This window comes from Streptomyces flavofungini (assembly GCF_030388665.1).
GTDB lineage: Bacteria > Actinomycetota > Actinomycetes > Streptomycetales > Streptomycetaceae > Streptomyces > Streptomyces flavofungini_A.
Map to the genome: position 1 here is coordinate 4,042,501 of NZ_CP128846.1, position 113,096 is coordinate 4,155,596.

100 protein-coding genes and 1 pseudogene (1 of these 101 running past the window's edge) are annotated in these 113,096 nt (G+C 72.6%); 38 read left to right on the forward strand and 63 right to left on the reverse strand.

From position 1 onward, the window contains the following. Positions 1-657 precede the first annotated feature (657 nt). On the forward strand, positions 658-1,686 hold the full coding sequence (gene trpS, locus QUY26_RS16640; RefSeq protein WP_289947379.1) for a tryptophan--tRNA ligase: 1,029 nt from the start codon (positions 658-660) through the stop codon (positions 1,684-1,686). Here trpS and QUY26_RS16645 read toward each other — a convergent pair. Next, the gene (locus QUY26_RS16645) at positions 1,623-2,612 is read right to left on the reverse strand and encodes a GlxA family transcriptional regulator (RefSeq protein WP_289955759.1); all 990 of its coding nucleotides are present in this window, start codon (positions 2,610-2,612) and stop codon (positions 1,623-1,625) included. The genes trpS and QUY26_RS16645 overlap by 64 nt on opposite strands. Before the next feature lie 185 nt (positions 2,613-2,797). Here QUY26_RS16645 and QUY26_RS16650 point away from each other — a divergent pair, with 185 nt between their 5' ends. After that, entirely contained in the window at positions 2,798-3,382 is a 585-nt protein-coding gene (locus QUY26_RS16650) for a cysteine hydrolase family protein (RefSeq protein WP_289955761.1), read from the forward strand. A gap of 88 nt (positions 3,383-3,470) precedes the next feature. Here the strand turns inward: QUY26_RS16650 and proC are convergent, their stop codons facing one another. The 5 genes from proC to QUY26_RS16675 all read right to left on the reverse strand — a co-directional run bounded on the left by proC (position 3,471) and on the right by QUY26_RS16675 (position 8,009). Then, entirely contained in the window at positions 3,471-4,394 is a 924-nt protein-coding gene (gene proC, locus QUY26_RS16655; protein ID WP_289947381.1) for a pyrroline-5-carboxylate reductase, read from the reverse strand. A 168-nt stretch (positions 4,395-4,562) separates the two neighbouring features. Next, positions 4,563-5,300 carry an ABC transporter permease gene (locus QUY26_RS16660; protein WP_289947383.1) on the reverse strand — a complete coding sequence of 246 codons (738 nt, stop codon included), beginning with the start codon at positions 5,298-5,300 and terminating at the stop codon, positions 4,563-4,565. A 50-nt stretch (positions 5,301-5,350) separates the two neighbouring features. Continuing rightward, positions 5,351-6,160 carry an ABC transporter ATP-binding protein gene (locus tag QUY26_RS16665; RefSeq protein ID WP_289947385.1) on the reverse strand — a complete coding sequence of 270 codons (810 nt, stop codon included), beginning with the start codon at positions 6,158-6,160 and terminating at the stop codon, positions 5,351-5,353. 255 nt (positions 6,161-6,415) lie between these two features. Next, positions 6,416-7,150 carry a class I SAM-dependent methyltransferase gene (locus tag QUY26_RS16670; protein ID WP_289947387.1) on the reverse strand — a complete coding sequence of 245 codons (735 nt, stop codon included), beginning with the start codon at positions 7,148-7,150 and terminating at the stop codon, positions 6,416-6,418. Positions 7,151-7,478: 328 nt separating this feature from the next. Beyond that, positions 7,479-8,009, reverse strand: coding sequence for an EamA/RhaT family transporter (locus QUY26_RS16675; RefSeq protein ID WP_436840343.1), 531 nt, complete (start codon positions 8,007-8,009; stop codon positions 7,479-7,481). Between the two features lie 195 nt (positions 8,010-8,204). Between QUY26_RS16675 and QUY26_RS16680 the strand changes: the two genes are divergently transcribed. Next, on the forward strand, positions 8,205-10,523 hold the full coding sequence (locus tag QUY26_RS16680; RefSeq protein WP_289947390.1) for a serine/threonine-protein kinase: 2,319 nt from the start codon (positions 8,205-8,207) through the stop codon (positions 10,521-10,523). Between the two features lie 121 nt (positions 10,524-10,644). Here the strand turns inward: QUY26_RS16680 and QUY26_RS16685 are convergent, their stop codons facing one another. From QUY26_RS16685 to QUY26_RS16705, 5 genes are all read right to left on the reverse strand, one after another. Then, complete coding sequence (locus tag QUY26_RS16685; RefSeq protein WP_289947391.1) at positions 10,645-10,980, reverse strand: SH3 domain-containing protein; 336 nt, start codon at positions 10,978-10,980, stop codon at positions 10,645-10,647. Positions 10,981-11,209: 229 nt separating this feature from the next. Then, the gene (gene ilvD, locus QUY26_RS16690) at positions 11,210-13,063 is read right to left on the reverse strand and encodes a dihydroxy-acid dehydratase (RefSeq protein WP_289947392.1); all 1,854 of its coding nucleotides are present in this window, start codon (positions 13,061-13,063) and stop codon (positions 11,210-11,212) included. Positions 13,064-13,221: 158 nt separating this feature from the next. Then, a complete protein-coding gene (locus tag QUY26_RS16695) occupies positions 13,222-13,848 on the reverse strand; it encodes a TetR/AcrR family transcriptional regulator (protein ID WP_289947395.1) in 627 nt (208 codons plus the stop codon). Beyond that, the gene (locus QUY26_RS16700; RefSeq protein WP_289947398.1) at positions 13,845-14,669 is read right to left on the reverse strand and encodes a sugar phosphate isomerase/epimerase family protein; all 825 of its coding nucleotides are present in this window, start codon (positions 14,667-14,669) and stop codon (positions 13,845-13,847) included. The genes QUY26_RS16695 and QUY26_RS16700 overlap by 4 nt, the downstream gene beginning before the upstream one ends. Before the next feature lie 267 nt (positions 14,670-14,936). Then, positions 14,937-15,869, reverse strand: a complete 933-nt coding sequence (locus tag QUY26_RS16705; RefSeq protein WP_289947399.1) for a Ppx/GppA phosphatase family protein — start codon at positions 15,867-15,869, stop codon at positions 14,937-14,939. 92 nt (positions 15,870-15,961) lie between these two features. Here QUY26_RS16705 and QUY26_RS16710 point away from each other — a divergent pair, with 92 nt between their 5' ends. After that, a complete protein-coding gene (locus tag QUY26_RS16710; RefSeq protein ID WP_289947401.1) occupies positions 15,962-16,915 on the forward strand; it encodes a hypothetical protein in 954 nt (317 codons plus the stop codon). A 97-nt stretch (positions 16,916-17,012) separates the two neighbouring features. On the opposite strand, the gene QUY26_RS16715 is transcribed toward QUY26_RS16710, so the two are convergent. After that, the gene (locus QUY26_RS16715; protein ID WP_289947404.1) at positions 17,013-18,830 is read right to left on the reverse strand and encodes a BACON domain-containing protein; all 1,818 of its coding nucleotides are present in this window, start codon (positions 18,828-18,830) and stop codon (positions 17,013-17,015) included. A 209-nt stretch (positions 18,831-19,039) separates the two neighbouring features. On the opposite strand from QUY26_RS16715, the gene radA reads away from it, so the two are divergent. Beyond that, complete coding sequence (gene radA, locus QUY26_RS16720; protein ID WP_289947408.1) at positions 19,040-20,449, forward strand: DNA repair protein RadA; 1,410 nt, start codon at positions 19,040-19,042, stop codon at positions 20,447-20,449. A 90-nt stretch (positions 20,450-20,539) separates the two neighbouring features. Continuing rightward, a complete protein-coding gene (disA, locus tag QUY26_RS16725) occupies positions 20,540-21,664 on the forward strand; it encodes a DNA integrity scanning diadenylate cyclase DisA (protein ID WP_030361002.1) in 1,125 nt (374 codons plus the stop codon). 190 nt (positions 21,665-21,854) lie between these two features. On the opposite strand, the gene QUY26_RS16730 is transcribed toward disA, so the two are convergent. Further along, complete coding sequence (locus QUY26_RS16730; protein ID WP_289947419.1) at positions 21,855-22,682, reverse strand: hypothetical protein; 828 nt, start codon at positions 22,680-22,682, stop codon at positions 21,855-21,857. 239 nt (positions 22,683-22,921) lie between these two features. Between QUY26_RS16730 and QUY26_RS40930 the strand changes: the two genes are divergently transcribed. Further along, positions 22,922-23,926: a phosphatase PAP2 family protein gene (locus tag QUY26_RS40930; RefSeq protein WP_354670690.1), complete on the forward strand. Its 1,005-nt coding sequence runs from the start codon at positions 22,922-22,924 to the stop codon at positions 23,924-23,926. Positions 23,927-23,944: 18 nt separating this feature from the next. Here QUY26_RS40930 and QUY26_RS16740 read toward each other — a convergent pair whose 3' ends face one another. Beyond that, positions 23,945-24,625, reverse strand: coding sequence for a response regulator transcription factor (locus QUY26_RS16740; RefSeq protein ID WP_289955765.1), 681 nt, complete (start codon positions 24,623-24,625; stop codon positions 23,945-23,947). Then, complete coding sequence (locus QUY26_RS16745) at positions 24,622-26,199, reverse strand: sensor histidine kinase (RefSeq protein WP_289947421.1); 1,578 nt, start codon at positions 26,197-26,199, stop codon at positions 24,622-24,624. Before QUY26_RS16745 ends, QUY26_RS16740 begins: the two co-directional genes overlap by 4 nt. Positions 26,200-26,651: 452 nt before the next feature. Between QUY26_RS16745 and QUY26_RS16750 the strand changes: the two genes are divergently transcribed. From QUY26_RS16750 to cseC, 5 genes are all read left to right on the forward strand, one after another. Further along, positions 26,652-27,584 (forward strand): A/G-specific adenine glycosylase, encoded by a 933-nt coding sequence (locus QUY26_RS16750; protein WP_289947422.1) that lies wholly within the window; start codon positions 26,652-26,654, stop codon positions 27,582-27,584. Positions 27,585-27,923: 339 nt separating this feature from the next. Further along, positions 27,924-28,481 (forward strand): SigE family RNA polymerase sigma factor, encoded by a 558-nt coding sequence (locus tag QUY26_RS16755; RefSeq protein ID WP_289947424.1) that lies wholly within the window; start codon positions 27,924-27,926, stop codon positions 28,479-28,481. Continuing rightward, the gene (locus QUY26_RS16760) at positions 28,469-29,110 is read left to right on the forward strand and encodes a hypothetical protein (RefSeq protein ID WP_436840344.1); all 642 of its coding nucleotides are present in this window, start codon (positions 28,469-28,471) and stop codon (positions 29,108-29,110) included. Before QUY26_RS16755 ends, QUY26_RS16760 begins: the two co-directional genes overlap by 13 nt. Before the next feature lie 164 nt (positions 29,111-29,274). Then, complete coding sequence (gene cseB / locus QUY26_RS16765; protein ID WP_289947428.1) at positions 29,275-29,988, forward strand: two-component system response regulator CseB; 714 nt, start codon at positions 29,275-29,277, stop codon at positions 29,986-29,988. Between the two features lie 44 nt (positions 29,989-30,032). Next, positions 30,033-31,490, forward strand: coding sequence for a two-component system sensor histidine kinase CseC (gene cseC / locus QUY26_RS16770; RefSeq protein WP_436840512.1), 1,458 nt, complete (start codon positions 30,033-30,035; stop codon positions 31,488-31,490). Here the strand turns inward: cseC and QUY26_RS16775 are convergent. Next, positions 31,442-31,864 carry a helix-turn-helix domain-containing protein gene (locus QUY26_RS16775; protein ID WP_289955766.1) on the reverse strand — a complete coding sequence of 141 codons (423 nt, stop codon included), beginning with the start codon at positions 31,862-31,864 and terminating at the stop codon, positions 31,442-31,444. The two genes, cseC and QUY26_RS16775, sit on opposite strands and share 49 nt — an antisense overlap. A 167-nt stretch (positions 31,865-32,031) precedes the next feature. Further along, on the reverse strand, positions 32,032-33,645 hold the full coding sequence (locus QUY26_RS16780; RefSeq protein WP_289947432.1) for an MDR family MFS transporter: 1,614 nt from the start codon (positions 33,643-33,645) through the stop codon (positions 32,032-32,034). 141 nt (positions 33,646-33,786) lie between these two features. On the opposite strand from QUY26_RS16780, the gene QUY26_RS16785 reads away from it, so the two are divergent. Next, positions 33,787-34,371, forward strand: coding sequence for a TetR/AcrR family transcriptional regulator (locus QUY26_RS16785; protein ID WP_289947434.1), 585 nt, complete (start codon positions 33,787-33,789; stop codon positions 34,369-34,371). 112 nt (positions 34,372-34,483) lie between these two features. Here QUY26_RS16785 and QUY26_RS16790 read toward each other — a convergent pair whose 3' ends face one another. Continuing rightward, positions 34,484-35,164 carry a M23 family metallopeptidase gene (locus QUY26_RS16790; protein ID WP_289947435.1) on the reverse strand — a complete coding sequence of 227 codons (681 nt, stop codon included), beginning with the start codon at positions 35,162-35,164 and terminating at the stop codon, positions 34,484-34,486. A gap of 369 nt (positions 35,165-35,533) precedes the next feature. On the opposite strand from QUY26_RS16790, the gene QUY26_RS16795 reads away from it, so the two are divergent. Continuing rightward, positions 35,534-38,320 carry an NACHT domain-containing protein gene (locus QUY26_RS16795; RefSeq protein ID WP_289947438.1) on the forward strand — a complete coding sequence of 929 codons (2,787 nt, stop codon included), beginning with the start codon at positions 35,534-35,536 and terminating at the stop codon, positions 38,318-38,320. An 89-nt stretch (positions 38,321-38,409) separates the two neighbouring features. Beyond that, the gene (locus QUY26_RS16800) at positions 38,410-39,063 is read left to right on the forward strand and encodes a DUF1016 N-terminal domain-containing protein (protein WP_289947440.1); all 654 of its coding nucleotides are present in this window, start codon (positions 38,410-38,412) and stop codon (positions 39,061-39,063) included. Here QUY26_RS16800 and QUY26_RS16805 read toward each other — a convergent pair. Together QUY26_RS16805 and QUY26_RS16810 are read right to left on the reverse strand one after the other, a co-directional pair. Next, positions 39,007-40,464 (reverse strand): condensation domain-containing protein, encoded by a 1,458-nt coding sequence (locus QUY26_RS16805; protein WP_289947441.1) that lies wholly within the window; start codon positions 40,462-40,464, stop codon positions 39,007-39,009. The two genes, QUY26_RS16800 and QUY26_RS16805, sit on opposite strands and share 57 nt — an antisense overlap. Positions 40,465-40,676: 212 nt before the next feature. Further along, positions 40,677-43,199 (reverse strand): ATP-dependent Clp protease ATP-binding subunit, encoded by a 2,523-nt coding sequence (locus QUY26_RS16810; protein WP_289947442.1) that lies wholly within the window; start codon positions 43,197-43,199, stop codon positions 40,677-40,679. A 466-nt stretch (positions 43,200-43,665) separates the two neighbouring features. Between QUY26_RS16810 and QUY26_RS16815 the strand changes: the two genes are divergently transcribed. Next, positions 43,666-44,349: an SCO3374 family protein gene (locus QUY26_RS16815; protein ID WP_289947443.1), complete on the forward strand. Its 684-nt coding sequence runs from the start codon at positions 43,666-43,668 to the stop codon at positions 44,347-44,349. On the opposite strand, the gene QUY26_RS16820 is transcribed toward QUY26_RS16815, so the two are convergent. The 5 genes from QUY26_RS16820 to QUY26_RS16840 form a co-directional block, all read right to left on the reverse strand. Further along, positions 44,328-44,666, reverse strand: a complete 339-nt coding sequence (locus QUY26_RS16820; protein ID WP_289947445.1) for a histone-like nucleoid-structuring protein Lsr2 — start codon at positions 44,664-44,666, stop codon at positions 44,328-44,330. The genes QUY26_RS16815 and QUY26_RS16820 overlap by 22 nt on opposite strands. A 225-nt stretch (positions 44,667-44,891) precedes the next feature. Next, on the reverse strand, positions 44,892-45,485 hold the full coding sequence (locus QUY26_RS16825; RefSeq protein WP_289947448.1) for an amino-acid N-acetyltransferase: 594 nt from the start codon (positions 45,483-45,485) through the stop codon (positions 44,892-44,894). A 9-nt stretch (positions 45,486-45,494) separates the two neighbouring features. After that, entirely contained in the window at positions 45,495-45,959 is a 465-nt protein-coding gene (locus QUY26_RS16830; RefSeq protein WP_289947450.1) for a BlaI/MecI/CopY family transcriptional regulator, read from the reverse strand. 163 nt (positions 45,960-46,122) lie between these two features. Beyond that, positions 46,123-46,302 carry a hypothetical protein gene (locus QUY26_RS16835; protein ID WP_030361024.1) on the reverse strand — a complete coding sequence of 60 codons (180 nt, stop codon included), beginning with the start codon at positions 46,300-46,302 and terminating at the stop codon, positions 46,123-46,125. A gap of 14 nt (positions 46,303-46,316) precedes the next feature. Then, positions 46,317-47,069: a hypothetical protein gene (locus QUY26_RS16840; protein WP_289947454.1), complete on the reverse strand. Its 753-nt coding sequence runs from the start codon at positions 47,067-47,069 to the stop codon at positions 46,317-46,319. 474 nt (positions 47,070-47,543) lie between these two features. Between QUY26_RS16840 and QUY26_RS16845 the strand changes: the two genes are divergently transcribed. Continuing rightward, complete coding sequence (locus tag QUY26_RS16845; RefSeq protein WP_289947455.1) at positions 47,544-47,969, forward strand: hypothetical protein; 426 nt, start codon at positions 47,544-47,546, stop codon at positions 47,967-47,969. 9 nt (positions 47,970-47,978) lie between these two features. Here QUY26_RS16845 and QUY26_RS16850 read toward each other — a convergent pair whose 3' ends face one another. The 5 genes from QUY26_RS16850 to QUY26_RS16870 form a co-directional block, all read right to left on the reverse strand. Further along, positions 47,979-48,785: a type III pantothenate kinase gene (locus QUY26_RS16850; RefSeq protein ID WP_289947459.1), complete on the reverse strand. Its 807-nt coding sequence runs from the start codon at positions 48,783-48,785 to the stop codon at positions 47,979-47,981. Beyond that, positions 48,785-49,792: a carboxylating nicotinate-nucleotide diphosphorylase gene (nadC, locus tag QUY26_RS16855; RefSeq protein ID WP_289947461.1), complete on the reverse strand. Its 1,008-nt coding sequence runs from the start codon at positions 49,790-49,792 to the stop codon at positions 48,785-48,787. Before nadC ends, QUY26_RS16850 begins: the two co-directional genes overlap by 1 nt. 2 nt (positions 49,793-49,794) lie before the next feature. After that, a complete protein-coding gene (locus QUY26_RS16860) occupies positions 49,795-51,498 on the reverse strand; it encodes an L-aspartate oxidase (RefSeq protein WP_289947463.1) in 1,704 nt (567 codons plus the stop codon). A 91-nt stretch (positions 51,499-51,589) separates the two neighbouring features. Further along, the gene (panC, locus tag QUY26_RS16865; protein WP_289955769.1) at positions 51,590-52,576 is read right to left on the reverse strand and encodes a pantoate--beta-alanine ligase; all 987 of its coding nucleotides are present in this window, start codon (positions 52,574-52,576) and stop codon (positions 51,590-51,592) included. A 209-nt stretch (positions 52,577-52,785) separates the two neighbouring features. After that, on the reverse strand, positions 52,786-53,844 hold the full coding sequence (locus QUY26_RS16870) for a Rossmann-like and DUF2520 domain-containing protein (RefSeq protein WP_354670691.1): 1,059 nt from the start codon (positions 53,842-53,844) through the stop codon (positions 52,786-52,788). 135 nt (positions 53,845-53,979) lie between these two features. Here QUY26_RS16870 and QUY26_RS16875 point away from each other — a divergent pair, with 135 nt between their 5' ends. Further along, positions 53,980-55,209, forward strand: coding sequence for a threonine aldolase family protein (locus QUY26_RS16875; protein WP_289947466.1), 1,230 nt, complete (start codon positions 53,980-53,982; stop codon positions 55,207-55,209). Here the strand turns inward: QUY26_RS16875 and QUY26_RS16880 are convergent. After that, positions 55,169-55,405: a hypothetical protein gene (locus QUY26_RS16880; protein WP_289947468.1), complete on the reverse strand. Its 237-nt coding sequence runs from the start codon at positions 55,403-55,405 to the stop codon at positions 55,169-55,171. The genes QUY26_RS16875 and QUY26_RS16880 overlap by 41 nt on opposite strands. A gap of 341 nt (positions 55,406-55,746) precedes the next feature. Here QUY26_RS16880 and QUY26_RS16885 point away from each other — a divergent pair, with 341 nt between their 5' ends. Beyond that, entirely contained in the window at positions 55,747-56,856 is a 1,110-nt protein-coding gene (locus QUY26_RS16885) for a DUF5937 family protein (protein ID WP_289947469.1), read from the forward strand. 92 nt (positions 56,857-56,948) lie between these two features. Here the strand turns inward: QUY26_RS16885 and QUY26_RS16890 are convergent, their stop codons facing one another. Together QUY26_RS16890 and QUY26_RS16895 are read right to left on the reverse strand one after the other, a co-directional pair. Then, entirely contained in the window at positions 56,949-57,623 is a 675-nt protein-coding gene (locus tag QUY26_RS16890; protein WP_289947471.1) for a response regulator transcription factor, read from the reverse strand. Positions 57,624-57,785: 162 nt separating this feature from the next. After that, the gene (locus QUY26_RS16895) at positions 57,786-58,988 is read right to left on the reverse strand and encodes a sensor histidine kinase (protein ID WP_289947475.1); all 1,203 of its coding nucleotides are present in this window, start codon (positions 58,986-58,988) and stop codon (positions 57,786-57,788) included. Positions 58,989-59,160: 172 nt separating this feature from the next. On the opposite strand from QUY26_RS16895, the gene QUY26_RS16900 reads away from it, so the two are divergent. Beyond that, on the forward strand, positions 59,161-60,114 hold the full coding sequence (locus tag QUY26_RS16900) for an SAM-dependent methyltransferase (protein ID WP_289947477.1): 954 nt from the start codon (positions 59,161-59,163) through the stop codon (positions 60,112-60,114). A gap of 9 nt (positions 60,115-60,123) precedes the next feature. Here QUY26_RS16900 and QUY26_RS16905 read toward each other — a convergent pair whose 3' ends face one another. Next, positions 60,124-61,320 (reverse strand): NADH-quinone oxidoreductase subunit D, encoded by a 1,197-nt coding sequence (locus tag QUY26_RS16905; RefSeq protein ID WP_289947481.1) that lies wholly within the window; start codon positions 61,318-61,320, stop codon positions 60,124-60,126. Positions 61,321-61,447: 127 nt separating this feature from the next. Here QUY26_RS16905 and QUY26_RS16910 point away from each other — a divergent pair, with 127 nt between their 5' ends. After that, complete coding sequence (locus tag QUY26_RS16910) at positions 61,448-61,963, forward strand: PH domain-containing protein (protein ID WP_289947483.1); 516 nt, start codon at positions 61,448-61,450, stop codon at positions 61,961-61,963. Positions 61,964-62,238: 275 nt separating this feature from the next. Further along, positions 62,239-63,543: a PH domain-containing protein gene (locus QUY26_RS16915; RefSeq protein ID WP_289955775.1), complete on the forward strand. Its 1,305-nt coding sequence runs from the start codon at positions 62,239-62,241 to the stop codon at positions 63,541-63,543. Positions 63,544-63,972: 429 nt separating this feature from the next. Here QUY26_RS16915 and QUY26_RS16920 read toward each other — a convergent pair whose 3' ends face one another. The 4 genes from QUY26_RS16920 to QUY26_RS16935 form a co-directional block, all read right to left on the reverse strand. After that, positions 63,973-65,229, reverse strand: coding sequence for a hypothetical protein (locus QUY26_RS16920; RefSeq protein WP_436840345.1), 1,257 nt, complete (start codon positions 65,227-65,229; stop codon positions 63,973-63,975). 342 nt (positions 65,230-65,571) lie between these two features. Further along, on the reverse strand, positions 65,572-66,534 hold the full coding sequence (locus tag QUY26_RS16925; protein ID WP_289947487.1) for an ABC transporter substrate-binding protein: 963 nt from the start codon (positions 66,532-66,534) through the stop codon (positions 65,572-65,574). A gap of 78 nt (positions 66,535-66,612) precedes the next feature. Continuing rightward, positions 66,613-67,293 (reverse strand): ABC transporter permease, encoded by a 681-nt coding sequence (locus QUY26_RS16930; RefSeq protein ID WP_289947488.1) that lies wholly within the window; start codon positions 67,291-67,293, stop codon positions 66,613-66,615. Beyond that, complete coding sequence (locus tag QUY26_RS16935; RefSeq protein ID WP_289947493.1) at positions 67,290-68,030, reverse strand: ABC transporter permease; 741 nt, start codon at positions 68,028-68,030, stop codon at positions 67,290-67,292. The genes QUY26_RS16930 and QUY26_RS16935 overlap by 4 nt, the downstream gene beginning before the upstream one ends. A 175-nt stretch (positions 68,031-68,205) precedes the next feature. On the opposite strand from QUY26_RS16935, the gene QUY26_RS16940 reads away from it, so the two are divergent. After that, complete coding sequence (locus QUY26_RS16940; protein ID WP_289947495.1) at positions 68,206-69,369, forward strand: ABC transporter ATP-binding protein; 1,164 nt, start codon at positions 68,206-68,208, stop codon at positions 69,367-69,369. Between the two features lie 161 nt (positions 69,370-69,530). Here the strand turns inward: QUY26_RS16940 and QUY26_RS16945 are convergent, their stop codons facing one another. Then, on the reverse strand, positions 69,531-70,664 hold the full coding sequence (locus tag QUY26_RS16945; protein WP_289947496.1) for an alpha/beta hydrolase: 1,134 nt from the start codon (positions 70,662-70,664) through the stop codon (positions 69,531-69,533). Between the two features lie 236 nt (positions 70,665-70,900). Here QUY26_RS16945 and QUY26_RS16950 point away from each other — a divergent pair, with 236 nt between their 5' ends. From QUY26_RS16950 to QUY26_RS16975, 6 genes are all read left to right on the forward strand, one after another. After that, positions 70,901-72,727 (forward strand): phosphatidylglycerol lysyltransferase domain-containing protein, encoded by a 1,827-nt coding sequence (locus QUY26_RS16950; protein ID WP_289947497.1) that lies wholly within the window; start codon positions 70,901-70,903, stop codon positions 72,725-72,727. A 30-nt stretch (positions 72,728-72,757) separates the two neighbouring features. Beyond that, positions 72,758-73,636, forward strand: coding sequence for a dihydropteroate synthase (gene folP / locus QUY26_RS16955; RefSeq protein ID WP_289947499.1), 879 nt, complete (start codon positions 72,758-72,760; stop codon positions 73,634-73,636). After that, positions 73,633-74,235, forward strand: coding sequence for a nuclear transport factor 2 family protein (locus QUY26_RS16960; protein ID WP_289947501.1), 603 nt, complete (start codon positions 73,633-73,635; stop codon positions 74,233-74,235). Before folP ends, QUY26_RS16960 begins: the two co-directional genes overlap by 4 nt. 177 nt (positions 74,236-74,412) lie before the next feature. Continuing rightward, a complete protein-coding gene (gene folB / locus QUY26_RS16965) occupies positions 74,413-74,772 on the forward strand; it encodes a dihydroneopterin aldolase (RefSeq protein ID WP_030361050.1) in 360 nt (119 codons plus the stop codon). After that, on the forward strand, positions 74,769-75,365 hold the full coding sequence (gene folK / locus QUY26_RS16970; protein WP_289947505.1) for a 2-amino-4-hydroxy-6-hydroxymethyldihydropteridine diphosphokinase: 597 nt from the start codon (positions 74,769-74,771) through the stop codon (positions 75,363-75,365). Before folB ends, folK begins: the two co-directional genes overlap by 4 nt. A 114-nt stretch (positions 75,366-75,479) precedes the next feature. Then, positions 75,480-75,968 carry a DUF3180 domain-containing protein gene (locus QUY26_RS16975; protein WP_289947506.1) on the forward strand — a complete coding sequence of 163 codons (489 nt, stop codon included), beginning with the start codon at positions 75,480-75,482 and terminating at the stop codon, positions 75,966-75,968. 931 nt (positions 75,969-76,899) lie between these two features. On the opposite strand, the gene folE is transcribed toward QUY26_RS16975, so the two are convergent. From folE to dacB, 6 genes are all read right to left on the reverse strand, one after another. After that, positions 76,900-77,505 carry a GTP cyclohydrolase I FolE gene (gene folE / locus QUY26_RS16980; protein ID WP_289947508.1) on the reverse strand — a complete coding sequence of 202 codons (606 nt, stop codon included), beginning with the start codon at positions 77,503-77,505 and terminating at the stop codon, positions 76,900-76,902. A gap of 122 nt (positions 77,506-77,627) precedes the next feature. Next, positions 77,628-79,673: an ATP-dependent zinc metalloprotease FtsH gene (gene ftsH, locus QUY26_RS16985; protein WP_289955777.1), complete on the reverse strand. Its 2,046-nt coding sequence runs from the start codon at positions 79,671-79,673 to the stop codon at positions 77,628-77,630. Positions 79,674-79,836: 163 nt separating this feature from the next. Then, a complete protein-coding gene (hpt, locus tag QUY26_RS16990; RefSeq protein ID WP_030361055.1) occupies positions 79,837-80,376 on the reverse strand; it encodes a hypoxanthine phosphoribosyltransferase in 540 nt (179 codons plus the stop codon). A 66-nt stretch (positions 80,377-80,442) separates the two neighbouring features. Further along, positions 80,443-81,492: a tRNA lysidine(34) synthetase TilS gene (gene tilS / locus QUY26_RS16995; protein WP_289947509.1), complete on the reverse strand. Its 1,050-nt coding sequence runs from the start codon at positions 81,490-81,492 to the stop codon at positions 80,443-80,445. Positions 81,493-81,668: 176 nt separating this feature from the next. Further along, on the reverse strand, positions 81,669-82,796 hold the full coding sequence (locus tag QUY26_RS17000; RefSeq protein ID WP_289947511.1) for a zinc-dependent metalloprotease: 1,128 nt from the start codon (positions 82,794-82,796) through the stop codon (positions 81,669-81,671). Between the two features lie 211 nt (positions 82,797-83,007). Then, entirely contained in the window at positions 83,008-84,522 is a 1,515-nt protein-coding gene (gene dacB, locus QUY26_RS17005; protein ID WP_289947514.1) for a D-alanyl-D-alanine carboxypeptidase/D-alanyl-D-alanine endopeptidase, read from the reverse strand. 85 nt (positions 84,523-84,607) lie between these two features. Here dacB and QUY26_RS17010 point away from each other — a divergent pair, with 85 nt between their 5' ends. Next, positions 84,608-85,099 (forward strand): inorganic diphosphatase, encoded by a 492-nt coding sequence (locus QUY26_RS17010; RefSeq protein WP_030361059.1) that lies wholly within the window; start codon positions 84,608-84,610, stop codon positions 85,097-85,099. 70 nt (positions 85,100-85,169) lie between these two features. Next, the gene (locus tag QUY26_RS17015; RefSeq protein ID WP_436840346.1) at positions 85,170-86,912 is read left to right on the forward strand and encodes a threonine/serine exporter family protein; all 1,743 of its coding nucleotides are present in this window, start codon (positions 85,170-85,172) and stop codon (positions 86,910-86,912) included. 6 nt (positions 86,913-86,918) lie between these two features. Here QUY26_RS17015 and QUY26_RS17020 read toward each other — a convergent pair whose 3' ends face one another. Then, entirely contained in the window at positions 86,919-88,157 is a 1,239-nt protein-coding gene (locus tag QUY26_RS17020) for a DedA family protein (protein ID WP_289947517.1), read from the reverse strand. Between the two features lie 148 nt (positions 88,158-88,305). Next, positions 88,306-89,076: a MerR family transcriptional regulator gene (locus QUY26_RS17025; protein ID WP_289947519.1), complete on the reverse strand. Its 771-nt coding sequence runs from the start codon at positions 89,074-89,076 to the stop codon at positions 88,306-88,308. Between the two features lie 130 nt (positions 89,077-89,206). On the opposite strand from QUY26_RS17025, the pseudogene QUY26_RS17030 reads away from it, so the two are divergent. Continuing rightward, positions 89,207-90,620: pseudogene (locus QUY26_RS17030) on the forward strand (glutamate decarboxylase). A gap of 261 nt (positions 90,621-90,881) precedes the next feature. On the opposite strand, the gene QUY26_RS17035 reads toward QUY26_RS17030, so the two are convergent. The 6 genes from QUY26_RS17035 to QUY26_RS17060 form a co-directional block, all read right to left on the reverse strand. Continuing rightward, positions 90,882-91,631, reverse strand: coding sequence for an ABC transporter permease (locus QUY26_RS17035; protein ID WP_289955783.1), 750 nt, complete (start codon positions 91,629-91,631; stop codon positions 90,882-90,884). A 167-nt stretch (positions 91,632-91,798) separates the two neighbouring features. Then, positions 91,799-92,761, reverse strand: a complete 963-nt coding sequence (locus QUY26_RS17040) for an ATP-binding cassette domain-containing protein (protein WP_289947525.1) — start codon at positions 92,759-92,761, stop codon at positions 91,799-91,801. A 153-nt stretch (positions 92,762-92,914) separates the two neighbouring features. Further along, positions 92,915-93,559 (reverse strand): PadR family transcriptional regulator, encoded by a 645-nt coding sequence (locus tag QUY26_RS17045; RefSeq protein WP_289947527.1) that lies wholly within the window; start codon positions 93,557-93,559, stop codon positions 92,915-92,917. Between the two features lie 26 nt (positions 93,560-93,585). After that, positions 93,586-94,137, reverse strand: a complete 552-nt coding sequence (locus QUY26_RS17050; RefSeq protein WP_289947528.1) for a DinB family protein — start codon at positions 94,135-94,137, stop codon at positions 93,586-93,588. 145 nt (positions 94,138-94,282) lie between these two features. Then, the gene (locus QUY26_RS17055) at positions 94,283-95,740 is read right to left on the reverse strand and encodes an aldehyde dehydrogenase family protein (protein ID WP_289947529.1); all 1,458 of its coding nucleotides are present in this window, start codon (positions 95,738-95,740) and stop codon (positions 94,283-94,285) included. Positions 95,741-95,800: 60 nt separating this feature from the next. Next, on the reverse strand, positions 95,801-96,724 hold the full coding sequence (locus QUY26_RS17060; RefSeq protein WP_289947531.1) for a helix-turn-helix domain-containing protein: 924 nt from the start codon (positions 96,722-96,724) through the stop codon (positions 95,801-95,803). Positions 96,725-97,039: 315 nt separating this feature from the next. On the opposite strand from QUY26_RS17060, the gene QUY26_RS17065 reads away from it, so the two are divergent. Then, positions 97,040-97,549, forward strand: a complete 510-nt coding sequence (locus QUY26_RS17065; protein WP_289947534.1) for an ATP-binding protein — start codon at positions 97,040-97,042, stop codon at positions 97,547-97,549. Between the two features lie 112 nt (positions 97,550-97,661). Here the strand turns inward: QUY26_RS17065 and QUY26_RS17070 are convergent, their stop codons facing one another. The 5 genes from QUY26_RS17070 to rpmG form a co-directional block, all read right to left on the reverse strand. Beyond that, the gene (locus QUY26_RS17070; RefSeq protein ID WP_289955785.1) at positions 97,662-97,880 is read right to left on the reverse strand and encodes a DUF397 domain-containing protein; all 219 of its coding nucleotides are present in this window, start codon (positions 97,878-97,880) and stop codon (positions 97,662-97,664) included. Between the two features lie 361 nt (positions 97,881-98,241). Beyond that, positions 98,242-98,493, reverse strand: a complete 252-nt coding sequence (rpsR, locus tag QUY26_RS17075; protein ID WP_436840347.1) for a 30S ribosomal protein S18 — start codon at positions 98,491-98,493, stop codon at positions 98,242-98,244. A gap of 2 nt (positions 98,494-98,495) precedes the next feature. Beyond that, a complete protein-coding gene (locus tag QUY26_RS17080) occupies positions 98,496-99,659 on the reverse strand; it encodes a CobW family GTP-binding protein (RefSeq protein ID WP_289947536.1) in 1,164 nt (387 codons plus the stop codon). Between the two features lie 62 nt (positions 99,660-99,721). Then, positions 99,722-99,970 carry a type B 50S ribosomal protein L31 gene (locus QUY26_RS17085; RefSeq protein ID WP_289947538.1) on the reverse strand — a complete coding sequence of 83 codons (249 nt, stop codon included), beginning with the start codon at positions 99,968-99,970 and terminating at the stop codon, positions 99,722-99,724. A 5-nt stretch (positions 99,971-99,975) separates the two neighbouring features. Beyond that, a complete protein-coding gene (rpmG, locus tag QUY26_RS17090) occupies positions 99,976-100,140 on the reverse strand; it encodes a 50S ribosomal protein L33 (RefSeq protein WP_030361075.1) in 165 nt (54 codons plus the stop codon). A 72-nt stretch (positions 100,141-100,212) separates the two neighbouring features. Here rpmG and rpmB point away from each other — a divergent pair, with 72 nt between their 5' ends. The 3 genes from rpmB to QUY26_RS17105 are packed head-to-tail and all read left to right on the forward strand — an operon-like array spanning position 100,213 to position 101,323. Further along, entirely contained in the window at positions 100,213-100,449 is a 237-nt protein-coding gene (rpmB, locus tag QUY26_RS17095) for a 50S ribosomal protein L28 (protein ID WP_030361076.1), read from the forward strand. Beyond that, the gene (gene rpsN, locus QUY26_RS17100) at positions 100,449-100,754 is read left to right on the forward strand and encodes a 30S ribosomal protein S14 (protein WP_289947545.1); all 306 of its coding nucleotides are present in this window, start codon (positions 100,449-100,451) and stop codon (positions 100,752-100,754) included. Before rpmB ends, rpsN begins: the two co-directional genes overlap by 1 nt. A gap of 59 nt (positions 100,755-100,813) precedes the next feature. Next, entirely contained in the window at positions 100,814-101,323 is a 510-nt protein-coding gene (locus QUY26_RS17105; RefSeq protein WP_289947546.1) for a hypothetical protein, read from the forward strand. Between the two features lie 125 nt (positions 101,324-101,448). On the opposite strand, the gene QUY26_RS17110 is transcribed toward QUY26_RS17105, so the two are convergent. The 3 genes from QUY26_RS17110 to QUY26_RS17120 all read right to left on the reverse strand — a co-directional run bounded on the left by QUY26_RS17110 (position 101,449) and on the right by QUY26_RS17120 (position 105,442). Further along, positions 101,449-103,683 (reverse strand): FUSC family protein, encoded by a 2,235-nt coding sequence (locus tag QUY26_RS17110; protein ID WP_289947548.1) that lies wholly within the window; start codon positions 103,681-103,683, stop codon positions 101,449-101,451. A 92-nt stretch (positions 103,684-103,775) separates the two neighbouring features. Then, a complete protein-coding gene (locus tag QUY26_RS17115) occupies positions 103,776-104,162 on the reverse strand; it encodes a MerR family transcriptional regulator (protein ID WP_289947550.1) in 387 nt (128 codons plus the stop codon). A gap of 29 nt (positions 104,163-104,191) precedes the next feature. Next, positions 104,192-105,442 carry a DUF2786 domain-containing protein gene (locus tag QUY26_RS17120; RefSeq protein WP_289947552.1) on the reverse strand — a complete coding sequence of 417 codons (1,251 nt, stop codon included), beginning with the start codon at positions 105,440-105,442 and terminating at the stop codon, positions 104,192-104,194. Between the two features lie 84 nt (positions 105,443-105,526). Between QUY26_RS17120 and QUY26_RS17125 the strand changes: the two genes are divergently transcribed. After that, positions 105,527-107,806, forward strand: a complete 2,280-nt coding sequence (locus QUY26_RS17125) for an FtsX-like permease family protein (RefSeq protein WP_289947553.1) — start codon at positions 105,527-105,529, stop codon at positions 107,804-107,806. A gap of 181 nt (positions 107,807-107,987) precedes the next feature. Here QUY26_RS17125 and QUY26_RS17130 read toward each other — a convergent pair whose 3' ends face one another. Further along, complete coding sequence (locus QUY26_RS17130; RefSeq protein ID WP_289947554.1) at positions 107,988-108,827, reverse strand: nitrilase-related carbon-nitrogen hydrolase; 840 nt, start codon at positions 108,825-108,827, stop codon at positions 107,988-107,990. A 645-nt stretch (positions 108,828-109,472) separates the two neighbouring features. Between QUY26_RS17130 and QUY26_RS17135 the strand changes: the two genes are divergently transcribed. Next, positions 109,473-111,176, forward strand: coding sequence for a bifunctional 3'-5' exonuclease/DNA polymerase (locus tag QUY26_RS17135; RefSeq protein ID WP_289947555.1), 1,704 nt, complete (start codon positions 109,473-109,475; stop codon positions 111,174-111,176). A 19-nt stretch (positions 111,177-111,195) separates the two neighbouring features. Here the strand turns inward: QUY26_RS17135 and QUY26_RS17140 are convergent, their stop codons facing one another. Further along, positions 111,196-113,096 carry the 3' portion of a BTAD domain-containing putative transcriptional regulator gene (locus tag QUY26_RS17140; protein WP_289947556.1) on the reverse strand. Its footprint extends 1,555 nt past the window's final position, so 1,901 of the gene's 3,456 nt are visible here — the last part of the coding sequence; its start codon lies beyond the right edge, outside the window; its stop codon occupies positions 111,196-111,198.

Consider the following 113,096-nt stretch of genomic DNA (forward strand, 5'->3'; position numbering starts at 1 on the left):
TACTCACCCTCGCGGGCTTTCCTCCGGGCGCTTCCCTTCGGTGTTTCTTTTGTTCTTACGTTTCCGACTCTATCAGATCTTTCCGGCTTCCCGTTCCGACCCGATTTCCTCGGTGCTTTCCGGCCTTTCGGCCTTCCGGCGGTGTTGACTCTATCAGATCCTTTCGGGCCTGATTCCCAGTCAACTTGGGCTGTCTTCACGGCTGTTGGGCCGTTCCGACGAGTGAGACTTTAGCGGAATCTCGGCTCCCGACCTAATCGGGGGCGTCCTCTCGAACGCGGACTCCTCATTTCATAAAAACGCATGGAAACGAGCCGACAGCGGCCTCTTCTGGAAACGAAGAAGCTGAGCATCGATCGCTTGAATGGTTCTTACGGAATGGCCGCCCGGGGACCGACCAGTGGTCGGCGCTCACGTCGGGCAACTCGGAGAACACTACGTTCCGGGTCTGGACGTGTCAACTTCGGGCCTGGCCGCGCTACTGTGGGGACATGACTACGCATGCGCGCACCCATCAGTGGTGGGCCGCCTGACGGCGGCCGAGCTCACGCATGCACTCAACGGCCGCCGCTTCGGCGGCCGTTCGCGTATCTCCCTCCGGAGGTCCTGAACCCGGTCGCCGGGACGGCGGCCCCGTTCTGGAGGTGGAGAGCAGAGATGACGCGGATCTTCAGTGGGGTCAAGCCGACCGGGCATCTGACGCTGGGGAACTACCTGGGGGCCATCCGGCAGTGGGCGGATGTGGATCAGTACCGGGCCGACGCGCTGTTCTGCGTCGTGGATCTGCACGCGCTGACCGTCGAGCACGACCCCGGGCGGGTGCGCAGGCTCAGTAGGCAGGCGGCGACGCTGCTCCTGGCGTCCGGGCTCGATCCCGAGCGGTGCACCGTGTTCGTACAGAGCCATGTGGACGAGCACGCGCGGCTGTCGTACCTGCTGGAGTGCGTCGCCACGGACGGCGAGATGCGGCGGATGATCCAGTACAAGGAGAAGTCCGCTGTCGAGCGGGCGCGGGGCGGGAGTGTGCGGCTCTCGCTGCTCACCTATCCGGTGCTGATGGCGGCGGACATCCTGGCGTACGGGGCCGACGAGGTGCCGGTCGGGGACGACCAGACGCAGCACGTCGAGCTGACGCGGGACCTGGCGGTGCGGTTCAACCAGCGGTACGGGCACGCGTTCGCGGTGCCGCGGGCGACGCGGCCGGAGGTGGCTGCGCGGGTCATGGACCTGCAGGAGCCGACGTCGAAGATGGGGAAGTCCCATGAGTCGGGGGCCGGGATCGTCTATCTGCTCGACGAGCCGGACGTGGTGCGGAAGAAGATCATGCGCGCCGTGACGGACAGTGGCGGCGAGGTCGTCTACGACCGGGAGGCCCGGCCCGGCATCTCGAACCTGCTGGAGATCCTCGCGGCTTGTGAAGGTGGGAACCCGAACGGCTTGAGCGGTGTATACGAGTCGTACGGAGCCTTGAAGAAGGACACCGCCGACGCCGTGGTGGAGCTTCTGCGGCCCGTGCGGGAGCGACACAAGGAACTGGTTGCGGATTCCGCGTATGTGGAGGAGGTGTTGCGGGCCGGGGCAGAGCGGGCGAGAGAGATGGCGAAACCGACGGTCGATGCCGCCTATCGGGCGATCGGGTTGCTGCCGGCGGTGCCCGAGCCGGTGCCGGTGAACGTGGCGCGGTAGGCGCGTGGGCTGGTGGCGAGGCGCGAGGCGAAGTGCTGGCGCATCGTGATCTCGCTGCCGAAGCCCGCGCGGCGGGCCACCTCGGGCATGGGCAGGTCGGTGCGTTCGAGGAGCTTCTGCGCGGCGGCGACGCGCTGGTCCAGGAGCCAGCGCAGGGGTGTGGTGCCGGTCGCGGCGGTGAAGTGCCGGGCGAACGAACGCGCCGACATGCCCGCCCTGGTGGCCAGGTCGGAGACGGTGAGCGGTTCCTGGAGGTGACGCAGGGCGTATTCACGGACCGTGGCGAGGGCGTCGGCGTCGCGGTCGGCGCGGGGTGTGGGGTGCTCGATGAACTGTGCCTGGCCGCCGGTGCGGAAGGGGGCGGTGACCATCGAGCGGGCGATGGTCGCGGCGGCTTCCGAGCCGTGGGCCGTGCGGACCAGGTGCAGGCACAGGTCGATGCCGGCCGCGGTGCCGGCGGCGGTCCAGATGTTGTCGTCCTCGATGAAGAGGGCGTCGGGTACGACGGTGACGTGGGGGTGATGGGTACGCAGGAGGTCGACGAGGTTCCAGTGGGTGATGGCGCGGCGGCCGTCCAGGAGGCCCGCCTGCGCCAGGGTGAAGGCGCCGCCGCACAGGGCCGCGATCGTGATGCCACGCGCGTGGGCTCGGCGCAGGGCCTCCAGTAGTGGGGGTGGGGCCGGTGCCAGGTGGTCGTCCAGGCCGGGGACGACGATCAGGTCGGTGCCGGTCAGCCGGTTCAACCAGGCGAGGGTGCGGTCGGGGGTGAGGGTGAGGCCGCCGCGCATGGGGACGGGGTCGGGGGCGGCGGCGACGCGGTGGAGGTCGAAGGGGGGTACGCCGCGGTCGGTGCGGTCGGTGCCCCAGACCTCGGTGATCACGGAGACGTCGAAGGGGCGGATGGCCGGGAAGGAGAGGAGGGCGATGCGTTGAGAGTGGGGGGTGGAGGGCTGGGTGAGGGGTGGGGTGGGAGGCGGTGTGGCGTCGGGTGCGGTGGGAGGCGGTGTGGTGCGGGGTTCTGGCACCGTGGCAGTAAACCATCGATCGGTGGCTTTTGTAGGCCTGGGGTGGTGGGGCTCCCGGCGGCAGCATCGTGGGCATGGAGAACGCACTGAACATCGCGGAGAACGCGGCGCTGGTCGTCGTGGACGTGCAGAAGGGCTTCGAGGAGGAGGGGTACTGGGGCGCTCGGAACAATCCGGAGGCTGACGACAACATCGCCGCGCTCATCGACGCGTGGCAGGCGACGGGGCGGCCGGTCGTGTTCGTACGGCATGACTCGCCGAAGCCGGAGTCGCCGCTGCGGACCGGCCATGTGGGCAACGAGTTCAAGGAGTACGTCGAGCAGCGGCGCGGTAAGGGGGGTGGGGGTGAGCTGTTCGTGGCGAAGAGTGTGAGCTCGGCGTTCTACGGGACGCCGGATCTGGACGCGTGGCTCAGGGAGGCCGGGGTTTCTCAGATCGTGGTGGCCGGGATTCAGACCAATATGTGCGCGGAGACCACTGCTCGGATGGGCGGGAATCTCGGGTACGAGGTGCTGTTCGCCTATGACGCGACGTACACCTTTGATCTGGTGGGGCCCTTTGGGTGGCGGCGGACGGCTGAGGAGATCGGGCAGGCCTCGGCTGTGTCGTTGCACGGGGGTGGGTTTGCTCGGGTGGTTCGGACGGGGGAGGTTTTGGGGGGCGTGGGGTAGGGGCGGTCCGAGGCGCCTGTGGTGGTCACGCCGGGGGCGGCCCGCTGGGGCCGGCCCACCGGGGTCGGGTTCGTGCGGGTGGGTGGCGTTAGGAGTTGTTGCCTGAGGCCAGTTCTCGGCTGCGGTCTCGGGCTGCTTCCAGGGCTGCGATCAGGGCGGCGCGGACGCCGTGGTTCTCGAGTTCGCGGATGGCGTTGATGGTGGTGCCCGCGGGGGAGGTGACGTTCTCGCGGAGCTTGACCGGGTGCTCGCCGCTGTCGCGGAGCATCACCGCCGCGCCGATGGCCGCCTGGACGATGAGGTCGTGGGCCTTGTCGCGCGGGAGGCCGAGGAGGATACCCGCGTCCGTCATCGCCTCCACCAGGAAGTAGAAGTACGCGGGGCCGGAGCCGGACAGGGCGGTACACGCGTCCTGTTGGGTCTCGGGGACTCGGAGCGTCTTGCCCACCGCGCCGAAGACGTCCTCCGCGTGGGCCAGGTCGGTGGCCGTGGCGTGGCTGCCGGCGGAGATCACGGACATGCCCTCGTCCACCAGGACCGGGGTGTTCGGCATGACGCGGATGACGGGGGTGGCGTCGGCCAGGCGCTCCTCGATGAACGCCGTGGTGATGCCAGCCGCCGCGCTGATCACGAGGGTGTCGGTGGTGACGTGCGGGGCGAGTTCGGCCAGGAGGGAGGCCATGTCCTGCGGCTTGCAGGCGAGGATCAGGATGTCCGCGCGCTTGGCGGCCTCGGCGTTGGTGAGGGGCTCCACGCCGTAGCGGGTGCGGAGTTCGTCGGCGCGCTCCTGGCGGCGGGCCGTGACCAGGAGGTCCGCGGGGGCGCGGCCGCTGCGGATCATTCCGCTGAGCAGGGCTTCGCCGATCTTTCCGGTGCCGAGGACGGCGACGACCTTCTGGTGCGGCTTGCTGGGGGTCTTCCGCTTGTTCGCGGTGCGCGGCTTGCTCGCGTCGTTCGCGGTGCGCGGCTCGCTCGCGGGCTGCTGCGTGCTCGACTTGGTCGGCTTGCTCATGGGCGGGGCCCTCCCGGGGTGCGTCGTTCGTGGTCATCCTCGCATCGGGTGGGGGTGGGGTGGGGGTTTGTCCGGTGAGCGGACGGCGGAGGGCGGAGGCAGAGGGCGGCCGTCGCAGGGTGCGTCTGCCCTGATGGGTGCGGCTGCCTTCGCGGGGTGCGTCTGTCCTCATGGGGTGCGGCGGCGGAGGGTTGCCGCGCCGAGTGCCAGGACCAGGAGTGCGCAGGTCGCGACGATGGCCGCGTCGCGGATGAAGTCGCCCGTGATGTCGGGGTGGCGCAGGACCTCGTTCATGCCGTCGACCGCGTACGACATGGGGAGGACGTTCGAGATCCCCTCCAGGACCGGCTGCATGTTGTCGCGGGGTGTGAACAGGCCGCAGAGGAGCAGCTGCGGGAAGATCACCGCCGGCATGAACTGGACCGCCTGGAATTCGGAGGCGGCGAAGGCCGAGACGAACAGGCCCAAGGCCGTTCCGAGCAGGGCGTCCAGGAGGGCCACCAGGAGCAGGAGCCATGCCGAGCCCGTCACGTCCAGGCCAAGGGCCCACAGGGCCAGGCCCGTGGCCAGGGCCGACTGGATCACGGCGAGGGCGCCGAAGGCGAGGGCGTAGCCCGCGATGAGGTCGCCCTTCGCCAGGGGCATGGCGAGCAGGCGTTCCAGGGTGCCGGAGGTGCGTTCGCGGAGCGTCGCGATCGATGTCACCAGGAACATCGTGATCAGCGGGAAGACGCCCAGGAGTGATGCGCCGATCGAGTCGAAGGTGCGGGGGCTGCCGTCGAAGACGTAGCGGAGGAGCAGGAGCATCACGCACGGGACCAGGATCATCAGCGCGATGGAGCGGGGGTCGTGGCGGAGTTGGCGTAGGACCCGGGCCGCGGTGGCGAGGGTTCGGTTCGCGTTCATGAGAGCTCCGGGGAGGGGGAGGGGGAGGGCGTGTGGGTTGTTCGGGTGGGTCAGGGGGCGCTTGTCTTGGTTGCTTCGTTTGCCTTGTCCACTAGGTGGAGGAAGGCCGCTTCCACCGTTTCCGTCGCTGTGCGGGTGCGCAGGGCCTCGGGGGTGTCGTCGGCGAGGATCTCGCCCTCGCGCATGAGGAGCAGTCGGTGGCAGCGTTCCGCCTCGTCCATGACGTGGGACGACACGAGGATCGTGGTGCCCCTGTCCGTGGCGATGGCGTGGAAGAGGTCCCACAGGTCTCGGCGCAGGACGGGGTCCAGGCCGACCGTGGGCTCGTCCAGGACCAGGAGTTCGGGGGCGCCCAGGAGGGCCACCGCCAGGGAGACGCGGTTGCGTTGGCCGCCGGAGAGGTTGGCCGCCAGGGCGTCCGCGTGCGTGGTGAGGTCCACCTCGGCGATGGCCCTCGCCACGTCCTCTTGGCGACGGGTCGCCGTGGCGCCGCGGCCCGGGGACAGGATCGCGGCGAAGTACTCCAGGTTCTGGCGGACTGTCAGGTCGTCGTAGACCGACGGGTCCTGGGTCACGTAGCCGATGCGGGAGCGGAGGGCGGGGGTGCCTGCCGGGTGGTTCAGGACGTTCAGGGTGCCTGTGACCTTGGCCTGGGTGCCGACGATCGCCCGCATCAGGGTGGACTTGCCGCAGCCCGAGGGGCCCAGCAGGCCCGTGATCTGGCCTCTCGGGACGGTGAAGGTGAGGCCTCTCAGGACTGTTCGGTGGCCTCGGGTGGCGGTGAGGGAGGCGGCTTCGATGGCGGGAGCGAGGGGTGAGGGGCCGAGTGGGGATGGGGGCGGGGGCTCGTTATTCATCATGTGATGATTATGCGGGGTGGGGGGTGGGCCCCGTCAAGGGGTGGGGCGTGGGTGTCCCCTTCGGGCGGGGCAGTCTCCGCCGAGGCAGGCCGAAGCGGCGCTGCCTCGGCGATGAGTACGTCGAGGCAGCGCGTCGGGAGTGACACGTCGGGGCAGCGCGTCGGGAGTGGCGGGGGTGGCGAGAGTGGCAGGGGTGCTGGGAGTGGCAAAGGTGCCGGGAGTGGCAGGGGTGGCGGGGGGGGCGGGGCCCCGGGGTTAGTGGGGAGTGAGGGGCTTGCGTGTGACCGTCAGGTCCAGGGCGTAGGCCTCTTCCACCTGGTTGTCGGGGAAGAGGCCTGTCAGGCGGGCTCGTTCGGCGGCGAGGATCGGGGCCGCCCGGTCCGGGCCCAGGCTCGCGAAGTACGAGCGGCTGCCCAGGTGGGCCAGGTGCAGGGACAAGGGGATGCGGCGGGTCCAGTGCAGGCGGCGGTGGGTCGGGGCCAGGCCCGGGGCCACCGCCTCGATCACCGCCGCCGCGCCGCTGCTCACGCCGCTCGCGTGGTAGCCCGGCAGCAGGGACTTCAGGCGTGCCTCCTGCTCCGCCGCCCACTCGACGTCCGGGTCCGGCGTGTTCCACCACAGCGCGAGCGCGCCGCCGGGGCGCAGCACGCGCAGGGCCTCCGGTATCGACCTCGCCGGGTCCGTCCAGTGGAAGGCCTGGGCGTACGTGATGAGGTCCGCCGACCCGTCCGCCAAGGGCAACGCGTCCCCCACCCCGCGTACGAGGGGGGTGTCCGGCAGGCTCGCCCGCAGCTGCGCGCCCATGCCCGGGCCGGGCTCCACCGCGATCACCCGCGCCCCGCGGTCCCGCAGCAGTCGGGTGGCGATACCCGTGCCCGCGCCCACGTCCACCGTCATGGCCCCCGCAGGGGAGCGTCCCGCCAGCTCCTCGATCGCGGCGAAGAGCTCGGGCGGGTAGCCGGGGCGGGCCTCCGCGTACTGGGTCGCCACCGTGTCGAAGGAGAGGGCGTGGGGCGGGGGTGCGCCCGTGGCCGCGCTCGCGTCCGGGGGTGAGGGCGGAGACGGGGTCGGGTACGGATTCGGGCTCGCGTCCGGGCTCGGGCCCGGGTTCAGGGGTGAGCTCGGGCTCGGGGCCGCACTCGGGCTCGGGCTCGGGCTCGGGGGCAGGCTCGGGCTCGGGCTCAGGGGCAGGCTCGGGCTCGGGAGTGGGTGGTCCTCGTGGCTCGGCATGAGGTCATCGTTGCCCCGTCGGCCGACCGCGCCGGGGTTCCCGGGAACGTCGTCCTGCTGCCTCGCCCCGCCGACGTAGCGCGCCCTGCTACTTCCTGCGCTTCCGCTTCGACGGGTTCTTCGTCCTGCGCGCCGTCCGCTTCTCGTACTGCTCCCGCGCTGTCGCGTACTCCTCCCGGTGCAGCTTCTCGCCGGGGGCCTCCTTCAGCGTCCGGAAGAAGTACGCGAGGAGGGAGCCGACGAAGCCGATCATCATCAGGCTGCGCATCTGCGCCACGGACTGCGGGTCGTGGCGCTTGGAGAAGCCCTCCCACGTACGCCGGAACGCGATCGCGCTGCAGACCGCGAACATGATCACGACGAGGATGTTCACGAACGCGCCCACGTCCGCGATCTCCAGGCCCTGGTACGCGAAGCGCAGCACGAGGCAGCCCGCCACGGCCGCCGCCAGCGAGCCGACCGCGACACCGACGCGGCGCAGGCCGTAGCGGTCCGTGTGCTCGACCCAGCTCGTGCCGAAGAAGCGGATGGGCTCGGGCCGGGGCCCCGGCGCCGTGTCCTCGGACGACAGCTCGGACGAGGGCTCGGTACGGGGTTCGTCACGCGGTTGGTCACTCACGCGTCGATTATCGCCCGGGCAGGCACGCAGCCCGCTCACCCGCTGCGCCCCGCTCACCGCTGCGCCCCGCTCCCCCGCTGCAGGCCACGCCGAAGGTGTCCCCCGCCTTGCCTCGCCCGTCCCCCCGGCCGCTAGTTTGTGCGGACAGGCATGACGCACAGGGGACGACCGGAACGCCGGAACGGAGGTCGAAAGGTGTCGCTCCGCTCAGGGGATCCCGAGGAGATCGGTGGCTACCCGGTCGAGGCCCGCCTCGGCTCGGGCGGCATGGGCACCGTGTTCCTCGGGCGTACGGCGTCGGGGCGGCCGGTCGCGATCAAGCTGATCCACCAGCAGTTCGCGGACGACGACGAGTTCCGCATCCGGTTCCGGCAGGAGGTCGCCGCGGCGCGCCGGGTGAGCGGCGCGTTCACCGCCGCGGTCGTCGACGCCGACCCGGAGGGGCCGCACCCGTGGATGGCCACCTCGTACATAGAAGGCCCGACGCTCGCCCAGCGCATCGCGCGGCGCGGGCCGATCGGCGGCGCCGAGCTGCGCTCCCTCGCCATCGGGCTCGCCGAGGCGCTGCGCGACATCCACCGCGCCGACGTCGTCCACCGTGACCTCAAGCCGTCCAACGTGGTCCTCTCCCCGGAGGGGCCGCGCGTCATCGACTTCGGCATCTCGCGCGCGGCCGACCAGCAGACGCTGACGATGACCGGGCGTGTGATCGGTACGCCGCCCTTCATGTCGCCCGAGCAGTTGCAGAACCCGCGCGGGGTCGGTCCGTCCTCGGACGTCTTCTCGCTGGCCACGCTCCTTGTGTACGCGTCCACGGGGCAGGGGCCCTTCGACGCGGACTCCCCCTACATGACGGCCTACCAGGTCGTCCACGAGCCGCCCGCCCTCGGCGACGTACCGCACGCCCTGCGTACCGCCGTCGAGCCGTGCCTCACCAAGGACCCGGCCGCCCGGCCCTCCGTCGACGAGCTCCTCGTCCGACTGCGCGACCTGCCCGCCGACCTGGAGGTCGCCTCGGGCGGCGGGCGCACCCGGGACACCCGGACCCAGCACCATCTCTCCCGGGACACGGGCGGGGGGCGGGACACGGGCAGGGGGCACGACACCCGCGGGTCGCACGACACCTCTGGCGCCTCCTCCGGGGCCCCCTCCGGGACGGCTTCCGAGAAGGCCTCCGGCGCGGGTGCAGGCACGGACGGAGCCCACGCGGCCCCCTCCCCCGCCCTCACCCGCCCCCGTCGCCGCTGGCGCCCCGTCCTCGCCGCCGTCGCCGCCATCGCCGTCCTCGGCGTGGGCCTCGCCCTCGTCAGCCGGTCCGACGACAGCTCGGACGCCAAGCAGGACGACAAGGGCCGCAACGTGGCCGCGACGAGCCCGGCGCTGCCCGACGGCTTCCGGCCGTGGCGGCAGTCCGTACCGGCTGGGACGGCGAAGATCCCCGACGAGGTGCGGTGTCTGCCGCACGGCGACTCCGTGTACTGCGGGGGCGGCGGCTCCGTCGCCACCCGCGTCCGGGTCGCCGACGGCAAGCGGCTGTGGACCGTGGGCGGGCCGGGCGTACCGGTCCAGGACACCTCCCTCGCCGGGCTCGCGGACAGCGGCCGCACCGTCGTCGGCTACCGCTTCGCCGCCGAGGGGTCGGGGCCCGACGAGGTGGTCGCCCTGGACGCCGCGCGCGGCAAGGAGCTGTGGTCCGCGCCGTTCGGCGCCCGGTCCACGTCCGTCGTGGGCCCCGGCGCCGCGGACGCCGCGGTGGTGGGGTCGACCGTGCTGACGGCCGACGCGGACGGCACCCGGATCGAGGGCAGGGACGCCCGTTCCGGCCGGAGCCTGTGGACGGTCCCGTTCCCCGCGGGCAGCCAGTGCGCGCCGCTCGGCGCGGGCGGCCACGCGTACGTGATGTGCGTGCCGAAGGCGCAGCTCACCGCCGGCCTGGCGCGGCGGGCCACGGTCCGCGGCGTCGACCCGGTCTCGGGCGAGCCGGGGCGGGCCGTCACGCTGGACGGGCCGGTCCAGCCGCTCGGCGCGAAGGGCGGGCAGCTCGTCCTCGTACGGCAGCGGGCGGGCGAGGAGGTCGGCGTCGTCGTGTACGACGCGGTGCTGCGCCTGGACGCGGCGCGGGGCAAGGTGACGACGGCCCGGCTGCCCAAGGCGTACGGCGGATCGCCGCTGCTGGTCGGCGACGCGGTGTACTTCACGGAGCAGAGCGGCCGGGTCAGCGCGGTCGACGCCGGGTCAGGCCGGCTCCGGTGGGCCCGGCACACGGGTGTCGAGGGCGCGGCGGGGCCGAGCGCCGGGCCGGGCGCGCTGTACTTCGGTTCGAGCGGCGGCCGGGTCGCCGCGCTCGCCCCGCGCGACGGCCGCCGCCTGTGGTCCACCGACCCGAAGGTCAACGGGGACGGCAGCCTGCGCACGGGCCCCCGGGTGGCGTTCGTGGGGCGGGTGGCGGTGGTGTCGGGGTCGGGCAACCTGCTGTACGCCTTCGACACGGCGAAGCCGCCGAAGTCGGGCTGAGGGGCCCTTCCTCGGGGCGCAGCGGGGTCTGCCCCGGGGGGCAGGCAGTCACACGGCGAAGCCGCCGGAGCCCGGATCCACCGGACCCCGGCGGCTTCATGCCGTCGGTGGTCGCCGCGTCTCAGCAGCGCGGCGCCACGTACCCGTTGCTCCCCGTCCGCACATACGTGTCCGACACATACCGGCCGCTGCCGATCTTGTCCCATATCCTCGACGTGCCGGTCGGGCCCGTGACCGTCTCGCCGGGCCGCTGGCAGCTGATGGAGACGCGGCTGCCCGCCCGGACGCGGCCCACCTTGGCGTACGAGGTGCCCGGGCCCGAGCGGACGTTGACGTCCGCGACGACGGGGTAGCTGCGGGCCGCTGCGGCCTCGGCGCTCACCTCGGCGATGTCGGTCCCGTCGGGCTCGGCAGCCCCCACTGCCCCAGCCGTCACCGTCAATTCCTCACTGCTCATCCTGCTACCCCGTATCCCCCGTGAAACGGGCGGCGCGGGCCGCCCATGGCATGTACTCCACACCATAGACGCGCCCGCGCATCACACCAGTTGCAGGACAAAGCAGGACAGTCTCGACGGCCGACCGTCAACGACGTCCGGCCCGTACGTCCGGCCCGTACGTCGGGGCCGTACGTCGGGGCCATACGTCGGGCCCGTCCCCACCGGCCCCCGCCCGGCCCCGCAGGCCTCAGCCCAGCTTCGACACGTCCCGCACGGCGCCCTTGTCGGCGCTGGTCGCCATCGCCGCGTACGCCCGCAGCGCCTGCGAGACCTTGCGCTCGCGGGACTTCGGGGCGTACACGCCGCCCAGGGCCTCGCGCCTGCGGTCCAGCTCGGCGTCGTCCACGAGCAGTTCGATCGAGCGGTTCGGGATGTCGATGCGGATGCGGTCGCCGTCCTCGACGAGGGCGATCGTGCCGCCGGAGGCCGCCTCGGGGGACGCGTGACCGATGGACAGGCCCGACGTGCCGCCGGAGAAGCGGCCGTCGGTGACGAGCGCGCAGGCCTTGCCGAGGCCGCGGCCCTTCAGGAAGGACGTGGGGTAGAGCATCTCCTGCATGCCGGGGCCGCCCTTGGGGCCCTCGTAGCGGATGACGACGACGTCGCCCTCGACGACCTGCTTGTTGAGGATCTTCTCGACGGCCTCTTCCTGCGACTCGCAGACGACCGCCGGGCCCTCGAACGTCCAGATCGACTCGTCGACGCCCGCCGTCTTCACGACACAGCCGTCGACCGCCAGGTTGCCCTTGAGGACGCCGAGCCCGCCGTCCTGGGAGTAGGCGTGCGCGACGTCGCGGATGCAGCCGTTCGCCGCGTCCGTGTCGAGGGTGTCCCAGCGCTCGGACTGCGAGAACGCCTCGGCGGAGCGCACGCAGCCGGGAGCCGCGTGCCACAGCTCGACGGCCTCGGCGGAGGCCGAGCCGCCGCGGATGTCCCAGGCGTCCAGCCACTCCTTGACGGAGGCGGAGTGGACCGTGTGCACGTCCTCGTTGAGCAGCCCGCCGCGGTACAGCTCCCCGAGGATCGCGGGGATGCCGCCCGCGCGGTGCACGTCTTCCATGTAGTACGTCGTGGTCGGCGCGACGTTCGGCGCGACCTTCGCCAGGCACGGGACGCGGCGCGAGACGGCGTCGATGTCGGACAGGTCGTACCCGGCCCCGGCCTCCTGGGCGGCGGCGAGGAGGTGCAGGATCGTGTTCGTGGAGCCGCCCATGGCGATGTCGAGCGCCATGGCGTTCTCGAAGGCCGCGTGGGTGGCGATGTTGCGCGGCAGGACGGAGGCGTCGTCCCCCTCGTAGTACCGCTTGGTCAGTTCGACGACCGTGGCGCCCGCGCGCTCGTACAGCGCCTTGCGGGCCGTGTGCGTGGCGAGGACCGAGCCGTTGCCGGGCAGGGACAGGCCGATGGCCTCCGTCAGGCAGTTCATGGAGTTGGCGGTGAACATGCCGGAACAGGAGCCGCAGGTCGGGCAGGCGTTCTCCTCGATGCGGAGGATGTCCTCGTCCGAGACGTTCTCGTTGACCGCGTCGCTGATCGCGTTGATCAGGTCGAGTTTGCGGACCGTGCCGTCCACCAGGGTGGTCTTGCCGGCCTCCATGGGGCCGCCGGAGACGAAGACCGTCGGGATGTTCAGGCGCAGGGCCGCCATCAGCATGCCGGGGGTGATCTTGTCGCAGTTGGAGATGCAGATCAGCGCGTCCGCGCAGTGCGCCTCCACCATGTACTCGACGGAGTCCGCGATCAGGTCGCGGGACGGCAGCGAGTACAGCATGCCGCCGTGGCCCATCGCGATGCCGTCGTCCACGGCGATCGTGTTGAACTCGCGCGGGATGCCGCCCGCCTCCCGGACGGCCTCGCTCACGATCCGGCCGACCGGGGCCAGGTGCGTGTGGCCGGGCACGAACTCGGTGAAGGAGTTCGCCACGGCGATGACGGGCTTCCGGCCGATGTCCGCGCCCGGTACCCCGGAGGCCCGCATAAGGGCGCGCGCGCCCGCCATGTTGCGGCCGTGGGTGACTGTGCGGGACCTCAGCTCGGGCATCGTCGCTCGCTCCTCAAGAGTCATGCTTCGGGGCATGTGTGACTAGGGCCGAGCGTACGCCGCCGATCCAAGATCCGGACAGGGTGTCCGGATGCCGGGACGGCCGTCTCACGGGCGGACCTCGCCGTCACCGGCGGCCGACGCGCCGTCCCCGGCGGCTACGGCCCGGTCAGATGCCCCTGCACCACCGGCGCCAGCCGCGCCACGATCTGCTCCACGTCCGCCGACGCCAGCGGCTCGACCTGGATGACGTACCGCAGCATCGCCGTCCCCACCAGCTGCGCCGCCGCCAGCTCGGCGCGCAGCTCGGCGTCGGGCAGGTCGAGGCGCTCGGCGATGCGGGCCAGGAGCTGGGTGGAGATCAGGCGGCGGAAGACCGCGGCGGCCGTTTCGTTGTTGACGGCGGAGCGGACGATCGCGAGCAGCGGCGTACGGGTCTTCGGGTCCTCCCAGACGCCGAGGATGAAGCGGGCCAGGCGCTCCCCGACGTCGTCGAGCGAGCCCTCGGCGACGGCGGTCGGCGCCGCGAGGGCGGGCGCGAAGGCCACCTCGATGGCGGCGGCGAAGACCTGCTCCTTCGTGCCGAAGTAGTGGTGCACGAGGGCCGAGTCCACGCCCGCCGCCTTGGCGATGGAGCGTACGGACGCCTTCTCGTACCCGCGCTCGGAGAACTGTTCGCGGGCCGCTTCCAGGATCACCTCGCGCATGGCGGGGCCCTGCTCGGTCTGGCTGCGGGAGGGGCGGCCCCGGCGCCGGGGCGCGGGGGCGGGGGCCTCGCCGGTCACGACCGCGGCACCTTCACCGCCGACGCCAGGTGCAGCCGGGTGAAGGCGAGCGCCTCGGCGAGGTCGGCCTCGCGCTCGGCGCTCGACATGGCCCGCCGGGTGTTGACCTCGATCACGACGTGACCGTCGAAGCCGCTGGTCGCGAGGCGTTCGAGGAGTTCGGCGCAGGGCTGGGTGCCGCGTCCTGGCACCAGGTGCTCGTCCTTCGCGGAACCCTTGCCGTCGGCGAGGTGGACGTGGCCGAGCCGGTCGCCCATGCGGTCGACCATCTGGAGGGCGTCGACGCGGGCGGTCGCGGTGTGCGACAGGTCGATGGTGAAGTGGCGGTAGTCGTCCTTGGTGACGTCCCAGTCGGGGGCGTACGCGAGCATCTCGCGGTCGCGGTACCGCCAGGGGTACATGTTCTCCACGGCGAACCGCACGTCCGTCTCGTCGGCCATGCGCCAGATGCCCTCGACGAACTCGCGGGCGTAGCCGCGCTGCCAGCGGAAGGGCGGGTGCACGACGACCGTCGACGCGTCCAGCTTCTCGGCGGCGGCGCGGGCGCGCTGGAGCTTCACCCAGGGGTCGGTGGACCAGACGCGCTGGGTGATCAGCAGGCAGGGGGCGTGCACCGCGAGGACGGGGATCTGGTGGTAGTCGCTGAGGCGGCGCAGGGCCTCGATGTCCTGGCTGACGGGGTCCGTCCACACCATGACCTCGACGCCGTCGTACCCGAGGCGCGCCGCTATCTCGAAGGCCGTCGCCGTCGACTCCGGGTACACGGAGGCCGTCGACAGGGCGACCTTCGCGTCCGGGATGCGCACGACTGGTTCCACCACGGGGACAGCGTACGGGGTGCCCCCGGCGGCGGGGCGGGGGTGGTGGGCCTCCGGCCGGGGTCGGGGGACCCGGGCGCGGGGGCCCTTCCCGCGTGTCGAACCGGGCCCTTCGCGGTGCGCCAATCCGGACCCTCCCTCGATCGTCCCTCTAGCCCGCCCCGTCCGTCGTGCCGGGCTCTTCCTCGTGCCGGTCTCTTCCGTCGAGCCGGTCGCTTCCTCGTGCCGGGCTCGGCCTCCCGCGCCGAGCCGTCGGCAGGCGGCCGTCCGTCAGTCCGTCGGCAGGTGGTCCAGGCGGCGCAGGATCACGCCCTCCCGCAGCGCCCACGGGCAGACCTCCACGGACTCCACGCCGAAGAGGTCCATCACGCCCTCGGCGACGAGTGCCCCGGCGAGCAGCTGTCCAGCCCTGCCCTCGGACACCCCGGGCAGCTCGGCCCGCTCGGCGGTGGTCATGGCGGCGAGCTGCGGGACCCAGTCCTCCAGGGACTTGCGCTTCAGCTCCCGCTGTACGTAGAGGCCCTCCGTGGACCGCGCGGCGCCCGCGAGCCGGGCCAGCTGCTTGAACGTCTTCGAGGTCGCGACGACGTGGTCGGGGCTGCCGAAGCGGCTGAACTCGCCGATGGTGCGGGCGATCTGGGCACGGACGTGGCGGCGCAGGGCGCGCACGTCGGCCGGGTCGGCGGGGTCGGTGGGCAGCCAGGCCGCGGTCAGGCGCCCGGCGCCGAGCGGCAGGCTGGCCGCGGCGTCCGGCTCCTCGTCGATGCCGTACGCGATCTCCAGGGAGCCGCCGCCGATGTCGAGGACGAGCAGCTTGCCCGCGGACCAGCCGAACCAGCGCCGGGCGGCGAGGAAGGTCAGCCGCGCCTCCTCGGTGCCCGTGAGGACCTGCAGGTCGACGCCGGTCTCGGCGCGGACGCGGGCGAGCACGTCGTCGGCGTTGGTCGCCTCCCGCACGGCCGAGGTGGCGAACGGGAGGAGGTCTTCGACGCCCTTGTCCTCCGCGGCCTGGAGAGCGTCACGCAGCGTGGCGACGAGCAGATCGACGCCTTCGGGGCCGATGGCGCCCGCCTCGTCGAGGAGTTGGGCAAGCCGCAGGTCGGCCTTGTGGGAGTGCGCGGGCAGCGGGCGCGCGCCGGGGTGGGCGTCCACCACCAGCAGATGCACCGTGTTCGAACCCACGTCGAGGACACCGAGTCTCATGTACGGAACGCTACTGCGCCCGGGGCCGCTCTCGGCGTCCGGGCGGGCGTCACTGGTCTCCGGGGACACACGGGCGCGCATACCCTGGAGACGTGCCAAAGACGAAAAAGGCGAAGTCCGACAAATCGAAGCCGTCGCAGTCATCGGAGTCCTCGAGGTCGGAGAAGGCTGAGCGGAAGGCCAAGGAAGCCAAGGGAGCCAAGGAGGCCAGGAAGGCCGAGAAGGCGAAGAAGGCGGGCAAGGCCGCGAAGGGCGCCGGGGCGGCCGCGGGCGGCGCGGTCCAGGACGAGCAGGGGCTGGACTTCGCGCGCGCCTGGGTGGAGTTCCCGGACCCGGCGGACGACGAGCAGGTCTTCCGCTGCGACCTGACCTGGCTCACCTCCCGCTGGAACTGCGTCTTCGGCAGTGGCTGCCAGGGCATCAAGGCCGGCCGCGCCGACGACGGCTGCTGCACTCTGGGTGCCCATTTCTCCGACGAGGACGACGAAAAGCGGGTCGCGGGTTACGTGGCGCGCCTCACGCCGGACATCTGGCAGCACCACGACGTGGGCACCGCGTCGGGCTGGGTGTCGCAGGACGAGGACGGCGAGCGCCAGACCCGGCCGTACAACGGCTCGTGCATCTTCCAGAACCGGCCCGGGTTCGCGGGCGGCGCGGGCTGCTCGCTGCACATCCTGGCGCTGAAGGAGGGGCGTGAGCCGCTGGAGACCAAGCCGGACGTCTGCTGGCAGCTGCCGGTGCGGCGCACGTTCGAGTGGATCGAGCGGCCCGACGACACGAAGGTCCTCCAGGTGTCGATCGGGGAGTACGACCGGCGGGGCTGGGGGCCCGGAGGCCACGATCTGCACTGGTGGTGCACGTCGGCGACCTCGGCGCACGGTGCGGGGGACCCGGTGTACGTGTCCTATCGGCCGGAGCTGATCGAGCTGATGGGCAAGGAGGGCTACGACCGCCTGGTCGAGCTGTGCGAGGCGCGGCTTGCCTCGCAGCTGCCGCTGATCGCTCCGCATCCCGCGGATCCGGTGGGTACGGCTTCTCGCCGTTGAGCGGTTCGCCGGGGGCGGGTGCGGGGCGGTTCTGGGCCGAGCGCGCAGTTCCCCGTGCCCCTCTGCCGCCGTCGCTCGTCTCACCCTCGGGCCGGCCTCAGCCCTGGCCGGGGTCACCGCCCGCCGGAGGTGTCGTCGGGGCCGGGTCCGTCGGGGTCGGGGTCGGGTCCGGGGGTGCCGAGGTCGTCGGGGTCGGGTCCGGGTCGGAGGGTGTCGGTGTGGGGTTGCCCTGGGTGGGGGTCGGGTCCGGGTCGGACGGGCCCGGGCGGGTTGCCGTCGGGCGGGGGCCCGGGTTGCCGGGGCGGTCCGGCGGGGTGGAACTGCCGTAGCCCTCGAGGGAGATGACGGCTCCGGTGGGGGCGATGGTGACGCGGGCGCTCCAGTGGCCCGCGGGCTCGCGGTCGGCGTCGACGTACACCCTGATCGTCACGGTCTCGCCGGGCGAGAGCGTTCCCGAGGACTGGCTGAGGGCGAGCCAGGACGCCCCGGTGCTCGCGGACCAGCGGACCGGTGAACTGCCGCCGCCGGTCAGCGTGATCACCGTGACGCCGCCGTGCGAGCGGGCCTGGACGCCGATGCGTCCGGCGCCGGGGCCCGAACCGGCGGGTCCGCCGGGGCTGATGACCTCCACGGCGACGCCGGGTCCGCCGCGGCCGTCGCGGAAGCGGTCGGGCGTGGTGCGGGCGTTGCCCGCGTTCTCGTAGTCCTCCCGGTCCCGTGCCCCCCGGCCTCCGGGGCCGTCGTCGGCCTCGGCGGCGCTCGCGGAGCGGCCGTCGCGGCCCTCGCCGGTGAGCGGGGCGCCGCGGTAGGCCGCCCAGAGGGCGAGGACGGGGGCGGCGACGACGGTGGCGACGACCGTGGTGGTGACGGCACGCGCGCGCAGGCGTTCACGGCGGGCGGCGTGGTCCTTGGGGTCCATCGGGAAGCCGCGCCGGTCGAAGCGCGGGCCGCCGCCGCGGGTTCTGCCCCGGGCGCGCGGGGTGTGGGCCATGGCGTGGTGCAGGGCCGCGCGCGGGGCGGCGATGACGGGCAGCGCGGCCGGGGTGACGGCCGTGCCGGGCCAGGCGCTCGACGCCGTGCGCTCGGCGGTGCGGCGGCACTGCGGACAGTCGTCGACGTGCCGGACGAGCTCGCGGCGCAGGGCGGTGCCGAGCAGGACCTGGTTGTCGCCGGTGAGGCGGGCCACGATCGGGCAGGTGCCTGTCTCGACGACGGCGAGGGCCGCGCGGGTGCGCTCCACCTCGCAGGCGGCGGAGGCGAGCAGGTCCCGGGCGGCGGCCGGGTCGAGGCCGAGGACGGCGGCGACCTCCTTGGCCGAGAGCCGGTGCCGGACGGCGAGCTCCAGGGCCTCGCGCTGCTCGGGCGTGGTCCCCGCGGCCTCGGGCCAGGCGAGCTGGGCCAGTTCGCGGCGGCGGGCGCGGGCGATCTCGTCCACGGGAGCGGCGGGAGCCGCCGGGGCTCCGGGGGCGGCGGGGTCCTGGGCGGCGGACCCGGCGGACCCGGTGGCCTGGGCGGCGGGCGACGCGGGGCCCGCCGCCGCGGAGGCGCCCGCTCTGGCCTGGTCGCCGCCGGCCGAACCGCCCCCGGACGGCGCTCCGTGCCGCCCGCGCTGCTTGGCCTCGGCGAGGGCGCGCAGACACATCCAGCGGGCGAGCGCGTACAGCCAGGCACGGGTGTCGCCGTCGGGCCGGGCGCCACGCCGCTCGGCCAGCACGAGGACGTCCCCGAGCGCGGCGGTCGCCGCGTCGTGGTCGCACAGCACCGACAGGCAGTACGTGAACAGGCCGTCCAGGAACGGTTCGTAGTGCGCGGGCGGCGCCTGGGCGACCGTGCGCGGCACCACACGCTTGCGGGCACCCGGGTGCGCCCGGTGCGCGCCGGTGGTGTACGTGGGGGTTTCCGGGCTGCTGCTCATCACCCGTGCGAAGTTAGGCGCATGATGCAGGCGCCTTCTGCCCCCTTCAGCACATTTAATCCTTACGGGTGAACAGATCCCTCAAAAGGGGACAGGAAGACATGATTCCGTTGTCCGTTCGAAAGGGAGGGGTTCGAGGCGTCCGAGGGGCACCCCGGCCGGCTGCCGGCGCGGTCCGCGTTGTCAGTGGTGGCGGCTACGGTTCGTGCATGGCTGCCCGTACGAAATCCAGTAAGGACCGGCCGTCCTACCGCTGCACGGAGTGCGGCTGGCAGACGGCCAAGTGGCTCGGCCGCTGCCCCGAGTGCCAGGCGTGGGGCACGGTCGAGGAGTACGGCGCGCCCGCGGTGCGCACGACGACGCCGGGCCGAGTCACCTCGTCCGCGCTGCCCATCGGCCAGGTCGACGGCCGCAGCGCCACCGCCCGCACGACCGGCGTGGCCGAGCTGGACCGCGTCCTCGGCGGCGGCCTGGTGCCGGGCGCCGTGGTGCTGCTCGCGGGCGAACCGGGCGTCGGCAAGTCCACGCTGCTGCTCGACGTCGCGGCGAAGGCGGCCACGGACGACCACCGCACGCTCTACGTGACGGGCGAGGAGTCGGCCAGTCAGGTCCGGCTGCGCGCCGACCGCATCAACGCCATCGCGGACCACCTGTACCTCGCCGCGGAGACCGACCTGGCCGCCGTCCTCGGCCACTTGGACGCGGTCAAGCCCTCGCTGCTGATCCTGGACTCGGTGCAGACGGTCGCCTCGCCGGAGATCGACGGCGCGCCCGGCGGCATGGCGCAGGTCCGCGAGGTCGCGGGCGCCCTCATCCGCGCGTCCAAGGAGCGCGGCATGTCCACGCTCCTGGTCGGTCACGTCACCAAGGACGGCGCCATCGCGGGCCCGCGCCTCCTGGAGCACCTGGTCGACGTGGTGCTGCACTTCGAGGGCGACCGGCACGCCCGCCTGCGCCTGGTCCGCGGCGTGAAGAACCGGTACGGGACGACGGACGAGGTCGGCTGCTTCGAGCTGCACGACGAGGGCATCACGGGCCTCGCCGACCCCTCCGGCCTGTTCCTGACCCGCCGCGACGAGCCGGTCCCCGGCACCTGTCTGACGGTGACCCTGGAGGGCCGCCGCCCCCTGGTCGCCGAGGTGCAGGCGCTCACCGTCGACTCGCAGATCCCCTCCCCGCGCCGCACCACGTCCGGCCTGGAGACGTCCCGCGTGTCGATGATGCTGGCGGTCCTGGAGCAGCGCGGCCGCATCACCGCGCTCGGCAAGCGCGACATCTACAGCGCCACGGTCGGCGGCGTGAAGCTGTCGGAGCCCGCCGCCGACCTCGCCGTGGCCCTCGCCCTCGCCAGCGCCGCGAGCGACACCCCGCTGCCGAAGAACCTCGTCGCGATCGGCGAGGTCGGTCTCGCGGGCGAGGTCAGACGGGTCACCGGCGTGCAGCGCAGACTGGCCGAGGCCCACCGCCTGGGCTTCACGCACGCGCTCGTTCCGGCCGATCCGGGCAAGGTCCCGCCCGGTATGAAGGTCACCGAAGTCGCCGACATGGGCGACGCGCTGCGCGTCCTTCCGAGATCGCGTCGTCAAGAGGCCCCACGCCAGGACCAGGACCGCCGGTAGACTTTGCCCTGGTCTCGCCCATCCGTACGAAGCAAGGCGTATCGAGGCGTGTGGGGGAGGGCTTGGACAACCTGCGACCGGAGGAGTGCAGTGGCAGCCAACGACCGGGCAGCGGTTCCCGGCAAGCCCGGTGGAGGCTCCGGTGCCGACGGGCTGATGCGCGCCTCCCTGAGCGCGGTCGCGCCGGGCACGGCCCTGCGCGACGGCCTGGAGCGGATCCTCCGAGGCAACACGGGCGGGCTCATCGTGCTCGGCTCGGACAAGACCGTCGAGTCGATGTGCACGGGCGGCTTCGTCCTCGACGTCGAGTTCACCGCCACGCGCCTGCGTGAGCTGTGCAAGCTCGACGGCGGCATCGTGCTCGACAAGGACATCACGAAGATCCTGCGCGCGGGCGTGCAGTTGGTCCCGGACCCGACCATCCCCACGGAGGAGACGGGCACCCGGCACCGCACGGCGGACCGCGTCAGCAAGCAGGTCGGCTTCCCCGTCGTGTCGGTCTCGCAGTCGATGCGCCTGATCGCGCTCTACGTGGACGGCCAGCGCCGCGTCCTGGAGGACTCGGCGGCGATCCTGTCACGTGCCAACCAGGCCCTCGCCACCCTGGAGCGGTACAAGCTCCGCCTCGACGAGGTCGCGGGCACGCTGTCCGCCCTGGAGATCGAGGACCTGGTGACGGTCCGGGACGTCACCGCGGTCGCGCAGCGCCTGGAGATGGTGCGGCGCATCGCCAAGGAGATCGCCGAGTACGTGGTCGAGCTGGGCACGGACGGCCGTCTCCTGACCCTCCAGCTCGACGAGTTGATCGCGGGCGTGGAGCCCGAGCGCGAGCTGGTCGTCCGGGACTACGTGCCGGAGCCCACCGCCAAGCGCTCGCGCACCGTGGACGAGGCGCTGGCCGAGCTGGACTCCCTCACCCACGCCGAGCTGCTCGAACTGCCCACGGTGGCGCGGGCGTTGGGGTACACGGGCTCGCCGGAGACGCTGGACTCCGCGGTGTCGCCGCGCGGCTTCCGGCTGCTCGCGAAGGTGCCCCGGCTGCCCGGCGCCATCATCGACCGCCTCGTCGAGCACTTCGGCGGCCTGCAGAAGCTGCTCGCCGCGAGCGTGGACGACCTCCAGACGGTGGACGGGGTCGGCGAGGCGCGGGCGCGCAGTGTCCGCGAGGGCCTCTCGCGGCTGGCGGAGTCCTCGATCCTCGAGCGGTACGTGTAGCCGTCCGGCTCGGTGCGTGCGGCGGGTACGTCGGCCTGCGGCCCGCTGGGGCTCAGGGCCCCCTCGTCCTGGGCTTGCCCTCTTTCCGCCGCTGCGCGGCGGCGCGCCCACCCGTGCCCCTGTCCGTCGAGGTCCGTCGAGGTCCGTCGAGGGAACCGTCACGCCGCCCGGCCCCGGGCGGCGTGACGCGTCAGTCCTTCGTCAGCACGAACGACGCCCGGTCGCCGCCCAGGCCCGCCGCCCGTGCCTCCACCAGGTACGTGCCCGGCTTCGCGCCGTCCGCGGGAGGCGTCGCGCACTGGGGGGCGCTGGCCTTGCGGTCCCACTCCAGGGAGTGCGTCACGTGGCCGTTCGCGGGGACCTTGAACAGCAGGCTCGCCGAAGCGCCGGGGCAGTCGTTCGAGGACCACATCGCGTCGTCCGCACCGGCCAGGGTGATCGTCACGACGGTGCCCTTGCCGCCCAGGTCGACCTTGCAGGCCTTCCCGCCGCTGTTGACGGCGGTCAGCTCCAGCTTCGGCTTCTGCCCGGGCGCGTACGAGTTCCGCACGCTGCGCAGCTTCAACTTGACCGCGCCGGGCGTGCAGTTGGCGAGGGAGGACCCGGCGGGGAGCCGCGCGCCCGACCCGCCGCCGCCCTTCGCGTCGCCCGCGCCGCCGGAGCCGCCGTCGGAATCCGAACCGCCGGAGTCCGAGCCGCCCGAGCCGGACCCCTCCGAGTCACCGGAGCCACCGGAGCCGCCGGAGCCGTCGCCCCCGCCGTCCTCGCCCTCCGACTCGTCCCGGCCGCCCGGGTGTTCGCTGATCGCGGGCCCGGAGCCGGAGGGCCCCGGGGTGATGGACGTCGCGGGGCCGTTGCCCGACGAACCGTCAGCGCCGTTGTCCCCGCCGCCTCCGCCCGAGGCCAGGGCCCATACGACAAGTAGCACGAGGAGTCCGACGACGGACAGCAGGACGGCCCTCCGACGCCAGTAGATGGAGGAGGGAAGCGGCCCGATCGGATTGCGCAGAGATCCCACGCCCAAACCTTACGAGAGAACCGGGCGTTGTCCTGCCCCACCCGCCGCCTCAGGCCACAACTTTTGCGGATCATCATCCCGGACAGGCCCGCCCGAAGGCCCCGGAACGGCACTCCGGCGCGTCCCGCGGCGCCCCTGCCGCGCCCTCTCGACGGCAGCCACCCCTGACTTTCGTCAGGTCCACGATGCGCCCCTCGCCGGATGTGGGGGTGCCGGACCACTGCGTACGGTCCGGAATCATGGACACCATGGATTCTTCCGGCCTCTACCTGGACGTCACCGAATTCGCCCACGACACACCTTCGTGGGTGCAGCACCTCGCGGAGGTGTGGACGGAACTCGGTCTGCTGCTCTTCGGCGTGCTGTTCGTCGTGGCCTGGTGGCGGGCGCGCCGGGGGGATCCGGGTGCCGTCGCGGTGGCGGTCCTCGCGCCGCTCGGCACGGCGCTCGCGTACGTCATCAGTGAGACCGCGAAGTCCTTCATCGAGGAGGAGCGGCCGTGCCGGGCGGTGTCCGGCGCGCTCACGCCGCTCGTGGAGTGCCCGCCGCACGGCGACTGGTCGTTCCCGAGCAACCACTCGACGATCGCGGGCGCCGCCGCCGTGGGCCTCGCCCTCGCCTGGCCCCGGATCGCCGCCCTGACCCTGCCGATGGCGGTGCTCATGGCGTTCTCGCGGGTGTTCGTGGGTGTCCACTACCCGCACGACGTGGCCGTCGGCCTGGTCCTCGGCGCGGTCGTGGCGTTCCTCGCGGTCAAGCTCGCCACCCGGCCCGTGACCCGGGTCACGGAGGCGATGCGGGGGTCGCGGACCGGCGTGGTCAGGTGGTTCGCGGGCGAGGACACACGCCCGGCGGCGGCCCCGGCCGCGGGGGTCGGGCAGTTCGTGCCGCCGCAGTCGGGGCCGTACCAGAACTCGCTGCCGTACCGGCCCGCGCGCGCCGAGCAGCCCCAGGAGCAGACGATGACGCTGCGCCGCCACCAGGACGCGCGGCGGGGCGCGCAGCAGGGTGCGCGGCAGGGCACGCACCAGGACGCGTACCAGGATCCGTATCAAGGGCAGAGCGCGTACCAGGGCCAGGACGCCTACCAGGGGCAGGGCTCGTACCAGGGCCAGGACGCCCACCAGGGGCAGAGCCCGTACCAGGGCCAGGGCTCGTACCAGGGGCAGGGCTCGTACCAAGGGCAGGATCCGTACGGTCAGCAGCCGCAGTACCGGCCGCAGGGGCCCGACCCCCGCTCCTGAAGCGGGAGTTGGCCGGACTCACCCCGGCCCGGACTCCCCGGCGCCGTCGTCCGTCACCAGGCCCGCCTCGTACGCGACGACCGCCGCACGGACGCGGTTCTTGACCTCCAGGCGGTCGAGAACCGCGCTGACGTAGGCCTTGACCGTGCCCTCCACCAGGTGGAGGCGCGCGGCGATCTCCGGGTTGGACAGACCCGCGCCGACCAGGCCGAGGACCTCGCGCTCACGGGGCGTCAGGAGCGCGACCCGGGCGCGCGCCTCGGCTCCGCGCGCCAGGCGGCGGGCGCCGAAGCCGTCGATGACCTGCCGCGCGACACGCGGCGAGAGGAACGCGGCGCCGCCCGCCACCGCCCGTACGCCCGCGATGAGTTCGTGCGGGTCGCCGGACTTCAGGAGGAAGCCGGTGGCGCCGCCGCCGAGCGCCCGTGCCACGTACGCGTCCTCGGAGAACGTCGTGAGCATCGCGACCGCCGTGTCCGGCAGGGTCCGCACGATCTCCTCCGCCGCCGCCAGGCCGTCCAGGCGCGGCATGCGGATGTCCAGGAGCGCCACGTCGGGGCGGTGGGCCCGGGCCAGGTCGACCGCCTCGCGGCCGTCGGCGGCCTCCGCGACCACCTCGATGTCGGGACCCGCCGCGAGGATGGCGCTCACACCCGCGCGGATCATCGCCTCGTCGTCGGCGAGCAGCACCCGGATCACCGCGCCCACGCCGCCTCCCGCCGCATGCTCCGGTCCGCGCCCGCCTTGGGGATCACTGTCTTGTCCACCAGCCTTCCGTCGTCGAAGCAGAGCCTGAAGTGCGTGAGGGAGGTGAAGAGCTCCCCGCTGGAGCGGTAGTAGCGGCAGTCGGCGCCCGGAGGCGGCGGGGTCGGCGCGCGCTCCACCGGCGGGTCCGTGACGCTGCGGTCCGGGAGCACGGCGGCGACCTCGGACTGCGGCTGGCCGACGCGCAGGGACGCGTAGTCGGCGGGGCGCAGGACGGAGTGCGTCCTCGTGTACGCGTACCAGGTGAACGCCCCCGCGACGAGCACGGTGCCGATGGCGACGGCGGCGCCGAAGGTGAGGGCGGTGCGGCGGCGGGCGTGGGCGAGGACGGAGCCCGGGGGCGGCGGCACCGGCTCGGGTGCCGCGGGGCGGGGTGCCGCTCCGGACTCCGGCAGCCGCGCCCGGACGCGGAACCCGCCGCCCCGAGGTCCCGCCGTCAGCGTGCCGCCGCCCGCCGCGACCCGGGCCCGCAGGTCGGCCAGGCCCGAGCCGCCCTCCGGCGGGGCAGGACGGGGGGAATCGGCGTGCGGGGGCGGGCCGTTGGTGACCTCGATCGTGGTGGTGGCGTCGGTGCCGGTCGCCGCCGTGACGGTGACCGGGGCGCCCGGCGCGTACTTCGCGGCGTTGGTCAGGGCTTCCTGGACCACGCGGTACGCGATCCGGCCCGCGCCGTCGGACGCTTCGGTGCCGTCGTCCTCGTACCGCACCGAAAGGCCCGACTCCGCCGCCCGCGCGACCAGTTGCGCCACCGTCTCGCCGGGCGGGGCGAGCGGGGCGCTCTCGTCGCCCTCGTCCCGGAGCACGCCGATGATCTCGCGCAGCCGGTCGGTGGCCGTCGCGGCGGCCTCGCGCAGGTCGGACGCGGCTGCCCGGTGGTGGGCGGGGAGGTCGGCGGCCACCTGGAGGGCGCCCGCGCGGACCGCGATCAGGCTCAGCTCGTGGCCGAGGGAGTCGTGCATGTCCTGGGCGATGCGGGCGCGTTCGCGCAGCCTGGCCCGGTCGGCGACGATGCGCTGCTCTCGCTCCAGCTGGTCGGCGCGCGCCCAGCCCGCGGCGGCCAGCTCCCGGCCCTGGCGCCAGTAGCGGCCCGCGAGCCAGGGGAAGACCACGCCGAACAGCAGCGTGCCCATGAGCACCAGCCACTCCACGACCGGGTCCACGTCCCGGACCAGGATCCTGACCGTGCCCGCCGCCCAGACCGCCGCGAAGGCCAGCAGCGCCGGGCGGGCACGGGTGCCGTGCCTGCCGAGCAGCAGGGCCAGGGTGGCGAGGGCCGGGCCGTAGGAGACGGAGAACAGGGCGGGGGCGGTGAGGGCGAGGGCGGCGACGAGGAGGAAGGCGGTGGCCGGGCGGGCGCGCCAGGTCGCCGTGGCCACGGCGAGGACCGCCAGGCCCGTGAACCGGGCCCACAGCGGGCGGGGCTCGTTCAGGCCGATCGCGTCGGCACTCACCGCGGGCACGGCGAGGGCCGCCCAGAGGGCGACGTCCTTCGTGCGAGGGCTCTTCACCCCGCCGACGGTACGTGCCGCCCGGAGCCCCCCGCCCCTGCCGATCGTCAGGTCTCCCCCGGCGGGGTCGGCTGCGTCCACCGCTCCGCGGCGGAGCCCCCGTCCCCGTCGGCTCTCCCTCGCTGAGGGCGGCGGCGTCCACCCCTTCGCGGCGGAGTCCCCACCCACCCGCCCTCACTCGCCTACGCACACGTTCGGGTGGATGGGCGGGGGCGCCCGAGGGGCGGCGGGCCACGGCACCGGGTGGTGAGGGGTCGGCTCCGGTCGCCGGGAGGGGGGAGGCCCGGGGGCCGGGGGCCGGGGGGCCGAGGGCCGGGGACGAGGCCGCAGGCCGACCGGTGGCAACCCCGGCCCACCCGGAGGGGACACCCGCCTCACCCCCGTACGCCGGGCCCGCGGCCCACCCGTGCCGTTGGCCCGCCGCCCCCCGCCCACGTGGCAGGATCGTCCCCATGCCGACCGCACTCGCCGCCGATCTCGTCAGCGCCGGCACCGCCGACCCCCGTTCGCTGGACGAGCAGTTCCACTCCCCCGTCATCGCCTGGTTCGAGGCCAACGCGCGCGATCTGCCGTGGCGGCGGGAGGACGCCGGGCCCTGGGGCGTCATGGTCAGCGAGTTCATGCTGCAGCAGACGCCGGTGAGCCGGGTGCTTCCCGTGTACGAGCAGTGGCTGGCCCGCTGGCCGCGCCCGGCCGACCTCGCCGAGGAGGCGCCCGGGGAGGCCGTGCGGGCCTGGGGGCGGCTCGGGTATCCGCGGCGGGCACTGCGGCTGCACGGGGCGGCCGTCGCCATAACGGAGCGGCACGGCGGCGACGTACCGGCGCAGCACGCGCAGCTGCTCGCGCTGCCCGGCATCGGCGAGTACACCGCCGCGGCCGTCGCGTCGTTCGCGTACGGGCAGCGGCACGCCGTGCTCGACACCAATGTGCGGCGCGTCTTCGCGCGGGCCGTGACCGGCGTGCAGTACCCGCCGAACGCCACCACCGCCGCCGAGCGCAAGCTGGCCCGCGCGCTGCTGCCCGAGGACGAGCGCACCGCGTCCCGCTGGGCCGCCGCCTCCATGGAGCTGGGCGCGCTGGTGTGCAGCGCCAAGAACGAGAACTGCGCGCGCTGCCCGCTGGCCGCGCAGTGCGCCTGGCTGGCGGCGGGAAAGCCCGCGCACGAGGGGCCCGCCCGCCGCGGCCAGACGTACGCGGGCACCGACCGCCAGGTCCGCGGCAAGCTCCTCGCGGTGCTGCGCGAGGCCGTATCGCCCGTGCCGCAGTCCGCGCTCGACCGGGTGTGGGACGAGCCGGTGCAGCGGGCCCGCGCCCTGGACGGCCTGGTCTCCGACGGGCTGGTGGAGCCGCTGCCGGACGGGTACTACCGGCTGCCGCTGACCTGACGCCCGCGTCGCCCCCGGCCTTCACATCACAGCCGACTGACAAGAACCAGCGGCGAACCCACAGCGAAACCACGACGAAACCAGCGACGAAACCAGCGACGAAACCAGCGACAAAAAGGGCATCTGACCCCACACCCACCTGCTGGTTTACTCCCGGCCTACTTCTGTTACACAACCGACGTACAGCCGTGCGTCCGTCGCGCGCTGCTCCGCATGGCGCCGTGACACGCCCTCCGTAACTTCTTCCTCGTACCGCACAGGCAAGGCGACAGCGGTCGTGAGGCACCCGGGAATCGACCGGGGGCAGTCGGGGACGAACGGGATCGGAGGCGGTTGGGTATGGCGCACGGCGAGGTGCTCGAGTTCGAAGAGTACGTCCGCACTCGGCAGGACGCCCTGCTGCGCAGCGCCCGGCGGCTCGTCCCTGACCCGGTCGACGCCCAGGACCTGCTGCAGACGGCGCTCGTGCGGACGTACGGCCGCTGGGACGGCATAGCCGACAAGCGGCTCGCGGACGCCTACCTGCGCCGCGTCATGATCAACACGCGGACCGAGTGGTGGCGCGCCCGCAAGCTCGAAGAGGTGCCCACCGAGCAGCTGCCGGACGCCTGCGTCGACGACTCCACCGAGCAGCACGCGGACCGCGCCCTGCTGATGGACATCATGAAGGTGCTCGCCCCGAAGCAGCGCAGCGTCGTCGTGCTGCGACACTGGGAGCAGATGTCCACCGAGGAGACGGCCGCCGCGCTCGGCATGTCGGCCGGCACGGTCAAGAGCACGCTGCACCGGGCGCTCGCGCGGCTCCGGCAGGAGCTGGAGAGCCGTGCCGCGGACGAGTCGACGGGGCCCGCCGCACGGATGTTCGAACGTGAGGAGCGGGAGCGTTGCGCGGCCTGAGTGCCCGGACCGGACCAGCGGGCCGGGCCACGAAAGAGTGGAAGGCGGGGAGTGCGGCGGTGGCCGTGCTCGCCGCCCTCGGCCTTTTGCTCGCCGTCACCGGCTGCTCCACGGGCGGCTCGGGCACCCGCGACGAGGGCCCGGCCCATGTCGGCGCCGTTCCGTCCACCACGCCCTCGGCCTCCCCGTCGCCGACCCCGAAGAGCGTCGACGCGGTCCAGCTCGTCAAGGACGACCCGAAGGTCAGCCTGGCCGTCAAGCGCGACCTGAAGCCGTGCGCCGCCGACGAGTACCCCGTCGACGTCGCCTACGGCAACCTGACCGGAGCAGCGTCGGACGACGTCGTCGTGAACGTCCTGACCTGCGGTGACAGGGTGGGCATCGGCAGTTACGTGTACCGCCCCGAAGGCAAGAGGTACGAGAATGTCTTCGCCGACGAGCAGCCGCCCGTGTACGCCGAGATCGACCGCGGCGACCTGGTCGTCAGCAAGCAGATGTTCGGCAAGGACGGCTCGGTGGCGGACCCGACGGGAGAAGAGATCATCACCTACCACTGGTCGACGAGCCGCTTCACCGAGCAGGACCGCACCCGCAACAACTACAGCACCAGCACGGACGAGCCGTCGTAGGACCGACGCGCCGCCGACCTGACCGCCACCCGCCCGCGGGACCACCCCGACGGCCCCGGACCGGCCCGGACCCATCGGGCCGCCCCCGACCGGCCAGGCCGACTCCCACCGCCCTCGACCGCCCCCGACCGCCCCCGAACCGAGACCGGAACTGAGAGCACCCGATGGCAGAACACACCCATGTCCTGTTCGTCGAGGACGACGACGTCATCCGCGAGGCCACGCAGCTCGCCCTGGAGCGCGACGGCTTCGAGGTCACCGCCATGCCCGACGGCCTGTCGGGCCTAGAGGCGTTCCGGGCGGACCGGCCCGACATCGCCCTGCTCGACGTGATGGTGCCGGGCCTCGACGGCGTCAGCCTCTGCCGCCGCATCCGGGACGAGTCGACGGTGCCGGTGATCATGCTGTCGGCGCGGGCCGACTCCATCGACGTCGTCCTCGGCCTGGAGGCGGGCGCCGACGACTACGTGACCAAGCCGTTCGACGGCGCCGTCCTGGTGGCCCGCATCCGCGCCGTCCTGCGCCGCTTCGGGCACGCCAGCGGCCCCGGCTCGGCCGCGCCCGCCGCCGAGCAGGGCCAGAGCCCCGACGGCGGCGTGCTGACCTTCGGCGACCTGGAGATCGACACCGAGGGCATGGAGGTGCGCCGGGGCGGCGAGCCCGTCGCGCTCACGCCGACGGAGATGCGGCTGCTCCTCGAGTTCTCCTCCGCGCCCGGCACCGTGCTGTCCCGCGACAAGCTCCTGGAGCGCGTCTGGGACTACGGCTGGGGCGGCGACACGCGTGTGGTCGACGTGCATGTGCAACGGCTGCGGACGAAGGTGGGACAGGACCGCATCGAGACGGTCCGCGGGTTCGGATACAAGCTCAAGGCGTGAGCTCGCGGCGTGGGGGGACACAGGGGTCTGCCATGGGCACAGGCATGAACGGGGAACGGTCCGGGTTCACCGGGGGACTGCGGGCGCGGCTGCGGCGGCCGGCCGGGCCGGGCAAGCCGCGCGGCCCACAGGGCCTGCCGTTCCCGGAGCGGCTGCGGTCGCTGGTCGGCGCCCGGTTGCGCACCGGGGTGCGCTGGAAGATCGCGGCCGCCATCGGCCTGGTCGGCGCGCTCGTCGCGGTGGCGCTGAGCCTCGTCGTGCACAACGCCGCCTGGGTGTCGATGCTCGACAACGCCCGCGACCTCCAGGACGAGCGCGTCCAGATCGCCCAGCGCAACTACGAGGCGCGCCGCACCACCAGCGCCATCTACGGCACCAGGATCGACGACCCGCAGCTCCCGAAGGAACTGCGGCAGAAGGTCCTCACCGGACGGCGCGCCACCTTCGTACAGGAACACGGCGACGGCGTGCCCGACATCTGGGGCGCGGTGCCGCTCAGCGACGGCCACGTCCTCTCGGTGCACAGCCGGTTCGCCGACCGCAACACCACGATCATGAAGGACCTCGACCAGGCCCTCGTCATCGGCTCCATCGCGGTCGTCTTCGGCGGCTGCGCGCTCGGCGTGCTCATCGGCGGCCAGCTGGCCCGGCGCCTGCGCAAGGCGGCGACGGCCGCGGGCGAGCTGGCCCAGGGCAACACCGACGTGTCCGTACGGGAGGCCATCGGCGGGCGCGTGCGCGACGAGACCGACGACCTCGCCGAGGCCGTGGACGCCATGGCCGACGCGCTCAAGCAGCGCCTCGAAGCCGAGCGCCGGGTCACCGCCGACATCGCGCACGAGCTGCGCACCCCCGTGACCGGGCTGCTCACCGCCGCCGAGCTGCTGCCGCCGGGACGGCCGACCGAGCTGGTCAAGGACCGGGCGCAGGCCATGCGCACGCTCGTCGAGGACGTACTGGAAGTGGCGCGCCTCGACTCCGCGTCCGAGCGGGCCGAGCTGCAGGACATCACGCTCGGCGAGTTCGTCAGCCGCCGCATGGCCCTGCTGAGCCACGACGTGGAAGTGACGATCGTGCACGAGTCGGAGGTCACCACCGACCCGCGCCGCCTGGAGCGCATCCTCGGCAACCTCGTCGCCAACGCCGCCAAGCACGGCAAGCCGCCCATCGAGGTCAGCGTCGAGGGCCGCGTGGTCCGGGTGCGCGACCACGGCCCCGGCTTCCCCGAGGCGCTGCTCGCCGAGGGCCCCTCCCGCTTCCGCACCGGCTCCGCGGACCGCGCGGGGCGCGGGCACGGCCTCGGCCTGACGATCGCGGCCGGGCAGGCGCGGGTGCTCGGCGCCCGCCTGACCTTCCGCAACATCCGGCCGCCGGGGGCCTCGTCGGAGGAGCCCGCCGAGGGGGCGGTGGCGGTCCTGTGGCTGCCGGAGCACGCGCCGACGAACACCGGGAGCTACCCGATGCTGCAGTTGCCGGAGAAGCCCGCTAAGTGGCAGAAGTAGGCGGGACGGGCACGGGGGCCAAGGGGGGCCTGGGGCGGGACGGGCACGGGGGTCGGGACGGACCGGGCGTCCGGCGCGAGGGCCGGGCAGTCGGCACCCGCCCGTCTCCGTAACGTGCCGACGCCGGTGGAGCCGACCAGCATGCGGATGTCCGTCACGGACAGGTCGGCCGAGCGGAGCATGTCCTCGGCGCGCTCGATGCGGCGGCGCGACGGATACCGCCCGGGCGTCTCCCCGTACGCCTCCTTGAAGGCGCGCGGGGAGGGGTAGCGCGAGTACCCCGCGTGGGCGGCGACCGCGGTCAGGTCGAGGGCGGGGTCGGCCCAGTCGCGGTCCTTCGCGTCCTTCGCGTCCTTCGCGTCCATCGCGTCCATCGCGTCCATCGCGTCCATCGCGTACTTCGCGTACTTCGCGTACTTCGCGTCCATCGCGAGGCGGAGCCGGCGGAGTCTCTCGACGCCTTCGATGCCGGCACGCGGCACTGACAACGGCCCCCCGGCACCGAAGTGCCGGGGGGCCGCGGACCGGGCGGAGCAGCGGGTCAGACGGACTCTGCGACCGGCTGCCGCTCCCCGCGCGCGGAGTCCCCATCCGCGTCACCGGCCGGCTTCTTGTCGGCGGGGGCCGACCCGCGCAGCGGCGTCTCCTTCACGAAGAACGCCGCGATCAGCGCGCCCACGGCCATCGCGGCGGCGAGCAGGAAGGCCACGTGCGTCCCCGCGGACACCGCGTGCTGGTAGGCGTCCCGCGCCGCCTCGGGCAGCTTGGCGAGGCTCGCCGCGTCCAGCTGGGCGGAGTGCTCGGTGACCTTGGCGACGCCGCCGCTCCCGGCCTTCGCCATCTCGTCCTGGACGCGGTTGTTGAACAGGGCGCCCATGATCGCGACGCCGAAGGACGAGCCGAGGGTGCGGAACAGCGTGGCCGAGGACGAGGCGACGCCCATGTCCTTCATCTCGACGCTGTTCTGCGCCACCAGCATGGTGATCTGCATCAGGCAGCCCATGCCGGCGCCGAGCACGGCCATGTAGATCCCGGTCGTGACGCGCGAGGTGTCGGTGTCCATCTGCGCGAGCATGAAGAGCCCGACGGCCATCAGGACGCTGCCCGCGATGGGGAACACCTTGTACTTGCCGGTGGCCGTGGTGAACCGCCCCGCGACCATGGACACCGCCATCATCGCGAGCAGCATCGGCATCAGGAGAAGGCCGGAGTTGGTGGCCGACGCGCCCTGCACGGCCTGCTGGTAGAGCGGCAGGAAGAGCATCGCGCCGAACATCACGAAGCCGGTGAGGAAGCCGACGACGGACATCAGGGAGAAGTTGCGGCTGCGGAAGATGTGCAGCGGCATGACCGGCTCGGCGGCCTTGCGCTGGACGAACCAGAAGCCGACGAGGGAGGCGGCACCGAGCCCGATCAGCTCCATGATCACGGCCGAGCCCCAGGCGTACTCCGTCCCGCCCCACGTGGTGACCAGCACGAACGAGGTGATGCCGACGGTGAGCAGCGCGGCGCCGAGGTAGTCGATGCGGCCCTCGGCGCGCTTCTTCGGCAGGTGCAGGACGGCGCTCACCATGAACAGGGCGACGATGCCGAGCGGCAGGTTGATGTAGAAGGCCCAGCGCCAGCCGAGGTGGTCGGTGAGGGTGCCGCCGACGAGCGGGCCGCCGATCATCGCGACCGCCATCACGCCGGTCATCATGCCCATGTACTTGCCGCGCTCCCGCGGCGGGACGAGCTCTCCGATGATCGCCATGACGCCGACCATCAGGCCGCCCGCGCCGAGGCCCTGGATCGCGCGGAAGCCGATGAGCTGCCCCATGTCCTGAGCGAGGCCGCTGAGCGCGGAGCCGATCAGGAAGATCACTATGGCGGCGAGGAAGGCGCCCTTGCGCCCGTACATGTCGCCGATCTTGCCCCAGATGGGGGTGGAGGCGGCGGTCGCGAGCGTGTACGCCGTGACGACCCAGGACAGGTGCTCCAGGCCCCCGAGGTCACCGACGATGGTCGGCATCGCGGGGGCCACGATCATGTTGTCGAGCATCGCGAGCAGGATCGCGACCATCAGGGCGAAGATCACCACCCGTACGCTGCGCGGCTTCGGTTCGGCCGCCTCGCCCTGCTCCACCGGTTTCCGCCTCGCCGTGTCCGCCGCCATGGTCACCACTCCCCGCTCCGCGCTCTTCCCTACTTACTTGCCGCCCGGCAAGTTGGCTACAGTAGAGGAAAGTAGACCCCTAACTAGCCGGGCGTCAAGTAAGTTCGAGCGGTGCCGGGGAGAAGTGCGAGGATCGCCACCATGAGCAGCACAGGCAGGCAGCGGCGCCGCGGGGACACCCGCCAGCGCATTCAGGACGTGGCGCTCGAACTCTTCGCGGAGCAGGGGTACGAGAAGACGTCACTGCGCGAGATCGCGGAGCGCCTGGACGTCACGAAAGCGGCTCTGTACTACCACTTCAAGACCAAAGAGGACATCCTCACCAGCATCTTCGACGATCTGACGCGGCCCATCGACGAGCTGATCGCCTGGGGCAAGGAGCAGCCGCGCACACTGGAGACCAAGCGCGCGATCCTGACCCGCTACAGCGAGATCCTCACCGACGCCGCCCCGCTCTTCCGCTTCATGCAGGAGAACCAGGCGACGATGCGGGACCTGAAGACGGGCGAGAGCTTCAAGGACCGGATGCTCCAGCTCCTGGACATCCTCAGCCACGACGACCCGTCGACGCCGATGACCGCGCAGGTGCGCTGCTTCAGCGCGCTGTTCACCATGCACGGCGGCATGTTCGTGCTCAAAGGCAACGATGGCGACCCCGAGGAGAAGCGGAAGGCCATCCTCGAAGTCGCCATCGATCTGGTGACCCAGGCGCACAACGGCACCTGAGCCGGGGCGTCGCGCGCGGGGGATCAGACGCGGACGCCTCGCTCACACGGGCGCGGCCACAGACGCACGCCCTGCTCGCACGGGTACACGCCCCGCTCGCACGGGCGCGGGATCAGACGCGCACGCCCTGCGCGCGCAGGAACGCGACCGGGTTGACGGCCGAGCCGTAGTTCGGCGTCGTACGGATCTCGAAGTGCAGGTGCGGGCCGCTGGAGTTGCCGGTGTTGCCGGACAGGGCGATGCGCTGGCCGGTGGCGATGGCCTGGCCCGGGCGGACCTCGACCTTCGACAGGTGCGCGTACTGCGAGAACGTGCCGTTGGCGTGCTTGATCACCACGGCGTTGCCGTACGCGGGGCCGTCACCGGCGCCGTTGCCGCCGGCCTTGACGACCGTACCGGCGTGCACGGCCTTGACCACGGTGCCGACCGGCACGGCGAAGTCCTGGCCGGAGTGCTTGCTGGCCCACATGCTGCCGCCGAGGCCGAAGCTCGCGGACAGGCGGTAGTTGTCGACCGGGTCCTGCCAGGCGGCGGCCTTCTTCGCGGCGGCCTGCTCGGCCTGCGCGGCCTTCTTCGCCGCGGCCCGCTTCGCCTGCTCGGCGGCCTTGGCCTGGGCGACGGCCTGCGCGCCCACGGAGGACGCGGTCACGGACCGCTCCCCGCCCTTGGTGTCGGCTGCGGCCGCGACCCCGGCTCCGAGCACCGTCGTGACGCCGACACCGGCGGCGATGACGGCCGCCCGGGTGCGACGCGGGGACGGGCCGGAATGGTGGGACTTGGCGCGCTTCGACATGGGGGAACCTCCGGGGACACGGCAAGGGGACGCGGTACGGGAGTACCGGCTCTACGGGGGTACTGCGGGCAAAAGGGAATCCGGCACGCTCACTGCGCATGCCGGATGGCCATCCCTTGGTAACCCCCACCCCGCCCCGGCCCCAAAACGCCCCTCTACTAGCGGCGGCCGTACCCGGGCCCGCCCGCGATCACCGCCGGAGCCGTCCGCCGATGGCCCCCGAAGCAGCCGGTTCCAGGCCGAAAGTCCCGCACCGGCGGCCGAAAAGCACCACTAATCCGCCTCGTATGTGATGTATGCCCTGTGCGTCATGTCACCGGGGCGCAAGATCCATCACCCCCGAATGTGACGCCGACTACGCTCTCGGCCATGGATCCCGCGGCCATTGGCGTCCGTATCGCGTCCGGTGTCGTCACCCCGCTGATCAAGAAGCTCTTCGTACGGCCAGGACCCGGCGCCGGCCTGGTGGCGGAACCCGTACGGATCGACGCCCTGGTGTCCTTCCGGGGCGAGCGGCGCGACCTCGCCGAGCAGGACGTGCGCCGCCTCGTCACCGCCCTGGTCCGCCAGGCCGTCCGCACCGGCGAGCGCCCCCTCCCCCACGACGAGGAAGAAGCCGTCGGCCACGCCCTGACCCGGACGCTGCTCGCCCTCGGCACCCTCACGCTCACCGACGTGGAGGCGGTGTCCCTCGGCCACGAGGAGCTGGCGGCCCGGCTGCACCGGGCGGGCGGGGACCCGACCCGGGACCTCTCGGCCGACGCCACCCACCTCTACCACCGCCTCCTCGACACGGCCTGCCTGCACGTCCTGAACTTCTTCACCCAGCGGTCCGCGTTCGTCGCCCGCACTCTCGTCGAGCAGAGCCGCCGCCAGGCGGAACTCATCGCCAAGGTCGACGAGCTGATCGCCAGGGACCCCCTCCCCGGCGCACGGGACGTGGCCTTCGAGCAGCGCTACCTCGCGTACATCGCGAAGAAGCACGGCAAACTCACGATCTTCGGCATCGACCTCGCCGACTCACCCGGCAAGTGGCCCCTGGACGCGGCCTATCTGAGCCTGACGGCCACCGCACACGGACGGCACCTGGGCGACGTCCGGGTCGACGACGACTGGCTCCAGGTCTTCGAGGCCCGGCTCGACCCGACGCCCCGCCCCGCCGACGAGGCCCTCGCCACCCACGACCGGGTGCTCCTGCGCGGCGAGGCGGGCTCCGGCAAGACCACTCTGATCCAGTGGCTCGCCGTCTGTGCGGCCCGCCCGGACCTCGGCGAGAACGCCGCGCGCATGGGCTACCTCCACGACCGCGTCCCCTTCGTCCTGCCCCTGCGCACCCTCACCCGCCACGGCGAGCGCCTCCCCGCCCCCAAGGACTTCCTGACCGCCGTCGGCTCCCCGCTCGCGGGCACGCAGCCCGACGGCTGGGAGGCCCGCGTCCTCACCGACGCCCGCGCCCTGGTCCTGGTCGACGGCATCGACGAGGTCCCCGACGCCGAACGCGCCCGCACCCGCGCGTGGCTCGCCGACCTGATCGAGGCCTACCCCGGCAACCGCTGGCTGGTGACGTCCCGGCCCTCCGCCGTACGGGAGGACTGGCTCACCGACGAGGACTTCACCGAGCTGACCCTCGCGCCGATGAGCGGGGCGGACGTGACGGCGTTCATCCGGCGCTGGCACACGGCGGCGGCCACGGGCGCGCCGGACGAGGACCAGGCCCTGCGCGCGTACGAGGCCCAGCTCCTCGAAGCCGTGCGCACCAAGCCCGACCTCGGCCTGCTCGCCACCAACCCGCTGATGTGCGGCCTCGTCTGCGCCCTGCACCGCGACCGCCGCGGCTTCCTCCCCCTCGGCCGCAAGGACCTCTACACGGCCGCCCTGTCCATGCTCCTGATCCGCCGCGACCGCGAACGCCACATGGCCGTCCCCGAACTCCGCGAGGAGCCCCAGCTCCAGCTCCTCCAACGCCTCGCCTACTGGCTCATCCGCAACGGCCGCACGGCCATGGACCGCACCCGCGCCGTCACGATCATCGGCGACGCCCTGCCCGCTGTCCCCGAACTCGCCGCCCTCGGCGACGCGGAGGCCGTCTACACCCACTTCCTCCACCGCAGCGGCCTCCTCCGCGAACCCGGCCCGGGGACGGTCGAGTTCGTGCACCGCACCTTCCAGGACTTCCTGGGCGCGCGGGCGGCGGTCGAGGAGGGCGACTTCGGGGTCCTCGCCGGGCACGCGGCCGACGACCAGTGGGAGGACGTCATCCGGATGGCGGTGGCGCAGGCACGGCCTCGGGAACGGGCGGAGCTGTTGGGGGACCTGCTCGCGCGGGGCGATTCCTACGCCGCCGACTCGCCCGCCCGCACGCGGGCGCACCTGCTCGCCGCGGCCTGCCTGGAGCACGCGGCGGAGCTGGCGCCCGCGGTGCGGGGGGAGGTGGAGCGGAGGACGGCTGAGCTGATTCCGCCACGGACGCCTGACAGCGCGCGGGCGTTGGGGGCAGTGGGGCCGATGGTGCTCGATCTGCTGCCGAGCCTTGCCGATCTGAACGACGACGAGGCGCGGAATGCGGCGATCGCGGCGACCCACATCCACTCGGACGCGGCGATCCCCCTCCTCACCCGGTACGCGGACGACCCCCGCGACGGCGTACGCAGGCAGCTGATGTGGGGCTGGAGCCGCTTCGACTGCCGGTCGTACGCGGACGGGGTGATCAGCAAGCTCGACGACGGCCGGACGAACTTCACGCTCACCACGGACGAGCAGGTCGAAGAGCTCCTCAGGCTCGGCCTGCACCCCAAGCTCCTGGATGTCCGTAGGTCGGTGTCACCCGAGGCCGTGTCCCCCCTGCTCGTGGCGTGCGAACCCACCTATCTGGTGCTCTCGTGCTCGCTCACCCGCCTCTCGCCGGCGGCACGGCACGCGTTGCGCCACCTCAAAACGCTGGGCCTGTCCATCGACGGCCTCGCCGACGTGCCTCCCGGGCTGTCGCTGCCCGGCGTCACGGAGCTGATGCTCTATCCGGCCGGAAGGGACGCGGAGCTCGGCGACGTGGAATGGGTCCCGGCATGCTTTCCCCACCTTCAGCGCATGCACGTCCCCACCTCCTGGGCAGACCAGGCCAGGGCGCTGCCCCCACACCTGACGTTGTTCTCCTACTGACCCCGAACACCCGCCCCACCCCCACACGTTCGGATGACCCACCCCCGATCCCCCTCCCGCACCCCACCCCCCGAGCGACCCTCGACCTCATGTGCCCCCACCTCATGCGCAAGGACACCGACACCATGGCTTCCGCCCCACCGGACCCCGCCCCGTCGGCGTACGACGACTTACTCACGCAGGCCTGCGACAGCGTCACCGCCGCGCACACGCGGGCCCAGCGGGCCGTGAACGCCGAGCTGGTGCAGGCGTACTGGCGGATCGGCAGGCTCCTCCTGGCCCAGCAGGACCGGGACCAGGACCGGGACACCGGCCTCGTGACGCGGTTCGCCGCCGATCTGCGGGCGGCCCATCCGACCCAACGCGGCTTCTCCCGGCGGAACCTGACGCACATGCGCAAGCTGGCCCGCGTCTGGCCGGGCCAGATCGCGCGGCGGCCCGTCGCCCAGCTCCCGTGGGGCCACGTCGTCGTCCTGATGGAGCGCCTGGAGACCCGTGCGGAGCTGGAGTTCTACGCCGCCGAGGCGGTCCGGCACGGCTGGTCGCGGGCCGACCTGGACCGGGCGATCCGCGAGCACAGGCACCGCGCGTGGGCGGCGGCCGCCCCGCCGGACCTGGACGTGAGGCTCCCGGAGGGCTCGCCCGCGCACGCGGAGCTGGCCGGGGACCCGTTCCGCCTGGACTTCCTACGGCTCGACGGACACGGGCACGGTGTCGACGCGGCGGGGCCGGGGCACCGCTGAGCCGCCGACGTGCGCGCCGTGGCGGGCCACCGCGAGCACGGTCTCCCGCAGCCGCTCGACGTACAGCCGCATGTTCTTGGCCGCGAGGTCGGTGTCCGGGTAGCGGGCGGCGAACCGCAGGCCCTCGTGGAGTCGGTTGACCCAGGCACACGCCTTGTCCCCGTACGAGACCCTGACCAGGCCGTACGCCTTCAGCTCGGCCCAGCGCGCGGAGCCGACGATGCCCCGGGCGTCGACGAACGAGACGATCGAGTACAGGTCGGGCGAGGTCGGCCGGAACTCCGAGCCGAGCAGCCGCAGCACCCGGGCGATGGGCATGCGCGCCAGTGACCTGTTGGCGCGCAGCTCTCCGCGCACACAGTGCAGGGCACTCTCGAAGTCACGCGCCCGCGCGGCGGGCACCTCGATGGGCGCGCCCCCGACGTACCACCCCACGGAGTCGAGCCACTGCGACTTCACGCGGGTGTGGAACGGCACGATCGTGCGGTAGACGGGCTGCCCGCTGATCTCGTGGGCGATGAGGCTCGTGGCGGCGAGGACGCCGACGAGGGTCCCGCCGAAGGGACGGCAGTACGCCTCGAACGCGGCGGCGTCGTCCGCGTCCACCAGCTTCTCCTCCATGAGTTTCTGGGTGGGCATCGGGGCGGCCGGATCGAGGCCGGGATCGACGGGGAATTCCGGCAGCTTTCCCCCGCACCGTTTGATGAATTCCCGCCAGCGGTCGACGATCGCGTGCGTTCCGTCGATACGGTCCGCGTCCGCGCGCTCGCTCTCGCAGAAGTCGATGTAACTGCTGATCGGCGTCCGCTCCACGGTGCGGCCTTCCAGACCGGCCGCGTAAAGCTCATGGATCTCGGCGGGGATCCGCTGGAGGGAGTACGAGTCGACATTGCTGTGGTCGAACGCCAGGTACACGCTCGTGCAGTCCTGCCGCACCACCGCCGTGTAGAGGAAGTTCGGCCAGTTCAACGCGTCCGCGACCACGTCGAAACGGTCCTGGAGACGCTGGATCAGGTCGTCCGCGTCGGGGAAGTCGCCGACCACTTCGCGGCGCAGCGACACCGCTTCGGCGGCGAAGGTGAACCGGCGCATTTCCTCACCGACCCAGCGGAATCCGCTGCGCAGCGTCTCATGCCGGAGCGTCCAGTTCCGCAGGGCGTCCTGGAGCACGTCGAGGTCGACGGCCCCCGGAACGTCGAAGGCCGTGCCGAGCCAGGTCGGTACGAAGAGACCGTCCTCGCGCACGGACCGCGCGGTCCTGACGTGGGACTCCTGGACGTACGCCGGTGGCCGGGAGTCGTCCGGCAGCTCGGCCGCCCGGTCGACCGTCGCCGGGTCGAGGGTCCATTCGACGAGCCGTCCGGGGCGTACCTCGCAGCGCTGGAGGTCGGTCATGCGCACTGGGCGTCTCCGTTCATCGGGCGTGGGGGGTTCGGGAACGCACCCTCTGGGCCCAGCGGGGGCGCGCCCTTGGGGCCCAACGAGATCGCCCACCGCCGGGAAACGCCGGACTGTGGAAGCCGTGGAGAGGAAGGGGGGAGGTCATGGGAAAAGGGGCTGCCCCGGACCGATTCCTCGGTCCGGGGCAGCCCCCGCGGCGCGCCCTGTGCGGGCTACGCCTCCTTGCTCAGGTTCGGCCCGCCGCTGCCGGCGGACTCGATCGGCGGCACGTCCGGGAGCGCCGCCTTCTCCTCGCCGCGGAAGGTGAACGTGGCGTTGTCGCCCTCGCCCTCCGTGTCGACGACCACGATGTGGCCGGGGCGCAGCTCACCGAAGAGGATCTTCTCGGAGAGCGTGTCCTCGACCTCGCGCTGGATGGTGCGGCGCAGCGGCCGGGCACCCAGGACGGGGTCGTACCCCTTCTTGGCGAGGAGCTCCTTCGCGGACTGGGAGAGCTCGAGGCCCATGTCCCGATCCTTCAGGCGCTCGTCCACCTTGCTGATCATGAGGTCGACGATCTGGAGGATGTCGTCCTGGCTCAGCTGCGGGAAGACGACGACGTCGTCCACGCGGTTGAGGAACTCGGGCCGGAAGTGCTGCTTCAGCTCGTCCGAGACCTTGTTCTTCATGCGCTCGTAGTTGGACTTCGTGTCGCCCTGGGCGGCGAAGCCCAGGTTGAAGCCCTTGGAGATGTCCCGGGTGCCGAGGTTGGTCGTCATGATGATGACCGTGTTCTTGAAGTCCACGACCCGGCCCTGGGAGTCGGTCAGGCGACCGTCCTCCAGGATCTGGAGCAGCGAGTTGAAGATGTCCGGGTGGGCCTTCTCGACCTCGTCGAAGAGGACGACGGAGAACGGCTTGCGGCGGACCTTCTCGGTCAGCTGGCCGCCCTCTTCGTAACCCACGTATCCGGGCGGGGAACCGAAGAGTCGCGACACCGTGTGCTTCTCGCTGAACTCCGACATGTCGAGGGAGATCAGCGCGTCCTCGTCACCGAAGAGGAACTCGGCGAGCGCCTTGGACAGCTCGGTCTTACCGACACCGGACGGGCCCGCGAAGATGAACGACCCACCGGGGCGCTTGGGGTCCTTCAGACCCGCTCGCGTACGCCGGATCGCCTTCGAGAGCGCCTTGACGGCGTCCTTCTGGCCGATGACGCGCTTGTGCAGCTCGTCCTCCATGCGCAGCAGACGGGAGGACTCCTCCTCCGTCAGCTTGAAGACCGGAATGCCGGTCGCCGTCGCGAGGACCTCGGCGATCAGCTCGCCGTCGACCTCGGCCACGACGTCCATGTCGCCGGCCTTCCACTCCTTCTCGCGCTTGGCCTTGGCGGCGAGGAGCTGCTTCTCCTTGTCGCGCAGGGACGCGGCCTTCTCGAAGTCCTGGGAGTCGATCGCCGACTCCTTGTCCCGGCGCACGCCCGCGATCTTCTCGTCGAACTCGCGGAGGTCCGGCGGCGCGGTCATCCGGCGGATGCGCATCCGGGAACCGGCCTCGTCGATCAGGTCGATCGCCTTGTCCGGCAGGAAGCGGTCCGAGATGTACCGGTCGGCCAGGGTGGCGGCCTGCACGAGGGCCTCGTCCGTGATCGAGACACGGTGGTGGGCCTCGTAGCGGTCGCGCAGACCCTTGAGGATCTCGATGGTGTGCGGCAGCGACGGCTCCGCGACCTGGATGGGCTGGAAGCGGCGCTCGAGGGCCGCGTCCTTCTCCAGGTGCTTGCGGTACTCGTCGAGCGTGGTGGCACCGATGGTCTGGAGCTCACCGCGGGCCAGCATCGGCTTCAGGATGGAAGCCGCGTCGATGGCGCCCTCGGCGGCACCCGCACCCACGAGCGTGTGCAGCTCGTCGATGAACAGGATGATGTCGCCGCGGGTGCGGATCTCCTTGAGGACCTTCTTCAGGCGCTCCTCGAAGTCACCGCGGTAGCGCGAGCCTGCGACCAGGGCACCGAGGTCCAGGGTGTAGAGGTGCTTGTCCTTGAGGGTCTCGGGCACCTCGCCCTTGACGATGGCCTGGGCGAGGCCCTCGACGACGGCGGTCTTGCCGACGCCGGGCTCACCGATCAGGACCGGGTTGTTCTTCGTACGGCGGGACAGCACCTGCATGACCCGCTCGATCTCCTTCTCGCGCCCGATGACCGGGTCGAGCTTGGACTCACGAGCGGCCTGGGTGAGGTTCCGGCCGAACTGGTCGAGGACCAGGGACGTGGAGGGCGTGCCCTCGGCAGGACCGCCGGCGGTGGCGGTCTCCTTGCCCTGGTATCCGGAGAGCAGCTGGATGACCTGCTGCCGCACCCGGTTGAGATCGGCGCCCAGCTTGACCAGGACCTGGGCGGCGACGCCCTCGCCCTCACGGATCAGGCCGAGCAGGATGTGCTCCGTGCCGATGTAGTTGTGGCCCAGCTGAAGGGCCTCGCGGAGCGAGAGCTCCAGGACCTTCTTGGCACGGGGGGTGAAGGGGATGTGGCCGGACGGGGCCTGCTGCCCCTGCCCGATGATCTCCTCCACCTGCTGGCGGACCGCCTCGAGCGAAATCCCGAGGCTCTCCAGGGCCTTAGCGGCGACACCCTCACCCTCATGGATCAGGCCCAGGAGGATGTGCTCGGTGCCGATGTAGTTGTGGTTGAGCATCCGGGCTTCTTCCTGAGCCAGGACGACAACCCGCCGCGCGCGGTCGGTGAACCTCTCGAACATCGTTAATCGCTCCTCAGAGCGGTCAGGCAGTAAGGGGACGCTCCCCTCCCTGTCCTTCCGCAGCTTAGTCCCGCAAGCGGGGACCGCTCATTCCAACTGCCGACACCCGTCCGGATCACCCTCACTACCGTAGGGAACGGTTCCTGACTCCAACGCCGACACATGCTCCAACCTGATGGTGCGAGACGATGTTCCCGCAGGCCAAGCAGTTACCCTCGCCATCAGTACGCCGTTGGCGAACGTGAGACGCCTGAACGCTGCGTGTCGCCCCTCCCCACTAGGGATGTCTTACCCGTATGCACTGACACTCCATGCGGCGCGCACCGGTTCCCTCCGCTACGGGCGAACACCCTTGCGCCGCGAAGTACGCCATCACGCCCCCTTTTCAGCGACCGTACGCACCCGAGTCGACACCGAGCGTGACGCGAGCCGTAACTCCCGCGCGCCCCGCGCTGTTGCTCCGGACATGGCCCTCAGCGTTCCTCACCCCAGACCGCCGGCCGACCGGCGTGCGGCGCCGGATACCGCGAGGCGGCGGGTGCCGCGCCAGTGGGACGCGGCGGCGGCCGGTCTCTGGGATCCGGCGGCGGTGCGGTGCTGGTACGAGAACGGGCTCGGCTGGGCCGTGGCTCCGGGGCCGGACGTCCGGCTCGTCACGGGGCTGCGTTTCGACGTACTGGAAATGCCCGCTCAGGCTGGTTTCGCGGCGCTGCGGCAGCTGGGCCCGAAGGCGCCCGTGGCCCTGCACGGGGAGACGATGCGGCTCCTGGTGGCCGCGGGCAGCGCGGACGAGCTGCCGGGGCTGCTCGACTGGCTGGAGTGGGGGGACATCCCCCTGGACCTCAGGGCGATCGGCGCGGGCGGCCTGATCGACGCGCCCACTCCGCCCGGCGCGGTCGGCCCTTCGGGGGCCGCCGTCTGGCTGCGGCCCCCCGAGCCCGGCCACGAGGTGGAGAGAACCCTGCCGTCACTGACGGCCCTGCCCGCCCTGGCGCCGAGCACCGCTCTGGCTGCGGACGGCAGCGGAACCGACCCCCATTCCGGCTCCGCCGCGGGCTCCGATCTCGTACGGCTCGTGGACACGGCGGCCACTGCCTGCCACCGGGTCCGGCTGCGACGTGCGAGCAGTCAGCCGTTGGCCTTGTCGTAGGCCTCGCGGATGGACGCGGGGACGCGGCCGCGGTCGTTGACCTCGAAGCCGTTGTCCTTCGCCCAGGCGCGGATCGCCGCCGTGTCCTGGTTGCCGCCGCCCACGGAGGCGGCGCGCGCCTTGCCACGGCCGCTGGCACGGCCGCCGGTGCGACGCCCGCCCTTGAGGTAGGGCTCAAGGAGACCGCGGAGCTTGTCCGCATTGGCGGTGGTGAGATCGATCTCGTACGACTTGCCGTCCAGCGCAAACGTCACGGTCTCGTCCGCCTCGCCGCCGTCGAGGTCATCGACAAGAAGGACCTGAACCTTCTGTGCCACCGGATTTCCTTTCATCGATAACTTCAGGGCCGGACCATGCGGGGTGAGCCGCCGAATCGCCGCCCCCTGTTATATGCAGCACTGCAGTACGTCGGAAAGCAAACCGCTTTTCCCGGAAAAACACAAACCCCTGGGAGAGACCGGCTGCACGAGATCCCGGGAAACATGCGCGTTTCGGACATAGGGCACCGGGGCAGGTGACTGCCCGGAATACCTCCGTCACGATCACAGATGCAGAAGCATCCGGCTGTTGCCCAAGGTGTTCGGTTTCACTCGTTCGAGGCCCAGGAACTCGGCGACGCCCTCGTCATAGGAACGCAGCAGCTCGCTGTAGACATCTGTGTCCACGGTATCGACGGGCGTCTCGCCGATCTCCACGAAGCCGTGCTTGGCGAAGAAGTCGACTTCGAAGGTGAGGCAGAATACCCGCCGGACACCGAGCCAACGAGCGGTCCCAAGCAGCTTTCCGAGCAGCTGATGACCCACGCCCGCGCCCTTGACCTGTGGATTCACCGCGAGCGTCCGTACTTCGGCGAGGTCTTCCCACATCACGTGCAACGCGCCGCAGCCGACCACCGTCGCCCCATTGCCGTTGCCGTCCGCGCGTTCCGCGACCCAGAACTCCTGGATGTCCTCGTAAAGTGTGACGGTCGCTTTGTCGAGCAGGACCCCCCGGCGGACGTACGAGTCCAGCAGGTCCCGGACGGCCGGCACATCGGCGGTGCGGGCTCTGCGCACCGAGACCGCATTTGCCGGGAGCGGGCCGGGCGCCCCGAGTTCGCCGGGCGCAGGGGGGAGTTCGTCGGGCTGTGCTGGCATGAGCGGACGCTATCGTTCGGGCCCCGGACCGGGGCCGCCGGGGTTCTCCGGTCCTTCCGCCCCGCCTTCGTCCGCTTCGGCCTTGCGATCCGCTTCGCCTTCCCTGCGAACCGCGTCGCCTTCCACCATGCGAACCGCCTCGCTGAGCGCTTCCCGCTGCGAGGGCGACATCATGCCGAAGAAGGCGACGAGAGCCGCCGCCGGGTTGTCACTCTGCGACCAGGCGTCGTTCATCAGTGCGGCGGCATACGCGGCCCGCGTGGAGACCGCCTCATATCGATAGGCCCGGCCTTCCGCTTCGCGGCGCACCCAGCCCTTCTGATGGAGATTGTCCAAAACGGTCATGACCGTCGTGTAGGCGATGGACCGTTCCTGCTGAAGGTCTTCCAGGACTTCTCGAACGGTCACGGGGCGGTTCCACTTCCACACCCGTGTCATCACTGCGTCTTCGAGTTCTCCCAAGGGGCGAGGCACAGCTGAACAATAGTGGGCGAGGCCCCTAATGGCGTGATGGACGTGGCATAACGGTCGTTTCCCCAACAAAAAGGGTGTACGACTCGTGGGGAGTCGTACGCCGGGGCGGCGCCCCGCGCCTCATCGGGGCGCGGGGACTCGGGGGCCGCGGGGTGGCGGTCGCTCAGGCGTCGCTGGTCTTCGTGGTCTGCCGGACGGCCTCGGTGCGGGCGATCGCCGCGTCGACGGCGGCGTCCTCCTTGGCCTTGTTGGCGCCGCCCTGGGTCTTGACGATCGTCACGATGAGGCCGACGAAGAACACGGCCATCACTACGGGGGGCACGAGCGCGGAGACGTAGTCCATGCCCCCCAGCGTAGCTAGCCCGCCGCGAGGCGCTGCGACGGGGCGGCGGGCGGGGCCGGACGTTTGGGCGGGAACACCTCGGCCGGTGTCGGCACGGGGCGGGGGCGCTCCTGCGGGGGCGCGGGGCGTTCGGCGGGGGGACCGGGGCGGGGCGCGGGCTTCTTCTCGTCCGCGGCGGCGCGGCCGCCCGGCAGGGCGAGGAGGCGGGTGCGGGACGGGGGGACGGTGGGGCGGGGGCTGAGCCGGGCCGTCCCGTCGACTGCGGCGACTGCGTCGGCCTCGTGGGCCTCGTGGGCCTCGTGGGTCGCGCGGGTCTCGGTGGTGGCTGCGGGCGTGGTCGCCGTCGTGGCCGGCGTCGACGCCGCGAGGCGGGCTCGTACGGCTCGTTCGGCGAGCACCCGGCAGCGGTCGAGGAGCGCGGCCGCGTGCGGGTTGCCGCGCAGGGCGCGCAGGGCCGCGAGGTCGTCCGCGCCCGGCCGGTACCCGGTCGCGAGCACGTCCTCCAGGAGTGCCAGGTACCCGGCCGCGGTGCCGGGCAGGGCCGCCCGGTAGCGCGCGAGGTCGGCCACGAGGAAGGCGCGCAGCCGGGCGCCCTCGCGCACCGCCTCGTCGATGTCGTCGGCGAGGCGCACGCAGTCCTGCACGGCCTGGTCGTCAAGGGCACGAACGGTGCTGGGGTGCAGGGCGTGGGCCAGCGCACGGCGGAGCACTCGCAGCTCCTGCGCACCGAAGGCCATGCCGCCCCGGGATCCGTATGGCGTGGGCATGGGGTGACGATACGCGCTGAGGGAACAAAATCCTCTTAACGGACACTTGGGCGTGGCCTGGGGGCCTTGGGGGACGAGGTGGGTGTCGGGGGCCGTGGGTGTCCCCCGCGGGTGGGACGGGGGCGCCGTCGGATCGGCGCTCCGCGCCTCGTCCTCAAGCGCCGGACGGGCTGACATCAGGCGGTCGTCCCCCGCAGGTGGGGCAGGGTGCCCTCGCTCGGCCTTCGGCCTCGTCCTCAAGCGCCGGACGGGCTGGAATCAGGCCGTCGCTCCCCTCGGGTGGAACCGGGCGCCCTCAGTCGGCCTTCGGAGCGCCGGACTGGCTGGGGCGGTGCGGCCGGTGGGCCGGGGGCGGTCCGTTCAGGTGGTCAGTCCGGGCGGCGGCGGGTTGTCGCGAAGGCCACTGCGCCTATTCCCAGGGCCCCTGCTGCCGCTGCCACGATCCAGAGGACGACGCCCGCCCCGGTGTCGGCCATGCGGTCCGTGGGGGCGGGTGAGGTCGGGGTCGAGGTCGGGGCCACCGTCGGGGTGCGGGGCGCCGTCGTCGCGGAAGTGGCCCCCGTCGCGGGGGTGGCCGTCGTCGCGGGGGTGACCGTTGCCGTGGGGGGCATCGTTGTCATGGGGGTCACCGTTGCCGTGGGCGGCGCGGGCCGGGGTGCCGACACCGAGATGACCGGGTCGGCCGTCGCCGTCGCCGTCGCCGGGGCACCCGTCAGTGACACCAGCGCGGCCGCCGCCACGACACCCAGGCGTGCCTTGCCCCTCATCCGCCCCACACTCTTCAGCCACCCGTACCAGACACCCGGTCAGAACCCCTCCAGCACAGACTCTTGGACGGGCGTCCTGGTTGTCTCGCGGACGCGAGAAGTTGGCGCCGAGGCGCCGCACCCGGCGGCGTGAAACGCGCGGTCAGCCGCGCGACACGTTCCGTTCGTAGACGAGGCGGAGCCCGATCAGCGTGAGCCACGGCTCGTGGTGGTCGATGACGGACGCCTCGCCGAGCACCATCGGCGCGAGCCCGCCCGTCGCGATCACCGTCACGTCCTCGGGGTCGGCGTCCGGCCCCGCGAGCTCGCGCGCCATCCGCCGTACGACGCCGTCGACCTGGCCCGCGAAGCCGTACACGATGCCCGCCTGCATGGCCTCCACGGTGTTCTTGCCGATGACGCTGCGCGGCCGGGCCAGCTCGATCTTGCGGAGCTGCGCGCCGCGCACGCCGAGGGCCTCCACGGAGATCTCGATGCCGGGGGCGATGACGCCGCCCGCGTACTCCCCGCGCGCGGACACCGCGTCGAACGTCGTCGCCGTACCGAAGTCCACGACGATCGCGGGGCCTCCGTAGAGCTCGACCGCGGCGACCGCGTTGATGATGCGGTCGGCGCCGACCTCCTTGGGGTTGTCCATGAGGATCGGGACGCCGGTCTTGATGCCGGGCTCCACGAGGACGGCGGGCACGTCTCCGTAGTAGCGCCGGGTGACCTCGCGGAGCTCGTGCAGGACGGACGGGACCGTCGCGCAGATCGCGATGCCGTCGATGCCGTCGCCGAGTTCGTCGCCGAGGAGCGGATGCGTGCCCATCAAACCCCGCAGGAGCACGGCGAGTTCGTCGGCGGTGCGGCGGGGGTCGGTGGAGATGCGCCAGTGCTCGACGACGTCCTCGCCGTCGAACAGGCCGAGGACGGTCTGCGTGTTGCCCACGTCGATGGTGAGCAGCATCAGCTGCTCACCTCTCCGGAGACCCGCGCTTCGCGGAGGTCGAGGCCGATGTCGAGGATCGGGGACGAGTGCGTGAGGGCGCCCACCGCGAGGAAGTCGACGCCCGTGCGCGCGTACGTCGCGGCGTTCTCCAGGGTGAGGCGGCCCGAGGACTCCAGGAGCGCGCGGCCGCCGACGAGGGCGACGGCCTCCTCCGTCTCGCCGGGCGTGAAGTTGTCCAGGAGGATCAGGTCGGCGCCCGCGTCCAGGACTTCGCGCAGCTGGTGCAGGGTGTCCACCTCGACCTCGACGGGCACGCCGGGGAACATCTCCCGTACGGCCTTGAAGGCCTGCGCGACGCCGCCCGCGGCGACCACGTGGTTGTCCTTGACGAGGGCCGCGTCCGCGAGCGACATGCGGTGGTTGACACCGCCGCCCGCGCGGACCGCGTACTTCTCCAGGGAGCGCAGGCCGGGGGTCGTCTTGCGGGTGTCGCGGACCTTGGCGCCGGTGCCCTTGAGGGCGTCCGCCCACGCGCGCGTGGCGGTGGCGATGCCCGACAGGCGGCACATCAGGTTGAGCGCGCTGCGCTCGGCCGTCAGCAGGTCGCGGGTGCGGGTGGTGACGCTCAGGAGCACGTCGCCGGCCTCCACGCGCTCGCCGTCCTCGAAGTGCCGCTCCACCTCGAACTCGTCCTCGCAGACGACGGAGAGGACGGCCTCGGCGACGCGCAGGCCCGCGACGGTGCCCGCCTGACGGGCGGTGAAGTCGCCGGTGGCCACGGCGTCCTCGGGGATGGTGGCGACCGTCGTGACGTCCACGGCGTCCGGCGAGAACTCCATGTCCTCGGCGATGGCGAGGTGCGCGATGTCCTCGACCTGCACGGGGTCGAGGCCCGCGTCCTCCAGCATCCGGGCGAGCGACGGGTCGAGGCCGCACTCCATCGCGTCGTGCGCCGCGTCGCCGCAGCCGCAGCCGTCGCCGCAGCCGCCGGTGCCTGCGGCGAGGGGGAGGTCGGTGGTGCTCACGGTCACTGCTCCTGGGTGCTGGGGAAACGGGCGTTGTCGGTGGTGCGGGTGGTGAGGGTCCGGTCGGCATTGAGGCGTACGACGATGTGGCGGCCCCACGCAGCGTCGTCGCGGTCCGCGTGGTCCTCGCGCCAGTGGCAGCCACGAGTCTCCTCGCGCTGCTGGGCCGCCGCCACCAGGACGCGGGCGACGCACAGGAGGTTGGTGGTCTCCCAGGCGTCCACGCCGGGCTCGGCGGTCTTGCCGTCCTCGGCGAGCGCGCCCGCCGCGTCCGCGTGCACGGCGGCGAGCCGGTCGGCGGCCGCGGCGAGGGACGCGGCGGAGCGCAGGACTCCGGCGCCCTCGGTCATCACCCGCTGGACGGTGAAGCGGGCCTCCGGGGGCAGCAGGGGGTGGGCGGGCCGCTGCGGGGTCACCGGATCGACGGCCGCGCGCGCGTGGAGGGTGCCGTCGGCGTGCCGGGCGGCGATGTCGTCCGCGATGCGCTCGGCGTAGACCAGGCCTTCAAGGAGGGAGTTGGAGGCGAGCCGGTTCGCGCCGTGCACGCCGGTGCAGGCGACCTCGCCGCACGCGTACAGGCCCGCCACGGTGGTGCGGCCGTGCGGGTCGGTGCGGACGCCGCCGGAGGCGTAGTGGGCGGCCGGGGCGACCGGGATGGGCTCCGTGACGGGGTCGATGCCGTGGCTGCGGCAGGCCGCCAGAATCGTCGGGAAGCGCTTCGCCCACATGTCGGCGCCGAAGTGGCGGCCGTCCAAGTACATGTGCGTGGCGCCCTGTTCCAGCATGCGGCGCGTGATGGCCTTGGCGACGATGTCGCGCGGCGCCAGCTCGGCGAGCTCGTGGGCGCCCACCATGAAGCGCACGCCGTCCGCGTCCACGAGGTGGGCGCCCTCGCCGCGCACCGCCTCGGAGACGAGCGGCTGCTGGCCCTCCGCGTCGGCGCCCAGGAACAGCACGGTCGGGTGGAACTGCACGAACTCCAGGTCGGACACCTCGGCACCCGCGCGCAGGGCGAGCGCGACGCCGTCGCCGGTGGACACGGACGGGTTGGTGGTCGCGGCGAAGACCTGGCCCATGCCGCCGGTGGCGAGCACCACGGCGGGCGCCCGGACGGCGCCCACGCCGTCGTGCTGGCCCTCCCCCATGACGTGCAGGGTCACCCCGGCCGCGTGCCCTTCGGCGTCCGTCAGGAGGTCGAGTACCAGGGCGTTCTCGACCGTCCGCATGCCTCGTGCGCGGACCGCCTCGACGAGGGCGCGCGAGACCTCCGCGCCGGTCGCGTCGCCGCCCGCGTGCGTGATGCGGCGGCGGTGGTGGCCGCCCTCGCGGGTGAGCGCGAGGCCGCCGTCGGCCGACTCGTCGAACCGGGCGCCGGTCGCGATCAGCCGGCGTACGGCGTCGGGGCCCTCGGTGACCAGGACGCGCACCGCCTCCTCGTCGCACAGGCCCACGCCTGCCACGAGGGTGTCCTCCAGGTGCTGCTCGGGTGTGTCGCCCTCGCCGAGTGCCGCCGCGATGCCGCCCTGCGCCCAGCGCGTGGAGCCGTCGTCGAGGCGCGCCTTGGTGACGACGACGGTCTTCAGACCGGCTGCCTCACAGCGCAGCGCCGCGGTCAGACCGGCCACTCCGGAGCCGACGACCACGACGTCGGCGTCGAGCGACCAGCCGGGCGCGGGGGCGTGCAGGCGTATGCCGGTGGCACTCATACGGGGGCTCCGATCCGGGTCGGGCGGATGGTCGGGCGGAGGGCGGTGGTGCCGCACGGGCGCGCGCTCGTGCGGGGGCTGGTGCACGGGCTCATGCCGGGTCTCCGAACGTCAGCGGGATGTTGTCGATCAGGCGGGTCGTGCCGACCTTGGCGGCGACGGCCAGGATCGCCTCGCCCCGGTGGCCGGGGGTGATCTCCTGGAAGTCGGCCGGGTCGACGAGCGCCAGGTAGTCCAGGACGAGCGGGGGTCGCAGCCGCCCGGCCTCGTCGAGGACCTGCCGGGCGGCGGCGCGGATCGCGTCGGGGCCCGCGGGACCCGCGGGGACGGCCTGGGCGACGGCGTGCGCGTCGGCGGCGGCGCGGGCCTCGCCCAGCGCGTTGAGGCCGTCCACGCGCGCGTGGGTGGCGGGCGCGAGGACGGCCCGTGCGCGCAGCGCCTCCTGTGCGGCGTGCCGGTCGCGGCCCGCGAACAGGGCGCGGGACAGCGCGAGGGCGGTGCGGCGCTCCTCCGGCGACAGGTAGCGGTTGCGGCTGGAGCGGGCGAGGCCGTCGTCCTCGCGGACCGTGGGCACGCCGACGATCTCCACGTCGAAGTTCAGGTCCCGCACCATGCGTCGGATCACGGCGAGCTGCTGGGCGTCCTTCTGGCCGAACAGCGCCACGTCGGGCGCGGTCAGGTGCAGCAGCTTGGCGACGACGGTGAGCACGCCGTCGAAGTGCCCGGGGCGCGTGGCCCCTTCCAGGACGGTGCCCATGGGGCCCGCGGTGACCCGGACCTGCGGCTCGCCGCCGGGGTAGACCTCGTCCACGGCGGGGGCGAACACGACGTCCGCACCGGCCTGGGACGCGGTCTTGATGTCGGCTTCGAGGGTGCGCGGATAGCGGTCCAGGTCCTCGCCCGCGCCGAACTGCAGCGGGTTCACGAAGACCGTGACGACGACCTCCCCGGCGGGTCCCGCCGCCTGCCGTGCCGTGCGGACCAGCGTGGCGTGGCCCTCGTGCAGGGCGCCCATGGTCATGACGACGACGCGACGCCCGGTGCGGGGGCGGGCGCGGAGGTCCGCGGCGGTGTGCAGGAGGGTGGTGTCGCGGGGGGTTTCCGGGGTGGTGGGGGTGCCCTGGGGCGTCTGGGGCGCTTGGGGCGCCTCCTGGGATGCAGGGAGCTTCTGAGACACCTTCTGGGGCTTCTGAGGCAGCTTCTGGGGCGTCTGGGGTGCCTGGGGTGTCTCCTGGGGCGCCTGATGTGTCTGCGGCACCCGGGGCACCTGAGGCTCAGTCTCCTCGCTCATCGGTCCCCTCCGTCCGGGCCGTCCGGGCCGTCCGAACCAGCCGAACCAGCCGAACCGCCCGACCCGCCCGACCCGTCGCCGCGGAACCCTTCGGTGCCACGCGGCCCTCCATGGCCCCCCGCCCCGTTCACCCCGCCCGCGAGCACCCCGAGCAGGTCCTCGGCGAGTTCCGGCTTGAGGAGGCCGTGGGCGAGGGCGCGGTCGGCGGTCGCGCGGGCCATCGCCAGATACCCGGCGACGGTCTGCGGCGCGTGCTTGCGCAACTCGGCGACGTGCGCGGCGACCGTGCCCGCGTCCCCGCGCGCGACGGGCCCCGTCAGGGCCGCGTCACCGGAGCGCAGGGCGTTGTCGAGGGCCGCGCCGAGCAGCGGGCCGAGCATGCGGTCCGGGGCCTCGACGCCCGCGTCCCGCAACAGCTCCATGGACTCGGCGACCAGTGTGACCAGGTGGTTCGAGCCGAGCGCGAGCGCCGCGTGGTAGAGCGGGCGGGCCTCCTCGGCGATCCACTCGGGCTCGCCGCCCATCTCGATGACCAGGGCCTCCGCGGCGAGCCGCAACTCGTCGGGGGCGGTCACGCCGAAGGAGCATCCGGCGAGGCGCTGCACGTCCACGGGGGTGCCGGTGAACGTCATCGCCGGGTGCAGCGCGAGGGGCAGGCCGCCGGCGCGCAGGGCCGGTTCGAGCACCTTCGCTCCGTACCGCCCGGAGGTGTGCACCACAAGCTGTCCCGGGCGCACCGCACCCGTCTCGGCGAGGCCCTCGACCAGGCCGGGAAGGGTGTCGTCCGGCACGGTGAGCAGGACGAGGTCGGCGCGCTCGAGGACCTGGGCGGGCGAGACGAGCGGGACGTCGGGCAGCATGGCGGCGGCGCGCCGCACGGAGCTGTCGGACACCCCGGAGGCGGCGACCGGGTGGTGCCCGGCGAGCTGGAGCGCCGCCGCGAGCGCCGGTCCTACGCGACCCGCTCCGACGACGCCCACGGTGAGCCGCGCGGGGCGGTCCCTGGGGTCCGATCGGGGCTCGGGACGCTGGTCCGGCCGGTGGGATGCGTTCACGCGATGAGGCCTTCCGTTCCAGTCCGCTCGGGGTACCGGACGATTTCTCGTCATGCTAACGCTATCCGTCGGCGGGGCGCCGTCGGCTGTCCACAGGCTGTGGGCATTCGTACGACCGCGCGCGATGATCTGTGGATGACCGCATACGACAGGCCGGACGCCACCACCGAGCCGGACGAGTCTGCCGAACGGCGCGCGTCCGCCACCCCGGACGAGCCCTCCGAACGCGACGAGCCCGCCGAGCCGGACGGCCGCGCGCGCCGGATCGCCGCCGCCCGCAGCGCGAAACGCCTCCTGACCCGCTCCCCGATGACCGTGTCCCTGGCCGAACGCGTCACGGCCCTGGCCGAGGGCGTCGCCGACGTCACGGACCCGGACCGGGTGAGCGACCTGTACGGCGACGGGGTGGTCGCCGACCTGGAGGACGAGGTCGCGCGGCTGCTCGGCAAGGAGGACGCCGTCTTCTTCCCCACCGGCACGATGGCCCAGCAGATCGCGCTGCGCTGCTGGGCGGGTCGTACGGGCAACGCGACCGTGGCCCTGCACCCGCGTTCGCACCCGGAGGTGCACGAGGCGGGCGCCCTCTCCGTGGTGAGCGGTCTGCGCACCGTGCACCCCACGGACGAGCCGCGCTGCCCCACGGCGGACGAAGTGCGCGACTTCGACGAGCCGTTCGGGACGCTGATGCTCGAACTGCCGCTCCGGGAGGCCGGTTTCGTCCTGCCCAGCTGGCAGGAGCTGACGGACGTGGTGGCGGCGGCGCGCGAACGGGACGCCGTCGTGCACCTCGACGGGGCGCGGCTGTGGGAGTGCACCCCGCACTTCGGCCGCCCGCTGCCAAAGATCGCGGCGCTCGCGGACAGCGTGTACGTGTCGTTCTACAAGTCGCTCGAAGGCATCGCGGGCGCCGCGCTGGCCGGGCCGCGGACGCTGACCGACGAGGCGCGCGCCTGGCGGCACCGGTACGGCGGCCTGATGTTCCAGCAGTCCCCGACCGCCGTGTCGGCCCTGCTCGGCCTCAAGCACGTCCTGCCGCGCCTGCCGGAATACGTCGCCCACGCGCGCGTGGTCGCGGACGCGCTGCGCGAGGGGTTCGCGACCTCCCGGGTGCCCTGGTCACGGGTGCACCCCGACCCGCCGCACACGCACCAGTTCCAGGTCTGGCTGCCGTACGGGCCCGACGTCCTGAACGAGGCGGCGCTCACGCAGGCCGAGGAGACCGGAACCCAGCTGTTCTGGCGCTGGTTCCCGGAAGGACCGCCGGGCCTGTCCGTCACGGAGGTCACCGTGACCGGACCGGGCCTGGCGTGGACACCCGACGACGTCAGGGCAGCGGTCGCGGAGTTCGTGCGCCGGCTCCCCTGACCCCGCGCAGCATCCGCCCGAGCGCGGCCCGGAAGCGTCCGCGCGCGGGACGTTCGTGCACGACGGCGTGGAAGCGCCCGTAGTCGCGCACTTCCCGCACGACCTGCCAGTCGCACACACCGGGCGCGGGCGGCGTCCGCTCTCCGAGCTGGGCGGCGCGGTAGCTGTCGAGGAGGTACTGCTGGGTGACGCTCATGGCGTAGACCTTTCGTAAGAAATGGTACTTAACAGGCGCGAGGGTGGGCGAGCGAGGACGAGGTGGCGGAGAAGCGGACGACGGGAGGGGGTCTTGGAGCCCGTCCGGCGATTGAGGACGAGCGCGAAGCGCGACAGACAGCGACACGGGCCGACGGTCAGCCGCACAGGCCGGCGGCCGGGTCAGGCCACGCCAGGGGCGACACCATCGGCGCCCGGAGCGACCCGCCGGTTCACGGCGACAACCCCACCCTGCGCCCGGCCGACCGGCCACGTCGCGTCGATTGACGCCAGTCGTCAATCGGCACCGGCGTTGCCAGTGGCCCGGTGCACCATGGGGTCATGAGCGTGAGCATCGACATCACCGGCCTGACGCCGGAGCGCGTCCATGTCGTGCCCTCGCCCCTCGCAGAGCTGGGCATGGCACTGCACGCGCTGTCCGAGCCCGGTCACCACCCGGGGCTGCAGGGCTGGGCGACGGCCGTCTCCACGCGCCTGGACCCGTGCCTCGCGGACCGCATGTGCGAGGCGGACTTCCTGTGGCGTACGACGTTCTCGGACGTCTTCGCTCCGTTCGCCGGTATCCCCGGCAAGACCACGCTCCCCGGCGCCACCCTCGCCGAGGAGCTCGACCTCCTGGACAAGCTCACGGACCAGCAGTTCGTGGACGCGGCCCTGGAGTTCACCTGCCAGCTGGCGTACGACACCCAGCGGGCGACGGACCCGCTGAACGACCCGGAGACGCGCCGCCACGCCCTGGAGCTCGCCGCGGCCCGCGGTGACCACCAGGTGCGGTTCACCCAGCGCCTCCTGGACGACCCACCCGCCGTGCGGGCCTGGTTCCGGCAGCTGATGGAGGACTGCGACGAGGCGTTCTTCGCGGACACCTGGTCGCGGGTCAGCCACCAGCTCGCGGCGGACGCCCGGCACAAGACGGACCTGCTGCGCCGCAAGGGCCTCGGCGAGGCGCTGAACGCCATCTCCGGAGCGGTGACCCTGGACGAGGCGGCCCGCAGGATCACCATCGACAAGATGGCCGTGGGCCACACGAGGACGGGCGAGGGCGGCCTGGTCCTGGTGCCGACCAGCCTCGGCTGGCCGCATCTGATGGTCCTGCACCGGTTCGGCTGGCAGTCCTCCATCACGTATCCGGTGAACTCACCGGGGCTCGCCGCCCCCGCCTCCGTGGAGCAGCTCACGCGCCGCATGGCGGCCCTGTCCCACCCAGTCCGGATGCGCCTGTGCCGTCACCTGGCCCGCGGGTCGTACACCACGGGAGAGCTGGCCGACGCGCACGGCATGACGGCCCCGGAGATATCCCGGCACCTGAGCGTCCTGAAGAAGGCCGAGCTGATCACCACCCGCCGCCGCGGGCGGTACGTGCAGCACCAGCTCGACCTGGGGGTGGTCTCCCGCCTCGGCAGCGAGTTCATCGAGGGCGTCCTGCGCTGACGCGGCCGCGCGGCACACCGCCCCCGCACGCGGTCGGCCCGTCCCGTGAGCCGGAGGCGGGCTCGGCCCGGCTCCGCGACCAGGTGCGGGGTTCAGCCCGTCCCGCCGCCCGCCCGCACCAGCCCCGTCTCGTAGGCGAGCACCACCACCTGCACCCGGTCGCGCAGGCCGAGCTTGGTCAGGATGCGGCCCACGTGCGTCTTCACGGTCGCCTCGGACAGCACGAGGCGCGCCGCGATCTCGCCGTTCGAGAGGCCCTGGGCGACCAGCACCATGACCTCGCGCTCGCGCTCGGTGAGACGCCCCAGCTCCCTGTGGTGCGGCTCGCTTCCGGTGCCCGGCAGCATCGGCGCGAAGCGGTCGAGCAGTCGCCGCGTCGTGGACGGCGCGACGACCGCGTCGCCGCTGTGCACGGCCCGGATGGCGGCGAGCAGTTCGGCGGGCGGCACGTCCTTGAGCATGAAGCCGGAAGCGCCCGCCTTCAGCCCCGAGAAGGCGTACTCGTCGAGGTCGAAGGTGGTCAGGATCAGCACCTTCGGCGGTTCGGCGGCGGCGCAGATGCGCCGCGTCGTCTCCACGCCGTCCAGCTTCGGCATCCGGACGTCCATCAGGACCACGTCGACCGCCGTGGAGCGCAGTTGCTGCAGCGCCTCGACGCCGTCGCCGGCCTCCGCGACGACCTCCATGTCCGGCTGCGCGGCGAGCACCATCCGGAACCCGGTGCGCAGCAGCACCTGGTCGTCGACGAGCATCACGCGGATCGACATCAAGGAGTCCCTTCACGGCCTTCGTGCTCGGCCTTCGTGCGTGGCCTTCATGGCTGGGTCGTACGTCCATCATCGCGGACGGTGCCGGGGCTGGGTGCGGCGGCTGCGCGGGGCACGCCCCGCGCACGCACGGCATGCGCGGCGGCACGTCACTGACAGGTGTCAGTGTGCGGGCTTCAGTGGCAGCAGAGCGCTGATGCGAAAACCGCCGCCCGGACGCGGGCCCGCGTCCAGAGTGCCGCCGACCATGCCGACGCGCTCGCGCATGCCGATCAGGCCGTGGCCGCTGCCGTCGGCGCCGCCGTCCTCGTACAGCTCGTGCGGGGCGCCCTTGCCGTCGTCCTCGACGAGCAGCCCCAGGCCGTCGTCGAAGTAGACGAGCCGGACGCTCGCCCCGGCGTTCTCGCCGCCGTGCTTGCGGGTGTTGGTCAGCGCCTCCTGGACGATGCGGTACGCGGTGAGCTCGACGCCGCTGGGCAGCGGGCGCGGGGTGCCCTCCACCCGGAAGTCGACCGGCAGGCCCGCGCCGCGCACCTGCTCTATCAACTCGTCGAGCTGTTCCACGTCGGGCTGCGGGACGTACTCACCGCTCTCCTCGGGCTCCCCGGTGCGCAGCACGCCGAGCAGCCTGCGCATCTCCGCCAGGGCCTGGCGGCCGGTGCCCGAGATGGTGGCGAGGGCCTGCTTGGCCTGTTCGGGCGCGGCGTCGAGGACGTACGCGGCGCCGTCGGCCTGCACCACCATCACGGAGACGTTGTGCGCGACGACGTCGTGCAGCTCCCGGGCGATGCGGGCGCGCTCGGCGGCGACCGCGACCTTGGACTGCGCCTCGCGCTCCTTCTCCAGCCGGTCCGCGCGCTCCTCCAGCTGGGCCAGATAGGCACGGCGGGTGCGGATCGAGTCGCCGAGCACCCAGGCGAGCGCGAACGGCACCACCATGAAGACCATGAACAGGAGGTTGCCCCAGACCCCCGACGAGCTCTCCGGCCAGCGCAGCTGCGACAGCGGAGCCGCCGCGAGCCCCCCGGCGAGGGCGAACCGCGAGGCCCACTGCGGGCCGTCCGCCGCCGCCGTGTAGATGATCACGAGCATCGCGAAGTTGGCCGGGCCCGGCTCCACGTCGAAGAGCATCTGCAGGACACCGATCCCGGCGGCGAGCAGCAGCATCCGGTCGGTCCACCGGCGCCGCAGCGCCACGACCAGGCACAGACCGATGATGACCGGTATCGACGCGAGGGCCGGGTCGCGGCCGTCGGCCTCCGCGACGGCCACCGCGCCAAGCCCGGAGATCCCGAACAGGACGAACGCCCAGAAGGCGTCGACTCCCGTCGGGTGTCTGCGGAGAAAGTCATAGAGGCGCTGCACGTAACCCAGCGTAGGCAACCCGTCGGGCCCCTCGGGTCAACCGGAGGTGCGATCCGTGCGGCCGCCTCGTACTCCCCAAGGTGGAGGCCCGCATACCCTTCTCGCTGTGACGAATGAGGCACGGGGAGCGCCGCGAGCGCCAGCCGGCGCGCCGCGCGCCTGGCGGGAAGCCATGGAGGAGGCGCTGTACGGCCCGGAGGGCTTCTACCGGCGCCCGGAGGGACCCGCGGGCCACTTCCGCACCTCCGTGCACGCCTCGCCCCTGTTCGCGGACGCCGTGGCCCGGCTCCTGTGCCGCGTCGACGCCGCGCTCGGGCACCCCGGGGAGCTCGCGTTCGTGGACATGGGCGCGGGCCGCGGCGAGCTGACGGCGGGCGTCCTCGCGGCGCTGCCCACGGACGTGGCGGCACGTACGCGCGCGTACGCGGTGGAGCGCGCCGAGCGCCCAGAAGACCTCGACCCGGCCATCGAGTGGCGCGCCGAGCCCCCGGCAGGCGTGACCGGACTGCTCTTCGCCAACGAGTGGCTCGACAACGTCCCCCTGGACGTGGCCGAGCGGGCCCCCGACGGCGCGGTGCGCCAGGTCCTCGTGCACGCCGACGGCACCGAGGAGCTCGGCGGCCCGGTGGCAGGACCGGACGCCGCGTGGCTGGCGCGCTGGTGGCCGCTCGGCCCGGAGACGGGTGTGCGCGCGGAGATCGGCCGCCCCCGGGACGAGGCGTGGTCGGCGGCCCTCGCGACCCTCACGCGCGGCCTCGCGGTCGCCGTCGACTACGCCCACAGCCGCGCCGACCGACCGCCCTTCGGTACGTTGACGGGCTTCCGCGCGGGCCGTGAGGAGCCGCCCGTACCGGACGGCAGCCGCGACATCACCGCGCACGTCGCCCTGGACGCCTGCGCCCTGCCCGACGCCCTGCTGCTCACCCAGCGGGCCGCCCTGCGCGCCCTGGGGATCTCCGGCGACCGCCCGCCCCTGGCCCTCGCGTCCAGCGACCCGGGCGGCTACGTACGGGCTCTCGCCCGCGCCGGAGAGGCCGCGGAGCTGACGGCCACGGGCGGACTCGGCGACTTCGGCTGGCTGGCACAGCCGGTCGACATGTCCCTGCGGGACGTACTCGCGCCCTGAAGCCGCCGACTACTTGTCGATGTCGCCGACCACGAAGAACAGCGACCCCAGGATCGCCACCATGTCGGCGACGAGCTGCCCCGGCAGGAGTTCCGCGAGCGCCTGGATGTTGTTGTACGAGGCCGAGCGCAGCTTCAGCCGGTACGGAGTCTTCTCGCCCTTGGACACCAGGTAGTAGCCGTTGATGCCGAGGGGGTTCTCGGTCCAGGCGTACGTGTGGCCCTCGGGGGCCTTGAGGACCTTCGGCAGCCGCTGGTTGATCGGGCCCTGGGGGAGGTCGACGAGGCGGTCCAGGCAGGCGTCCGCGAGGTCGAGGGCGTTGTGGGTCTGCTCCAGGAGGCACTCGAAGCGGGCCAGGCAGTCGCCCTCCTCACGGGTCACCACCTTCAGGACGTCGCCGAGCTCGCCGTACGCGAGATACGGCTCGTCGCGGCGCAGGTCGAAGTCCACTCCGGAGGCGCGGGCGATGGGACCGCTCACTCCGTAGGCGTGCACCGCCTCTCCGGAGAGCACGCCCACACCGCGGGTGCGGCCCCGGAAGATCTCGTTGCCGAGCACGAGCCGGTCGTACACGTCCATGCGCGACCGCACCGAGGCGACGGCCGCCCGCGCGCGCGTGGTCCAGCCCGCGGGCAGGTCCTCCTTGAGGCCGCCGACCCGGTTGAACATGTAGTGCATGCGCCCGCCGGAGATCTCCTCCATGACGTTCTGCAGCTCTTCGCGCTCCCGGAAGGCGTAGAAGACCGGCGTGATGCCGCCCAGCTCCAGCGGGTACGAGCCGAGGAACATCAGGTGGTTCAGGACCCGGTTCAGCTCCGCGAGGAGCGTGCGCGTCCACACCGCGCGCTCGGGCACCTCCATGCCGAGCATCCGCTCGACGGCCATGACCACGCCCAGCTCGTTCGAGAACGCCGACAGCCAGTCGTGGCGGTTGGCCAGCATCACGATCTGCCGGTAGTCGCGCGCCTCGAACAGCTTCTCCGCGCCGCGGTGCATGTAGCCGATGACCGGCTCCGCGCGCTCGATCCGCTCGCCGTCGAGGACGAGCCGCAGGCGCAGCACGCCGTGCGTGGACGGGTGCTGGGGGCCGATGTTGAGCACCATGTCGGTGCTCTCGGCGGCACCGCCGATGCCGAACGTGGTCTCGGCGGTTTCCGTCGTCCGCGGCGGCCGCGTGCTGTGCGTGTGCTCCGTCGTGGGGCTCATGCCCCCCAGTCTGTCGTACGCCCGCCGCGGCGCCACGGTCAGATCCCGTACGCCCGCCACAGCCGCTGCGGGCGGATCCCGTACGCCTGACCGCACCTCTGTCGGATCCCGTACGTAGGCTTGGGGCATGGAGACCGGGACGGGGTCGGGGCCAGGGGGAGCCACGGGGGAGCGCGACGCGCCGCCCGTGTGGACCGGGCTGCCGCGCGGAGTGCTGACCATGCGCCGGATGCTGCTCGTGGTGTGGCTGGTGCCGATCGGCGTGGCGCTCGGCGTGCTGCTCGGTCTGTTCGCCGGGCCCGGGTGGGCGGCCTTCGCGGCGCTGCCGCTCGGCCTCACGGCCTGGGGCTGGGTGCTGCTCGGGCGCAACTGGCGCTCGTGGCGGTACGCCGAGCGGGCCGACGACCTCCTCATCAGCCGGGGCGTGCTGTGGCGCGAGGAGACGATCGTGCCGTACGGCCGCATGCAGCTCGTCGAGGTCACGTCCGGCCCCGTGGAGCGGTACTTCGGCCTGGCCGGCGTCCAGCTGCACACGGCCGCGGCCGCCACGGACGCCCGCATCCCCGGCCTCGACCCCCAGGAGGCCGAGCGCCTGCGCGACCGCCTCACGGAGCTCGGCGAGGCCCGATCGGCGGGGCTGTGAGCGGGGCGCGGGAGCGGGAGCAGGGCGATGCGCGGGGGCCTGGGCAGGAGCCGTCGCCCGCCGAGACCGCCGAGCCGTCGCCCCCCGAAGGGAGTACGGAAGCGGCCTTGGGCCAGAACGCGGCCAAGGCGGGGAAGGCGGCCACCGAAGGGAACACAGCCACCGCAGAGAAGGCAGCCACTACAGAGACCACCGAGCACGCAGAGGACGCACACAGCGCAGACGGCGCAGACGGCGCCGAGGAGGCCGAACGCGCGGCCGACACGGCAGCCGCCGTGTCCGAACGGCGGCTGCACCCCGTCACGCCCCTGCGCCGCGCCTGGGCGCCGGTCGCGGTCCTCGTCGGCTGGGCCTTCCACGACCCGGACGGCACCCAGCGCCGCCTGTCCGAGCTGACGGCGGCGACGCTCGCGCTCGGCGCCACGGCCGTGGTGGTGGGCGGAGCTCTGTACGGCTTCCTGAGCTGGTGGTTCACGCACTTCGCCGTTACGGACACGGAGCTGCGCATCCGCACCGGACTGCTGTTCCGGCGCACCGCGCACATCCGCCTCGACCGGTTGCAGGCCGTCGACGTGACGCAGCCGCTCGCGGCCCGCCTCGTGGGCGTGGCCAAGCTCAAACTGGACGTGATCGGCACCGAGAAGAAGGACGAGCTGGCCTACCTGGACGAGAAGCACGCCGCCGCGCTGCGCGCCGAACTGCTCGCGCGGGCGGCGGGTTTCGCCCCGGAGACGGCCCGCGAGGTCGGCGAGGCGCCCGTGCGGAACCTGCTGCACGTGGATCCCCGCATGCTCGCCGTGTCGCTGCTCCTGACCGGCGCGCCCTGGGTGCTCCTGGTGGCCGCGCTGGTCGTGCCGACGGTGCTGTGGCTGATCACGCACAACGCGTGGACGGTCATCGCGACGGCGCTGCCGATGCTGGGCGGCGCGTTCGCGAGCAGTGTGGGCCGGTTCATCGCGGAGTACGACTGGCGGGTGGGCGAGTCGCCCGACGGCCTGCGCATCGACCACGGGCTGCTCGACAAGGCGCACGAGACGGTGCCGCCGGGGCGTGTGCAGACGGTGCACGTGGTCGAGCCGATGCTGTGGCGGCGCCTGGACTGGGTGCGCGTCGAGCTGGACGTGGCCGGTTCGTCGAACAGCGTCCTGGTGCCGGTCGCCCCGCGCGCGCTCGCCGAGTCGGTGATCGCGCAGGTGCTGCCCGGGGCGCGGGTACCGGCGGCGAGCGAACTGTCCCGCCCGCCGGACAGGGCCGCGTGGTGCGTCCCGGTGTGGTGGCGCGGCTACGGCCTCTCGGTCACCGACGCGGTCTTCGCCGCCCGCCACGGCCTCCTCCGGCGCCGCCTCTCCCTGGTCCCGCACGCGAAGGTGCAGAGCGTACGACTGACCCAGGGCCCCTGGGAACGCTTCAAGGACGTCGCCGACGTGAAGGTGGACACGGGGGCCGACAAGACGGTCACAGCCCGCCTACGGAGCACGGAGGAGGCCACCGAACTCCTGCGCGCCCAGGCGGAACGCTCCCGCACGGGGCGGCGGGAGGCGCTGCCGGATCGGTGGATGGTGGGTGGGGCGGGGGGTTGAGAGCGGGGCGCTGTAGGGGGTGGTGAGCGGCGCGTGGCGGTGAGGCGGGGACGGAGAGTGAGGCGCCGCAGGGCGTGGTCAGCGGCGCGTGGCGGTGCGGCAGGCGTTGAGAGCGGGACGCCGCAGAGCGTGGTCATCGGCGCGGCAGGCGTTGAGAGCGGGACGCTGTAGGCGTTGAGAAGCGGGACGCCGCAGGGGTGGTGAGCGGCGTGTGCTGGGGCCGAGGGCGGGCGGCACGGCCGAAGCCCGGGGGTGCGTCGCGTCCTGGTTGAACAGGTGGGCGGGTGGGAGACCGGCTGCCGCGCAGCGGCGGTCGAGGGAGGGCGCGCGGCGACCCGGCGACAAGGCCCGCAGGACCACCAGCGCCGGAGGGCGCCCCGCGTCCCACCACGGCGGCGGCCGACCCAAGGCGCCCCGGCCAGGGGAACGCTACGCGCGCAGTGCGGTGCGCAGCCCCTCCACGTCGATCTGCTCCGTCTCGTCGTGGGCCGTCAGGTCGATGACCTGACCCACCCCGCGCTCGGCGTCCGTCGCCGCGTCCGACGGCCTGAACTCGGCCTCGGCCTCCGCCTTGTGCACCGCGAGGGCCTCCTCGCCGACCACGTCCGCGAGGTCCTCGTTCTGCACGGCTTCCAGGGCGGCCGGAGCCACGCTCTTCGCGGACGTGCTCTTCGTACCGAAGAAGTCGAAGCCACCCTCGCCCGCGGGCCGACGCGTCCGCGCGGGCGGCACCACGGCCGCCGCGGTGGGAACCGCGAAGTGACCGGCGACCGCGCGCTCGTGACCGTGCCCGTCGGCCGCCACGGGCTTCCCCGGGCCGTCACCGCCGTCCACGTCGGCAGCGTCGGCGTCGGCGACATCGGCGGCGTCGAGCCCACCCGTGGTCACCGAAGGCCGCGCCTCGACCCGCGCCCGCGCCAGCCGGTCGAGCGCGTCGTTGGCACGCCCGTACAGCGAGGGCGTGGGACTCGCCCCCGGCCGGACCGCCACCCGGGCGTCTCCGGAAGCCCCGGAAGCCCCGCGGTCCTTGGCGGAACCAGCCACATCGAAGGACGCCTCGGACACCGCGCCCTCACCCGACGAACCGGACTCCACGGAATCCACTGACTCCATGGACCCGGCGGACTCCACAGACCCGGCGGACTCCACAGACCCGGCGGACTCCTCAGACCCAGCAGCCGAAGCGGCATCCCCCGCCCCGTCCAGGGCCGCGTCCGGGACCCCGTCCGCTCCAGCGGAAACTCCCGCCTCCGCAGCAGCCCCCGCCTCTTCCTCGGCCCCCGCTCCCGCCCCCGGCGGCAACGCCCGCGTGGGCGTGGGCGCCTCTGTGGACGCCTCTATGGCGAGCAGCCGCCGCCCCTCGAGGGCGCTCGCTCGCTCCGTCTCCGCCGTCGCGTACCGCCGCAGCAGTGCCGCGTGCTCGTTGCGGAGGGCCGCGAGTTCGGCCCGCTTGGAGCGCAGCTTGGCCTCCAGCTTGGTGCGCAGCTCGCGCGACTCCTCCAGGTCGGACTCGGCCTCGGCTATGCGCTCGTCGTAGCGCCACTCGTCGCTCGCCCGCGCCCGGCTCAGCTCGGCGACGCGTTTGCCCGCGGACCTGTCCCACTGGCGCATGACGACCGAGCCGATGACGGCACTCGCGGCCGCCGCGGCGACGAGTCCGCGCAGCACGACGGGTTCCGCGAACATCCAGGCGCCGCCGGCGCAGACGAGGGAGAAGCCTGCGACCGCCGACGGAGGAAGCAGCCTGTGCAATGGTGGGGAATGGCGGTGACGTCCACGTGGCATGGCCAGAAACTTACCGCGCGTAGGCGAAGTCTGGTGCCCCGCCCGCCAAATTCCCGGTGCCCCCACCACAACTCCCCACCCCGCCGAGCCACTTCCTCTTGGAAGCGCCACTCCATCTCCTCCGCGCGGATTCCGCAACCCGGCACGCGCCGCTTCCGCATTCCGCCACGAAGGCTCCCCGAGGATCCGGAGTTCGGCCTGGCCCGGGACCGCGCGGAGTGCCCGCCCGGGCCGTACGGGGGCCTACTTCTTGATCAGCCCCTTGGACTCCAGATACTCCTTGGCGACATCCGCCTCCTTCTCGCGCTCCGCGTCGACCTTGCGGTTGAGTTCGATGAGATCGTCGGTCGTGAGCGTCTTGGTGACCTTGGCGAGCGCCGCGGCTATCTTCTTGTCGCCCGCCTCCTTCTCGTTGACCACGGGAAGGATGTTGTCGGCGTTCTGGAGCTTCTTGTCGTCCTCCAGGATCACGAGGCCGAAGTTCTTCAGCGTCGCGTCCGTGGTCGTCGTCAGGACGAGCTGGTCCGTGCCGTTCTTCACGGCCTGCTTGGACTGGGTGGTGCCGACGCCCTTGGGGTCGATTCCGGCGACGTCGATGCCGTACTTCTTCTTCAGGCCGGGCGCGCAGAACGGCCGCGTCTCGCATTCGTCACCGGCGGCGATCCGGACCTTCTCGCCGGACTTTCCAAGATCGGAAAGCGTCTTGAGCTTGTGCTCCTTGGCGTAATCCGCGGTCACCGCGAAGGCGTTCTGGTCCACGGCCTCGCCCGCCGGGAGCGCCTTCAGGCCGCGCGCGCCGGCGAGCTTCGTGAGCTCTCCGTAGGTCGCGTCGAGATCGCTGGAGGCGAGCGGCTTCGCGTCCGCGCCGTTCTTCTTCAGGTTGAGGAATTCCGTGAGGGTGGCGGCGTATTCGGGCGCGACGTCGATGGTGCCCTTCTTCAGCTCGGGCTCGTACACCTCGCGGTTCTGCACGGTCTTGACCGACGCGTCGTACCCGGCGTCGCGCAGGACGCCCGCGTACAGCTCGGCGAGCACCTTCTGCTCGGTGAACCGCGCCGAGCCGACCACGATCTTGCCCTTGCCGCCGTCGGACCCCTTGTCGTCCTCCAGGCTGTCGCCGCCGCACGCGGTCAGCCCCGCGGTCAGCGCCACGACGGCCGTGGCCGCCCCTGCCATCCGTCGCGCGCGACGCGTCCTGCTGTTCATCGGTGAACCACCATTTCGAGAGTTTCCACATCAAGCGTCAAGAAGGGCCTCGGCAGGCACCGGGAAGGGCCTTGCCACTCACTCGCTCACACGGGCCCGCCCCCGCATCGGATCGAAGATCCACCCGGCGAGGACCAGGACGCCCTCCACGGCCAGCGCGAGCAGCGCCACCAGGAAGGCACCGGCGACGACCTGCGGAGTGTTCTGGAGGTTGAACCCGGCCGTGATGATCCGCCCGAGGCCCCCCTCCCCCGCCATCGCGGCGAGCGTGGCCGTGGCGACGACCTGCACCGCCGCCGACCGGACGCCCGTCATGATCAGCGGGTACGCGAGCGGCAGTTCGACGCGCGCGAACAGCTGGCGCCCGCTCATGCCCATGCCGCGCGCCGCCTCGACCACCGACCGGTCCACCTCGCGCATGCCGATGTAGGCGTTGGTGAGCAGCGGCGGCACGGCGAAGAGGACCAGCGCGATGAGCGTCGGCAGGTCCCCGTGCTCGCCGAGCGGGGTGAGGGTGAGCAGGATGAGGACGGCGAGCGTGGGCACCGCACGGCCCACGTTGGAGATGTTGACCGCGAGCGCGCCGCCCTTGCCGATGTGGCCGAGCACCATGGCGATCGGCAGCGCGATCAGGCAGGCCACGGCGAGGCACACGCCGCTGAAGTACAGATGCTCGGCGAGCCGGTGCCACACCCCCTTCTCGCCCTGCCAGTTGGCGGACGTGGTCAGCCAGTCGTAGGCACCGGATATCGCGTTCATACGGGCTCAGCCACCTTGGCCACGCTCTTGGCCGCGTCCGCCTTGCGCGCGAAGCGGCCCGGTCGTATTCGATGAGCTCGGGTCCAGGGCGTCAGGAGCCGCTGGAGGGCGAGGAGCAGCAGGTCGGCCGCGATGGCGAGCGCGACGCACAGCGCCGATGCCGTGAGCACCTGCGCCTTGAACTGGGTGTCGAGGCCGTCGAGGATCAGCGTGCCGAGGCCGCCGTAGTCCACGATCGCGCCGACGGTGGTGAGGGCGACCGTGGAGACCGTCGTGATCCGCACTCCGGCGAGCAATGCCGGAAGTGCGAGGGGCAATTCCACTTCCCACAGCAGCCGGAGCGGGCCGTATCCCATCCCCTTGGCGGCTTCTCTGGCTTCTTCGGGAACCGCCTGGAGTCCCGCGAGGATGTTCCGCACGAGGATCGTCAGCGAATACAGCACGAGGCCCGTGACGACCAGGGACGCCGACAGGCCGAAGAACGGAAGCAGCAGCGAGAACATCGCCAGGGACGGAATCGAGTACAACACGGTCGTGACGCCGAGAATCGGTGCCGCGAGGAAGCGCCAGCGGCGCGCGAGCAGCGCCAGGGGCAGCGCGACGGCCACTCCTATCGCCACCGACGCGGCCGTGATCGCCACGTGCTCCACCGTCGCGTCGATCAATTCCTGGCTGCGGGACCGGACGTACTCCCCGCAGATCCAGTCGTTCGCCACCAGGCAGTCGCGCTTGCTCACCCGCCCCACCTCCCCCGAAAGCCCGTCACCATGCCCTGCCGGACACGTGCCGAAAGCCACATGTTCCGCTGACTGGTGACCCTAACCCCGAGCACTGACAATCACCGAGACGCAGAGAGGCTCTTCGTGCCGGCGCAACACGGCCTTCACAGAACACGCGCCACAATGGGGAATCATGATCCGGTTCGAGAACGTGACCAAGCGGTACGCGGACGGCACAACGGCCGTCGACGACCTGTCCTTCGAGGTCAGCGAGGGTGAACTGGTCACGCTCGTCGGCCCGTCGGGCTGCGGCAAGACCACGACGATGAAAATGGTGAACCGGCTCATCGAGCCCACCAGCGGGCGGATATTCCTCGACGGCGACGACATATCCGGAATCGACCCCGTCCAACTCCGGCGCCGAATCGGCTATGTCATCCAGCAGGTCGGTCTGTTCCCGCACAAGACGGTCCTGGACAACACGGCGACCGTGCCGCACCTGCTCGGCGTGAAGCGCGCCAAGGCCCGCGAGCGCGCCGCCGAACTCCTCGACCTCGTCGGCCTCGACCCGGCCACCTTCGGCGACCGCTATCCCGAGCAGCTCTCCGGCGGCCAGCGCCAACGCGTGGGCGTGGCAAGGGCCCTGGCGGCCGACCCGCCGGTGCTCCTGATGGACGAGCCGTTCGGCGCGGTCGACCCGGTGGTGCGCGAGCACCTGCAGAACGAGTTCCTCCGCCTCCAGCAGGCCGTGCGCAAGACCGTGCTGTTCGTCACGCACGACATCGAGGAGGCCGTCCGCCTCGGCGACCGCATCGCCGTCTACGGCCACGGCCGGATCGAGCAGTTCGACACCCCCTCGACCGTCCTCGGTGCCCCCGCGACCGAGTACGTCGCCGACTTCGTGGGGGCGGACCGGGGTCTGAAGCGGCTCTCGGTGACCCCCATCGAGGAGGGCGACCTGGAGCAGCCGCCCGTCGTGCACCTCGACGACCCGCTGCCCAAGGAGTTCGACGCGGACGCCCGCTGGGCCGTCGTCCTGGACGGCGAGAACAACCTGCACGGCTGGCTCTCCGCCGAGCACGCGCGCGTGGGCACCGGCACGGTGGGCGAGCACGCCCGCCGGATGGAGGCGTGGCTGCCGGTGGGCGCGAGCCTGAAGCAGGCGTTCTCGACGATGCTCCAGCACGACGCGGGCTGGATCGCGGTGATCGACGAGAAGAGCGAGGGCCGGTTCCTCGGGGTGCTCACCCCGGCCCGGCTGCACGAGGCGCTGCGCCGCTCGACAGCGGCGGACGCGCGGGACATCCCGCGCGAGGCGGTGGAGCTGGAGACGGTGGCCTCGGTGCCGGGGGCCTGACCGCCCCGGTACCGCCCAGCGGACGCTTCCGGCGCGGGCCGGATGTCGGCCCGCGCCGGAAGCCGCCTCACGGCCGACGGCGCCGACTCACGTCCGACGGCGCCGACTCACGTCCGACGACATCGGCGCACGTCCGACGCATCGGCGCACGACTGACGACATCAGCGCACGTCCGACCCTCCGGTCAGCCGTCCGCTCATCCACACCAGCGACGCCGGGATCTCACGCCGCCAGGTGTTGAAGTTGTGGCCCCCGCTCTCCAGGGTGATCGACGACACCCGGGTCGGTGCCTTGACCTTGTCGATGAACTTCTTGGTGTCCTTGAAGTTGCCCTCGCCCTTCTTGCTGGTGGTCACCAGGAGGGAGGTCTTGGGCGGCGGCATGTGGTCGAGGTACCACATCAGGTCGGCGCGCCGCTCCAGGTCCTTGTCGCCGTGGAACAGGTTGCCGGTCGTCACGTCCTGGGCGGCCTTGTAGTACGCGGACAGGCCGACCGCGGCGCCGTACACGCCGGGGTGGTGCATGGCGACCTTCAGGGCGCAGTAGCCGCCCGTGGAGTCGCCGATGATGCCCCAGCTGTCGGGCTTCTTGCCGACCCGGTAATGCGCGGAGATGGCGTCCGGCAGGTCCTTGGCGAAGAACGTCTCGGACTGCGGGCCGCCGGGGATGTCCACGCACTCGGTGTCCCGGGGCGGCGCCACGGTCGGCCGCAGCATGACCAGGATCATCGGCTGCATCTTGCCGTCCTTGGCCTGCCGGTGGGCCGTCTGCGGGTAGTGCAGTCCCTTGATGAGGGCCTCCGCGGTGCCGGGGTAGCCGGTGAGGACGGCGGCGGCGGGGAAGGTGCGGTGCTTGAACTGCGGCTGGAAGTACTCCGGCGGCAGATACACGTACGCGGGGCTGGCGATCTTGGAGTTCCGGCCCTGGATGTCGATCTTCTGGATCTGTCCGCCCACACGGGGGATGCCGCCGCCGGGTACGTCGACGGACTTGGTGTCGACCACCCGGACGGGCCCCTTCTCGCCCTTCATGGCGTCGTGGTCCACGACCACGCCCTGCGCCGTCTCCTGGCCGAACAGGTCGGCCCAGGTGGCGTAGAAGCCGAACGCCTGGTTGGCGGAGAGGCCGACCGACGCGAAGACGGCAAGCTGCGTGGCGAGCAGCAGCCCGACGCGGCCGGTGACGGCGCGCCAGCTGCGGCGTGCGAGCCGCGGCCAGAGCCAGATCGTGCCGATGAACAGCAGCACGGCCAGCGCTACCGCAAGTGCCAGCACCTTATTGCTCGTGAGACCCATGGGATGATCCTGCCTGCGCTTTCTGCCTGTGCTCTTCCCGGGGGCGGACCCGTCGGCTCCAGCCGAGCGACGTTCCTTTTCCGCCAGCTTTACACCGGTTTTCCGGCCGGGAGTGAACCCGTGTCCCTGAAGGACCGTCCTAGAGGGCGCAATATCACCGGACGCCACCTTTGGCACCGGATGGAAGCTCTCTCGCAGAACTACGGGATGCGATGTCTGTCAGGATAGATGGGGAAATGTCGGGTGCGGTTCCAGGAGGCAACGACGGCGGCGACCGAGGGCTGCGCCGGTTCTTCCGCGGCCCCCGCCCCGAAGCCGTCCCGGTCCTCGCGGCGAGAATCTGCACCCTCGTCGCGCTCCTGAACATCGCCGCCGGCGTCTTCCCCCGCTTCCGGCGCAGCCGGCTGCACACCTTCGCGGAGGTCCTGCCGGGCGCCCTCGGCCCCTTCGCGGCCGCGCTCGCGCTGAGCTGCGGCGTCCTGCTGCTCCTGCTCGCGCACGGACTGCGGCGGCACAAGCGCCGGGCCTGGCGGGCCGCCGTGGTGCTGCTGCCCGCGGGCGCGGTGGCGCAGTTCGCGTACCGGCACTCCTTCATCGGCGCGGCGATCTCCCTCGCGCTGCTCGCTCTGCTCCTGCGCCACCGCGGTGAGTTCGCCGCGCTGCCCGACCCGCGCAGCCGCTGGCGCGCCCTCGCCAACTTCGTGCTCCTGGGCGCCGGCTCCATCGCGCTCGGCCTGGTCATCGTGAGCGTCCACCCGGACAAGGTCGTGGGCGACCCGGGCATCGCGGACCGGCTCACCCACGTCCTGTACGGCCTGTTCGGCCTCGAGGGGCCCGTCGGCTACACCGGCAGGACCTCCTGGACGGTCGGCTTCTCCCTCGGCGCCCTCGGCATGCTGACCGCCCTCACCACCATCTACCTGGCCTTCCGCCCCGAGCACCCGGCGGCACGGCTCACCCAGGACGACGAGAGCCGACTGCGTGAGCTGCTCGCCAAGCACGGCGGCCGCGACTCCCTCGGCCACTTCGCGCTCCGCCGCGACAAGGGCGTCGTCTTCTCGCCCAGCGGCAAGGCCGCCGTCACCTACCGCGTCGTCTCCGGCGTGATGCTCGCGTCGGGCGACCCGATCGGCGACGTGGAGGCCTGGCCGGGCGCCATCGAGCGCTTCATGGACGAGGCCAAGGCACACTCCTGGACGCCCGCCGTCATGGGCTGCTCCGAGACCGGCGGCGAGGTCTGGACCCGCGAGACGGGCCTGGACGCCCTGGAGCTCGGGGACGAGGCGGTGGTGGATGTCGCGGATTTCTCCCTGTCCGGGCGCGCGATGCGCAACGTGCGCCAGATGGTCAAGCGGATCGAGCGCAATGGCTACGAGACCCGCGTGCGGCGCATCCGTGACCTCGGCGAGAAGGAGCTGGAGCGCATCAAGCGCGCCGCCGAGGACTGGCGCGGCACCGACACCGAGCGCGGCTTCTCCATGGCCCTCGGCCGCATCGGCGACCCGAACGACGGCGACTGCCTGATCGCGACGGCCCACAAGGCCGACGAGAAGCCCGGACCCTACGGCGACCTGAAGGCCGTCATCCACTTCGTGCCGTGGGGCAAGGACGGCGTGTCCCTGGAGCTGATGCGCCGCGACCGCTCGGCCGACCCGGGCATGAACGAGCTGCTCATCGTCGCCGCCCTGCAGGCCGCGCCGAAGCTCGGCATCGAGCGGATCTCCCTGAACTTCGCGATGTTCCGGGCCGCGCTCGCGCGCGGCGAGAAGCTGGGCGCGGGCCCGGTCCTGCGGGCCTGGCGCGGACTGCTCGTGTTCCTGTCGCGCTGGTTCCAGATCGAGTCCCTGTACAAGTTCAACGCGAAGTTCCGGCCGCGCTGGGAGCCCCGCTTCGTCGTCTACCGCTCCAGCCGCGACCTGCCGCGGATCGGTTTCGCGGCGATGCAGGCCGAGGGCTTCGTCACGTTCGGCATGCCGCGCTTCCTGCGCCGTGCCATCGCGCAGCGCCGCCCCTGCCCGCACCAGACGGCCCAGACCGCCGAGCGGGAGGTACGGGCGGCGTAGCGGCCCTCCTCGCGGGCCTAGGCTTGAGGCATGGTGACGTTGCGCGGGCGGGGAACGGTCGAGGGGCTGCCTCAGTGGGACCGCTGTGCGGTCATGGGGGTGGTGAACGTGACTCCCGACTCCTTCTCCGACGGCGGCCGGTGGTTCGACACCACGGCCGCCGTCAAGCACGGCATCGACCTGGTCGCCCAGGGCGCCGACCTGGTCGACGTGGGCGGCGAGTCGACCCGCCCCGGCGCCACGCGCGTGGACGAGGACGAGGAGCTGCGGCGCGTCGTCCCCGTCGTACGGGGCCTGGCCGCCGAGGGCGTCACGGTCTCTGTGGACACCATGCGGGCCCGCGTGGCCCGGGAGGCGCTCGCCGCGGGGGCGGTGCTCGTGAACGACGTCTCCGGAGGCCTCGCCGACCCGGACATGGTGCCGTCGGTCGCGGCCGCCCGGGCGCCCTTCGTGGTCATGCACTGGCGCGGCTTCCTCAGTGACATCCACGCCCGCCCCGTGTACGAGGACGTGGTCTCCGAAGTCGTCGACGAGCTCCACGCGCGCGTGCAGGCCGCCATCGACGGCGGGATCGCCCCCGAGCACATCGTCGTCGACCCCGGCCTCGGCTTCTCCAAGGACGCCGAGCACGACCTGGCGCTCCTCGCCCGCCTCGACCGGCTGCACACGCTCGGCCGCCCCGTCCTGGTCGCCGCCTCCCGCAAGCGTTTCCTCGGCCGGGTCCTCGCGGGCCCCGAGGGCGCGCCGCCCCCCGCGCGGGAGCGCGACGCGGCCACGGCCGCGGTGTCCGCGATCGCCGCGCACCAGGGCGCCTGGGCGGTGCGGGTGCACGAGGTGCGGGCCACGGCGGACGCGGTGCGGGTCGCACGCGCGGTCACCGGCGCGGCCGGGGAGGCGGGCGCTCAGTGACGCACGCGCGAACGGACGTCGAGCAGGTCGAGCTCGCCAACACCGCCTTCTACGAGGCCCTGGAGCGCGGTGACTTCGACGGCGTCTCGGACCTGTGGCTGGACGCCGCGGACCTGGCCGACGCCGAGACGTACACCGGGCCGCAGGACGCGGACGGCGACACCGGCGCGGGCACGGCGGCCGCCGGGGGCCCCGGAGGCACCGCCGACCCCGACAGCGCCGACGAGGGCACGGACACCGCGTCGGACGGCCCCGCGATCTCCTGCGTGCACCCGGGCTGGCCGGTGCTCACGGGCCGCGGCGAGGTCCTCAGGTCGTACGCCCTGATCATGGCCAACACGGAGTACATCCAGTTCTTCCTCACCGACCTGCGCGTCAGCGTGGCCGGTGACACGGCCCTGGTGACCTGCACGGAGAACATCCTCAGCGGGGGCCCCGCACCGCAGGACGGCGACGAGCTCGGGCCGCTCGTGGGACAGCTCGTGGTCGCCACGAACGTGTTCCGGCGCACGGCCGGTGGCTGGAAACTGTGGTCGCACCACGCGTCACCCGTGCTTGCCGAATCCGGTGACGAAGAGGACGGCGAGACACCCGCATGAGTGGTGGCGGGTCGCCGCCGAGTGGGTAGGGGCACCCGCGAAGCGTCGTGGGAGGGCCGTCCGGCGGCCCCCGCGGGCGAACACTGTCGGTGCTCGCAGGTAGATTCGAATGTGGCTGGTGTGCCGACCGCACTCGGCGGAACCGGCCGATACCGACGACTGTCAGGAGTGATTCGCGTGGATCGTGTCGCGCTGCGTGGCCTGAAGGCGCGCGGGCACCACGGTGTGTACCCGCGGGAACGCGAGGAGGGCCAGACCTTCATCGTGGACCTGGTCCTCGGCCTGGACACCCGGGCGGCCGCGGCCGACGACGACCTGGCGAAGACCGTGCACTACGGCATCGTGGCGGAGGAGGTCGTGGCCGTCGTCGAGGGCGAGCCGGTCAACCTCATCGAGACGCTCTCCGAGCGCATCGCCCAGGCCTGCCTGAAGCACGACGGCGTCCTGGAGGTCGAGGTCACGGTCCACAAACCGGACGCCCCGATCACCGTCCCGTTCGACGACGTGACCGTCACCATCACCCGGAGCCGCGTATGACCCCCCACAGCGACCCCACCGTCCAGCCGGTCCCCACGTCCGTCGTCGAGCAGGTCGACGCCGCCGACACGACGCTCTCCAACCCCCGGCGCGCCGTGATCTCCCTCGGCTCGAACCTGGGCAACCGCCTGGAGACCCTCCAGGGCGCCGTCGACGCCCTGGAGGACACGCCCGGCCTGCGGGTCAAGGCGGTCTCCCCGGTGTACGAGACCGAGCCCTGGGGCGTCGAGCCCGGCTCCCAGCCGTCGTACTTCAACGCCGTGGTGGTCGTGAAGACGACCCTCCCCCCGGCCTCGCTCCTGGAGCGCGCGCACGCCGTCGAGGAAGCCTTCGACCGGGTCAGGGACGAGCGCTGGGGCCCGCGCACGATCGACGTCGACATCGTCGCGTACGCCGACGTGGTCTCGGACGACCCGGTCCTGACCCTCCCCCACCCGCGGGCGCACGAGCGGGCCTTCGTCCTCGCCCCGTGGCACGACGTCGAGCCCGAGGCGCAGCTCCCGGGCCGCGGCCCGGTCGCGGAGCTGCTCGCCGGAGTGGGCCGCGAAGGGGTCGCGCCCCGCGTCGACCTGGAACTCCGGCTGCCCGAGTAATCGTTGGACCCACAGCGCACGGATTCCCGTGCGGCGCGGACCGCGCGACGACACGGCACCGCACGGCACGACCGCTCAACAAAACGGCAAGGAACATAAGGGGCGACCTCCGGAATGAAGCAATTGCGCGTGAGGGTGCTGGCAGGCCTCTTCGCCGTCGCCGGAGTGCTGTCCTGGGCGGGGGCCCGGCTCTGGGACTCCGTGGGCACGCTGCCCCGGGTGCCCCTGGCCGCGCCCATCGTCCTCGCGCTGATCGCCGTGGTGCTGCTCGCCACGGCGATCTCGCTGCGCGCCCGCCTGAAGGCCCAGCGGGAGCGGCGCCCCGGCGCGAAGGGCGTCGAGCCGCTGATGGCCGCCCGCGCGGTCGTCTTCGGCCAGGCGAGCGCCCTGGTCGCCGCCCTGGTCTGCGGGATGTACGGCGGCGTGGGCGTCTTCATGCTGGAGTTCCTGGACCTCCCCGCCCGCCGGGACCAGGCGTACTACGCCGGTTTCTCGGTCCTCGCGGGCATCGGCGTGATAGTGGCCGCCTTCTTCCTGGAGCGGGTCTGCAAGCTCCCGGAGGACGGGGACGACGAGCACGGGGGCGCAAGTCCGGTCACGTGACTCCGGGCTGCCCGCGGTGACATGGCAGTGGCCCCTCGAGGGGAAGCTATCACCACGGCTGCCGGGCCAGGTGACCGTTGACCAAGAAGCTGGGGTAGGGGTCGAGCCGGAAGGCGTAGAGGGTGAACGGCTTGTCACCGGAGGTGCGTCGGCGCACCTCATGCACCTCGGCCCAGGTTGCCTCCCGCAGCCCGAGCGGATGGTGCTCGGCGTGAAACGTCCCGCGCGACGGCCAGGTGTCCACCACGGCCTGCCGTGAGGCCCCCCATGCTTGTTGGGGGTGAACTGTGCCCCGACCACCTGGGCCAGCTCCGCGAGGAAGCCAACGAGGAGGAGACCACACGAACGCGGAACCCCGGGGCCTCCCGCCGCAGGTATCCGGACGGGCGTGAGACCGGCTCAAGCCGACCGGTCAGGCCCGTCGCCGCAGCCAGGCTCTGCGCGAACCGGGCCGCGAAAGCCTCGTCGTTGACCACCAGCGAGACGTAGTTGGTTCCGACCGTGCCATCCGCACAGGTGGCACCGATCGCGTACCCAAGGTCGTAGCCCGGCTGAATCAGCAGACGTTTACGGCATAGCTTCCGCGCATGCGTCCATCCCACCACTGTTCCCGCGCTGTCTCGCGCGTGCGTCCAGCCGTCCGGAGTGCCCAGCATCTGATCCGGTGCAACGGTGAACGCCACAGGGTCGGTCACGACATCCACGACCTCACGGGCTTTGACGACCGCCACCCCGGTGACGGTCGTCCGAACCGACCGATCGCCGTCCAACGTCCAGAGTTCGACGCCCACTTGGACATCCCGTGCTCGCAGGCGTCCGCCCACCGCGTTCACGGTCTGCACACTCGGAAGCCCGTATCCCATCGCGATCTCCCTTGACCAGCGATCAACTCACCGATCCGGGACACTATGGGACACCACTGACAATCGATCTATCGCGCCATGATCAGGCTCATCGCCTCATTCCGCGTGGCAGCGTCCCGCAGCTGGCCACGGACCGCGGACGTGATGGTTTTTGCTCCCGGCTTACGAATGCCGCGCATCGACATGCACATGTGCTCGCACTCCACCACGACGATCACGCCGCGTGGCTCAAGGATCTCCATCAGGGATTCAGCGATCTGGGTCGTCATCCGCTCTTGCACCTGCGGACGCCGGGCGAAGACATCCACCAGCCGGGCGAGCTTCGACAAGCCAGTGATCTTGCCAGTGACAGCCGGGATGTAACCGACGTGCGCGACCCCCCTGAAGGGCACGAGATGATGTTCGCAGCAAGACGTGACTTCGATGTCCTTCACCAAGATCATCTCGTCGTGCCCCAGGTCGAACGTCGTCGTCAGGACGTCCTCGGGCTCCTGCCACAGGCCCGCGAATATCTCCTTGTACGCGCGCGCCACCCGCCCCGGCGTCTCCCGCAGGCCCTCGCGGTCGGGGTCCTCGCCGACCGCGATGAGCAGCTCCCGCACGGCGTTCTCGGCCCGCTTCTCGTCGAACTCGCCGATCGTGCCCTCGCCGTCCAGCGTCACGGGGTCGGTCATCTGTGCCTCGTTCCTGGGTCCTGTGTTGCGGACGGCCGAAAACAGCCGCGCCCCCCAGGCTAGAACCTGGGGGGCGCGGCATCCATTCCGGGCCTGGTGGAGCGCCCGGGACGGGGTGTGGCTCAGCTCTCGGGGCGGTCCTCGGGGGCCACCTCGAGGGACGGGGTGTCACTCGTGCCGGTCGCACCGGTCGCGCCGGCGGTCACCGCGGGGGTGGCACCGTTCGCGCCGTTCGTCAGCGACAGCTCCTTCGGCGAGAGCACCGGCGGGCGTGTCGACGGCGTACGCCGGGTGGAGCCCGTCCAGGCCGGACGGGCCGGGCGCTTGACGATCGGGGCGAAGATCTCCGCGATCTCCTCCTTGCCGAGCGTCTCCTTCTCCAGGAGCTGGAGGACCAGGTTGTCGAGGACGTCGCGGTTCTCGACGAGGATCTCCCAGGCCTCGTTGTGCGCGGTCTCGATGAGCTTCTTGACCTCTTCGTCGACCAGCGCCGCGACCTCTTCCGAGTAGTCCCGCTGGTGCGCCATCTCGCGCCCGAGGAACGGCTCGGTGTTGTCGCCGCCGAACTTGATCGCGCCCAGACGCTCGGTCATGCCGTACTGCGTGACCATCGCGCGAGCGGTGGCCGTGGCCTTCTCGATGTCGTTGGCGGCACCGGTGGTCGGGTCGTGGAAGACCAGTTCCTCGGCCGCGCGCCCGCCCAGCATGTACGCCAGCTGGTCGAGCATTTCGTTGCGCGTGGTCGAGTACTTGTCCTCGTCCGGCAGGACCATGGTGTAGCCGAGGGCGCGGCCGCGCGACAGGATCGTGATCTTGTGGACCGGGTCCGAGTTCGGAGAAGCCGCCGCGACCAGGGCGTGTCCGCCCTCGTGGTACGCGGTGATCTTCTTCTCCTTGTCGGACATGATCCGGGTCCGCTTCTGCGGGCCCGCCACGACGCGGTCGATGGCCTCGTCCAGCATGTGGTTGTCGATCAGCTTCTGGTTGCTGCGCGCGGTGAGCAGGGCGGCCTCGTTGAGGACGTTGCTCAGGTCCGCGCCGGTGAAGCCCGGCGTGCGCCGCGCGACAGCGCCCAGATCGACGTCCGGGGCGACCGGCTTGCCCTTCTGGTGAACCTTGAGGATCTCCAGACGGCCCTGCATGTCCGGGCGGTCGACGGCGATCTGCCGGTCGAAGCGGCCGGGGCGCAGGAGCGCCGGGTCGAGGATGTCCGGGCGGTTCGTGGCGGCGATCAGGATGACGCCGCCCTTCACGTCGAAGCCGTCCATCTCGACGAGCAGCTGGTTGAGCGTCTGCTCGCGCTCGTCGTGGCCACCGCCGAGACCGGCACCGCGGTGTCGGCCGACGGCGTCGATCTCGTCGACGAAGACGATCGCCGGGGCGTTCGCCTTGGCCTGCTCGAAGAGGTCACGCACTCGGGAGGCACCGACACCGACGAACATCTCGACGAAGTCGGAACCCGAGATCGAGTAGAACGGGACGCCCGCCTCGCCCGCGACGGCGCGCGCGAGCAGGGTCTTGCCCGTGCCGGGCGGGCCGTAGAGCAGCACACCCTTGGGGATCTTGGCGCCGACGGCCTGGAACTTCGCCGGCTCCTGGAGGAACTCCTTGATCTCGTGGAGTTCCTCGACGGCCTCGTCGGAACCCGCGACGTCGGCGAACGTCGTCTTCGGGGTGTCCTTGGTGATGAGCTTCGCCTTGGACTTGCCGAAGTTCATGACCCGGCTGCCGCCGCCCTGCATCTGATTCATCAGGAACAGGAACACGACGACGATGAGGACGAACGGGAGAAGGGACAGCAGGATGCCGACGAAGGGGTTCTGCTTCGACGGGGAGACGGTGTAACCGTCCGGGATCTGCTTGTCCTCGTATTTGGCCTGCAGCGTCTTGGCGAGCTCGACGCCCTGGTCGCCGATGTAGCTCGCCTGGATCTTGCTGCTGCCCTTGACCTTCTGGCCGTCCTTGAGCTCCACCTTGATGATGTGATCGTCACCGGTGGTGAGCTTGGCCGACTCGACCTTGTTGTCATCGATGGCCTGCACGACTTGGCCGGTGTCCACCGTCTTGTAGCCACCGGACGAACCGACGACCTGCATCAACACGACCACGGCAAGGACGGCCAGCACAATCCACATGACTGGCCCACGGAAGTATCGCTTCACGTCCATCCACACGGAGCGATGCCGCTCCGTACCTCCTGCCATAGTGAGTTTGATAAAGACTGTTCTTCGGACGGTACCCCAGCATTGTCACCCGAAGCCGCGCGGGACGGCTGGCAAACCCGCCTTCGCATGCTCCAACGGCGGGAGAGGGCTGAGGGTTCCCGGGAAGTCAGCCGCCGTACACGTGCGGAGCCAACGTTCCGACGAATGGGAGGTTGCGGTACTTCTCGGCGTAGTCCAGGCCGTACCCGACGACGAACTCGTTCGGGATGTCGAAGCCGACCCACTCCACGTCGATCGCGACCTTCGCCGCCTCGGGCTTGCGCAGCAGCGTGCACACCTTCAGCGAGGCGGGCTCGCGCGAGCCGAGGTTGGAGAGCAGCCAGGACAGCGTCAGTCCGGAGTCGATGATGTCCTCGACGATCAGGACGTGCTTGCCCTTGATGTCGGTGTCCAGGTCCTTGAGGATGCGGACCACGCCGGAGGACTGCGTACCGGCGCCGTAGGAGGACACCGCCATCCAGTCCATCGTGAGCGGCGTGGACAGCGCGCGCGCCAGGTCCGCCATGACCATCACGGCGCCCTTGAGCACACCGACGATCAGCAGGTCCTTGCCCGCGTACTCCGCGTCGATCTTCGCGGCCAGCTCGGCCAGCTTCGCGTCGATCTCTTCCTTGGTGATGAGCACCGACTGAAGGTCGGTGCCCATGTCTTTCGCGTCCACCCGTATCACTTTCGGTCGTCCCACCGGCCGGTCGGGGAAAACGCTCCCCAGTCAGCCCTGCCGGATGACCAGTCTGCCACCCTGCCGCTGTGCGACGACTTTGCCCGGGAGATTGATGGCTCCCTGACCGCGCCAGCCGGTGATCAGCCGGTCCACCTCTTCGATGTGCCGGGCGAACAGCGCGCCGGCCGGGGCGCCCGCCTCGATGGCCGCGCGGCGCACGATGCGGCGGCGTACGGCGGGCGGCAGGGCGAAGAGTTTCGCGCACTCCAGGAGGCCGCCGGAGTCCCGCACGGACGACTCGGCCTGGGCGGCCCAGGCGTCGAGGGCGTCCGCGTCGTCGCGGGAGAGCTGCGCGGTGCGCGCGAGTGCCTCCACGACGCCCTTGCCGAGCGCCTTCTCCAGGGCGGGCAGGCCTTCGTGCCGCAGCCGGGAGCGGGTGTAGGCGGGGTCGGCGTTGTGCGGGTCGTCCCAGACCGGCAGGGACTGCACCATGCAGGCCTTGCGGGCGGTCTGGCGGTCCAGGTGCAGGAACGGCCTGCGATAGCGGCCGCCGGCCCCCGAGACCGCGGCCATGCCCGACAGGGAGCGGATGCCGGAGCCGCGGGCGAGGCCGAGCAGGACCGTCTCGGCCTGGTCGTCGCGGGTGTGGCCGAGCAGGACGGCGGCGGCGTCGTGGCGCTCGGCGGCGTCGTCGAGCGCCGCGTACCTCGCGTCGCGGGCGGCGGCCTCCGGGCCGCCGTCGCGGCCCACGTGCACCACCAGGGACTCGATGGGGTCGAGGCCGAGCGCGGTCATGCGGGTGACGACCTCGGCGGCGCGCAGGTCGGAGCCGGGCTGCAAACCGTGGTCGACGGTCACCGCGCCGGCTCGGATGCCGAGCTTGGGGGCTTCGAAGGCCAGTGCGGAGGCGAGCGCCATGGAGTCGGCGCCGCCGGAGCACGCCACGAGCACGAGCGGCGGGGGCGGCTGCTCGTGCGAGGGGTGGGGGGTGCCGGGGTACGGCGTCAGGGTGCGCCGGGTGGCTACGTCGGTCAGTACGTCGTGAAGTACGCGGCGGACCGCCAGGCGTATCGCCGCGACCGCAGGATGGGGACCCATTCCGGTTGGTTCCCTTCATGAAGTTCGGGGGGTGAGCCTCGGTTCAGTCACTCAGAGTGTGTCGATGGTGACAGAACCGAGCCGTTACCCGAGCATTGCACGCCTACCCATGGCTCACGGTCCCTCGGACGGGTGATTACGGGGGCGTTCTCCTGCCGTCGGCCGCGTCTGTTCGCTCAGTCTGCCTTACGGTGCACCCGCGCGACCCAGTCCGCCGGTTTGGCGATCTCCGCCTTGGTGGGAAGCGTGTTCGGAGAGGTCCACACGCGGTTGAAGCCGTCCATGCCGACCTCTTCCACGACCGCCCGCACGAACCGCTCGCCGTCCCGGTACTGCCGCAGCTTGGCGTCCAGGCCGAGGAGCTTGCGCAGCGCCTGGTCGAGGCGGCTCGCGCCGCGCTGGCGGCGCTCCTTGAACTTCTCCCGGATCTCCGTCACCGACGGTACGACGTCGGGTCCCACGCCGTCCATCACGTAGTCCGCGTGCCCTTCGAGCAGGGACATCACGGCGGTCAGGCGGGCCAGGATCTCGCGCTGGGCGGGGGTCTGGACGAGCTCCACGAACGTGCGGCCGCCGTCGCCGTCGTCGTCCGCGCCGTCCGTGCGGCCGCCCGCCAGGCTCTGCGCGGCCTCGCGGACGCGTTCGAGGACGGTCATCGGGTCGACCTCGGTCTCGCCGAGGAACGACTGGATCTCGCCCTCCAGGTGGTCGCGCAGCCACGGCACCGACGAGAACTGGGTGCGGTGCGTCTCCTCGTGCAGGCACACCCAGAGCCTGAAGTCGTGCGGGTCCACGTCCAGTTCGCGCTCCACGTGGACGATGTTCGGTGCCACGAGCAGGAGGCGGCCGCCGCCGTTGCCGGCGGCGGGGAGTTCGCGGGTCGCCGGGGCGAAGGTCTCGTACTGGCCGAGGACGCGGGAGGCCAGGAACGACAGGAGCATGCCCAGCTCCACGCCTGTCACCTTGCCGCCGACCGCGCCGAGGACCGCGCCGCCCGGGCCGCTGCCCCTGCGGTCCTTCATCTTCTCCAGGAGCGGCTTGAGGACCGCCCTGAAGCCCGCCACGTTCGCTCGGACCCAGCCCGCGCGGTCCACCACGAGCACGGGGGTGTCGTGGATGTCCTCCGTGCCCATCCTCGTGAACGAACGGACGTGTACCTCCGAGGACTTGGCGTGCCTGCGGAGTTCCGCGACCACTGCGCGGGCCTCGTCCCGGCTCACCTCCGGGCCCGGCCGCACGAGCCGGGTCGCGGTCGCCACCGCGAGATTCCAGTCGACCATCTCCGCACCACCGAGGCTCGTCATGCGTCAACGGTACGTGGTCGGCCGCGCCCGCGTACGGGGTTGGGGGCGCCCTTGTCCGACCGCCCCGGGTCGGGGCGGGTGCCCCGGGGGCGGGTGGGGTTGACGCCGTCCGGCGGGGTGGCGTCGGCCTTCGGTCGTGCCCACGGGGTGGGGACGGACAGGTCCCCACCCTCAGCGAAGGGCGGGGACCTGTCCGGCGGCCACGAGGAGGCTAGTCGTCCCGGCCCGCCAGGGCCGATGCCATCGCGTCCAGCGCCGATTGGGCGCCCTGGGGGTCCGTGGTGCCCGTGGTCATGAAGGCGAAGGCCAGGAGGCGGCCTTCGGGGTCGACGACCGTGCCGGCGAGGCTGTTGACGCCGGTGAGGGTGCCCGTCTTGGCGCGGACGACGCCGGTGCCCGCGGAGGCGTCGGGGTAGCGGTTGACGAGGGTGCCGGTGAAGCCCGCGACGGGCAGGCCCGTCACCACGGAGCGCAGCTCGGGGCGGCCGGGTCCGGCCGCGTGCTTGAGGAGGGCGGCCAGGAGCCGCGCGGAGAGCCGGTCGTCGCGGTCGAGGCCGCTGCCGTCGGCGAACTTCGCGCCGTCGAGGGGCAGGCCCAGCTTGTCGAGGCGCGCCCGCACCGCCTTGGCCGCCCCGTCGAAGCTGGCGGGCTCGCCGCCGGCCACCGCGGTCTCGCGGGCGAGGGCCTCGGCGATGTCGTTGTCGCTGTGCGTCAGCATCCGCTCGACGAGGGCGGACAGGGGCTGGGAACGGGTCCTGGCCAGCTCCGCGGCCCGCTCCGGGGCCTTGCCGGACTTCGGGTCGGCCGTGAGGACGATGCCGCGCTCGCGCAGCAGGTTGGCGAAGTTGTGCGCCGCGTCCCGCGCGGGCTCGGCGGTGCGGGCCGCGGGCCCCGACGAGGAGTCGTCCAGGCGGCCCTCGTCGGCCATCAGGGCGCTGACGGGGGCGATGTTCTCGTTGGGGCCGATGGGGTGCTGCGGCGGCCCGGAGTAGCGGGAGGTGTCGTACGACAGGGAGACGTCCCGGTCGGCGCCGCGCTTCTTGAGGGCCTTCGCCGTGTCGTCGGCGAGCTCGCGCAGGCTGGCGGACTCCGAGACGTACCGGCCCTCGCCGCGGGCGGTCAGGGTCGGGTCGCCGCCGCCGACGAGGAAGACGTCGCGGGAGTCGGCGCGGATGACCGTCTTCGTGGTGAGGCGGTGGTCGGGGCCGAGGGCGGACAGCGCCGCGACGGCCGTGGCGATCTTCGTGGTCGACGCGGGTGTCATGGCCCGGCCCGAGCGCTTGCCGTACAGGCGCTCGCCCGTGGCCACGTCGACGACCACCGCGGACCGCTCGGGGCCGAGCTTCTCGTCGTCCATGAGGGGGCGCAGGACGTCCGCGAGCCGCTTGCCGCCGGCGTCCGGGGCCTTGCGGGCGCTGCGGCCCAGTCCGGCGAGCACGGAGGGGGCGCTCGGGGCCGCGTTCGGGGCCCCGCCACCGGCGCCACCGGCGTGATCTGCGCCACCCCCGGCTTCCCGGGAAGCCGCCAGGTCCCGCTCGGCCGTACGCTGGCCGGAGGAGTCCCAGGGGCCGGCCGCGGCGATCGCCACGGCCGCGACGACGAGGCCGACGGCGGCCGAGACGGCCGTGAGCTGCCAGGTCCTGAGTTTCGCGGGAGGCTTGACGGCAAGCCGCCTCAGAAGCTGCAGCGGCTTTCGAAGCTGCTGCCAAGGCTTGCGCTCGTCCACGACGACCTGCCCCTTTCGCGATCACACATCTGCGTGAGGGACACTTAACCACCCGAAGTATGTGCTGATCATGGAGGAGCCACCCGTGGAGTTCGACGTCACCATCGAGATTCCGAAGGGTTCGCGGAACAAGTACGAGGTCGACCACGAGACCGGCCGCATCCGCCTGGACCGTCGACTCTTCACGTCCACCAGCTACCCGGCGGACTACGGCTTCGTCGAGAACACCCTCGGCGAGGACGGCGACCCGCTGGACGCCCTGGTCATCCTGGACGAGCCGACCTTCCCCGGCTGCCTCATCAAGTGCCGCGCGATCGGCATGTTCCGGATGACGGACGAGGCCGGCGGCGACGACAAGCTGCTCTGCGTCCCCGCGTCGGACCCGCGCGTGGAGCACCTGCGCGACATCCACCACGTCTCCGAGTTCGACCGCCTGGAGATCCAGCACTTCTTCGAGGTCTACAAGGACCTGGAGCCCGGCAAGTCCGTCGAGGGCGCCGACTGGGTGGGCCGCACCGACGCCGAGGCCGAGATCGAGGCCTCCTACAAGCGCTTCGAGGCGCACGGCGGCCACTGAGGGCAGCCGGCCTCGCCGACGGGCCGCGTGACCCCTGTGGGGCGCGCGGCCCGTTCGCGTGCGCCGACAGATGCGTGCGCATAGTCACGTGCCTCGTGCGCATACTGACGTACGTAGGGTGCGCGCGACACGTACGTACACAGGAACGAGGCATCACCCCGTGGCAGAGGCGGAGGAGGACCGCAAGCCGCAGTCGGACGAGGCGCACAGCGCCTTCGCCCCCGTCGGCGGTGTCGACCAGGCGACCGGGCCCGAGGAGGACCACCCGTCATCGGAGTTCACGATCCCGACGGGTCTGCGGATTCCGCAGCTTCCCGAGGACAAGGAGTCCTCGGCTTTCACACCTCCTCCCTCGTACGACGCCCAGCAGCCGCCCGCCTTCACTCCGCCCGGCGGTGTGCCCGTGGTCCGGCTGGTCAAGGAGGCGCCCTGGCAGGACCGGATGCGCACGATGCTGCGCACGCCGGTGGCCGAGCGCCCCGCGCCGGAGCCGACGCAGCGGCACGAGGAGGACGAGGGGCGCGCCGTGCCCCGCGTCCTCGACCTCACCCTGCGCATCGGGGAGCTGCTGCTCGCGGGGGGTGAGGGCGCGGAGGACGTGGAGGCGGCGATGTTCGCCGTGACGCACTCCTACGGCCTGGACCGCTGCGAGCCGAACGTCACGTTCACGCTGATCGCGATCTCGTACCAGCCCTCCCTCGTGGACGACCCGGTGACGGCGTCGCGCACAGTGCGCCGCCGGGGCACCGACTACACGCGCCTGTCGGCCGTCTACCGGCTCGTGGACGACATCAGCTCCGAAGACGTCGACATCTCCCTGGAGGAGGCCTACCGGCGCCTCGCGGAGCTCCGCCGCAACCGGCACCCCTACCCGGGCTGGGCGCTGACGGCCGCGGCCGGGCTGCTCGCGGGGTCGGCTGCCGTGCTGGTCGGCGGTGACGTCCTGGTGTTCGTGGCGGCCGCGCTCGGCGCGATGCTCGGCGACCGGCTGGCGTGGCTGTGCGCGGGGCGCGGGCTGCCGGAGTTCTACCAGTTCGTGGTCGCGGCGATGCCCCCGGCCGCGATGGGTGTGGCGATCAGTCTGCTCGACCTGCCGGACGTGAAGGCGTCCGCGGTGATCACCGGTGGTCTGTTCGCGCTGATCCCCGGGCGCGCGCTCGTCGCGGGCGTGCAGGACGGTCTGACCGGCTACTACATCACCGCCGCGGCCCGGCTCCTGGAGGTCGGGTATCTGATCGTCGGGATCGTCTGCGGCGTCCTGATGGTGCTCTATCTGGGCGTGACGCTGGACGCGGGCCTCAACCCGGAGACGTCGATCCACTCCTCCGACCGGCCGTGGATCCAGATCCTGGCGTCCATGTCGCTGAGCCTGGCCTTCGCCATCCTGCTCCAGCAGGAACGTTCCACCGTGCTCCTGGTGACGCTGAACGGCGGGGTGGCCTGGATCGTGTTCGGCGCCCTCGCCCGCACCGGAGGCATCTCGCCGGTGGCGGCGACAGCGGTCGCGGCCGGGCTCGTGGGCCTGTTCGGCCAGCTCCTGTCGCGCTACCGGTTCGCGTCCGCGCTGCCGTACGTGACGGCGGCGATCGGGCCGCTCCTGCCCGGTAGCGCCACGTACTTCGGTCTCCTGGAGATCGCCAGGAACAACCTCAACCCGGGGCTCGCCTCGCTCTCCAAGGCGGCGGCCCTGGCCCTCGCCATCGCGATCGGCGTGAACCTGGGCGGCGAGCTGTCCCGGCTCTTCCTCAAGGCGCCGCGGGTGGCCGGGGGCCAGAAGGGCCGCCGCGCGGCCAAGCGGACGCGCGGCTTCTAGGCCCGGTCAGTACCTCGGGTTGCCGGGCTGCTGGGGCTCTTCGGGGTACGGGGGCTGCTGGGGCTGACGGCCCAGGAACTGCGTCTGGTGGTCCGGGTACGGGGACTGCTGGGGCTGCTGGCCCTGGTACTGCTGGCCGTCGTACTGCTGGCCGTCGTACTGCTGAGCGGCGGGGTCGTACGGGGCTTGGTACTGCTGGCCCTCGTACTGGTTGCCGTACTGGTCCTGGTACTGCTGCTGGGCGTGCTGGTCGGCGTAGCCGTGCTGCTGGGGCTGGTGCTGGGCGTGCTGGTCGCCGTACTGCGGCTGCTGGGGCTGGTACGGGTGCTGCTCCGGGTGGCCGCCCCCGTATCCCGGCTGCTGCGGCTGGCGGTGGCCCAGGAACTGGGTCTGGTGGTCGCCGTACTGCGGCTGCTGCGACTGGTAGGGCCGGCCGTCCGCGCCGCCGTCGTACTGACCGCCGCCCTGCGGGCCCGGATACTGCCCCTGCCCCGGATACTGCCCCTGCCCGGGGTACTGCTGGGCCTGGGGCGCCCCCGGCCGGCCGCCCGCCGCGTGGCCGTCGAAGTCATCGAAGTCGTCGTGGTCGTCGCGCTCGGCCGCCGGGGTCTGCGCGGGCTCCTTCTTGCCCTTGGAGCGGGCGCGCAGGAACTCGACGATGATCGGGACCACCGAGATGAGGACGATCAGGATCAGGATCGCCTCGATGTTCTTGTGGACGAACTCGTGCTTGCCGAGCCAGGCGCCGAGCAGCGTGACGCCCGCCCCCCACAGGACGCCGCCGATGACGTTGAACGTGATGAACGAGCGGTACCGCATGCCGCTGACGCCCGCGATGATCGGCGTGAACGTCCGCACGATCGGCACGAAGCGGGCAAGGACCAGGGACTTCGGGCCGTGCTTCTCGAAGAACTCATGGGCCTTGACCACGTTCTCCTGCTTGAAGAGCCTGGAGTCCGGGCGGTTGAACAGCGCCGGGCCGACCTTCTTGCCGAACAGATAGCCCGCCTGGTCGCCCAGGATCGCGGCGATGACGATCAGGACGCAGGTCAGCCACAGCGGGGTGTCCAGCTTGTTCGTCGTGATCAGCAGGCCCGTGGTGAACAGGAGCGAGTCACCGGGCAGGAAGAAGCCGATGAGCAGGCCCGACTCCGCGAAGACGATCAGGAGCAGGCCCCAGAGTCCGAACTCGTTCAGCAGGTAGTCCGGATCCAGCCAGCTTGGTCCGAGCGCAAGCGTCGTCACGGTTCCGGGCTCCTGTGGGTGAGGGGGGCGGTGGGGCTCTGCGGGCGGGCCGTGCGGTGTGAGGGCATCGGCCGCCGCCCAAAGTTACCAACGCCGGGTGACGCGGACAGGTTCCACCGTCCCCCCTCGGGTTCCCCGGGAACCGTGGTCACTCGCTGCGGGCTCCGGCGCGGGCGGCGTTCGCGTGGATCGCGTCCCGCATGTACACCGCGAGGCCGGGACGGATGGCCTCGTACGTCGCCGTGAAGCGGGCGTCGGAGACGTACATGTCACCGAGGCAGCTGTGCAGCTCGTGCGCGCAGTCGTAGTAGCTGGAGCAGATGAAGCGGCGGTGCTCCTCCGCCACGTCCATCGCCTCGGCGGAGTCCGCGGGCGCTCCGGCGGCCAACAGGTCGCCCATGCGCGCGTGGATCGCGTCGAGCTCCTCGGTCAGGCGCTTCCAGTCCTCCTTGGTGTACGCGGCGGTGCGGCGCTGCGACTCCGCGTACGCCTCGGTGTCGCCCCAGCGGCGCTCCACCTCCTCCGCGTGCTCGTCGGGATCGAAGTCTCCGAAGACCTCGAACTTCTCCTCGGGCGTGAGGTTGATGCCCATGCGTCTCGCCTCCATGGCGGTCTCCACGGCCGCGGCCATCTGCTGCAGCTTGGTGATCCGGGCGGTCAGCAGCTCGTGCTGGCGGCGCAGGTGCGCGCGCGGGTCCGCGTCCGGGTCGTCGAGCAGGATCGCGACCTGGTCGAGGGGAAAGCCGAGCTCCCGGTAGAACAGGATCTGCTGCAGCCGGTCCAGGTCGCCGTCGCTGTAGCGCCGGTGGCCCGCGTGGCTGCGCTCGCTGGGCGCGAGCAGGCCGATCTCGTCGTAGTGGTGCAGCGTGCGCACCGTGACCCCGGCGAAACCGGCGACCTGTCCCACGGAATAGCTCATGGTTTCCGCCCTCTCTTGCTCGGTACGCGTCCCAGCCTGAGTCCTCACGTCACGTGAGGTGCAAGCCCAAAGGGTCAGCCATATCCTCCCGAAAGGGACAGCCCCCGAGCTTCGGCCGGAAGGATCCGCGATGCCCCTCCACCAGGGCCCCGATCGGCCCGACGACCGCCCCCTGTCGGTGAACCCGTTCTACGGCGAGGCGAACCCCGTCGGCGGCATGACCGAGGCCCCGCCCAAGCACCGGCTTCCCGACGGGCCGCTGCCGCCCATGTCCGCGTACCAGCTCGTCCACGACGAACTCATGCTGGACGGGAACTCCCGCCTCAACCTCGCCACCTTCGTCACCACGTGGATGGAGCCGCAGGCCGGGGTCCTGATGGCGGAGTGCCGGGACAAGAACATGATCGACAAGGACGAGTACCCGCGCACGGCGGAGCTGGAGCGGCGCTGTGTGGCGATGCTCGCCGACCTGTGGAACGCCGCGGACCCGGCGGCGGCCGTCGGCTGCTCCACCACCGGCTCCAGCGAGGCCTGCATGCTCGCCGGGATGGCCCTCAAGCGGCGGTGGATGCGGCGGAACGCCGACCGCTACCCCTCCCGCGAGGCCCGGCCCAACCTCGTGATGGGCGTCAACGTGCAGGTCTGCTGGGAGAAGTTCTGCACCTTCTGGGAGGTCGAGGCGCGGCAGGTGCCCATGGAGGGCGACCGCTTCCACCTGTCCGCCGAGGCCGCCGCCGCGCTCTGCGACGAGAACACCATCGGCGTCGTCGCCGTCCTCGGCTCCACCTTCGACGGCTCCTACGAGCCCGTGGCCGAGGTGTGCGCCGCGCTCGACGCCCTCCAGGAGCGGACCGGGCTCGACGTCCCCGTCCACGTCGACGGGGCGTCCGGGGCGATGATCGCGCCCTTCCTCGACGAGGACCTCGTCTGGGACTTCCGGCTGCCCCGCGTCTCCTCCATCAACACCTCCGGGCACAAGTACGGGCTCGTCTACCCCGGCGTCGGGTGGGCGCTGTGGCGTACGGCCGCCGAGCTGCCCGAGGAGCTGGTCTTCCGCGTCAACTACCTCGGCGGTGACATGCCGACCTTCGCGCTGAACTTCTCCCGGCCCGGGGCGCAGGTCGTCGCGCAGTACTACACCTTCCTGCGGCTCGGGCGCGAGGGCTACCGGGCCGTCCAGCAGGCGTCCCGGGACGTGGCGCGGGGGCTTGCCGAGCGGGTGGAGGCGCTGGGGGACTTCCGGCTTCTCACGCGGGGGGGACGAGTTGCCCGTCTTCGCGTTCACCACGGAGGCGGGTGTCGACTCCTACGACGTGTTCGATGTCGCCCGGCGGTTGCGGGAGCGGGGGTGGCTGGTGCCCGCCTACACGTTCCCCGCGCACCGGGAGGATCTGGCCGTGCTGCGGGTCGTCTGCCGCAACGGGTTCTCGTCCGACCTCGCGCAGCTCTTCGGGGAGGACCTGGAGCGGCTCCTCCCCGAACTGCGCCGCCAGCCCCGTCCGCTGACGCGGGACCGGGGGGTCGCTACGGGGTTTCATCACTAGGGCGGTGGGGCCCCGGGCGGGTGGGACAGCCCCCGCCGAACCGACGCTTCGCGCCTCTTCCTCACACGCCGGACGGGCCGGAACCTCGCCGGGCGGGCTGGAATCTCGCCGGACGGGCCGGAACCTCGCCGGACGGGCCGGAACCTTGCCGCACCGGCGACATGCGCAGCCCCTGCGGCGGCTGAGGAGCGGGGTCCGGGGCGGAGCCCCGGTTTCGGGAAGGGGCGGGGGCCCCGCAGGGTCCCCGCCCCGCCCCCCGGCCTACTTGCTCAGCGCCCCGAACCTCCGCACCGCCAGCGGCAGGAACACGCCCACCAGGGCCAGGGGCCAGGCGACCGCCAGGAGTTCGGCGTGGTCGGCGGCCCAGGAGGTGCCGGTCACACCGGGGTCGTTGCCGAAGAGGTCGCGGACGGCCGTGGCGGCCGCGGACATCGGGTTCCACTCGACCGCCGCACCGAGCCAGTCGGGCATGTTCTGCGGGACGGTGAAGGCGTTGGAGAGGAAGCCGACGGGCCAGACGAGGATCTGCACGGCCATGACGAGCTCGGGCTTGCCCGCGACCATGGCGAGGTAGATGCCGAGCCAGAGCATGGCGAACCGCAGGAGCATGAGGAGCCCGACGGCGCCGAGTACCCCGGCGAACGACCCGTGCCAGCGCCAGCCGATGGCGAGCCCGACGCCCATCATGACGATGAGGGAGGCGAAGGACTGGAGCATGTCGGCGAAGGAACGGCCCACCAGGACGGCCCCGTTGGTCATCGGCATGGACCGGAAGCGGTCGACGACGCCCTTGTTGAGGTCGGTGGTGACGGCGACCATCGTGGCGTCCAGTCCGAACACCATCGTCAGCGCGAACATGCCGGGCACCAGGAACTCGGCGTAGTCGCCCTGGATGCCCTTGCCGCCGCCGATCAGGTAGTTGAACATCAGCAGGAGCATCACCGGGAAGGCGAGTCCGACGACGACCTGCACGGGCTGGCGCGCCCAGTGGGCGAGTTCGCGCCGGGACATGGTCCAGGAGTCGGTGAGGGCCCAGCCGATCCGAGGGCCGCCCGACCCGGACACGGCCACCACGGTCGCCGTACCGCCGGTGCCGCCGCTCTTCGGACCGCCGGCCGTGCCGCCGACCTTCGTACCGCCAGTCGTACCGTCGGCCTTCGTACCGCCAGTCGTCGTACTCACACGGCCTCCTTCATGCGTTCCTGGTCCTCCGTGCGCCCCGTCAGGCGCAGGAACACCTCGTCCAGGGTCGGCCTGCGCACCGCGATATCCTCCGCCTCGATGCCCTCCTCCTGGAGCGCCCGTACGACCCGGGTCAGCGCCTCCATGCGGTCGGCGACGGGCGCGCTGGCCAGGCGCCGGTCGGCGTCGACCGTCACGTCGTCCGCCGTGCCGGGCAGCAGCCGTGCCGCGCGCACCAGCTCGGCCCCGTCGCGCACGACGACGTCGATGCGGTCGCCGCCGAGCCGGGCCTTCAGGTCGTCGGCGGTGCCCTCCGCGATGACCCTGCCGTGGTCGATCAGGGAGATGCGGTCGGCCAGCTGGTCGGCCTCCTCCAGGTACTGCGTGGTCAGGAGCACCGTCGTGCCCGCGCCGACCAGGGAGCGCACCGCGTCCCACACCTCGGCGCGGCCGCGCGGGTCGAGGCCCGTCGTCGGCTCGTCCAGGAAGAGCACCTCCGGTTCCGTGATCAGTGACGCGGCGAGGTCCAGGCGGCGCCGCATGCCGCCGCTGTACTGCTTGACCGCCTTGCGTCCGGTGTCCGCGAGGCCGAAGCGGTCCAGGAGCTCGTCGGCCCGCACCCGGGCGCGGCGTGCGCCCAGGTGGTAGAGGCGGCCGAACATCTCCAGGTTCTGGTGGCCGCTCAGCTCCTCGTCGACGGCGGCGTGCTGGCCGAGCAGGCCGATGCGGCGGCGCACCTCGCCCGCCTGCCGCCCCGCGTCGTACCCGGCGATCCGCACGCGCCCCTCGTCCGCCCGGAGCAGCGTGGCCATGATCCGCACTGCCGTGGTCTTGCCCGCGCCGTTCGGCCCGAGCACGCCGTGCACCGTGCCGCGCGCGGCCACCAGGTCGAGCCCGTCCAGGGCCCGCTTCTCTCCGTACCGTTTCCGTGCGCCCTCGACGACGATCGCGTCCGTCATCCGACTCCCTCCGGGGTTCACCGCTGCCCAGCCCACGCAAGTAGTCAATCTTGACTACTTTACGAGCCTCGAAGGTAGTGCCCGCATCCCGATTCGTCAAACTTGATTAGCTGGAAAAATCAGAGATTCTTTTCGCGTCCCGCGTCGTCCTGCTCAGGCGTCGTCGCCCGCGTGCCGCTCCCCCGTCGCCCACGGGTTCTCCTCGCCGTCCGCGAGGACCCCGACGAACGGTTCACCCTCACCGGCGAAGGTGTACGCACCGCCCTCGATGCGCTCGATCAGGCCCTGCGTCCAGATCTCGCCGCCCTCGGCCTGGTGCAGCCAGAGGTTCATGATCTCGCCGATGTGGCCGAGCTGTTCGGGCCCGTCCTCGGGGGTGTAGTACTCGGTGACGGACGCGCGCCAGTCGGCGAGACCGCTGATCCGCCGCTTGAGCAGCTCGATCACCTCGGCGCGCGGCAGGTCGACCATGAGGCCCACCGCGGCCGAGAGCATGTCGGGCTTCTGGTTGTACGTCGAGACCAACGCCTCACGGAGCAGGTCGAGGAACTCCTCGGTGCCCTTCTCCGTGATCTCGTACTCGGTGCGCGGCGGGCCCCCGGCCGTGGACGGCGCGGTCTCGTGCTCGTACAGCAGGCCCTGCTTCGCCATCTGCTTCAAGGCGTGGTAGATCGAGCCCGGCTTGGCGTTGGACCACTCGTGGGCGCCCCAGTACTCCAAGTCGTTGCGGACCTGGTAGCCGTGGGCCCGCCCGTGCTGGCGGACGGCCCCCAGGACCAGCAGCCGGATCGCCGACATTCACCACACCTCTCCGAGACGGCCGATCAACTTTGACCAGCGTATCCCTGGTCCATCGCGACCAGTTCGAAGGCCGTCCTGCCGTCCAGGGACTCCCTGATGATGTCGGCGTGCCCGGCGTGCCGGCCGATCTCCTCGACCAGGTGCAGCATCAGCCAGCGCATCGACACGGCGCCGTCGTCCGGGAACCAGGGCTGGTCCGGCAGCGGGAAGGTGTCGTCCAGGCTCGGCACCGCGCGGATGAACGCCTCCGTCTCCGCGGCCACCCCGTCCCAGAACGCCAGCACGTCGGCGAGCTTCTCGCCCTCGACGAGGCGGAAGCTGTCGCCCCAGGTCTCCTCGGTGCGCTGGCGCTCGTTGGGCTTCTGCTGAGCCAGGCGCAGCCAGTTCAGCTCGGTCTCCGCGACATGCTTGACCAGGCCTCCGAGGCTCAGCTCGCTGGCGCTCGGCCTGCTGGACGCCTGCTCGTCGCTGAGGCCGAGCACCGAGCGCCGGATGCCGCCGCGCTGGGCCTCGACGAAGGCGATGAGTGCGCCGCGCTCGTCGCCGGGAGCTTCCGCGTTGACGTGGGTGACCATGGTGTCCGCCTCTCTTCGCCCTGCCGGGCCGTCGGCCTGTCCGACACCACAAAAGCTACGGGCCATTGCGGACAGGTACTGTCCGCAATGGCCCGGGAATCGAAGAGAATTTTCGGCGGGCCGCCGTCCGACGGCCGCGCCCCGGTCAGAACGGGAAGCGCGAGCGCCCGTACTGCACCGAGATCCACTTGTGCGTCGTGAACGCCTCGATCGTCGCGTCGCCGTTGAGGCGGCCGACGCCCGAGTGCTTCTCGCCGCCGAAGGGCACGATCGGCTCGTCGTGGACCGTGCCGTCGTTGATGTGGATCATGCCGCTGTGGATGCGGTGGGCGAGGCGGACGCCGCGCTCGGTGTCGGCGGTGTGGACGGCGCCGCTGAGGCCGTACGGCGTGTCGTTGGCGATGCGGACGGCCTCGTCCTCGCCGTCGAAGGGCAGGATCAGGGCGACCGGGCCGAAGATCTCCTGGCGCAGCACGGGGGCGTCCTCGGGCAGGTCGGTGAGGACGGAGGGCGCGACCAGGTTGCCCTCGGTGCGGCCGTGCAGGAGGGCCGTGGCGCCCGCCTGGACGGTCTGTGCGACCAGCGACGAAACCCCGTCCGCCTGCGAGGAGTTGATGAGCGGGCCGATGTGGGTCTCCGGGGACGCCGGGTCGCCGACCTTCAGGGACTTGACCTTGGCGACGAACTTCTCGGTGAACTCGGCCTCCACGGAGCGGTCCACGAGGATGCGGTTCGCGGCCATGCAGACCTGGCCCTGGTGGACGAAGCGGCTGAACACGGCGGCGTCCACGGCGTAGTCCACGTCCGCGTCGTCCAGGACGATCAGGGCGCTGTTGCCGCCGAGTTCGAGGACGCAGCGCTTGAAGGTCTGGGCGCAGACGGTGGCGACGTGGCGGCCGACGGCGTCGGAGCCGGTGAAGGAGATGGCGCCGGGGACCGGGTGGTCGATGAGCGCGTCGCCGATCTCGGCGATGTCCGTGATGACGACGTTCAGGACGCCCGGGGGCAGACCGGCGTCCTCGAAGATCTTCGCGAGCAGGCTGCCGCCGAGCACCGGCGCGTTCTGGTGCGGCTTCAGGACGACGGCGTTGCCGAGCGCGATGGCCGGGGCGACCGACTTGATCGAGAGCAGGAAGGGGAAGTTGAAGGGGCTGATGACGCCGACGACGCCCACCGGGACGCGGTAGAGGCGGTTCTCCTTGGTGTCGTCCGGCGAGGGGAGTATGCGGCCCTGCGGGGTGAGCGCGAGATGTATCGCCTCGCGCAGGAACTCCTTGGCCAGATGCAGTTCGAAGCCGGCCTTGACGAGGGTGCCGCCGAGTTCGGCGACGATCGCTTCGGTGATCTCCGCCTCGCGGTCCTCGATGATGCGCAGCACGCGCTCGAAGACGGCACGCCGGGTGTAGGGATTGGTGGCGCCCCACGCCTCCTGGGCGCGCTGCGCCGCCCGGTAGGCCTGGTCCACCTCCTCCGCCGTGGCGACGGTGATCGACGCCAGCTTCTCCCCGTTGTACGGATTGAAGTCGATGATGTCCCAGGAACCGGAGCCGGCCTTCCACTCACCGTCGATGTACTGGTGAGCCAGATCGGTGAAGAAGGACATGACGCGAGACCCCTTGCCGCAGAGAGCAGACACCTGATTTCACGTCATCCTACTGACGATTCAGGTCAGTTGGAGTAGACCACGGAGAAGGTCACGACTGTCGGCCGGATTCGGACAGTCCTCCCGCAGCTCGGCCATCACCCGTTCGTACTGGGCGACTTCTTCGCGCTTGTCCAGATAAAGGGCGCCGGTGAGCTGCTCCAGATACACCACGTCCGACAGGTCGGACTCGGGGAAACTGAGCATCGTGAACGCCCCGGACTCGCCCGCGTGCCCACCGAACGTGAACGGCATGACCTGCAACGTCACGTTCGGGCGCTCGGAGATGTCGATCAGGTGCTGGATCTGACCGCGCATCACTTCCCGGTCGCCGTACGGCCGTCGCAGCGCGGCCTCGTCGAGGATGCACTGGAAGCGCGGCGCGCGCTCGGAGACGAGCAGCTTCTGGCGCTCCAGGCGCAGGGCCACCCGCCGGTCGACGTCCGCCTGGTTGATCCGGCCGCCGCGCCCGGAGCGACCGGACCGGCCGCCTCCACCCGCCTTGCCTGCGGCGGCGGCCTTCATGCCGCGCTCGACGACCGCGTGGGCGTACGCCTCGGTCTGCAACAGGCCGTTGATGAACTGGACTTCGTAGACACGGATGAGGGAGGCGGCGCCCTCCAGGCCGATGTATGTCTGGAACCAGCCGGGCAGGACGTCGGAGTAACTGTGCCACCAGCCCGTCAGGTTGGCCTCCTTGGCGAGTGACAGGAGCGCGTTGCGCTCGGCCTCGTCCATGACGCCATAGAGCGTGAGGAGGTCCTCGACGTCCCTCGACTTGAAGCTCACCCGTCCCAACTCCATGCGGCTGATCTTCGATTCGGAAGCGCGGATCGAGTAGCCCGCCGCCTCACGGGTGATGCCCCGCGACTCCCTCAGGCGCCTCAGCTGCGAGCCCAGCAGGATGCGCCGTACCACCGAGCCGCTCGACTCCCCAGCGGTCACTTCGCTCAGTCCTCCCCAAGGTGTGAGACCCGCAGTCTGCCATTAAACGCTTCAGGCCGTACTCGTTCGGTTACGGAAAGGGAAAGCCTCCGGAAGGTCTGCACAAGAAGTCGTAGGAAGAAATGGGCAAGAAGCGGCCTAGGAACGGTCAAGTCCGGCGCGTGCACGTGCATCTGCCCTTGCATCTGCTGTACGCATTCGGAACCATGGTCCGCGCGTCACCGCTGCGCCATCGCTGTGCCGCCCGGCTGTACCGACCGCGCCACCGCTTCATCGCTTTGTACCGCGAACCGCGAAAACCGGGGAGTGCCTCGCATGGGGACGAATGGATCGACCATGCTCGAGCCGTTACGGCAGGGCCTTCCTCCGCTCGACCCCTCCGCGGTCTCCAGTGCGGCCTCCTGCGCTCTTCCCGCCCGGTACGAAGCCGTGGGCAGCGCCCGGCAGTTCACCCGCAAGACCCTGGTGTCCTGGGAGCTGGAGGAGCGGTTCGACGACATCGCGCTGGTCGTCTCCGAACTCGTCACCAACGCCCTGCGGCACGCGCTGCCCGCGGACACCCCGCGCGCGGCGTGTCCCGTCGGCGCCGCCGAGGACGCGCCCGTGCGGCTGCACATGATGCGCTGGACCTCACGCCTGGTGTGCGCGGTACGGGACCCCAGCGACGACAGTCCGGTCGCGCGCGAGGAGGCGGAGGACGACTTCTCCGCGGAGTCGGGCCGCGGGCTCTTCCTGGTGGATTCCTTCAGCGACGGCTGGGGCTGGCACCCGCTCGCGGGCGCGCTGAACGGCAAGGTGGTGTGGGCGCTGTTCCAGCTGGCGTGACGCCAGGGGAACAGCCCACCCCCGTCTCCCGGAAATCCGTTTCGCGGTCCCTCGGGAAACCTCTCCCCGAGGGACCCCGCAGCGGTCGGCCGCCGAGCAGGACCGGCGGGGGTCAGCCGCCGATCAGGTCGTCGAACTCGCCGTCCTTCATGCCGAGCAGCATCGCTTCGATCTCGGCGCGCGTGTAGACGAGCGCGGGGCCCTCGGGGAACCGCGAGTTGCGGACGGCCACGTCGCCGCCCGGCAGCCTCGCGAACTCCACGCAGGCGCCCTGCGAATTGCTGTGCCTGCTCTTCTGCCAGACCACCCCGTGAAGATCCGTGGCGGCCATGCCGTTGAACACGTCGTGCACAGGTCGCTCCCCGGTGGTGCCGTGGCTGTCGTTGTAGCCGTCAACTGTCCCGGATCATAGCCGTGTTCATGTGCCGATGCATGGGCAGATGCACGTGCACGCGCCGTGGTGAGCTGGTTACAGCCCTTCCGCCGCCTCCCCAGTGCCCGCATGACATGCGAACGACGACCCCCGTCCATGATCTTCCGCGTCGAGTTCCCGCGCCGGGTTGTCCGGATCGAATACCTCGTGCCTCAAGACTCGTGCCGTAGGAACAGACGCAGCGGGAAGCGAAACGGCTGCGTTTTTGGCCGAAGACGCGGCGGGTACGGGTGCAAACAGGGGCGAAAGGGCGTGCTCTTCAGCGGGTGGCGGGCGGCAGCAGCGCCATCTCGCGGGCGTTCTTGATGGCTTTCGCCAGCTGCCGTTGCTGCCGCACAGTCACCCGGGTGACCCGACGGCTGCGGATCTTGCCCCGGTCGGAGATGAACTTCCGCAGCAGATCGGTGTCCTTGTAGTCGATGTACGTGATTCCGGCTTGATCCAGTGGGTTGGGACGGGACTTGAGGGGCTTGCCGCGGTCAGAGCGGCGCGAGGACAGTGCGGGGGACAACGTCAGACCTCCAGGAGGGCGTCGAAGGCGGGGGTGAGGGCCTGCCAGGCGGCGCGCCCGGCGGCGTACTCCTCGTCCGTGAGCAGGCAGGACTCCAGGACCGCCGCGAGTCCCTCGCGGTCCAGGCCGGGCGAGGTGAAGACCAGGTGCTGGCAGCAGTCCCCGTGCTCGGGGTGCCAGTCCAGGGCGGCGGCGGCCCGGCGCACCGGCGGCACCATCTCCCAGGCGGCGTCGGGCAGCGAGGCCAGCCACGGCCCCGCGTTCTCCACGCACAGCGCGCCGCCCGCCGCGTCCCAGGCGAGCAGCGTGTCGGGCCGGTCGGCGAGCCAGAAGCGGCCGCGGCTGCGGACGGCGGCGCAGGTCAGGTCCTCCAGGGCGGCGAAGAGCCGCTCCGGGTGGAAGGGCCTCTCGCGGTGCCACACGAACGTGCTCACGCCGCTCTCGTCGGCCTCGGCGGGCAGCAGCGCGCAGGCGGGGTGCTGGGCCGCGGCCGCCGCCTCCACGTCGAAGCCGCCGAGCGCGGCGCCCTCCCCCAAGCTCTCGAGGAGCGGGGAGGCACCCCCGTGGTCGCCGTGGCTGATCGGGACCTGGCGGGCGGTCGGATGGAGCTGGGCGAGCAGCGCGCGGTCCTCCGCGTCCGCGGCATCCGACTCCAGGACCGCGAGCACGGGCGCGTACTCCAGCTGACGCGCCCAGGTGTCGGCGACGGTGCGCTGGTCGGAGGCGGCCGCGGCGAGCCCGGCGTCGGCGAGGTCGTCGCCGTTGGCGAGGCAGGGCAGCAGCAGGCTCGGGTCGACGGCGGTGATCACGCCGCTCAGGCGCAGCGCGTCGGAGCCGTGCCCGGCGATGGCCTCGGCCATCGCCTTCGGCTCGACGGAGTCCCACAGCTCGACGACGGCGAGCCGGGTCAGACCGCTCGCCGCGAGCCGCTCCAGCTCGGGCACCAGGTCCTCGCGAAGCGCGCAGCAGGCGCAGTCGTTGACCAGCGGGGCCTCCCCGGTGGACAGGATTCCGCTCGCGTCGCGCACGGTCCGCGTGACGGTGCCGTACGCGGCGGTGGACAGGTCGTGGTGCAGGGCGACGCTGTCCGGCACGGAGGCGAGCAGCCGGTCGACGGCGGCGGCGCGGGCCTCGGTGTGCAGGCCCGCGACGACGGCGACGTCCATGCGGCCGGGGGTGCCGTGAGGGCGGCCGGAGCCCTGGGGGCCGCCGGCCCCGCGGGCGCCCATCAGCGCCCGCCGCCGTAACGGCGCTCGAAGCGCTCCACGCGGCCCGCGGTGTCCAGGACGCGCTGCTGGCCCGTGTAGAAGGGGTGGCTCGCGGAGGAGACCTCGACGTCGATGACGGGATAGGTGCGGCCGTCCTCCCAGACGACCGTCTTCTCACTGGTCGCCGTGGACCGGGTGAGGAAGGCGAAGTTCGCGGCCTTGTCGCGGAAGACGACGGGGCCGTACGGCGGGTGGATGCCGTCGCGCACGGGGATCAGCGCTCCTCTCGGAAGTCGACGTGGCGGCCGGCCACCGGGTCGTACTTGCGCAGGGTCAGGCGGTCGGGGTCGTTCCGGCGGTTCTTGCGGGTCACGTACGTGTATCCCGTTCCGGCCGTGGACCGGAGCTTGATGACGGGGCGGAGTTCGTTGCGAGCCATGAGGGCTAGTATATGAAAATGAATCCCGTTTCCAAATGAACGGGAGCGAATCCGACCGAGAGGTGCGTCACCATGTCCGCCCACTGCCAGCTCACCGGCGCGAAGCCCGGGTTCGGCAACCACATCTCGCACTCGCACCGGCGCACCCCGCGCCGCTTCGACGCGAACATCCAGCGCAAGCGCTACTGGCTCCCCAGCGAGGGCCGGTACGTACGCCTGCGACTGAGCGCCAAGGGCATCAAGACCGTCGACACCATCGGGATCGAGGCCGCCGTGGCCAGGATCCGTGCGCGCGGGGTGAAGGTCTGATGGCCAAGAAGAGCAAGATCGCGAAGAACGAGCGGCGGCGCGAGATCGTCGCCCGGTACGCGGCCCGGCGGGCCGAGCTGAAGGAGATCATCCGGCGCCCGGACACCCCGGAGGACGAACGGCTCGCCGCCCGGCGGGAATTGGACCGCCAGCCCCGGGACGCCAGCGCCACCCGGGTGCGCAACCGCGACAGCGTGGACGGGCGTCCCCGCGGATACGTAGGCATGTTCGGGCTCTCCAGGGTGCGCCTCCGGGCGCAGGCCCACGCCGGATTCCTGCCCGGCGTCCGCAAATCCTCCTGGTAGCTTGGCGCGCGATTCGACGGGCCACGGCCCGGAACAGAGCTCCACATAGGGGGACTTCAGTGCACACGCGTGTCCGCAGCATGACGATCGGCGCCGCGGTGGCCTCGGTGGCCGCCGCGCTCGTCCTGACCGGTTGCAGCAGCGACGGCGACGACAAGGCCGACGGCGACAAGGGCAAGGACAAGGGAGCGTCGGACAGCGCCTCCAAGACGCCGGGCGACTCCGGCTCCGACTCCGGTGCCGACGGCGAGGACGTCTCGGGCGAGGACCTGGAAGGCAGCTGGGTCGCCACGACCGGCGGCAAGCCGGTCGCCCTCGTGATCAGCAAGAGCCGGGCGACGCTGGTCGGCGAGCACGTGTGCAACGGCTTCGCCGCGGTCGGCGGGGAGCGGACGGTCAAGTTGAAGTGCGCCGACGGCGACATGGACCGCACCAAGGGCACGATCGACTCCGTCGACGGCAAGACGCTGAAGATCACCTGGGAGGGCTTCGGGAAGGACGAGTTCCTGCGGACGAAGGGCGGGAAGCTGCCGGAGGGGCTGCCCACGGCGGACATTCCGCAGTCCTAGCGCGGATGTTCCGCCGTCCTGGCGCGGACATTCCGCCGTCCTGGCGCGGATGTTCCGCAGCCCTGGCGGAGTGCGGCGGGCCCGCGGCGGCGGCCGCGGCGCCGCCGCACCACCCGTGCGCCGGCTCATCGGGTCGTGGGGTCCTCCGGACCCTGCGGCCCGTCGGTGTTTTCTGTACGTGCGTCTGCACGCGCGTCCGTACGTGCGTCTGTACGCGTGTCCGCGCGTGCGTCTGTACGCGGGTCCGCGCGTGCGTGGGCGTCGGTGCCGTCGACCAGCATCGGTGGGGGTGCGGTGTCCAGGGCGTCGGAGAGGTCGTCGAGGGCGCGCAGGAGGAGGGTGCCGCCGCGGCGGACGACGCGGTCGGGGCCGTCGCCCGGTTCCCAGGCGTCCAGGACGTCGCGGACCGGGCCCCACGCGGGTACGCGGCGCTCGCGCACGGCCTGGGCGCCCCGCTCGGTGGCGGTGCGCAGGGCGTCCGCGAGGGCCGCGGCCGCCGGGACCGGGGGCGTGCCGCGGTCCGGCAGGTGGGCCTCCAGGAGCATGGCGACCCGGCCGAGCTGGGACAGGGCTTGCGCGGCGTCGGCGGCCGCCGCGCGGGAGAGACCGCGGTGGCGCACGGGTTCGTGCTCGGCCCGGGCCAGGGCCTCCTGCCAGGAGATGCGAGCGGCGCGGGCGGCGAGGAGGGCCGTGCGGACGTCGGGGCAGTTCTTGCCCGCGGGGTCGGCGTAGTGGGCGACGACGGCCGCGGCGTAGCGGCCGGTCGCCGCGAGCCGGTCGGCGAGGCGGGTGCGCAGGCGCGGGGTCTCCCAGGCCGGGTACAGGGCGTACGCCGCCATGGCGAGGAGGCCGCCGATGAGGGTGAGGACGACGCGTTCCGGGACCGTCTGGGTCCACTGTTCGCCGCCCATGCCGAGGAGGAGGACGACGTACGCGGCGACGCAGGCCTGGGCGGCGAACTGGCCCGTGCGCATCAGGAGGTACATCAGGCCGGCGCTCGCCGCGGCGAGGGCGCCCGAGAGGTAGGTGCCCGGGTGGGCCAGTTGGACCAGGGCGGTGGCCAGGGCCACGCCCACGAGGGTGCCGCCGAAGCGGGCGACCGCGCGGGCGTAGGTCTGGGAGAAGTCGGGGCGCATGACCATGACGGCGGCCATGGGGGCCCAGTAGCCGTGGCCGAGGGGGAGGAGGGTGCCGACGGCGTAGCTCGCCACGGTGACCGTCGTGACGCGCAGGGCGTGCCGGGTCACCGGGGAGCGGTGGTCGAGGTCCGCGCGCATGGCCTTCGCGGCGGCGGGGACCAGGGCCGTCAGACCCGGGCGGACGAGGTTGCCGTCGGCCCGGGGGCGCGCCTGGCCCGGCGCGGGGGTGGGCGTGGAGGTGCCCGCCGCCACCTCCACGACGTCGCGCAGGAGGGTGCCGAGGCGCGTGGCCGCCCGGTGGGGCGGGCCCTTGAGGAGGGCGCCGGTGTCGGGGGTGCGGAAGGTGGAGATCGCCGCGGGCGGCAGGTCCACCGGGGTGCCGTGGCGGATGGCGCGGGCCGCCGCGTCGAGGATGGCGCCCGCGGCGGCGAGGAGTTCGCGGACCCGGTCGCGTTCAGGGCCCTTGGCCGGGGCGCCGATGGCCGGGTCGGCGAGGGACGCGAGGACGGGGCGGATGCGTTCGGCGAGGCCGCGGGCGCCGTGGAGTTCGGCGGGGCGGGTGCGGGCCTGGCCCGGGGTGATGTGGGCGGCCGCGCGGGCCGTCATCAGCGGGGCCGGGTCGAAGGGCGCCACCGGGTCGTGGCGCAGTCGGCGCGCGTAGTCCGCCTCGGCGGCCAGGGCGTCGGCGAGGGCGTCGCGGTGGGCGCCCCAGCGGCGTACCGGGAAGACGATCACCAGGGCCGCCTGGACGGCGCCGCCCACGACCATCATCGCGGCGTGCCCGGCCGCGGCGGCGACGGAGGTGGGCAGGGTGATCGTGACCAGCATGATCGCCACGTTCGAGGTGGCGATCAGGCCGATCGTCGGGCCCGCCGCCCAGCTCAGGCCCGCCAGGAAGGTCCACAGGGCGAGGAGGGCCAGAAAGAGGAGGAGGTGGCTGCCGGTGAGGTAGCCGAGGAAGGTGGAGATCGCGAGGCTGGTGCCGGAGGCGATGGCGAGTTCGGGGCGGGGGCGCCAGCTGCGCTGGAAGGTGGCGATGGCGGCCTGGAACGCGCCGAAGGCCGAGCTGGCGGCGACGGCGGGGCCGAAGAGCGCGAGGCTCGCGCCGATCACGAGCGCGAGCCCGGCGGCTCCGCGCAGGGCGACGAGGGGTTCGAGGCGGGTGCGCTCCACGGCCAGCCCCGACCGCGTCGTCTGCCGCAGCGCCCGCCACCAGGTCACAGTGCGATCGTACGGGGGTTTGGGATGAAGCAGGCGGTTTGTGGGTGTCCGTCCACAAGTGCGGGCGGACGGTCAGGCGGGGCCGGGCAGGGTCAGACGGGCTGGTGGGTGCTCTCGGCGAGGCGGGCGCGGACCGCGTCCAGGTACTCCTCGATCGCGTCCCGGTTCCGGGTCAGGCACTCCACCCGCCGCGTCATGCTGTCCCGCTCCCGCTCAAGGGTGGCCAGCATCTCCGGCGTGGCGTCCGGGAAGTGGATGACGCGGGGCTTGTCCAGGCAGGGCAGGATCTGCTTGATGAGCCGCGTGGGCAGCCCCGCGTCGAGGAGGCCCCGGATCTGCAGGACCCGGTCGACGCACGCCTCGTCGTACACGCGGTAGCCGTTGGCCGCGCGACCGGCGACGATCAGCCCCTGTTCCTCGTAGTAGCGCAGCAGCCTGCGGGGCGTGCCGGTGCGTTCCGACAGCTCTCCGATGCGCATGCCCACTCCCCCGCTCGCCCCTGAGTCCCTCACGCTTCCCCTCCGGGAAGTCTCACCCGCGCGTGCAGGCTGGCGTGCGTGGCCGCCGCGGCCCCCTCGGCCCAGCCCGCGCCGTCCCGTACGCCGCGCACCCGCGTGGTGGTCGTCTCCGGGAACATCCGCTCCGTCCGGTCGGCGACCGCGACGTCCCGGGCGGCGAGCACCGGAAGCAGCGCCCCGCCCCCACCGGGCTCCTCGTGGGTGACGGGCGCGGCGGCGGCTTCGAGGCGGGCGCCGACGCGCTGGGCGTACGCCATCCAGAAGGCCTGCCGGAACGTCTTGGTGCGCTTGCGCCCGCCCGCGCGCTGCCCGGCCTCCGCCGTCGTCATGGCGGCGAGGCCCTGCACGAGCAGGGAGGTGTACAGCAGCTCCACCACCTCCAGGTCGGCCTCGAAGCCGACGACGGTGCTGAAGCCGAGGGACTCGTTCCACACCGCGCGGCAGCGGTTCGCGCCGGCGACGGCGTCGAGGAGGATCGCCTTGGCGGTCTCGTACGGGGCGTCGACGCCGACGCGGCAGGCCCCGGGCGTGTCCGGGGCGTGCGTACGGGCGGCGAGCAGCGCCTCGTCGACGCTGTGCCGGGCCATCAGCTCCTGCGCCTTCGCGGTCAGCGCCTCCGCCTCCTGCGGGTAGCCGGTCGCCTCGGCCTTGGCGAGCAGGGCGCGGATGCGGGTGAGGGCGCGCGGCTCGTCGTCGCGGTGCGGCGGCGGTACGTGCAGCGGGGTGCCGGGCGCCGGACCGACGGGCTCGATCGGGGGCAGCCGCAGGAGGAGGCGGTAGAGGGCGAGTACGGCGGTGGCGTGCGTGAAGCGGTCGGGCCCCCGCCAGGGTTCGTGGGCGTCGAGCGCGGCGAGCTGCGCGGGCCAGCGGGCGGGCAGCGGGCCGGGGGCGTAGCGGAGGGTCTCGGTACGGATCAGGGCGGCGGCCAGGCGTACGTGGGGCTCGTCGAGGTCGCGGCGGACCAGGCGCAGGACGTCGGCGGGCTGCCAGCCGCGCTCCCAGGCGCGCCGCAGCAACTCCTCGCCCCGTGCGGCGAGTTCGGCGTCGGCGGAGGGGTCGGCGGCGAGGAGGGAGGCGCCGGTGTCGAGGCCTTCGTGGGGGTCGGCGGAGCGGTTGCCGCGGCCGGTGGTGCCGCGACTGGTGTTGCCGCGCCCGGTGCGGTGCGCCCCCTCGGGCCGACCGGCATCCGCGTCCGCCCCGTACAGCGCCGCCGCGAACGCCCTGTCGATCACCGAATCCATACCCCTAAGGGTAGGCCTGGCCCTACCTTCGACCGGCCCGCCAGTGGTCGTGAGCGCGAGGCTCCCGCGCGGTTGGCTCGGGGCATGGTTCTTGCGTCGCTACGGGCCCGGTGGGCCGGATTCCTGGGTGCCTTCGTCGCCGTCGCCCTCGGCGTTGCCTTGATCGCCGCGACGGGGGTGGGACTCGCGGCGAGTGTGCGCGCGCCGGAGCGCGAGCCGGTGCGGTTCGCCGATTCGCCAGTGGTGGTGGCGGGCCGGGACACGCTGACGGTGCCGGTGCGGCGCGGCCCCGAGGTCCGCCACGTCACGAAGCGGCTCGTTCATCCACACCCTGTGGACAACGAACTCCTGCGCGAACTGCGCCACCTCGGCCCGCTCAGCCCCGGTCGCCCCCACCCCGCCCAGACCCGTACAGACCGTACGGCACCGGACGCCGTCGGCCTCGACGCGCCCGCCGCCCGGGTGCGCGCCGTCGTCGCCGCGTCCGGCACCGGCGCCCGCGTCCTGACCGGCGCCGACCGCCGCCGGGTCGACCCGGACACCGAACGGGACGCGCGGGCGCTGGTCGCCGTGAACGCGTTCCTCGGCACGGCGGGCGGGGTCGCCGCGTTCGTGTCGGCGTTCGTGACCGCGTCGACGTTCGCGTTCGTGGTCGCGCTGCGGCGGCGCGAGTTCGGGCTGCTCCGGGCGGCCGGGGCGAGCCGGGGGCAGGTGCGGCGGTGGCTGCTCGCCGAGGCCCTCGCGGTGGGCGCGGTGGCGTCGGCGGCCGGGTGCGCGGGCGGGGCGTGGGCGGCGCCGGTGCTCGCGCGGGCGCTGGTGGACACGGAGGTGGCGCCGCCGTGGTTCACGGTCGACGGCGGCCCCGCCGGATTCGCCTGGACCTGGTGGCCGTACCAACTCGCCTTCTGGACCGGCCTGCTCGTGGCCCTCGCCGGATCGTGGAGCGCGGCGCGCCGGGCGGGCCGGGTGAGCCCCGTGGAGGCGCTGCGCGAGGCGTCGCTCGACACCGGCGTGATGCCGCTCGGCCGCCGCGTCGCGGGTGCCGTGCTGCTCGCGGGCGGGGTGGGGCTGCTCGCGTGGACGCTGTGGACGGAGCCGTCGGACCTGCTCAAGCGCAAGACGTACACGACACAGCCGATGATCCTGTCGACGGGGGTGGCGGCGCTCGCGCCAGTGCTGGTGCGGTACGTCGTGGCGCTGTTCCGTCGGCCACGGTTGCGCTTCGGGGGGAGCGCGGGCGCGGCCGGGGGCCGGAAGGAAGGGCCGCGCGGGCCCAGGAGCCGGGGCGCGGGGCCGAGCAGGCCCAGGAGCTGGGCGACCGTCGCCCGCATCGCCCGCGCCAACGCCGCCGGTTCCGTGCGCCGCACCGCCGCCGTCGCCGCCCCCGTCCTCGTCACCGTCGCCACCGCGGGCTGCCTGCTCGGCTCCGCCGCGACGGTCGGCGCGGCCAAGGCGACCGAGGCGAGGGACCGCACCGCCGCCCAACTGATCGTCACTGGCGACGACTTGAGGCAGCCGGGACGGATCCCCGGGGCGACGGTCGCGGCGTCGGCGAGCACCGCCGTCTTCGTGCGCGAGGACGGCGACACCGCGCTGCTCCGCGCCGAGGCGCGCGCCGTGACCGACCCGGCGGCGTTCGCGGCGACGCACCGGCTGCCCGTGGTCGCCGGTGACCTGCGCCGCCTCGACGACCGCTCGATCGTCGTCAACGAGGAGTGGGAGCGCCACCGCGTCGGCGAGCACGTCGACGTGTGGCTCGGCGACGGCCGCCGGACGCGGCTGCGGATCGCGGCGGTCCTCGCGCGCGGCACCGGCGACAACGGCGCCTATGTGACGGCCCGCAACGCCCCCGCCGCCCCGCTCGACCGCGTCGACGTCCGCCTGCGGGACGGCGCCGACGCCACGGCCGTCGCGGCGGCGCTGCGGACGACCGGCGGGCAGGTGCGCACGGCCGGGGAGTGGCTGGCCGCCGAGTACCCCGGCATGAAGCACCAGACGCGCCTCGGCCTGCAGATGCTGCTCGCGCTCTGCCTCGCGTACACGGCGATCTCGCTGGCGAGCACGCAGCTGATGACGGCCCCCGTACGCGCCCCCGAGCTGCGCTCGCTGCGCCTCCTCGGCGCCGCGCCCGGCCAGATACGGCTCGTGGTGGCCGCCGAGGCGGTCCTCGCGGTGGCGGTGGGCGCGGTGCTCGGCCTCGCGGTGACCCTCGTCGGCCTCGGCGGCCTCAGCGCGGGCCTCGCGCGGCTGTCGGCACCGGCGGGCGTGGTGGTGCCGTGGGACGTGATGGGGGCGTGCGTGGGGGTGCTCGCGGTGGTGGCAGTGGGGGCGGGGGTGGTGGGGTGCAGGAGGCAGGCGGCGTGAGGGCCGGGCGCCTTGGGGGGCAGGCGGCCTGAGGGGGGCAAGCGGCCTGAGGGGCAGGCGGCCCGACGGGCAGACGGCCAGACGGCCAGGCGGCCAGGCGGCCAGGCGGCCCGACGGATAGGCGGACAGACGGCCAGATGGCCCGACGGACAGACGGCCCGAGGGTCTCCCCCTGGTCGTCCTACGAGTCTCCGCCCTCGTCGATCAGCCGCCGCACCTCCCGCTCGACCAGGCCCAGGCGGGCCTCGGCGACGAGCGGCACCATGCGGCGCTGGCGGCGGGCCTCACGGACGTCGATGTCGACGGTGACCAGGGCCGGTTCCCACTTCGGTGCCTGGGCGACGACGGTGCCGCGCGGATCCACGACCCGGGAGCCGCCCCAGAACGTGGCGCCGTTCTCGTTGCCCACGCGGTTCACGAAGACGACCCAGCACTGGAGCATGCGGGCGGTGTACGACAGCAGGGTGTCCCAGTACAGGCCGGTGTCCATGGCCTCCGGGTCGAGGCTCGCGGCGCTGTTCGTCGGTACGACGATGACCTCGGCGCCGTCCTGCACGGCGAGCCAGGGCAGGACGGGCTGCCAGGCGTCGTTGCAGACGAGGGTAGCGGCGCGGCCGTGGTTGCCGGGCAGGTCGTACGCGCGCAGGTGCTGGCCGGGGCTGACGTGCTTGCGCTCCTCCCAGGCGAGGTAGTTGGGCAGGTACAGCTTGCGGTGGGCGTGCAGGAGGGCGCCGCCCGCGTAGTAGGCGGAGGTGTTGTACGCCCGCAGGCTGGTGTGCTCGTGCAGGCCGACCAGGACGTCGGGGCCGTGCAGGGACAGGCCGAGGAGGCGGGGGTCGTCGGCCGCGAGGGAGGTGTCACGGCGCAGGGCGCCCAGGTGGTAGCCGTGCAGGCTCAGCTCCGGGAACACGACGAGGTCGGCGCCCTGGGCCCCGGCCTGCGCCACCTGCTCCCGGGCGACGTCCAGGTTCTCGTCCACCTCGCCCAGCACGCAGTCCGTCTGCGCCAACGCCACTCGCATGCCCCGAGCCTCGCAGCAGCCTCGCGCGACGGCATGCGGGCGGGGGCCAGCCGGGTTCTGACGACGCGGGGTCGCCGCGCCCTGCGGAGGCCCGCACGGCGTCCGCCCGGGGTCCCGGGACGACGCAGGATGACGGCACGGCGCCGCCGCACCCTGCGGAAGCCCGTGCAGGGTCCGCCGGGGTCCCGGGACGACGCGGGATGACGGCACGGCGCCGCCGCACCCTGCGGAAGCCCGCACGGCACCTACCCGAACCCCGGCGACGCGAGGTGACCGCGCTGCCCCGCCGCACCCTGCACGGACCCGCCTCCGCGCGATGGAGCCGCTGTCGGCAGTGCGCCGCGTCCGACAGAAACGGGTGGGCGGGTGGGAGAGGGCCGCCGCGCAGCGGCGGGCCTGGGGAAGGCGCCGGGGGCAAGCCGCGGACGGCAGGGGCACCAGGCCTGCGCAAGGCGTGGGGCCCCCGGGCGGCGGCCCTCCCGGCGCGGGGCGAGGCGGCACGGGGCATGGGGCGGCACGGGGCCCGGCAGGGCGAGGCCCGGCAGGGCGAGGCCCGGCGGGGCGGGGCCCGGCGGGGCGGCGCGTGGCGGCGCGTGGCGGCGCGTGGGGGGGGCGTTGTCAGTGGTGGGTGGCATCGTCGGGGGTATGAGCAGGGGTCGGTGGGTGGTCGCTGAGGCGGACGGGGGCGTCTGCCTCGCCGTGGCCGTGGGTGAGGACGGGCAGCCCGTCGGCGGCCTCGAGCGGCACGGCGGCCTCGCCGAAGCCGTGCGCGCCCACCCCGAGGCGGAGCGGTGGGTGTGGCAGTCCACGGCGGCCGGCTATCCGCGGGTCCTCGCGGCGGGCGGCCGCGTGGAGCGCTGCTACGACGTGGAGGCCGCCGAGCTGCTGCTCCTCGGCCACGAGGGCCGCCTCGGCGAACCCCGCTCGGCCGCCGCCGCCTGGGCCCGCCTGCACCGAAGACCCGTACCGCCCGATCCCCCGCCCCGCGCGGCCGAACCGGGCTCCCAGGACTCCCTCTTCGAGCCGACCCCGGCGCCTCCCCTCCCCCTGGAAGCCCTCCTGGAGGTGTACGCCGACCAGCTCCGGCGGCACGACGCCACCGCCCACCCCGGCCGCATGCGCCTGCTGACCGCCGCCGAGTCCGCGGGCATGCTCGTCGCCGCCGAGATGAACGCCGCAGGCCTGCCCTGGCGCGCCGACGTGCACAAGGACCTCCTGCGCGAACTCCTCGGCGAGCGCTACGGCGGCAGCGGCGAGCCCCGCAGGCTCGCCGAGCTCGCGGACGAGGTGTCCGCCGCGTTCGGCCACCGCGTGCGCCCCGACCTGCCCGCCGAGGTCGTGAAGGCGTTCGCCCGCGCCGGGATCCGGATCAAGTCGACGCGCAAGTGGGAGCTGGAGGAGATCGACCACCCCGCGGTCAAGCCCCTCCTGGAGTACAAGACGCTGTACCGGATCTGGACGGCCCACGGCTGGTCCTGGCTCCAGGACTGGGTCCACGACGGCCGCTTCCGCCCCGAGTACACCCCGGGCGGCACCGTCTCCGGACGCTGGACCACGAACGGCGGCGGCGCCCTGCAGATCCCGAAGGTCATCCGCCGTGCCGTGGTCGCCGACCCCGGCTGGCGCCTGGTCGTCGCCGACGCCGACCAGATGGAGCCGCGCGTCCTCGCCGCGATCTCCCGCGACCGGGGCCTGATGGACGTGGCGGGCAGCGAGGAGGACCTCTACACCCGCCTCTCCGACCGCGCGTTCTCCGGCGACCGCGAGCACGCCAAGCTGGCGCTGCTCGGCGCGGTGTACGGCCAGACGTCCGGCGACGGCCTGAAGAACCTCGCCGCCCTGCGCCGCCGCTTCCCGCTGGCCGTCGCGTACGTCGACGACGCCGCGAAGGCGGGCGAGGAGGGCCGCCTCGTACGGACCTGGCTCGGCCGCACCAGCCCCCCGGCCGCCGGGGCGGCGGACGACGACGGCGGCGAGGCGGGCATCCCCCAGGAGCCGGACGCCCCCCAGCAGACCTCCCCGGGCAGCGAGTTCACCCCCGGGTACGCCTCCACCGACGCCCGCGCCCGCGGCCGCTTCACCCGTAACTTCGTCGTCCAGGGCAGCGCCGCCGACTGGGCCCTCCTCATGCTCGCCGCCTTGCGCAGAGCCACCGCGGGGATGCGTGCCGAGCTGGTCTTCTTCCAGCACGACGAGGTGATCGTGCACTGCCCCGAGGAGGAGGCCGAGGCCGTCGCCGCGGCGGTGCGCGAGGCGGGGGACCTCGCGGGCAGGATCGCGTTCGGCGAGACGCCGGTGCGGTTCCCGTTCACGGTGGCCGTGGTGGAGTGCTACGCCGACGCCAAGTGACGCCCCGGTCCGGGGCAGTTCACGCCAGCCGTTCCTTGAGCTCCGCGACCACCCTGGCGTTGACGCCGTCCAGGGATTCGAGGGCCGCGAGGGCCGCCTCCCACTGCGCGTGCGCCTCCCGCGTGCGGCCCTCGGCACTCAGCAGCAGCCCGTACTGGTGGCGGGCGAGCCCCGCCATGTGCGTGTCGCCGCGGTGCTCGGCGCGGTCCAGGAGCAGCGCGCACTCGCGCGCCGCGTCCTGCGCGCGGGCGAGTGCGCGCAGGGCGCGGACCAGGCCGAGGCGGGACTGGGACTCCCCGTGCCAGTCCTGGTACTCGCCGTGGAGCCGCAGCGACTCCTCGAAGTGGTCGCGGGCGGCGGCGGGTTCGCCGAGGGTGAGGCGGGCGTAGCCGATGTTGCAGTGGGCGGACTGGCGCACGACGAGGTGGCCGATGCGTTCGCCGATGGCGAGGCTGCGCTCGTGGTGGGTGATGGCGGCGCGGGCGTCGGTGTGCTCGTAGAGGTTGCCGAGATGGCTGTACGTGATGGCCTCGCTCAGCGGGTCGTCGAGCCCCCGGGCCAGGTCGAGGGCCTGACGCAGGGCGGCGGCGGACTCGTCGTGCCGGCCGAGGCCTTCGAGGAGGAGGCCCCGGTGGTTCAGGGCCCGCCGCACGGCGGAGGTGTCACCGAGGTCCCGCCACAGTTCGAGTGCCTCGTCGTTGAGCGCCAGCGCCTCACCCGCGCGGCCCGCCATGAACCGGTGCCCCGCGAGGTCGGACAGCGCCTGCGCGCTCGCCCCCGGCTCACCGTGCCGCCGCGCGGCGGCCACGGCGAGGGCGCAGAGCCGGCCCAACTCGGTGAGCCTGCCCCGGCGTTGCAGATACGGGAAGAGGTGCCGGACGAGCCGGGGCACGAGCCCGCCGGCGTCGTGGGTGTGGCGCTCGGTGAGCGTGACGACGTTCCCCAGCTCCTGGTCGGCCCAGGCGAAGGCCCGGTCGGGGGTGGGGAAGGTGAGGGTGCCGGGGTCGCCCCCGCCCTCACCCCCGCCCCCGCCCTCACCCCCGCCGCCGGGCTCTCCTAGGCGGTCCCTCTTGTCCTGACTGTCCGGCATGATCACGAGGAGGGCGTTCCTGGCGGTGGTCGCGTACCAGTCGAGGGCCGCGCGGTCGGCCGACTCCGGGGCGGGGGCGGCGTGTTCGCGGGCGAAGTCGCGGACCAGGTCGTGGGGTGCGTAGCGGCCGTACGCGATCTCGTCGAGCAGGGCGACGTCGACGAGGCGGTCGAGGGCGGACTGGGCGCGGCGGCGGGGCAGGCCGAGGAGCCGGGCGAGCAGCGGGGCGCCGTACTCCGGCAGGTCGAGGGCGCCGACGGCGCACAGGGCGCGGGCGGCGTCCCGGTCGCTCTCGCGGTCGGACGTGCGCAGTGAGTCGAGGGCGACGTCCAAGGAGCGGCGTACGCTCAAGTCGTCGTGTTCCAGGTGGTGCAGCCGCTCCCCGCAGTCGGCGAGGAGGCCGGCGAGCGCGTCCGGCGTGAGCGCGCTGCGGGCGGCGAGGCGGGCCGCGACGACACGCAGGGCCAGCGGCAGGCGGCCCGCGAGCGCCACCAGCGGATGGGCGGCGTCGAGCCCGTCCCTGCCGGATGCCGCCCGGAGCAGCGCGGCGCTGTCCGCGTCGGACAGCGGCCGCAGCGGGAAGCGGGCCGCGCCGTCGAGCGCGGTGAGCTGCGAACGGCTCGTCACGATGACGGCGCAGCCGGGCCCGCCGGGCAGCAGCGGCCGCACCTGCGCGGCGCTCGCGGCGTCGTCCAGGACAAGGAGTGTCCGGGTCGGCGCGAGCAGGGACCGCAGCAACGCGGCGGCCGCGTCGGGGTCTTCGGGCGCGTGCCGCGCCTCGGTCCCGAGGTCCCGCAGGAGCGCGGCGAGGGCCTGGCCGGGGGTGAGCG

What these genes read in the sequence shown, in the direction of transcription:
- QUY26_RS17080 (WP_289947536.1), bottom strand. Translation starts at nt 99,659, where the DNA reads ATGGACGTCGCCGTCGTCGCGGGCCTGCACACCGAGGCCCGCGCCGCC.
- QUY26_RS16840 (WP_289947454.1), bottom strand. Translation starts at nt 47,069, where the DNA reads ATGCCCACGCCATACGGATCCCGGGGCGGCATGGCCTTCGGTGCGCAG.
- QUY26_RS17015 (WP_436840346.1), top strand. Translation starts at nt 85,170, where the DNA reads ATGCGTGCGCATAGTCACGTGCCTCGTGCGCATACTGACGTACGTAGG.
- QUY26_RS17135 (WP_289947555.1), top strand. Translation starts at nt 109,473, where the DNA reads ATGAGCAGGGGTCGGTGGGTGGTCGCTGAGGCGGACGGGGGCGTCTGC.
- QUY26_RS16905 (WP_289947481.1), bottom strand. Translation starts at nt 61,320, where the DNA reads ATGAGCCCCACGACGGAGCACACGCACAGCACGCGGCCGCCGCGGACG.
- QUY26_RS17000 (WP_289947511.1), bottom strand. Translation starts at nt 82,796, where the DNA reads ATGACGAGCCTCGGTGGTGCGGAGATGGTCGACTGGAATCTCGCGGTG.
- QUY26_RS17130 (WP_289947554.1), bottom strand. Translation starts at nt 108,827, where the DNA reads ATGCGAGTGGCGTTGGCGCAGACGGACTGCGTGCTGGGCGAGGTGGAC.
- radA (WP_289947408.1), top strand. Translation starts at nt 19,040, where the DNA reads ATGGCTGCCCGTACGAAATCCAGTAAGGACCGGCCGTCCTACCGCTGC.
- rpsN (WP_289947545.1), top strand. Translation starts at nt 100,449, where the DNA reads ATGGCCAAGAAGAGCAAGATCGCGAAGAACGAGCGGCGGCGCGAGATC.
- tilS (WP_289947509.1), bottom strand. Translation starts at nt 81,492, where the DNA reads ATGGGTCCCCATCCTGCGGTCGCGGCGATACGCCTGGCGGTCCGCCGC.
- QUY26_RS16880 (WP_289947468.1), bottom strand. Translation starts at nt 55,405, where the DNA reads ATGAGCGTCACCCAGCAGTACCTCCTCGACAGCTACCGCGCCGCCCAG.
- QUY26_RS16750 (WP_289947422.1), top strand. Translation starts at nt 26,652, where the DNA reads ATGCCGACCGCACTCGCCGCCGATCTCGTCAGCGCCGGCACCGCCGAC.
- QUY26_RS16665 (WP_289947385.1), bottom strand. Translation starts at nt 6,160, where the DNA reads ATGATGAATAACGAGCCCCCGCCCCCATCCCCACTCGGCCCCTCACCC.
- QUY26_RS16860 (WP_289947463.1), bottom strand. Translation starts at nt 51,498, where the DNA reads ATGAGTGCCACCGGCATACGCCTGCACGCCCCCGCGCCCGGCTGGTCG.
- hpt (WP_030361055.1), bottom strand. Translation starts at nt 80,376, where the DNA reads ATGGGCACCGACCTTCAGTCGGTGCTCATCACCAAGGAAGAGATCGAC.
- QUY26_RS16945 (WP_289947496.1), bottom strand. Translation starts at nt 70,664, where the DNA reads ATGGGTCTCACGAGCAATAAGGTGCTGGCACTTGCGGTAGCGCTGGCC.
- QUY26_RS16780 (WP_289947432.1), bottom strand. Translation starts at nt 33,645, where the DNA reads ATGGCGGCGGACACGGCGAGGCGGAAACCGGTGGAGCAGGGCGAGGCG.
- QUY26_RS17120 (WP_289947552.1), bottom strand. Translation starts at nt 105,442, where the DNA reads ATGGATTCGGTGATCGACAGGGCGTTCGCGGCGGCGCTGTACGGGGCG.
- QUY26_RS17025 (WP_289947519.1), bottom strand. Translation starts at nt 89,076, where the DNA reads ATGAGCTATTCCGTGGGACAGGTCGCCGGTTTCGCCGGGGTCACGGTG.
- cseB (WP_289947428.1), top strand. Translation starts at nt 29,275, where the DNA reads ATGGCAGAACACACCCATGTCCTGTTCGTCGAGGACGACGACGTCATC.
- QUY26_RS16850 (WP_289947459.1), bottom strand. Translation starts at nt 48,785, where the DNA reads ATGCTGCTCACCATCGACGTGGGCAACACGCAGACCGTCCTCGGCCTG.
- QUY26_RS17115 (WP_289947550.1), bottom strand. Translation starts at nt 104,162, where the DNA reads ATGCGCATCGGAGAGCTGTCGGAACGCACCGGCACGCCCCGCAGGCTG.
- QUY26_RS16755 (WP_289947424.1), top strand. Translation starts at nt 27,924, where the DNA reads ATGGCGCACGGCGAGGTGCTCGAGTTCGAAGAGTACGTCCGCACTCGG.
- QUY26_RS17045 (WP_289947527.1), bottom strand. Translation starts at nt 93,559, where the DNA reads ATGTCGGCGATCCGGCTGCTGGTCCTGGGGGCCGTCCGCCAGCACGGG.
- QUY26_RS17065 (WP_289947534.1), top strand. Translation starts at nt 97,040, where the DNA reads ATGGGGACGAATGGATCGACCATGCTCGAGCCGTTACGGCAGGGCCTT.
- QUY26_RS16715 (WP_289947404.1), bottom strand. Translation starts at nt 18,830, where the DNA reads ATGAGCAGCAGCCCGGAAACCCCCACGTACACCACCGGCGCGCACCGG.
- rpmB (WP_030361076.1), top strand. Translation starts at nt 100,213, where the DNA reads ATGTCCGCCCACTGCCAGCTCACCGGCGCGAAGCCCGGGTTCGGCAAC.
- QUY26_RS16950 (WP_289947497.1), top strand. Translation starts at nt 70,901, where the DNA reads ATGTCGGGTGCGGTTCCAGGAGGCAACGACGGCGGCGACCGAGGGCTG.
- proC (WP_289947381.1), bottom strand. Translation starts at nt 4,394, where the DNA reads ATGAGCAAGCCGACCAAGTCGAGCACGCAGCAGCCCGCGAGCGAGCCG.
- QUY26_RS16875 (WP_289947466.1), top strand. Translation starts at nt 53,980, where the DNA reads ATGACCGCATACGACAGGCCGGACGCCACCACCGAGCCGGACGAGTCT.
- QUY26_RS16920 (WP_436840345.1), bottom strand. Translation starts at nt 65,229, where the DNA reads ATGTTCGCGGAACCCGTCGTGCTGCGCGGACTCGTCGCCGCGGCGGCC.
- QUY26_RS16825 (WP_289947448.1), bottom strand. Translation starts at nt 45,485, where the DNA reads ATGCCAGCACAGCCCGACGAACTCCCCCCTGCGCCCGGCGAACTCGGG.
- QUY26_RS16810 (WP_289947442.1), bottom strand. Translation starts at nt 43,199, where the DNA reads ATGTTCGAGAGGTTCACCGACCGCGCGCGGCGGGTTGTCGTCCTGGCT.
- QUY26_RS16900 (WP_289947477.1), top strand. Translation starts at nt 59,161, where the DNA reads ATGGAGGAGGCGCTGTACGGCCCGGAGGGCTTCTACCGGCGCCCGGAG.
- QUY26_RS17055 (WP_289947529.1), bottom strand. Translation starts at nt 95,740, where the DNA reads ATGTCCTTCTTCACCGATCTGGCTCACCAGTACATCGACGGTGAGTGG.
- QUY26_RS16660 (WP_289947383.1), bottom strand. Translation starts at nt 5,300, where the DNA reads ATGAACGCGAACCGAACCCTCGCCACCGCGGCCCGGGTCCTACGCCAA.
- folP (WP_289947499.1), top strand. Translation starts at nt 72,758, where the DNA reads ATGGTGACGTTGCGCGGGCGGGGAACGGTCGAGGGGCTGCCTCAGTGG.
- trpS (WP_289947379.1), top strand. Translation starts at nt 658, where the DNA reads ATGACGCGGATCTTCAGTGGGGTCAAGCCGACCGGGCATCTGACGCTG.
- rpmG (WP_030361075.1), bottom strand. Translation starts at nt 100,140, where the DNA reads ATGGCTCGCAACGAACTCCGCCCCGTCATCAAGCTCCGGTCCACGGCC.
- QUY26_RS16705 (WP_289947399.1), bottom strand. Translation starts at nt 15,869, where the DNA reads ATGAGACTCGGTGTCCTCGACGTGGGTTCGAACACGGTGCATCTGCTG.
- QUY26_RS16845 (WP_289947455.1), top strand. Translation starts at nt 47,544, where the DNA reads ATGCGGTCCGTGGGGGCGGGTGAGGTCGGGGTCGAGGTCGGGGCCACC.
- QUY26_RS16790 (WP_289947435.1), bottom strand. Translation starts at nt 35,164, where the DNA reads ATGTCGAAGCGCGCCAAGTCCCACCATTCCGGCCCGTCCCCGCGTCGC.
- QUY26_RS16795 (WP_289947438.1), top strand. Translation starts at nt 35,534, where the DNA reads ATGGATCCCGCGGCCATTGGCGTCCGTATCGCGTCCGGTGTCGTCACC.
- QUY26_RS16885 (WP_289947469.1), top strand. Translation starts at nt 55,747, where the DNA reads ATGAGCGTGAGCATCGACATCACCGGCCTGACGCCGGAGCGCGTCCAT.
- QUY26_RS17070 (WP_289955785.1), bottom strand. Translation starts at nt 97,880, where the DNA reads ATGGCCGCCACGGATCTTCACGGGGTGGTCTGGCAGAAGAGCAGGCAC.
- QUY26_RS16785 (WP_289947434.1), top strand. Translation starts at nt 33,787, where the DNA reads ATGAGCAGCACAGGCAGGCAGCGGCGCCGCGGGGACACCCGCCAGCGC.
- QUY26_RS16775 (WP_289955766.1), bottom strand. Translation starts at nt 31,864, where the DNA reads ATGGACGCGATGGACGCGAAGGACGCGAAGGACGCGAAGGACCGCGAC.
- QUY26_RS17050 (WP_289947528.1), bottom strand. Translation starts at nt 94,137, where the DNA reads ATGGTCACCCACGTCAACGCGGAAGCTCCCGGCGACGAGCGCGGCGCA.
- cseC (WP_436840512.1), top strand. Translation starts at nt 30,033, where the DNA reads ATGAACGGGGAACGGTCCGGGTTCACCGGGGGACTGCGGGCGCGGCTG.
- QUY26_RS16930 (WP_289947488.1), bottom strand. Translation starts at nt 67,293, where the DNA reads ATGAACGCGATATCCGGTGCCTACGACTGGCTGACCACGTCCGCCAAC.
- ilvD (WP_289947392.1), bottom strand. Translation starts at nt 13,063, where the DNA reads ATGCCCGAGCTGAGGTCCCGCACAGTCACCCACGGCCGCAACATGGCG.
- QUY26_RS17035 (WP_289955783.1), bottom strand. Translation starts at nt 91,631, where the DNA reads ATGTCCCGGCGCGAACTCGCCCACTGGGCGCGCCAGCCCGTGCAGGTC.
- QUY26_RS16890 (WP_289947471.1), bottom strand. Translation starts at nt 57,623, where the DNA reads ATGTCGATCCGCGTGATGCTCGTCGACGACCAGGTGCTGCTGCGCACC.
- folK (WP_289947505.1), top strand. Translation starts at nt 74,769, where the DNA reads ATGACCCCCCACAGCGACCCCACCGTCCAGCCGGTCCCCACGTCCGTC.
- QUY26_RS17040 (WP_289947525.1), bottom strand. Translation starts at nt 92,761, where the DNA reads ATGACGGACGCGATCGTCGTCGAGGGCGCACGGAAACGGTACGGAGAG.
- QUY26_RS16685 (WP_289947391.1), bottom strand. Translation starts at nt 10,980, where the DNA reads ATGAGCAGTGAGGAATTGACGGTGACGGCTGGGGCAGTGGGGGCTGCC.
- QUY26_RS16925 (WP_289947487.1), bottom strand. Translation starts at nt 66,534, where the DNA reads ATGAACAGCAGGACGCGTCGCGCGCGACGGATGGCAGGGGCGGCCACG.
- QUY26_RS17125 (WP_289947553.1), top strand. Translation starts at nt 105,527, where the DNA reads ATGGTTCTTGCGTCGCTACGGGCCCGGTGGGCCGGATTCCTGGGTGCC.
- QUY26_RS16835 (WP_030361024.1), bottom strand. Translation starts at nt 46,302, where the DNA reads ATGGACTACGTCTCCGCGCTCGTGCCCCCCGTAGTGATGGCCGTGTTC.
- QUY26_RS16975 (WP_289947506.1), top strand. Translation starts at nt 75,480, where the DNA reads ATGAAGCAATTGCGCGTGAGGGTGCTGGCAGGCCTCTTCGCCGTCGCC.
- QUY26_RS16940 (WP_289947495.1), top strand. Translation starts at nt 68,206, where the DNA reads ATGATCCGGTTCGAGAACGTGACCAAGCGGTACGCGGACGGCACAACG.
- folE (WP_289947508.1), bottom strand. Translation starts at nt 77,505, where the DNA reads ATGACCGACCCCGTGACGCTGGACGGCGAGGGCACGATCGGCGAGTTC.
- QUY26_RS16800 (WP_289947440.1), top strand. Translation starts at nt 38,410, where the DNA reads ATGTGCCCCCACCTCATGCGCAAGGACACCGACACCATGGCTTCCGCC.
- QUY26_RS16815 (WP_289947443.1), top strand. Translation starts at nt 43,666, where the DNA reads ATGGCCCTCAGCGTTCCTCACCCCAGACCGCCGGCCGACCGGCGTGCG.
- ftsH (WP_289955777.1), bottom strand. Translation starts at nt 79,673, where the DNA reads ATGGACGTGAAGCGATACTTCCGTGGGCCAGTCATGTGGATTGTGCTG.
- QUY26_RS40930 (WP_354670690.1), top strand. Translation starts at nt 22,922, where the DNA reads ATGGACACCATGGATTCTTCCGGCCTCTACCTGGACGTCACCGAATTC.
- QUY26_RS16910 (WP_289947483.1), top strand. Translation starts at nt 61,448, where the DNA reads ATGGAGACCGGGACGGGGTCGGGGCCAGGGGGAGCCACGGGGGAGCGC.